Source organism: Acidovorax sp. AC410 (genome assembly GCF_979253235.1).
In genome coordinates this window covers 3,684,220-3,797,611 of the sequence record NZ_CEEDCG010000001.1, presented here as the reverse complement: position 1 = coordinate 3,797,611, position 113,392 = coordinate 3,684,220, and the positions used below count along the sequence as shown (strand labels likewise).

Sequence of the window (113,392 nt, the reverse complement as noted above, 5' to 3'; positions counted from 1 at the left end):
CCGTGGCCACCACGGCACCTGCCGCCACCGTGGCCGACGCCAAGGCCGCCGCCGATGCCGCGGCCAAGGCCTTCCCCGCCTGGTCGGCCCTGGGCCCCAATGCGCGCCGTGCCCTGCTGCTCAAGGCCGCGCATGCGCTCGAAGCCAAGGGCGAGGCATTCGCCGCCGCCATGGCCGCCGAGACCGGCGCCTCGGGCCTGTGGGCCGGCTTCAACGTACACCTGGCTGCGGGCCTGCTGCAGGAGGCCGCGGCCCTGACCACGCAGATCGCGGGCGAGGTGATCCCGTCGGACGTGCCCGGCAGCCTGGCCATGGGCGTGCGGCAGGCCGCAGGCGTGGTGCTGGGCATCGCGCCGTGGAATGCCCCCATCATCCTCGGTGTGCGCGCCATCGCCACACCGCTGGCCTGCGGCAACACCGTAATCCTCAAGGGCTCGGAACTGAGCCCCGCCACGCACGGCCTGATCATCGAAGCGCTGCAAGAGGCCGGCCTGCCCCCGGGCGTGGTGAACTTCGTGACCAATGCGCCGGCCGACGCCGGTGCGGTGGTCGAGGCCATCGTGGCCCACCCGGCCGTGCGCCGCGTGAACTTCACGGGCTCGACCAAGGTCGGGCGCATCGTCGCGCAGACCTGCGCCAAGTACCTCAAGCCCACGGTGCTGGAGCTCGGCGGCAAGGCCCCTCTGGTGGTGCTGGACGACGCGGACGTGGACGCTGCGGTGGACGCCGCCGTGTTCGGCTCTTTCGCCAACTCGGGCCAGATCTGCATGTCCACCGAGCGCATCGTCGTGGACGCCTCCATCGCCAACGACTTCGTGGCCCGCTTCGCGGCGCGCGCGCAGGCCCTGCCGCTGGGCGACCCGCGCAAGGGCCCGGTGGTGCTCGGCTCGGTGGTGGACATGGCCACCGTGCAGCGCTGCAACGCGCTGATCGACGACGCCCTGGCCAAGGGCGCCAAGCTGGTCTGCGGCGGCAAGAGCGAGAACACGCTGATGGCCGCCACCATCATTGACCACGTGACGCCCGAGATGGACATCTACCGCGAGGAGTCCTTCGGCCCGCTCAAGCCCATCGTGCGCGTGAACGGCGTGGAGGAAGCGATTGCCTGCGCCAACGACAACGAGTTCGGCCTGTCCGCCGCCGTCTTCGGCCGCGACATCGCCCGCGCCTGGAACGTGGCTGCGCGCATCGAATCGGGGATCTGCCATGTCAACGGGCCTACGGTGCATGACGAGGGGCAGATGCCGTTTGGCGGGGTGAAGAATTCTGGGTGGGGGCGGTTTGGGGGGATGGCGGGGGTGCGGGAGTTTACGGAGCTGCGCTGGATTACGGTGCAGACTACGGCGCGGCACTATCCGTTCTGAGCCTTCTTTGCATGGTTGCTGCGGTGACTGTGTGGAGGGCGGAGGCCGGGTCTCGGCCCGCTCCCGTGCTGGGGCTCGTTGCCTGTGGTTGCTGCGTGCCTGAGTGAAGGCGGAGGCCGGGGTGTGCGCCCGGCGGCGCAGTGCTTCTGTTAGACCTCATGCCTATGTTGCGGGCGGGAGCCGGGTCTCGGCCCGGCGGCCGAGGTACCTTTCTTTGCGTCGCCAAAGAAACGTACCCCAAAGAAAGGCGACCCCGCTGCCCGTGTCCCCCTCGTACTGCGTACGAGGGGGCAGCCTGCGATGCTCGGTCCTGGGGTGACGCCGAAGAACTCCCTGCGCTGCCTCTGCGAGGCAGCTCCGGTCAGACAGCTTCGGCGAGCCAGATGACGAGGCGCGTGTCCTTCGGCACGCGCTCACCCCAGGCCCTGCGCTTCTCGGCACGGTCAGAAGGGGGTGGGAGCGGGCTCCATACGGGCCATTGCTTCGCTCGGCCCCAACTGCCTCGCTGCGCTTGGCCTGGACAGGGCGGCTGCGCCCGCACCGTCGGCAGCGCACAGCGCGAACCGACCCCAGGCGCAGCTGCGAAGCAGCAGCCGTGTTTGTCCCCGCTCCCCACCCCTGCTGGCTGCGCCGAGAAGCGCAGGGGCTGGGGTGGGCGTGTGTGCCGAAGGACACACACGCTTCGTGGTCTGGCTTGCCGATGCTGTTTGAGCGGAGTTCGAAGAACGCAGCGAGTTCATCGGCACCACCCCAGGCCCGAGCATCGCAGGTTGCCCCCATCGCCCGACAGGGCGATGGGGGTCGCAGACTGGGGGCCGCCTTCTCTTTGGTGACTTTCTCTTGGCGGCCAAGAGAAAGTTACTGCGCCGCCGGGCGCACATCCCGGCCTCCCGCACTCAGCCAAGGCAAGCAGCAACCACAGACAACAAACAGACAACAAACAGACAACAAACCGGCAACAGGCTATCCCCCACCGCCAGCAAGCACCCCTACCAAGCTGACACCCATGAAATCGCTGCTCCCGGCGGGAAAGGCAACCAAGGCATCGGGATTGCTGGAGTAGGCGTATGAATCCGCCAATTCCCTGTTCCACGCCACGGCTGCAGCCTGGAACACAGCCTGATCCCCCGAGCCGTGATACTCCAGCCCCGACAGGATCTGCCCCAGTTGCAGCGCCACCACGCCCACATTGGCCTTGCCCACGAGCACCAGGTAGTCCCGCACGGCCGCCTGCAGACCCGCGTTGGGCAGAACCCCCAGGTTGCCCAGGAGATGGGTGGACAGCTGGTCCTCCGACAGGCCAACGAAGCTGGCACCAAACGCCAGGGCAAATGCACCAGCGCCCATCGACGCGGCCATCGCCACCTGGTTGTTGAAAGTCGTGTACGAAGGCGATTGGTCGTTGAACGCCCGGTTCAGGACCGTGGTGACGACCTGGGGATCATCGAAAAGGGTATGGGTCATGGAAGAGGCTCAGGGCATCACAAGGAAAGATCGCGCAAGACGCAGGGCCAGGCCAGCACGCTCCTCAGGCCACGGCCCACGAAGCATCGTCCAGCGCCACCATACCGCTGAGCTTGATGAGGCTGTCATTGGCGCCCAGGGCGGCGGTGCTGTCGTTCACGAGGATGTAGGTGTCGGCACCGTAGCGGAAGGCGACGGCCTTGTGGGCCCCGGCCGTGGTGGCGGCCAGGGTCGTTGCGTCCAGCAACGAGGACGCTGCCGCGATGCTGGCCAGCTGCGCATCGCCAGGCGCGGCCTTGGCCGTTGAGGCAGCGCCAGTCAGCCGAATCACATCGGTGCCACTCGCAAAGTCCCTCACCTCGATGGCCGACGCGGCCAGCGTGGCCGCAGTGCCGAGGTTGATGTCCCTGGCCCCAGCGCCTGCCAGGCCGGCGATGGTCACCAGGTCGTGCCCGGCACCCAGCGCGATCTTGTGGTGCGCCTGTGCATTGGCGGCAATGGCCACGCCTCCAGTGCCCACGAGCTTCAGGTCCAGTGCCGAGTTGAATGCCGACGCATCGATCATGGACACACGGGCACCGTCCACGGTAGTCGTCAACGCCTGGTCACCCAGGATGACGATTTTTTCCGCATCGGCAGCGCTTATCCTGGCTGCGTTGACCGTGGTAGCGGCTGCGGCGCCGCCTATGCTTCTCACAGTGAGGTGTTCGATATTCGCCAGAATGACTTCGTCATTGCCGGTGGCATCGGCCAGCACGATGGTGGCTGCATCCATGGGGCCGGCGGCGCCGATGAAGTTCAAGGTCAAGGCGTCACCTGCGGTGGAGTTCTGGATCCCGACCAGGGTGGCCAGGCTCAAACCAGAAAACGTGGCGGGGCCATCTGCGGCCTGGGCCCATAGCTCCTGCACTCCGATTGCATGAGCGGCACTGAATGCTGCACCGGCTCCAGCCGTGATGAAGATTTTTTCGATGCTGCGCAGCATTGGTACCACGGTGCTCCCCGTAGCCAGCGTGGCTTTCAAGGTGTCGACACCCCCAGCACCATCGATCTGGTCGGTTGTCGAGAGGACGCCAGCGGTATTTGCCACGATGGTGTCGTTGTTGACCGTGGTCCTGAACCTGCCTTCCGAGCCCGTGGGCGATACCAAATCGTCGCCGGATGTCAGCGAAATGGTAACGCCTGTGACGACAGGCAGGTCAATCCACCCTCCAGGTCCGCTGTTGGCAGGGTTGTTGGAGTAATTGTAGGAATCCACCAGTTCCTTGTTCCAGGCCACAGCGGCGGCCCTGAACGCCGCCTGATCGCCCGTGGCGTGCTCCAGCCCCGAGAGTATCTGGCCCAGTTGCAGGGCCACGATGCCCACGCTGCCCTTGCCCACGGACACCAGATAGTCCCGCAGCGCGCCCTGCAGGCCTGCATTGGGTAGCACGCCAAGGTTGACAAGCAGCTTCGTGGACAACTGGTCCTCCGTCAAAGCACCATAAGAGGCGCCATATGACAAAGCAAAGGCGTTGATGCCTGTCGACGCAACCATTGCGGCCTGGTTGTTGTACACCGCGTAAGTAGGCGGCTGGTCATTGAATACCTGGCTCAGTATGGTCGTGACGACGTGAGGATCATCGAGAAAATTCTGAGCCATCAAAAACTCCTGGGTAGGCAAACATGCGAAAGGGACAAGGCGAAGTCCCGCGGGTCAGATGGAGGCAACCACATGGCGACATGGCAAGGCCATAGTGGCGTTGAAGGTCCGTCAGGCCGAATTCCACGAAGCATCGGCCAGCGCGGTCACACCGCTGAGCTTGATGAGGCTGTCGTTGGGGCCCAGGGCGGCGGCAGCATCGTTGACCAGGATGTAGGTGTCGGCACCGTAGCGGAAGGCGACGGCCTTGTGGGCCCCGGCCGTGGTGGCGGCCAGGGCCGCTGCATCCAGCAAGGATGCCGATGCCGAGATGCTGGCCAGTTGCGCTTCACCGAGGGCCGCCTTGACCGTGGTGCTGGCAGCGGTCAGACGGACCGTGTCGACACCGCTCTCGAAGTCGGTCACCCTGATCGCCGACCAACCCAGCGCCTCGGAGGTGCTGGTGTCCAGATCCCGGGCTGCGGCGCCCGCCAGCCCGCCGATTTGGAGCGTGTCGGCACCGCCGCCCAGGGTGACGATGTGCGCATTGGAGGCCCCGATGGTGACCGTGTCGCCACCATCGCCCGAGGCGATGATCAGCCGCGCGCCAGACGCATCGTTGATGGTCAAGGTGTCGCCGGCCCTGCCACCCATGATCCCCACGGCACCCGTGCCGGTGGTGGCAAAGCCCAGGTTCAGAGCGCCCGAGAGGCCCGATGCGTCGATCGTTCCTATGCGCGCGCCTGTCACCGTGGTGGTCAGGCCCTGTTCGCCGCCGATCACGATCTCCTGTGCGGCATTGGCAGTGATCCTGGCCTGGTTCGTTGTAGTGGATGCCACGGTGCCCGCCTTGCTGATGATGGTCAGGCTCTCGACGGCATTCGCGATGATGGCATCGTCTCCTGTGGCATCGGCCAGCACGATCTTGCCGGAGTCGAAGGCACCGGATGCACCCGCGAAGTCGATGGTCAGTGCGCCGCCGGCAAGGGAGTTCTGGATGCCCACCGTGGTCGCCAGGTGCACGCCGGTGAAGGCCGCAGAGCCTGCAGCAGCCTCTCGCCATAGCTGCTCGATGCCGGTGGAGCGGTCAACGCTGAAGCGGGACCCGTCACCCGCCGTGATGAATACGTGTTCAATGCTCTGCAGCGAGGGGGCAACCGACTCTCCAACCCCCAGCACGGCCTTCAGCGCATCGCCACCAAATCCCTCGCCTGCGCCATTGACCACATCTGACGACCCCAGCATGCCGGGCGTGGGAGCAAGGAATATGTCGTCATAGACGGTCCCTGTCACAGTGTCGTCTCCATTTGTCAGGGACAAGGTGACACCCGTACCTACCGACCATCCCGGTCCTCCCGAAGCGGGGGACTGATTGGCGGGGTTGCTGGAGTAGGCATGCGAAGTGGCCACCTCCAGGTTCCACCTTGCCGCAGCCGCCCCGTAGATGGCCAGGTCGCCCGTTGCGTTCTCCAGCCCCGACAGGATCTGCCCAATTTGCAGCGCAACGATGCCCACATTGGCCTTGCCCACGGAGACCAGGTAATCCTTCACCGCCGTTTGCAGGCCTGCATTGGACAGCAGGCCCAGATTGCCCAGCAGTTTGGTGGACAGTGAGTCTTCAGACAAACCCACATAGCCAGCGCCAAATTGCAGTGAAAAACTGGTGACGCCGGACGAACCGGCAGCGGCAGCCGCCACCATGTTGGTGTAGACATTGTAGGAAGGCGATACGTCATTGAACGCACGGTTCAGCATGATGATATCTGCGGGGACGCCGGAAATATGTGCGGGCATATCGATCTCTTTGGTTCAGACAATGGGTGGGTGGCAGAACGGGGGATGCTTCATGCGCCGATCAGGCCACCGTCCACGACGCATCGCCCAGCGCGGTCACGCCGGCGAGCTTGACCAGGCTGTCGTTGGCACCCAATGCAGCGGTGCTGTCGTTCACGAGGATGTAGGTGTCGGCACCGTAGCGGAAGGCGACGGCCTTGTGGGCCCCGGCTGCGGTGGCGGCCAGGGCCGCTGCATCCAGCAAGGATGCCGATGCCGAGATGCTGGCCAGTTGCGCTTCACCGAGGGCCGCCTTGACCGTGGTGCTGGCAGCGGTCAGACGGACCGTGTCGACACCGTTCTCGAAGTCGGTCACCCAGATGGCCGACCAGCCGAGCGCCTGTGAGGTGCTGGTGTTCAGGTCCCGGGCTGCGGCGCCCGCCAGGCCGCCGATGTGGAGCGTGTCGGCACCGCTGCCCAGGGTGAAAATGTGAGCGTTGTATGCGCCGATGGTGACCGTGTCGGCCCCATCGCCAGCGACGAGGACCAACCTTGCGCCGGAGGCATCGTCGATGCGAATCTGGTCACCCGACCGGCCCCCGAAAAACCCCACAAAGCCGGTGCCGGAGGTGGAGAAGGTCAGCTCCAGTGAGCCCGCGAGCCCGGAAGCGTCGATCGTGGCGATGTGGGTGCCGGTCACGGTGGTCTTCAGCCTCTGACTTCCGGTGATCACGATCTCCTCGGCCGAGTCTGCGGTGATGTTGGCCTGGTTCACGGTGGTGGATGCCACGGTACCTGCCTCGCTCGTGACATAGAGATATTCGACGCCGGTCACGATGACCTCATCGGCCCCGGTGGCATCGGCCAGCAGGATGTTGGCGGAGTCGAACGCGCCACCCACCTCGGCGAAACCCACGCTCAGCGGTCCGCCTGCAAGGGAGTCCTTGATGCCCACCGTCGTCGCGAGGTTCACACCATCGAATGCCAAGGAGCCAGCGGCGGCTTCTCTCCACAGTTGGACAATTCCTGTGGAACGCTCAGCGTTGAAGTAGGCCGCATCGGCAGCCGTGATGAAAACCTTGTCAATGTGCTGCAGCACAGGGGCGATCCTTTCGCCCGCCGCCAGCGTGGCCGTCAACACATCCCCCTGCCTGGGCCCGCCCCCACCAATCACATCGCCAGATCCCAACTGCCCGGGGCGGGCAGCCAGAAAGAGATCGCCACGCCCGGTGCCTGGCAGAACGTCGTCTCCGTCCGTCAATGAGAACGTTTTACCGGCATTCACCGGAATGGAAGGCGCCGGGCCGGATGGGACGGTATTCGATGGGATGCTGGATTTGTCGTGCGACCTGGCCACCTCCCTGTTCCATCGCGCCGCTGCTGCTCCGTAGAGGGCCTGATCGCCCGTGGCGTTTTCCAGGCCCGAGAGGATCTGTCCCAGTTGCAATGCGACGATGCCCACATTGCCCTTGCCTACGGAGACCAGGTAATCCGCCACTGCCGCTTGCAGGCCGGAATTGGGCAGCAGGCCGAGATTTCTCAGGAGCTGGGTGGACAGCTGGGCTTCGGCAAGACCTGTGTAGTTCGCGCCGTACAGCGTCGCGAAATGGAGGATTCCAGACGAGCCGGCAGCCTCGACCATGTTGTAGTAGGCGGCTTGGGAAGGCGATGTGTCATTGAAGGCACGGTTCAGCATGGTCACGCCGGCCTGGACGTCGGTAATTTGTGTTGGCATATCGAACTCGTATTCAGTCAATGAGGGGGGGGCAAGGCTGGGCATGCCTCGGCAGGCCGGCGGCCTGGCCAGAAGGATGAGGCCTCGGGGCACTCCGCAGGGCTGCGCATCAGGCCGCCGCCCACGACGCATCGGCCAGCGCGGTCACGCCAGTCAGCTTCACCAGGCTGTCGTTCTCCCCCAGTGCCGCAGCGCCATCGTTCACCAGGATGTAGGTGTCGGCACCGTAGCGGAAAGCAATCGCCTTGTTGGCGCCGCCCGTAGTGGCCGCCAAGGTCGCGGCGGCCAGCAGCGAGGAGGAGGCCGCGATGCTGGCCAGCTCGCCGCTGCCCGGCGCGGCCTTGGTCGCAGGGTTGGAGCTGGCCAGTTGGAGCATGTCCGTGCCGCTCACGAAGCCGGTCACCTGGATGGCCGACGCGTCCAGCGTGGCCGCGGTGCTTATGTCCATGTTCTTGGCCACCATGCCCGCCAGGCTGGCAATGGACACCGTATCGGCACCAGCCCCCAGGGCGACCTTGTGTGCGGCCTGGGCGTTCAGGGCGATGGAAACACCCTGGGTGCCGGCAAGCGTCAGGTCCAGCGCCGCCATGAACATTGGCGATGCATCGATCACGGACAGCTTGGCCCCCGTCACGGTGGTGGTCAGGGCCTGGCCGCCGAAGATGGTGATCTTTTCCGCCTGATCGGCGGTGATGCGGACCTGGTTGGTGGTGGTCGCTGCCACACTGCCTGGCATGCTCTGCACCTTCAGGGTTTCGACCCCTGCAACGATGATTTCGTCGCCCCCTGTGGCATCCGCGAACACGACATTGGCCGTGTCGGCAGTGCCCGCCGCACCCGCAAACTTCACGGTCAGGGCACCGCCTGCGCCGGAGTTCTGGATGCCGACGGCAGTTGCCAGGTTCACGCTGGAGAACGTGGCGGCGCCTGCGGCGGCGTCAACCCACAGTTCCGCCAGGCCGGTCGCGCCCGCAGCGCTGAATTCGGCCCCGGCGCCCGCGGTGATGATGACCGTTTCAATGTTGGTGAGTGTGGGCGATACCACCGCTGCAGCTGCCAGCGTCGCCTTCAGGGTGTCGACGCCACGGCCGCCATCGACCACGTCGGCGCTGGCCAAGAAGCCCGGCGTGTTGGCCAGGATGGTGTCGTCACGGCTGGTGGTCTGTGAAGAGGAAACGACGTCATCACCAACAGTCAGCGACAAGGTCGTACCGGGCATATCGATGGGACCGACATGCGAGGGGAAGGTGTTGGCAGGGTTGGCCGAGTAGTTGTACGACCCCGTCAATTCGCTGTTCCATGCCGCCGCAGCGGCCTTGTAGATGGCCCAGTCGCCTGTGGCGTATTCCAGGCCCGACAGGATCTGTCCCAGTTGCAGGGCAACGATGCCCACATTGGCCTTGCCCACAGCCACCAGATAGTCTTTCAGGGCGGTCTGCAGGCTGGCATTGGGCAGCGCCCCCATGTTCCCCAGCAGCTTGCTTGCCAAGGCATCTTCGCTCAGGTCCTGGAAACCTGCGCCGTACTGGAATGCAAAAGCCATGTTGCTCTGGGCCGTCGTGCCTGCAGCAGCCACCTGGCTTTTGAATACCGTATTCGATGGGGCCTGGTTGTTGAACGCACGGTTCAACACGACAACGGGGTCGTATACAGGAAAGATGGTGGCAGGCATTGCGAACTCCACTCCAATGCAACAGAGATGCGCGAAGCGTAGGTGCAAGCCAGGCAGGACCGTGTGTCAGTCGTCACAAAAAAACATTTTGCAACCTGTCGCGCAGCCGTGTGCCGGCCTTGGATGGTCCGGCAGCGCTGGCTGCCGGCACGCGCTCAGGCGGCGGCCGCCGTGATCGAATCCAGCGGCCAGCGAGGCTTCACGTCAAACGCGTACTCGGCCGAGGCCTGCTGCTGCCCCGATTCGAGGCGCATCGCGGCGGCCATGGCGATCATGGCGCCGTTGTCGGTGCACAGGTGCAGCTCGGGGTAGTGCACGCGCACCTTGTTTTTGGCGCAGGCTTCGTTGAGCTGCTTGCGCAGGTGGCGATTGGCGCCCACGCCGCCGGCCACCACCACGCGCTTCATGCCGGTCTGCTTCAAGGCGGCGAGCGTCTTCTTCACCAGCACCTCGACGATGGCGGCTTCGGTGCTGGCGGCCAGGTCGGCCTTGCGGGGTTCGAGTTCGTCGCCGAGCTTCTTCGCCTGGGTGAGCACGGCGGTCTTGAGCCCCGCGAACGAGAAATCGAGGTCGCCGCTGTGCAGCAGCGGACGCGGCAGCTTGAAGGCCGTGGCATCGCCCTGCTCCGCCAGCTTCGACAGCGCGGGGCCGCCAGGGTAGCCCAGGCCCATGAGCTTGGCCGACTTGTCGAAGGCCTCGCCAGCTGCGTCGTCGATGGTTTCGCCCAGGATCTCGTAGCGGCCCACGCCGTCCACGCGCATGAGCTGGGTGTGGCCGCCGGACACCAGCAAGGCCACGAAGGGGAACTCGGGTGGGTCGGCGCTCAGGAAGGGCGAGAGCAGATGCCCCTCCAGGTGGTGCACGCCCAGCACCGGCTTGCCCAGTGCTGCGCCCAGGGCACAGGCCACACCTGCGCCCACCAGCAGCGCACCGGCCAGGCCCGGGCCGCGGGTGTAGGCCACCACATCCACATCGGCCAGGCTCTTGCCGGATTCGGCCAGCACCTGGCTGGCCAGGGGCAGCACGCGGCGGATGTGGTCGCGGCTGGCCAGCTCGGGCACCACACCGCCATAGGCCTGGTGCATTTCGATCTGGCTGTGCAGCGCGTGGGAAAGCAATGCGGGTACCTGGCCGTCCACCCGCGTTTCCACCAGGGCCACGCCGGTTTCATCGCAGGAAGATTCAATACCCAGTATCAGCAACGTCATGGCCTCAAGTGTAGAGCGCTCGCACTGGCCGCGAGGCGCCACAATCGGACAACCCCACGCATTGCTGGCATGCCCCGCCTTTTCGCTTCCATGGCCGACGCCCTCCACTTCCATTCGCCCCAGCTGGCCCAGATGCTGCTCCTGGCCCAGCAGGTGCGCGCCTGGGAGCGCGTGGCACCCGCCGAATACCAGGCCCTGCAACAGCGCCAGTTGCACACGCTGATGCGCCACGCCCACCAGCATTCGCCCTTCTGGCGCCAGCGGCTTGAGGCGGCCGGCTGGCCCACCGAGAGGTCACCCGGGGCGGTGCTCGAACGCCTGCCGCTGCTCACCCGCGCGGACCTGCAGACGCACTTTGTCGATGCGCGCGCGCGCTGGCCCGGCCTGGAGGAGGCCGGCATCGCCACGTCCGTCACCTCGGGCTCCACCGGCGAACCCGTGCGCGTGGAAAAGGTCGCGGCAATGTACTCGCCTCTGTATGCCGCCATCTCGTGGATGGAGGCCCAGTGGCACCAGCGGGATGCGGCGCGCAAGATCGCCGTGCTGGGCACCGGCCTCACCGACGGCACGCGCGACAGCTGGGGCGACATGTACGCCGCACTGGGCCTGCGCGGCCCCTGCGTGGTGCGCAACATCACGCAGCACGGCATGGATTCGCACCTGGACTGGCTGCTCGCGCACCGGCCCGACTACCTCAAGTGCAGCCCATTCGCCGCGGCCGAGCTGGCGCGCATGGCGCTGGCACGCGGCGTGCAGTTGCCCATCCGGCAGGTGATCTCGCAGTCCGAGCGGGTCACGCCCGGCCAGCGGGCGCTGTGCCTGCAGGCCTTTGGCGCGAAGATCATCGACCGCTATTCGTGCGAGGAAACCGGCTGGATCGCGCTGCAGTGCCCCGAACACGATCACCTGCACCTGCTGGGCGCCACCACGCTGATGGAGATCGTGGATGGTGAAGGCCGGCCCTGCCCCGTGGGCGTGCCGGGCCGGGTGCTGGTGACCAGCCTGCACAGCTTTGCCATGCCCATCATCCGCTACGAGCTGGGCGATATCGCCGAGTGGGGTGGGCCGTGCAGCTGCGGCATGGCCCTGCCCGTGATCGCACGCATGGGGGGCCGCACGCGGCACCAGGTGCAGACCGGCAAGGGCCCCCTGCCCATGCCCTTTCTGGGCGATGAGCTGGGCAGCATCGAACCCATCCGCGCGTTTCGCATGCGCCAGTACGCCGATGGCACGCTGCAACTGGAGATCGAGGCGCCGCGCGCATTGAGCGCAGACGAACACGCCGCCGTGCGCGCGGTGTTCGCCGCCAATGGCCTGGCCGACCTGCCGCTGCGCGTGGAGCACCTGGCCCGCATCGACTGGCCGACAGGGCGCAAGCGCGAGGAGTTCGAGCGCGTGGACCGCGCCTTCGAACCGAAACCCTAGTCTTACTGCGGCCAGACCTTGCCCTGGTTCACAACGGCGCCGCTGCCAGCTCGGTAGCCAAAGTAGACCTCGGCATTCGCTGCCCGCATCTCCGCTTCGGTGAAGTCCAGCGACGGCTTGAACTGCAGCGTGGCAGCGTTTGTCACCTGGCTCGCGAAGGCAATGCCCTCGGCGTCTGCCGGCACCTGGCTGGTCCAGCTGCCATCACCCTTGCGGAAGAACCACAGATCCGACGCCTGGCCCTGGCCATTGGCCGGAATGCGCGCCGCCACCCAGGCGCTGATCTTCGGGTTGGCAGCCACATCAGCTACTGTCTGCGCCAGGGTGATGCCCAGTTGCAGCGGCTGGCCGGGCGTGGACAGCACCGCAGTGGAAACCGTTGCAGTCGCCACCGTGGCGGCCGCCGCCTGCTGATCGGCGGTGTTGACAGTGCCCACGGCAGGGCCCGGGCCCTCCACCGGGTCGGGGTAGGTCGTGGTGGTCCAGGTGATCGCTGCGTACCCGGCAGCGTACCTGGCCATGTCCACGTCGATCGCGCCCTGCACGTCGTACAGCGGGCTGCCGTTGATCTGGCGGATGTAGAGCCAATTGCCCTGGCTGGTGCTGCCCTTGCTGGCGTCGAGCAGGCCGCCCACGAAGCGCACGGTGCCACCGCCATCGTGCACCACGAGGTGGTCGGCACCGGGCTCGTTGACCAGCCGCGAGAACGTGGTGTCGATGTGCTCGCTGGCCTGGACGTTGGTGTACTCTGCGGCGCCCAGGGCCCCCTCACGGACCGGTGCTGAGCCGTAGCGCAGGGCGAAGGCGGATTCGGTGCGCTGGGGCGCATAGCCCGAGAACATGAACGAACGGGTGCCCGCGGGGATGTAGACCTTGAACTCCTTGTACTGCAGCTGGTAGCCGGTGAACTCGGACAGCGCCAGCGATCCGCCACCCGGGAAGGCACAGCCCCCCGTGGCGTAGCCAATGGCGCAGCCCGTGACGCCTTCAGGCGCGTACTGCTGCTTGAAGCCGATCCTGGTATTGAAGGTGTAGTCGTAGGTGCCGGTGGCAGGGGGCAGCGCGATGCGCAGCGGCGACTGGTGAAGCGAAACGAAATTGGCAGCGTGGGCCAGAGACACCACCGCAGAAAGACACAAGACAACCAGAAACCGCATCGACACCACTCCAGGCAAAACCAAATAGCCAGCAAAAAGCGCCCATCGGGCGCTCACCCATTCAGTTATCAACAATAACTTCAGCCACCAAGACCGCGTAGGACATGCCGCACACGAAGACGCGGCCCTGTCCCGCCATACGGGCGTGGCGAAGCTCAGAGAGGCATGGCGCAGCGAAGTTCCTGTAAAGATTCGTACCGCAGGCAGGGCCCGGCCCGGGCAAGCGGCTCCCCGCTGTGGGTCAGCGCAGCGCCGCGCGCGAGTTCAGCAGTTGCTGCACCATGGCCACCACCGTGGTGGTCTGGGTGTTGTATTGCGATTCGGGGGCAGAGGGTGCCTCATAGGCACTGTCCCAGCCGGTCAGCCCCGTGATCTGCCCCGCCTTGGCGCGCGCATACAGGCCCTTGGGATCGCGCCGGGCGCACTCCTCCACCGGCGTGCTCAGGTGGATCTCGTGGAACTCGCCGGGAGCGAACAGGGCGCGCACCCGCTGCCGGTCGGCCTCGAAGGGGGAGACAAAGGCGCACACCACGGTCATGCCGTTGTGGGCCATCAAACGCGCCACCTCACCGGCGCGCCGGATGTTCTCGGCCCGGTCGGCGGCCGACAGGCCCAGGTCCGAGCACAGGCCCTTGCGCAGCTCATCGCCATCGAGCACGCAGGCCCGGCCACCGGCCTGGTTGAGGGCCTGGGCCAGCGCGGTGGCCAGGGTGGTCTTGCCTGCGGCGGGCAGACCGGTGATCCAGTAGACGAGGGGGTTCAAACAGGGCTCCGGGCTGGATAGGTCGGGAAATGGTCCACCTCCTACTATGCCAGCCACGGCACCGTCCAACACCCAAAAAGAGCTGGTGTCTCCCTGGTCTTCGTTCTTACCAGCGGTCCGAGCGCATGCGCAGCTCCCACCCGCCCCCGCGCAGCTCGTACACGCCCACGGCGCCATAGCGCTGCTCACCCTTGTCGTCCCAGGTCATGGTGCCAATCACCGGCGCATAGCCGTTGATGCTGTGCATGGCCTTGGTGATGTCCTTGGGGTTGGCGGATTTGGCCTTCTGGATCGCGGCCGACAGCACGTAGGTGCTGTCGTAGCTGTAGTGGCCGCCGTAGGCCGGCGGCTTCTTGAACTCGGCCACATACTTTTCGAGGAAGGGCTTGCCGGTGGTGAACTCCTTGGCCTCCAGCACGGGCGAGGTGGCGTAAATGCCTTCCACGATGCCGGCGCCCTTGGCCATGTCGGTGGTCTTGATGGTGTCGCCACCCAAGAGGCGCACCTTGGTGTGGTCAACCTTCTTGAGCGCCTCCAGCAGGGCAATGGCCTGGAAGTCATTGAGGGTGGAGACGATGACCTCGACCTTGGCGGCCTTGAGCTCACCGGCCAGGGCATCGAAGGCGGTGGTCTTGTCGTCGAAGGACTTGCGCACCACGACTTCCTTTTTCTCCGCCTTGAGCTGCTCGGCCGCGCCGTCGGCCAGGCCCTTGCCGTAGGGGGTGCCGTCGTCCAGCGCTGCGTAGCGGCTGGCGCCCAGCTGCGTGGCGGCGAACGAGCCGATGGCGCGCGCCTGCAGCGTGTCGTTGGCCACCATGCGGAAGGTGGTGGGAAAGCCCAGCTGGGTGAACTTGGGGTTGGTGGAGATGGCGATCTGCGGAATGTCCTTGGCCGCGTAGATGGGTGCCGTCTCGATGCTCACGCCCGAATTCAGGTGGCCGATGACCGCTACCACGCCGGCATCCACCAGTTGCTGGGCCACGGTCTTGCCGGTGGCAGCGTCGGCCTTGTCGTCCACGGACACCACCTCCAGTGTCACGCGCTTGCCGTCCACGGTGTAGCCGCCCTTGTTGAGTTCGGCCACGGCCAGGTTCACCCCGTTGAGCAAGTCCTGCCCCAGGGCGGCCAGGGGCCCGCTCAGGGGCTGGGCCACCCCGATCTTGATGGTGTCGGGCACTTTGCCGCAACCCGCCAACAGGGCGGTGGCGGCCACAGCGGTAAAGGCCAGGCTGGCCGAGAATCGGCGCCGGTCGATGGGCAGGTTCATGCAGGAAGCTCCATATCAGTATGTCAATGTGACCGGATGTATATGCGACGCCGCGAAGAGGCGCTATCGGGTATGCCCTCCCAATACACACTCTATTAGCAAGTTTCAGGCCCCCGCCGCCATTGGCCCTTCAAAAGCAGGGTAGACCCCTGTCCGCACCAGCCCGGCGCACCAATTTGTGGCGCAAATCTTGCTATGCTGACGGCATGAATGAGGCCTTGCGCATAGTGGTGGTCGCCCCCGATCTGGCGGTTGCCGACCCCGACGACGAGCACGCCCTGCTGCAGGCAGAGCGCTCGCGGGCGCTGCGCATTGGCCTGCTGGAAAACAACTTCAACCTGGTGGCCACGCTGCCGGCCGACGTGTTCCTGAGCGAGCGCCTGGCGCAATTGCAGCCGGACCTCATCATCGTGGACGCCGAAAGCGAAGCACGCGATGCCCTGGAGCATGTGGTGATGGCCACGCGCAACGAGCGCCGCCCCATCGTCATGTTCACCAACGACGAGGACACCTCGCACGTGAAGGCGGCCGTGGCGGCCGGTGTGTCGGCCTACATCGTGGCGGGCCTGGCGCCCCAGCGCATCCGCCCCATCCTGGACGTGGCGATGGCACGCTTCCAGCACGAGCAGGCGCTGCGCGCCGAGCTGGCCGACGCCAAGACCGAGCTCAAGGACCGCAAGACCATCGACCGCGCCAAGGGCCTGCTGATGGAACGCCAGGGCCTGACCGAGCAGGCCGCCTATGAAAAACTGCGCAAGACGGCCATGGACAAGGGCCTCAAACTGGTCGACGTCGCGCAGCGCATGCTCGACGTGGCCGATCTGCTGGGCTGACAAGGCCCCCGCTGCGCACGCTGCCACTGCAGCAGACGCGTTTCACGCCGGACGCACTGCACCACTCCCACCCCTGCCCTGGCACAGCACGGCCCGCGATGGTGCATCGCACAACACCTGTGCGATCAAAGACGGTGCATGGCTTGCGCGCTTTCATGAAGCAGCCGCCTGACCATCCCATTTTGATTCGATAGTTAGCTATCAAAAACAGAGCATCCTGGCAGATCACAGGGCTGGCACAAGGCTTGCATTACCTGGACAAGACCAACGAAGGTCTTCGATGAGCGGTATCCACCCAATGGCGGGCAGGTACCCCTCGCCACCGGACACAGGCGTCCCACCCGCGCTCGGCGCTGCGTGACTTTCTTTGTGAAGTTGCAGCAGCCCAGGCGCAGGGGGGACGCCTTTTTTGTTTTTCACGCCACCAGGGAAGCACCATGACCGATCTGCTCAAAACCAGTCTCAACCGCCGCACCGTGCTGCAGGCCGCCACCGTGGGCGCCGTGGGTGTGAGCCCGGCCCTGCGCGCACTCGTCCACGCACAGGGCTCCGACGCCCCCGAGAAGAAGGAAGTGAAGATCGGCTTCATCCCGCTGACCGACTGCGCCAGCGTGGTGATGGCCTCGGTGCTGGGCATCGACAAGAAGTACGGCGTGACCATCATCCCCACCAAGGAGGCGAGCTGGGCCGGCGTGCGCGACAAGCTGGTCAACGGCGAGCTCGACTTTGCCCATGTGCTCTACGGCCTGGTGTATGGCGTACACCTGGGCCTGGCCGGCCCCAAGAAGGACATGGCCGTGCTGATGAACCTGAACCAGAACGGCCAGGCCATCACACTGTCCAAGAAGCTGGCCGACAAGGGCGCCGTCAACGGCGCCGGCCTGGCCAAGCTCATGGCCAGCGAAAAGCGCGAGTACACCTTCGCCCAGACCTTCCCCACCGGCACGCACGCCATGTGGCTGTACTACTGGCTCGCCGCGCACGGCATCGACCCGATGAAGGATGCCAAGGTCATCACCGTACCGCCACCGCAGATGGTGGCCAACATGCGCGTGGGCAACATGGACGGTTTCTGCGTGGGCGAGCCCTGGAACCACCGCGCCATCATGGACGGCATCGGCGTGACCGCCACCACCACGCAGGACATCTGGAAGGACCACCCCGAAAAGGTGCTGGGCACGACCTCGGAGTTCGTGCAGAAGTACCCCAACACGGCGCGTGCCGTGACGGCCGCCATCCTGGAAGCCGGCCGCTGGATCGACGAGAGCCTGGGCAACAAGAACAAGATGGCCGAGACCATTGCCGGCAAGGCCTACGTGAACACCGGCGTGGACGCGATCAACCAGCGCATCCTGGGCCGCTACCAGGACGGCATGGGCAAGACCTGGGACGACCCCAACCACATGAAGTTCTACAACGACGGTGCGGTGAACTTCCCCTACCTGTCGGACGGCATGTGGTTCCTCACCCAGCACAAGCGCTGGGGCCTGCTCAAGGACCACCCTGACTACGCCGGCGTGGCCAAGGCCATCAACCGCGTGGACGTCTACAAGCAGGCAGCCGCTGCCTCCAAGACCCCGCTGCCCAAGAGCGACATGCGCACGCACAAGCTCGTGGACGGTGTGGTGTGGGACGGCAAGGACCCCAAGAAATACGCCGACGGTTTCAAGATCAAGGCCTGAGAGGCCATGGGCCCACAGCTCCCCGTTCGCCCCACGTTCCCACCCGCACAGGAGATCACCATGGTCAGTGCCGTTTTCCACTCCCCTCCCGCCGCCCTGCCGGCCGACGCACCGGCAGCGCCCGCCCGGGGCGCTGCCATCCAGGCCGAAGCCCGCAAGGCGCCCCCCGCCAGCGTGCCCACGCCACGCGCCCCGCGCGACTGGGCCGCGCTTTCGCGCAGCTTCTGGATGGCCGTGCTGCCGCCATTGTGCGGCCTGGGCCTGCTCATTGGCCTGTGGGCCGTGGTGTCCACCACCACCGGCGGCAGCATTCCCAGTCCGCTGGCCACCTGGGCGCAGGCGCTGGAGATCTTCAGCAACCCGTTCTACCGCAATGGCCCCAATGACCAGGGCGTGGGCTGGAACGTGCTGATGTCGCTGGAGCGCGTGGCCGTGGGCTTCGGCCTGGCGGCGCTGGTGGGCATTCCCGCGGGCTTCGTGATCGGGCGCTTCAACTTCCTGTCGCGCATGTTCAACCCACTGATCAGCCTGCTGCGCCCGGTGTCGCCACTGGCCTGGCTGCCCATTGGCCTCTTGGTGTTCAAGGGCGCCAACCCGGCTGCGATCTGGACCATCTTCATCTGCTCCATCTGGCCCATGGTCATCAACACCGCGGTGGGCGTGCAGCGCGTGCCGCAGGACTACATGAACGTGGCCCGGGTGCTCAACCTCTCGGAGTGGAAAATTGCCACCAAGATCCTGTTCCCTGCCGTGCTGCCCTACATGCTGACCGGCGTGCGCCTGGCGGTGGGCACGGCCTGGCTGGTGATCGTGGCCGCCGAGATGCTGACCGGCGGCGTGGGCATCGGCTTTTGGGTCTGGGACGAGTGGAACAACCTGAACGTCAAGAACATCATCATCGCGATCTTCGTGATCGGCATCGTGGGGCTGGCGCTGGAGTTCGCGCTCATCAAGCTGGCCACCGCATTCACATTCGAAGAGGTGAAGGCATGAACACCGCAACCGCAGCACACGCATCCCACGCCGCCAAGTTCATCGAGGTGCAAGGGGTCGAGCAGACCTTCAAGACCGCCAAGGGCCTGTTCCCCGCGCTCAAGGACATCAACCTCACCATCGCCAAGGGCGAGTTCGTGGCCCTGATCGGGCACTCGGGCTGCGGCAAGTCCACGCTGCTGAACCTGATCGCCGGCCTGACCACGCCCACGGCTGGCGCCCTGCTGTGCGCCAACAAGGAAATCAAGGGCCCCGGCCCCGAGCGCGCGGTGGTGTTCCAGAACCACTCGCTGCTGCCCTGGCTGACCTGCTTCGACAATGTCTACCTGGCGGTGGAGCGCGTATTCAGCGGCCGCGAAAGCAAGGCCGAACTCAAGGCCCGCACCGATGCAGCGCTGGCCCTGGTGGGCCTGACCCACGCGGGCCAGAAGCGCCCCGGCGAGATCTCGGGCGGCATGAAGCAGCGCGTGGGCATTGCCCGCGCCCTGTCGATGGAGCCCCAGGTGCTGCTGATGGACGAGCCCTTCGGCGCCCTGGATGCCCTGACGCGCGCCAAGCTGCAGGACGAGTTGCTGGAGATCGTGGCGCGCACGCAGAGCACCGTGGTGATGGTCACGCACGACGTGGACGAAGCCGTGCTGCTGTCCGACAAGATCGTGATGATGACCAACGGCCCGGCCGCGACCATCGGCGAGGTGCTGCAGGTCGACCTGGCCCGCCCGCGCAAGCGCGTGGAGCTGGCGGAAGACCCGCAGTACGTCCACTACCGCAAGGCGGTGATCGATTTCCTCTACACGCGCCAGGGGCATGTAGAGAAAGCCGCCTGAGCCTTGCGCGCCACCAGCGCGCGCCACAGCAGACAAGGCGCTGACCGCTACCGGTCGGCGCCTTTTTTACATGCTCAGTGCGCGCCGGAGATGTACTGCTCCAGTTGCTCGATGATGAATTTCTGCTCGGAGATGATGTCCTTGACCAGGTCACCGATGGAAATCATGCCCACGAGCTTGCCGTTGTCCACCACGGGCAGGTGGCGCAGGCGGCCTGTGCTCATCATCTGCATGCACTGTTCGCTGGTCTGGTCGGGCCGCACGAAGCGCACAGCCGAGGTCATCACGTCGCGCGCCAGCGTGGCGGCCGAGGTACGGCCCAGGAGCGCGATCTTTCGCGCATAGTCGCGCTCGGTGAAGATGCCCACGATGGCATCCCCTTCGGTGACCACCAGAGCGCCGATGCCCTTGTCGGCCATGAGCTGCAGGGCGGCGAGCACGGAATCCGTGGGCCTGATGGTGTGCACGGTGGCGTCAGGCTTGGACTGAAGAATCTTGGCTACGACGGTCATGGAAACCTCCCTCTGAGAGACGTGGATACGGGGCACAGGACCATTTCAGCCCATCTGCCTGCCGAGCGCAACCGGTAGCGTCCCATGCTGATGTTTCTGCGCTGTTGCATTGCCCCACGGCCGAAACAAATCGAAAAGAAACGAAACCGCGTCGAGACCCCCGGTACGGGTTAACCCGGCACGATACACCCATGTTCAACGCGCTGGCTCTCTCGGGAACAAGCAAGCTGGACACCGCAGGAACTCTGTGGATTGTTTCTGATACCGGAATAGTTAATTTGCGACTGAGTGGTTTTTCAATGAACACCCCAGGCGTACAGTTCAACCCATCGATGAGCCGAACCCGCAAGGCGACTCACCGAACCCGGTTCAGCAGCTTGTTCGTATCGCAGCCGTTCCGGTTTTTTTGAGACGCTTTTTTCATCCAAAGGACATCACCATGAACACGACCGCACGCTTCCTCTCCATCGCCGCTGTTGCCGCTTTCGCCTCTTTCGGTGCCCAGGCCGACGAAGCCGATGCTTCGCAATTCGCCACCAAGTTTGAAACCAACCGCACCCGCGCCGAAGTGGCCGCTGAAGCCGCCACCGTCGCCCAGACCCGCAGCATCGAGCCTGCTGGTTCGCGTGTCGTGACCTACAAGTCCACCGCCGACCGCGCTGCCGTGCGTGCCCAGGCTGCTGACGCTGTGCGCACCGGCCAGATCTCTTCCGGCGAAATCGGCGCTCTGTAATTCGCATCCAGTTGGCGAATTGCCCCGTATTCCTCAGTACCTCGTCCTCATTTTTTGAATTTCACAGGAGTTTCACCATGAACACCACCGCACGTTTCCTCTCCATCGCCGCCGTTGCTGCTTTCGCTTCCTTCGGTGCCCAGGCTGACGAAGCCGATGCTTCGCAGTTCGCCACGAAGTTCGAGACCAGCCGCACCCGTGTCGAAGTGATGGCCGACGCCGCCACCGTGGCCAAGACCCGCAGCATCGAACCCGCTGGTTCGCGCGTGGTGTCTTACCAATCGACCGCCGACCGCGCTGCCGTGCAAGCCCAGGCTGCCGACGCCGTGCGCACGGGCAAGATCTCGTCGGGCGAACTCGGCTCGATGTAATTTGCCAGGCAACGGGGCTGCCGACCGCACGGCAGTCCCCTGCAAAAAAAGGCCGGAGCCCCGCAAGGGGCCCCGGCCTTTTGCCATGTGGCTGGGATCCGGCTACTTGCGTGCCGCGGCCACCGCCCCCTGCACTTCCTTCCACAGGTCTTCGCCCACATTGGTGGCGATGCTGGCGTTCACGGCACCGAGCTTCTCGCGCATGCGGCTGGCTTCGGCGGACGACAGTTCGTTGACCTGCATGCCCTTGGCCTTGAGGTCGGCCAGCGCCTTGGCAGCCTCGTCGCGCGTGTCCTGGCGCTCGAACTCGCGGCTCTTCTTGGCGGCGTCAAGCAGCACCTTCTGCTCGGCTTTCGACAGACCGTCCCAGTACTTCTTGCTGACCAACACGATCCAGGGGCTGTAGACGTGGTTGGTGACCGTGAGGTACTTCTGCACCTCGTAGAACTTGCTCGACAGGATGGTGTTGTAGGGGTTCTCCTGACCGTCCACCGTGTTGGTCTCCAGGGCCGTGAACAGCTCCGAGAACGGCAGTGGCACGGCATTCGCGCCCAGGGTCTTGAAGCTGTCGAGGAACACGTTGTTCTGCATCACGCGCAGCTTGATGCCGTTCATGTCCTCGAGCTTGGCCACGGGGCGCTTGCTGTTGGTCAGGTTGCGAAAGCCGTTTTCCCAGTACACCAGGCCCACGAGGCCTTTTTCCTGCAGCTTGTCCATGACCTTCTGGCCCACCGGGCCGTCCAGGACCACGTCGGCCTCCTTGGCGTTGTTGAACAGGAAGGGCGTGTCCCAGATCGCCATCTCCTTGGTGATGCCGACCAGCGTGGCGGTGGAGCCGACCATCATCTCCTGCGCGCCGCCGATCAGCGCCTGCTGCATCTGCACGTCCGAGCCCAGCGCGGCGGCACCGATGGCGCGCACCTTCATCTTGCCGCCCGAGGCCTTCTCGACCTCCTGGGCGAACAGCTTGGTGGCGCGGCCCTGGTTGGACACTTCGTTCAGGCCATAGCCGAAACGGATGATGCGCGGCTTGAAGTCCTGGGCAGCGGCCTGGAACGAGGCGGCGACAGCGGCGACCGACAGGGCGGCCAGCAGGGTACGGCGGAAAGTCTTCATGGTTGTCTCCATTGGCAAGGGAAAGAAAGGCACGGAAAAAGAAAGGTGCAACGCCATCACCGCATCCAGAGGACCGGTGCCGTCACGATCTGCGGGAACACCACCAGCAGCGCCAGGATCAGCACGTAGGTGAACAGGAACGGGTTGACGCCCTTGATGACGCTGTGCATCGAGATGCGGCCCACGCCGGCCACGACATTGAGCACGGTGCCCACGGGCGGGGTGATCAGGCCGATCGCGCCGTTGAGCACGAACATCAGGCCGAAGTAGACCGGGTCGATCCCCGCCTTGACGGCGATGGGCAGCATCACGGGCGCGAAGATCAGGATGGTGGGCGTGAGGTCCAGCGCCGTGCCGATGAGCACCAGCACCACCATCATCACCGCCATCAGGATGCGCGGGTTTTCCACCAGCGGGCCGAGCCAGCCTGTGAGCACCGTGGGCAGGTCGGCCAGCGTGATCATGTAGCTGGCCACCTGGGCGCCGGCGCACAGGAACATCACGATGGCGGTGGTCTTGGCGGCGCGCACCAGCACGCCATAGATCTCGGGCACGCGCATCTCGCGGTGCACGAACAGGGCCACGGCCAGCGCATAGAAGGCGGCGACCACGGCGGCCTCGGTGGGCGTGAAGACGCCCGATTTCATGCCGCCAATGATGATCAGCGGCATCAGCAGCGCCCAGAAGGCTTTGGCCGTGGCACGCAGGCGCTCGCGCAGGGGCAGCGGCGCACGGCTCGGCGGCAGGTCGATGCCGCGCAGCACCCAGCGCCACGCGAAGATCAGGCCCACGCCCATCATCAGCCCCGGCACGATGCCCGAGACGAACAGCGCCGAGATCGAGGTGTTGGTCGTCACACCGTAGATCACGAAGGGCATGGACGGCGGGATGATGGGCGCAATGATGCCGCCCGAGGCGATCAGCCCGGCCGAGGTGTTCATCGGGTAGCCCTGCTGGCGCATCATGGGCAGCAAGATGGTGGCCAGCGCCGCCGTGTCGGCCAGGGCCGAACCGCTCATGCTGGCCATGAGCACGGCCGCGCCGATGGCCACGTATCCGAGCCCGCCACGGATATGCCCGACCCAGGCCTGCGCCATGTCGATGATGCGCCGGCTGATGCCGCCGGAGTTCATCAGCTCGCCAGCCAGGATGAAGAAGGGCACGGCCAGCAGCGGAAAGCTGTCGACCCCGGCCACCAGGTTCTGGGCCAGCAGCTGCGTGTCCCAGAAATCGAGCACCCAGGCCATGCCGGCGCCGGTGAGCACCAGGGCCAGGCCCATGTTCATGCCCGTGCCCATGAACACCAGCATGCCCAGCGAGAAAACGAGAAAAGCCTGTGCTTCGGGACCCATGTCCATCACTCCACTTCCGCGCCGTGACCGAGGTCCAGCGGCTTGCGTTGAATCAATTCGATCAGCGCCATCACGCCGATGGCCACCGCGCACAGCAGGGCCGGCAGCGGCAGCAGCGCGGCCGAGTAGCCGAGCACCACCGAATGGCTGCCCGTGCCTACCACCACCTGCTGCCAAGCACCCCAGGCCAGCATGGCGCAGGCGGTTATCACCAAGAGACGGATGAAGGCCGAGAGCAGGCCGAACGCCAGCGGCCGCTTGGCCAGCAGCCCAGCCAGGCTGGTGAAGGCCATGTGCTCACCCGCGGGGTAGGCTGCTGCGGCGCCGATGAACACCATCCACACGAACAGCAGGCGCGACAGCTCCTCGCTGGCGGCGATGCCGCTGCCAAAGCCATAGCGAAGCACCACGTTGATGAAGACGGCCACGGCCATCACGCCCAGGCAGCTGGCCATCAGCACCTGGGCCACTTTCTGGAAGCGGCCGACGGCGACCGGTGCAGGATCGGGAAGGGAGGTGTGGGCACTCATGGGGTGGTTTCCTGGTGGGCGGTAGCAAGCCAGGCGGACACCTGGGCCTGCAGCGTGGCGATGCTTTGCAGGGCATCCAGGCGCAGCACGCCGGGCTCGCCCACGGGCGACTCCAGCGTGGCGAACTGGCTGTCCACCAGCGTGGTGGAGAAGAAGTGGGTGTTCACCCGGGCCGCCACGCGTTCGCCGGCATGGGCCCGGTCGATCTCGAGGAAGGCGAAGCGCACGCCGGGGCAGGCCGCGCGCAGGCGCTCGCGGTAAGCCATCTTGAGGGCCGAGCAGGTGAGCACGGCGCCCGCTGGGTGGTCCTGCAGCAGCTGGCCCAGCGTGGCCAGCCAGCCCTCGCGGTCGGCGTCGGTCAGGGCGATGCCCTGGCGCATCTTCTCGCGGCTGGCGGGACTGTGGTGGTCGTCCCCTTCGATCAGGGGCAGGGCCTGGGCCTGGGCCACGGCGGCGCCCAGGCTGGACTTGCCGCAACCGGCCACGCCCATGACCACGAGGAAAACCGATGACGGCGAACAGTTCATATTGGTAGCGCTATCCAACAAACTTCAAAAAAACATCCCGGCGGGATGAGGGGAAAATTAAGACGCCACAGGAGAAAATGCCACACTACTGCGCATGCTGGCCTTGCCTTGGCATTTGGACAGCGCTATCCTAAATCCATCAGGCCACAACCATTCGAGGGAAAACCCTTGTACAGATCCGAACCCAGGCGCCGTTCCAGCGGCCGCGTCACGCTCAGCCATGTGGCCGAGGCGGCCGGCGTGAGCCCCATCACCGCCTCGCGCGCACTGCGCGGCGAGCGCGGCGTGGCCGACGAACTGGTACAGCGTGTGAAGGCGGCTGCCGCGCAACTGGGCTATGTGCCCGACCCCGCGGCCCGGGCCCTGGCGTCGCAACGCAGCGTGCAGGTGCCGGTGCTGGTGCCCCTGCTCTCCAACGCGCTGTTCGTGGACGTGCTCGATGCCGTACACCGCACCCTGTTCCCGCATGGCTACCAGGCCCTGATCGGCGTGACCCACTACGACCCCGATGAAGAGGAGCAGTTGCTGCGCACCTACCTGGCGCACCGCCCGGCCGGCCTGCTGGTCACGGGCTTTGACCGCACGGAGTCCGCGCGCCAGATGATTGCCGCCAGCGGCGTACCCTGCGTACACCTGATGGAGATGACCACGGCGCCCGGCGTGTACTGCGTGGGCTTTTCGCAGCAGGACGCGGGCCACCGCATCACCGCCCACCTGCTCGAACGCGGCCGCCGGCGCGTGGCCTTCGTCGCCGCGCAGCTCGATCCGCGCACCATGCAGCGCGCCGAAGGCTACCGCCGCTGCCTCAAGGAGGTCGGCCTGCACGACCCGCGCCTGGAACTGCTCAGCGCCCAGCCCTCCTCCATCCGCCTGGGGGCCGAGCTGTTCGAGCAGGTGCTGCGCACCCGGCCCGACGTGGACGCGATCTTCTTTTGCAACGACGACCTGGCCCAGGGCGGCCTGCTGGCCGCGCAGCGCCTGGGTGTGGCCGTCCCTGCGCAGGTGGCGGTGGCGGGTTTCAACGACCTGGCGGGCAGCGACCAGATGCTGCCCACGCTGACCACGGTGCGCACACCACGCTCGTCCATCGGCGAGGCCAGCGCGCGCATGCTGCTGGCGCTGATGCGCGGCGAGGCGCCCGAACACAATTCGGTGAACCTGGGCTTCGAATTGACGGTGCGCGAGAGCACCTGAAGGCCCCAAAGACGGTGAAGATGGACCGCTGCGGCGGTTTTGCAGCCGACACACCTCAAGCCCGACGGCCTCCTGGTCAGAGTTTCTACACCCGAGATGGAGGAGACGACTGCGTCGACAAGCCTGGTGGCATTCAGCGACCCGTGGAAGGCGATGCCGAAGTTTCAGGACCTGCCGAGGCAACGCTGGTGGCAGCCCCCAGCGCTCTGGCGTCGGCCTCCCAGCCGCGCAGTTTGTCGCGAGCATGGCGGCGCTGCTCGGGTGTGGTGCTGTTGTGCAGCTCGGCCAGCCAGGCGCAGTTGTTCTCCACCACCTTGCGCTGATAGGCTGCATAAGCCGGACGCGGCGAGCGCAGCCAACTGCCCATCAAGGCCTTGACCTGCGCCTGGGCGACCGACGCCGCCAAGGCGCGACCGTCGCTGGTGAGCGAACGCAGCGTTTGCAGCGTGTCACGCTGGCGGGCCAGGCGCTCCTGCTGCCACACCTCAGCGTCGTAGGGCGACGCGGCCAGCGCCTTGGACAAGCGCTCTCGTTGCGCATCGTCCAGCCGGCCATAGAGCGTTTCAAGCCGCTCGACGGTACGCTTGTGCCGTTCCTCTCGGCGCTCATCCAGGTCGGGCTGCAGGTAATCGTCGCGGAACTCCTTGTTGCTGCGCTCGTAGCGCTTCTCGATGTGGCGCAGTTGCTGTGGCCTCAGCGACACCACCAGCTCGGTCGCGGGCACCACGGCTTGCGCCAGCGCGGCCTCGGTCCGCAGGAGAAGTTCGGGCTCCCAGCGGCACAGCGCGGCGCCGGTGGTGTTGTCCATCACCTGCGCCTGCATGCGGGCCAACATCCCTGCGTACTCCGGCAGTTGCGTGCTGCGGTGCCAGCGGAACCAGGCGCCGATGGCGTCGCGGGTGCGGGGGCCCTGCTCGTCGTCCAGGTCGGCGTAGTTGTCGATCCACACGGAGGCCCAGTTCGGGGCCTGGTTGTAGGCCAGCCGCACCACGGTGCAGCCGGCGAGAGCGAGTGCCAGCAGGCTGGCGCCGACTATCCGCGCCCCCTTTCGCCACGGCATTGCACAGAACGATTCGCGCATGATTCTCCACATGGTCCTGGTGGCTGCGGGCCAGAAAACCCGCATGGCCTCCGATTCACCGGGCCAGCTGCAACGTGCGTTCGATGCCACCGCCTCGCTGCAGGCAAAAAACACAAAAATACGCTGATGAGCCCGGTGGCTTCAGTTTCTGACCAGGTTGATGCGGGTGAGTTCCGACGGCTTGCAAAGTCGAAGCACGAATCCAGGCCATGGTGCTGCGCCGTCGTTGACATCAATGCAAGTCTCCGATCTTGCAGCTGCCTGAGACAAATCCTTTGCAGACCGACGCTGGGCGCCATCAGCTTCGCCTGCTGCTGGCAGCATTGGCCTACACGCTCATGATCAACATGCGCCGACTGGCCCGGCAGTTTTTCTCGCCGCTTCAAGCCGAGGCGAGCGCCCTTTGCGAAGACGACGATTTCATGGCCTTGCGCAAGGTCACCGCGTCCTGGGCCTGGGCGGGCGCCGATGCGTCGAGGCGGAACACCGCCACCGTCTCGGTGACGGATTGGGCCTGGCCCTGCAGCTCCATGGCCGAGGCCGCGTTCTCCTCCACCAGCGCCGCGTTCTGCTGGGTGATGGTGTCCAGTTGCGCCACCGCAGCGTTGACCTGCGAGATGCCGGTGAGCTGCTCATTGGAAGCGTTGTGGATCTCGCCGATCAGCGTGTGTACCCGGCGCACCAGCTCCAGCGATTCGCCCATGGTCTTTTGCGCCGTGTCGGTCTTGTGGTGGCCCTCTTCCACCTTCGTGGCCGAGTCGTCGATGAGCTGGCGGATCTCCTTGGCGGCCGATAGCGTGCGGTGCGAGAGGCTGCGCACCTCGGACGCCACCACCGCGAAGCCCCGCCCCTGGTCGCCCGCGCGCGCGGCCTCCACGGCGGCATTGAGCGCGAGGATGTTGGTCTGGAAGGCGATGCTGTCGATGAGCTGGGTGATCTCGCCGATGCGACCCGAGGCGGTCTGGATCTGCTTCATGGTCTCGGCCACGCCGTCCACCGCCTGGTTGCTGCGCTCGGCCACCGAGGTCGCCTGCGTGGCCAGCACCGTGGCCTGGCGCGCCGATTCGGCCGTGTGCTTGACGGTGCCGGTGATCTCCTCCATCGACGCCGCCGTCTGCTGCAGGTTGCTGGCCTGGGTCTCGGTGCGCGAGGACAGGTCCTGGTTGCCCTGCGCGATCTCGCGCGTGGACACCTGCATGCGCTCGCTCTCCTGGCGCGCATCGCGCACGATGGACAGCAGGTTCACGTTGAGCTGCGACAGCGCTTTCTGCAGGTTGCCCACCGTGTCGTCGCGCGAAACCTCGATCTTCTGCGTGAGGTCGCCCGCCGCCATGCGGTTGGCCCAGCCCAGCATCTGGAACAGCGGCGCCACCGTGGCACTGTGCAGGTACCAGGCCATGCCGATGGCCAAGGCCAGCACGCCTACCCAGGCCAGGCCCGAGCTGAATGAGAAATCATGCCCGCCCAGATCGGCAGCGCCCCAGGCCGCGAGCACCAGGACCAGCAGGCACATGCACATCTTGCCCAGGGGGCCGAGCTGGAGCCGCGACGCCAGTGCGCCCCAGGCGGTGTTTCTGACCAGGCGGCCGTTGCGCAGCACATGCACCAGGCTGCCGCGTTCCTTTTCGGCGCGCATGGTGGCGTAGAGCTGGTCGGCGGCCTGGATCTGCTCGCGCGTGGCCTCGGTGCGCACCGACATGTAGCCCGTGGGATGGTCGCCCTGCATCAGCGGCGTGACGTTGGCCATCACCCAGTAGAAGCTGCCGTCCTTGCGGCGGTTCTTGACCGCGGCCGACCACGGGTGGCCGTTGCCGATGGTCTCCCACATGTCGCGGAAGGCCTCCTCGGGCATTTCGGGGTGGCGGATCATGTTGTGGGGCTGACCCAGGAGTTCCTCTTTCTCGTAACCGCTGACTTCGATGAACATCGGGTTGCAGTAGAGGATGCGGCCCTTGAGATCGGTCGTGGAGACCAGGGTTTCGCCTTTGGGAAAAACGTACTCTTGGGTACTGACCGGCAGATTCACGCGCATTGGATTTCCTCCAAGGATGGCATCTCGTCCCCGCTGTCTTCGGCCTCCCGACCCTGCAGCGGTAAAACCATCCTAGGAGCAATATTCCCATCGCGCAAACAACATTTGCGCAATGCAGGCTTCCCCAGCATGGGGCAGGCCATGGTGCATGCCGGCGCGCAATGGCCTTCGCTCCGCACCATACCGGGTCATTGGTGCGAAGAAAAATTCAAAATCAATAGCAGCAAACTGTTTGGAAACGGCACTTTGCCAGCAGTTTCTGCAAGCAATGCCGAACGCACCAACATTGGCATACGCCTTGCTTGGATACTGCACGGCCGAAGTTGGCCGTTCGTGTTGCCAGGTGCAAAGGCGCATCCGGCAGGCACAGGACGCAGGCGTCCCCATGGAGAGTTGTTGGCCCATCGGCCGGCGTACTCCGTGCGGACGCCTTTTTGTTTTTCTGTTTTCTTTTCCGTTGCGAGCCACGGCACAGAGCAGCGCTGCAGGCAGGTCCTAACGCCATGCAGGCAGACGCCCTTTCCACGCGAGACATCCATGCTTCAATTTCGGGACTTCCTCAAATCCGGCCATTCCCCCACGCTGTGGTCCGCGTTTCTCTACTTCGCCTTTTCGTGCGCGGTGTGGGTCATCAACGGTGCGATGGCGCCGTTCATTACCGAGAGCCTGAAGCTCACCCCGACGCAGATGGGGATCATGCTGTCCATCCCGATCTTTGCGGGCGCGCTCATGCGCTTTCCCCTGGGCATCCTGGCGCAGTACATCGGACGCAAGAACGCCACGCTGGTGGAGATGGCCGGCATCTTCGTCGCCATGGGCTATGGCTACCTGTTCGTCAACGACTACAACGACCTGCTGGCCATGGGGGTGCTGCTGGGCGTGGCGGGGGCCAGCTTCGGCGTGGCGCTGTCGCTGGGCTCGGGTTCCTTCCCGCCGCGCTACAAGGGCCTGGCCATGGGCATCGTGGGCGCGGGCAACGTGGGCACGGCCGTGTCCGCACTGCTGGCCCCCGTGCTGGCACAGAAGTTCGGCTGGCAGTCGGTCTATGGCTTCGCCGCCGTGGGCGTGGCCCTGCCCGCCATCGTGATGGCCGTCTACGCCAAGGAGCCGCCGGACCGGGCGCCCCACGCGTCCTTTCGCGAGCACATCGCCTGCCTGTTCGAGAAGGACGGCTGGGCCTTCAGCCTGATCTACGCGGTGACCTTCGGCGGCTTCATCGGCCTGATCGCCTTCATGCCCACCTACTTCTACGACCAGTTCGGCGTAAGCAAGGTGCAGGCCGGCCAGTTGACCATGATGGCCGCCTTCCTGGGAGCCGCACTGCGCGTGCTCGGCGGCTGGCTGTCGGACCTGTGGGGCGGGGTGAACACGCTCACGGGCGTGCTGGCCGTCACCACCGTGAGCCTGGTGCTGTGCGGCCTGGCCGAGAACTCCCTGCCCGTGACCATGCTGCTGTTCCTGGTGTGCTTTGCCGCACTCGGCGCGGGCAACGGCGCGCTGTTCCAGCTGGTGCCGCTGCGCTGGCCCCTGTCGACCGCCGTGGCCGGCTCGATGATCGGCGAGATCGGCGCCCTGGGCGGCGGCCTGATCCCCAACGCCATGGGCCTGTCGCGCCAGTACAGCGGCACCTACCTGTGGGGCTTCGTCTCCATCGCCGTGTGCGCCGCCGCCATGCTGGTGCTGCTGCGCGTGATGCAGATCCGCTGGACCCGGACATGGGCGGAGAAAGGGGGGCGTGCGCGCAGCGCATGACCGGCGCAGCCGGTAAGCGCGTCAGCGCTTGCCCTCGCTTTCGCTAAAAGGGTGATCACGCGCGCAAGCTCACCTCGGCAAGAACAGCACCCAGTACACCAGCAGCAGGTTTACCAGCACGCTCACCGCCAGCGCAATCTTCCAGATCGCCGTGGCGTCGCGCTGTATCAGCGGCGCCAGCGGTGCGTGTGCATGCAGGGGCCGCGAGGCGCCGCGCTCCAGCGCCAGCAGCAGTTCCTCAGCGGTCTCGAAGCGCTGGGCACGGTGGCGCGCCACGGCCTTCAAGGCGATCTGGTCCAGCCAGATGGGCACCTCGGGGTTGTGGCGGCTGGGGGCCACGGGGTCGCGGTGGTAGCGCCCGATCTGGTAGGGCACCACCTCGCCATAGGGCAGGCGCCCGTGGCTGAGCAACTGGTACAGCGTTACGCCCAGCGCGAACAGGTCGCTGCCGGCATCGGGCAGTTGCCCGGTTTCGCCATCGGCAGCGCGCTCGTAGCCGGGCCATTGCTCGGGATTCATGTAGCTCGGCGTGCCGGCGTGCAGCAGGCGCGTGGCCTCGGGCTCGCGCCCGCTCAACGCCACCCCGAGGTCGAGCACGCGCAGCACGCCATCGTCCCCCAGGTGCAGGTTGTCGGGCTTGATGTCCCGGTGCACCACGCCCTGGCGGTGCAACAGGCCGAGCACGCGCACGGCCTGGGTGAGCACGCCCACGGTGCGCGCCACGCCAAAGGGCTGGCGCCGGCGCAGTTGCTGGCCCAAGGTTTCGCCCCGGTGCCAGTCATAGAGCAGGTAGAAGAAACTGCTGCTGGCGCCCGATGCAGGGGCAGGCCAGTCGTTCAGGCAGGCCAGATGGGCCGCCGCGCTGCCCGACTGCATGCGCCGCGCCACCCAGGCCTCGTGCGCCAGCGTGGCGCGCTCCTCGCCATCGTGCGCGCGCTGGGGGTTCAGGGTCTTGAGCGCATACAGGCGCTGGGTGGCGGGGTCGCGCACCTGGTAGATGCGGTGGATGCCGCTGTCGGCCACCAGCGCGGTGACCACCAGGCCGTCGACCGCATCGCCCACCTTGAGCAGGGGCAGCACCGGCAGCTCCTGCGCGCGCCGCGATTCATCCTGCAAGGTGGCCTCAAGCACGCCGCGCACCTGCACGGCCATGGCGGTCACATTGTCGCTGCTGCCCCGGCGCAGGGCCGTGCGCACCAGTTCCTCGCACAGTGCCTGCGGCGCCAGGCCCTGGCGCATCAGGCTGCGCAGCTCGCGCTCGGGCAGGCTGCCGTGTACGCCGTCGGACGCCAGCAGAAACAGATCGCCGGTCTGCAACTCGCCCTGGCTGTAATCCACCACCACATGGTCGTCGAGCCCCAGGGCGCGCGTGAGCTGGTGGGCCAGGTCGCGCTGCGCGATCACGTGGTCGGCCGTGAGCTGCTGCAGTCGCCCGTCGCGCAGCAGGTAGGCGCGCGTATCGCCCACGTGCGCCACGGTGAAGGACTGGCCGCGCAGCACAAGGGCCGTGAGCGTGGTCAGCCCCACGGCGGGCTGGCGCCGCCGGTTCATGGCGGCCAGCCAGGCGTTGTGGGCACTGAGGATGCGGTCCAGGGCCACCGTGGTGTCCCAGGTCTCGGGGGTGGCAAAGTAGTCGGACAGCAGCGTGCGCACCGTGGTCTGGGCCGCCTCGCGCCCATTGCCCCCCGCGCTCACGCCATCGGCCAGGGCGGCAATGGCGCCACGGGGCAGGTCGCGCCCGCGGCCCTCGACCAGGGCCGCAAAGTCCTCGTTGCCGTCCTTGCGCCCGGCCTGCGAGACACAGCCGAAATCCAGTTCAAAACTCATGCACCACAGGCAAGCATCTTTCATGCCCAAGCTGGTGCAAAGTGCGCCCGCCAACGCACCCCAGCAAGGCCATGCGCGATTTTCATCCCCATCATGGTGCAATGCAACATGGTGCGCGTGGCGCCACCCTGGGGTTGCGCTCACGGACCACCAGAAAAGACGGGACGCCCCGGATCAGGGCGGCGGGTTGGCACACGCATTGCTTGTTCGAAGGCACGGCCCGCAAGGGCCACGCAGGTCCACGGTGCAATGGCGCACCCGGGCTGGCAAGGACGAAGGCGTCCCCACATGCGGTTTCGAGACATCGAAGCAGCATCGTGCGGGCGCCTTTTTTGTTTTGTGTTTCCGATGGGCGTGGGGGCTGCGATGAAAAAATCCAGGCTGGTGATGGTGGGCAATGGCATGGCCGGTGTGCGCACCCTGGAAGAGCTGCTCAAGATCGCCCCGGACCTCTACGACATCACGGTGTTCGGTGCCGAGCCGCACCCCAACTACAACCGCATCCTGCTGTCGCCCGTGCTCGCGGGCGAGCAAACGATCGACGAAATCATCCTCAACGACTGGTCCTGGTACGAAGAGAACCAGATCACGCTGCACACCGGCTTCACCGTGACCGAGGTGGACCGCGTGCGCCGCGTGGTGCACGCCACCAATGCGGCGGGCGAGGCCATCAGCGCCGAGTACGACCGCCTGATCCTGGCCACCGGTTCCAACCCCTTCATTCTGCCCATCCCGGGCAAGGACCTCCCCGGCGTGCTCGCCTACCGCGACATCGCCGACACCGAGGCCATGATCGCTGCCGCAGCCACCTACCGGCATGCCGTGGTCATCGGCGGCGGCCTGCTGGGGCTGGAGGTGGCCAACGGCCTGGTCAAGCGGGGCATGCAGGTGAGCGTGGTGCACGTGGGCAACACCCTCATGGAGCGCCAGCTCGACGGCGTGGCGGGCGTGATGCTGCAGCAGTCGCTGCAGGAGCGCGGCATGCAGTTTTTGCTCAATGCCCAGACCGCAGAACTGGTGGGCGGCCCCGAGGGCCGCGTGACCGCCGTGAAGTTCAAGGACGGCAGCCAGATACCCGCCGACCTGGTGGTGATGGCCGTGGGCATACGCCCCAACACGGCGCTGGCCGAGAAGATGCGCCTGCATGTGAACCGGGGCATCGTGGTCAGCGACACGCTGCAGACCATCACCGACGCGCGCATCTACGCCGTGGGCGAGTGCGCCGCGCACCGGGGCATCGCCTACGGCCTGGTGGCGCCGCTGTTCGAGCAGGGCAAGGTGCTGGCCAACCACCTGGCGGAGATGGGCATCGACCGCTACCAGGGCTCGCTCACCTCCACCAAGCTCAAGGTGACCGGCATCGACCTGTTCAGCGCCGGCGATTTCCAGGGCGGCGAAGGCACCGAGGAGATCGTCATGAGCGACCCCGTGACCGGCTCGTACAAGAAGCTCGTGATCAAGGACGACAAGCTCGTGGGCGCCTGCCTGTATGGCGACACGGTAGACGGCAGCTGGTACTTCGAGCTGCTGCGCGAAGGCCGCACAGTGGACGAGATCCGCGACCAGCTGATGTTCGGCCCGGCCAGCACGGACTGAGCATCTCCCCTTCACAACGAACAGGCCAACGAAGGTGATTGAACCCATGACCCACTCCACAACCACCATCACAGCACAGCACGCCCTGCAGCGCAGGGCACTCTTGAAGGCAGGAGCTGCCGCAGGCGCCGCCACCATGGCCGGTGCCCTGGGCCTGGCCTTCGCCTCGCGGCCTGCGCATGCCCAGGTCGCCAACCTCAACGACGCCATCAACAAGGCCGGGCGCCAGCGCATGCTGAGCCAGCGCATGGGCAAGGCCTGGCTGGCCCTGGCGCACAAGGTGCAGGAGCCCGCAGCGCGCCAGGTGCTGGAGCAGTCTGTCGCCCTGTTCGAGCGCCAGCTCGCCGAACTCAAGTCCTATGCGCCGAATCCCACCATCCGCGACACCTACGGCAAGCTCGACGCGGCCTGGGTTTCTCACAAGGCCACGCTGCTGACTGGCACGCCCGCACTGGCTGGCGCCACCGCGATGCTGCAGGCCGACGCCAAGGTGCTGGCCCTGGCGCACCAGGGCACGGTGCAGTACGAGTCGGCCTCGGGCAAGCCCGTGGGCCACCTGGTCAACGTGGCCGGCCGCCAGCGCATGCTGAGCCAGCGCATGGCCAAGTTCTACCTGGCTGCGCAGTTGCCGGTGGATGCTGCCGTTGCGGCGGCGGAGATTGCCAAGGCGCGCACCGAGTTCGTCGCGGCGACCGAGGTGCTGCGCAAGGCGCCTGAGGCCAATGATCGCATTCGGCAGGAGCTGCTGCTGGCGGATGGGCAGTGGGTGTTCTTTGATGCGGCCTTGCAGCGGATGCAGGCGGGTGGGGTGGCGGGGAGCACGGCGCGGCAGGTGTCGGAGGTGTTTGTGGCGAGTGAGAATTTGTTGTCGAGCATGGATCGGGTGACGGGGCTTTATGCTGCTTTGGCTGGGTGATATCGTGGTCTGTGGTGGCTCCTCTTTTTGTGTTGAGGGCGAAAGCTGGGATTCGGAGCGCCTGGGCTACTGCATGCCTTTGCAGAGGCCGGGAGCCGGGTCTCGGCCCGGCGGCCGAGGTACTTGTTCTTTGCTTCGCCAAAGAAAAGTACCCAAAAGAAAGGCGACCCCGCTGCCCGTGTCCCCCTCGCCCGGAGGCGAGGGGGCAGCCTGCGATGCTCGGTCCTGGGGTGTGCCGCAGAACTCGCTGCGTTCTTCGAACTCCGCTCAAACAGCTGCGGCAAGCCAGACAACGATGCGCGTGTCCTTCGGCACGCGCTCACCCCAGGCCCTGCGCTTCTCGGCACGGTCAGAAGGGGGTGGGAGCGGGCTCCACTCGGGCCATTGCTTCGCTCGGCCTGGTGGTCCTTCGCTGCGCTCGGCTCGCCAGGGCGACTGCGTCCAGGACGTCGGCAGCGCGCAGCGCGTAACCGACCCCAGGCGCAGCTGCGAAGCAGCAGCCGTCCTTGACCCCGCTCCCCACCCCTGCTGGCTGCGCCGAGAAGCGCAGGGGCTGGGGTGGGTGCGTGTGCCGCAGGACACACGCACTTCGTCCTCTAGCTTGCCGATGCTGTCTGAGCGGAGTTCGAAGAACGCAGCGAGTTCATCGGCACCACCCCAGGACCGAGCATCGCAGGTTGCCCCCGTCGCCCACCGGGCGATGGGGGACGCAGACTGGGGGTCGCCTTTTCTTTGGTGACTTTCTTTTGGCGAAGCAAAAGAAAGTTACTGCGCCGCCGGGCGCACACCCCGGCCCCCGCCCCAACAACAAGCACGCCGCAACCACGACAAGAACATGACAGAAACCAAATCCACCTGCCCCTACTGCGGCGTAGGCTGCGGCGTGATCATCGAATCCCAGGGCACGCAGATCACCGGCGTGCGCGGCGACCCCACCCACCCCGCCAACTTCGGCCGCCTGTGTACCAAGGGCTCGACCCTGCACCTCACGGCCACGAGCCCCGTCACCCTGCAGACCCGCCTGCTCAACCCCCTGCACCGCGCCCAGCGCGGCCAGCAGGCCCTGCCCGTCACCTGGGGTACCGCGCTCGACATGGCGAGCCAGAAATTCGCCGACACCATCGCACAGCATGGCCCCGACGCCGTCGGCTTCTACGTGAGTGGCCAGTTGCTCACCGAGGACTACTACGTCTTCAACAAGCTCGCCAAGGGCCTCATCGGCACCAACAACATCGACACCAACTCGCGCCTGTGCATGAGCAGCGCCGTGGCCGGCTACAAGGCCACGCTGGGGGCGGATGCGCCACCCGCCTGCTACGACGATGTGAAGCATGCGCAGTGCCTGTTCTTCGTGGGCAGCAACGCGGCCTGGGCGCACCCCATCCTGTTTCGGCGCATCGAGGATGCGCGCGCTGCCAACCCGGGCATGAAGGTCATCGTGGCCGATCCGCGCCGCACCGACACGGCGGGCATGGCCGATCTGTTTTTGCCGATCCAGCCGGGCAGCGACGTGATGCTGTTCAACGGCATGCTGCACCTCATGCTGCGCGAGGGCTGGGTGGATGCCGCCTACATCGGCGCGCACACCAGCGGCTTCGAGGCGCTCAAGGCGCTGGTGGCCGATTGCACGCCCGAGCGCGTGGGCGCCGTGTGCGGCATCCCCGAGGCCGACCTGGCCACGGCCGCGCAGTGGTTCGCCACCTCCAGGGCCACGCTCAGCCTGTACTGCCAGGGCCTGAACCAAAGCACCAGCGGCACGGCCAAGAATGCCGCGCTGATCAACCTGCATCTGGCCACGGCGCAGATCGGCAAGCCGGGCGCGGGCCCGTTCTCGCTGACCGGCCAGCCCAATGCGATGGGCGGACGCGAGGTGGGGGGCCTGGCCAACCTGCTGAGCGCGCACCGCGACCTGGCCAATCCCGCGCACCGTGCCGAGGTGGCCGCGCTGTGGGGTGTGGCCGATGTGCCTGCGCGGCCCGGCAAGACGGCGGTGGAGATGTTCCAGGCCGCCGCCGATGGCGAGATCCGCGCACTGTGGATCGCCTGCACCAACCCCGCGCAGAGCATGCCCGACCAGGCCACCGTGCGCCGCGCACTCGAACGTGCCGAGTTCGTGGTGCTGCAGGAGGCCTTTGCCACCACCGCCACCGCGCAGTACGCAGACCTGCTGTTGCCCGCCACCACCTGGGGCGAGAAGACCGGCACCGTGACCAACAGCGAACGCCGCATCTCGCGCGTGCGCACTGCGGTGCCGGCACCCGGCCAGACGCGCCACGACTGGGCCATAGCGGTGCAGTTTGCGCACCAACTGGAGGCGCGGCTGCGCCCCGGCGCACCCAGCCTGTTCCCCTACACCACCAGCGACGCCGATGCCGGTGCCGAGGCCGTGTGGAACGAACACCGCGAAACCACGCGCGGCCGCGACCTGGACATCACCGGCCTCTCCTGGCCCCTGCTCGAAGCGCAAGGCCCGCAGCAGTGGCCGCTGCCCGAGGGTGCTGCCAGCGGCAAGGTGCGCCTGTACGAAGACGGCATTTACCCCACGCCCGATGGCCGTGCGCGCTTTGCGGCCCATGCCTGGCAGCCTGTCGCCGAACCGCGCGAGTCGCGCTACCCCTTCGGCCTGACCACCGGCCGCCTGCGCGACCAGTGGCACGGCATGAGCCGCACGGGTACGCTGGGCCGGCTGTTCGGCCACGTGGCCGAGCCTTCGGTGCAGATGCACCCGGACGACATGGCGCAGCGCAAGCTGCACAGCGGTGACCTGGTACACGTCACCAGCAAGCGCGGCTCCATCGTGGTGCCGGTGCAGGCCGACACCAACGTCGGCCTGTCGCAGGCCTTCATGGCCATGCACTGGGGCAGCGAGTACCTCAGCGGCCAATCGTCCACGGGCGAGCGGCTGTCGGGCGTGAATGCGCTGACCACCTCCGCCTACTGCCCCACCTCCAAGCAGCCCGAACTCAAGCACGCGGCCGTGAAGATCCTCAAGGCCGAGATGCCCTGGACGCTGCTGGCCATGGCCTGGTTGCCGGCCGACAGCGCACTGGCCGCACGCGAGTCGCTGTCGGCCTTGATGGATGCCTTCCCGTTTGCGAGCTGCGTGCCCTTTGGCAACAACACCCCGCTGTCGGAGCCGGGCCGCGAGCGCACCGGCGTGCTGCTGCGCGCCGCCGGGCACGAGGCACCACCGGATGCCGTGATCGAACGCATCGAGGCCCTGCTGGGCCTGGCCACCGCCAACACCCTGCGCTATGCCGACAAAAAGCGCGGCCAGCGCCGCGCCGCGCGCCTGACACGGCGCGACGACGGCAGCACCACGCTCGAAGCCATCGTGCTGGCGGGCGATACCAGCGCCCAGGGCTGGATCAAGACCCTGCTGCAGGAGGAACTGCCTGCGCAGACCTACGGCCGCCTGCTGCTGGTGCCCAGTGCCAAGGCCCCGGTCGCGGTGCAGTCGCGCGGCAAGACCGTCTGCACCTGCTTCAACGTCACCGACGTGGCGATCACCGGCCAGCTGGCGCTGTGCCACGGCACCGACGAGGACCGGCTGGCGCAACTGCAGGGGGTGCTGCGCTGCGGCACCAACTGCGGCTCGTGCCTGCCCGAGCTCAAGCGCATGGTGCGCGCCACCGGGCCTCTGGCCCCCAAGGCGGCCAGCATCGCAATCGCCGCCATATAACCAAAAGTTCGCTGGGTTGCGAGAAAATACCCAGCCCCACTCCAAAGAGCCACCAGCCACCATGGGCATCAGCCAGTACATCAAGGAAATAGGCCGCGGCCCGCGCGGTGCCAAGCCGCTCACGCGCGAGCAGGCCACGGACCTGTTCGGCCAGGTGCTGGACGGCACCGTGACCGACCTGGAGATCGGCGCCTTCTGCCTGGCCATGCGCATCAAGGGCGAAACGGCCGACGAGATGTGCGGCTTCCTGGACGCCACGCACGCCCGCATGGCCCTGCTGCCCGCCAGCGACCGCCCCCTGGTGGTGCTGCCCAGCTACAACGGCGCGCGCAAGCTGCCCGTGCTGACCCCGCTGCTGGCCCTGCTGCTGGCGCGCAAGGGCCAGCCGGTGCTGCTGCACGGCATGCGCACCGAGGCGCGGCGCATCCTCGCCGCCGACGTGCTTGAAGCACTGGGCGTGCCCGCACTCACCGCACCGCGCAAAGTGGCCGATGGCGAAGTGGCGCACATCGCCACCGGCCTGCTGCACCCGGGGCTGGCACGCCTGCTGGCCGTGCGCCAGACCGTCGGGCTGCGCAACGCGGGGCACAGCGCCGTCAAGCTCATGAACCCGTGCGCCGGAGCGGCGGTGGTGGTCACGAGCTACACGCACCCCGAATACTTCGAGATGCTGCAAAACACCTTCAGCGCCATGGGCATGAACGCCCTGCTCTCGCGCGGGCTCGAGGGCGAAGTGGCGGCCGACCCGCGCCGCACACCCCGTTACGACGCCTTCGTCGGCGGGGCGCACCATGTGCTGCAGGAGCAGGAGCCAGGCACCGCGAGCGAGGTGCCCGGCCTGCCGACCGAGATCGACGTGGCCACCACGGCCGACTACACCCGCCGCGTGCTCGCGGGCGAACTGCCGGTGCCGCCCGCCCTGGCACGGCAGGTGGAACATATCTTGCACATCACCGGTCAAACAGCCACCCCCGCAATGCCGGAGACACCGCCATGAACCGCCCCACGAATCCATCCTCGCCCCAGCACGACCGCCCACACCTGGGCACCGGTGGCTCCTGCACGCTGGTGGGCGCAGGCCCCGGCGATCCGGAGCTGCTCACGCTCAAGGCGCTCAAGGCCATCCAGGCGGCCACGGTGCTGCTGGTCGACGACCTGGTCAGCGATGCCATCGTGGCCTATGCCTCGCCCACGACGCGCATCGTGCATGTGGGCAAGCGCGGCGGCTGCAAGAGCACGCCACAGGCCTTCATCGAAAAGCTGATGCTGATGGCCGTGAACGAGGGCGAGACCGTGGTGCGCCTCAAAGGGGGTGACCCCTTCATCTTCGGCCGCGGCGGCGAAGAAGTGGAGCACCTGCGCGCCGCGGGCGTGCCGGTCACGGTGGTCAACGGCATCACTGCCGGCCTGGCGGGCCTGACCTCGCTGGGCGCGCCGCTCACGCACCGCGAGCATGCCCACGGCGTGGTCTTCGTCACCGGCCATGCCAAGCCCGGCGACGCCGGAACCGACTGGCGCCAGCTGGCCGCCACCGCGCGCGACGCCAAGCTGACGCTGGTGATCTACATGGGCGTGAGCGGAGCCGCCACCATCGAGCAGGAACTGCTCACCGGCCTGCCGGCGGCCACGCCCGTGGCCATCATCCAGCATGCCAGCCTGCCGCAGCAGCGCCACGCCGTGACCACGCTGGGCGAGCTGCATGCCACCATTGCCCGCGAGGGACTGGCCAGCCCCTCGGTGATCGTGGTGGGCGACGTGGTGCAGGGCATTGCCGCAGCCGCGCTGCCGCAGTCGCCGGCCCACCAGCGCGCTGCCTGAACCAGTCCCCACCTGCACACCACGGCTGCGCCGGAACGCACCGGCTCCGCAGCCTTGCGCGGGCCCTGCTTGCATGCGCGCGCATGCGGCTCCCAACACGCCCGCGAGCGCACTTCCGCGCACCGTGCGGGCGCAGTGTTCCACGCACCATTGGCCCAGGTATTGCTAGTTGCACTGTGACAAAGCCCGAGGGCTCACTACACAGGATCACACCATGGCAGCCTACCCTCTCTCCACCGTCCGCAGCACGCCATCCACGCCCGCTGCGGCATCGCGCGATGGCGACATGTCCCTGGTCAACATCGCGGCCCGCCAGCGCATGCTGTCGCAGCGCATGGTGCTGCAGACGGTATTGGCCACGCGCGGCAGCGACCTGCATCTGAAGGCGGCACGCAGCTCGCTCGCGCTGTTCAGTGAAAGCCATGCCAGGCTGGTGGACACGCCGCGCCACCTCGACACAGCCATGGGCGAACGCATCCGCATGACCTACCAGGGTCCCGCCGGCGTGGGCCCCACCATCGACGCCTTCATGCAGCAGGTGGAGCGCACGCTGGAGCTGGCCGAGCGGCAAAGCCCGCGCGTGGAAGAAGCCCTGGCGCGCCTGGTGGAGATCACCGACGGCGCGCTGGATGCGCTCAACACCGCCACCACCGCCTTCGACCAGTTGGGCAAGGCCAAGTCCGAGACGCTGATGAAGGAGCTGGCGGGCATCGTGGCCTCGATCCAGACCGTGGCACGCGAGGCCAAGGTGGTGAGCTTCAACGCCCAGGTGATGGCCGCGCGTGCGGGCCAGCATGGCCGCGAATTCGCGGTGGTGGCCAACGTGCTCTCGGGCATCACCAACGAGATTGACGGGCTGTCGCTGCAGGCCGTGTCGCTGGCGGGGCGCAACCGCTGAACGTCGCGGCCGCCAGCTCAGACGTTGGTGAAGCCGCCCGCTGGCGCGGGATGGGGAATCGACCAGCCGAAGTAGACCTCCACCTCCACGATGCGCTCGCCGCGCACGGTGACGACCTCGGTGTTGCGAAAGCGCCCGCCGCCCTGGCGCGTGCCCTCGTAGGTGACGAAGACGACATGGCCCTGCTGGACCAGGTGGATGAACTGGAAGCCGCTGATGCCCTCGCTGTTGGGCCAGCAGCGCGCGAAGTAGGTGGCCCGGTCGATGCGGTTGTCGAGCGGGCTCGAGAAATGGAAATCCTCGTCGATCAGTGCCTCAAGGGCCTCGCGGTCCTTGCGGACATAGGCCTCGTAGCTGGCACGCACCAGGGCGGTGGCATCGTTCATGGCGGGCAGCCCTTCGCAAAGGGCCCAGCCTACGCCCCTTTGCCACCGAGGCTGTTAGCACATGTGTGCGTGCGCCTCAGAGGCTGGGAGTTTTTTGGCCGTGTCCGAATGGCGCGTCAAAACGCCCTGGATCTAGGCGCAACGCGCAGCCATAGCTCGGGCTATGGCGAGCGCTTGCAACGACGATCCGGGGTGTTTTGGCGTGCAAGGAGGGCATGGACGAAGGACTCTCAGCCTCTCAGGCCGCAAGGGGCGCGGGTACCGGGGCTGAGCGGGCCTGCTCGAAGCGCGCCGCCAGTTCCTTGCGCAGGGTCTTGCGCATCACGGCGGCATCCCAGCGGCGGCGCTCTTCGGTGGTGGAGGGCGACAACGCAGGCACCTGCACGGGCTTGCGCGCTTCGTCCACCGCCACCATGGTGAAAAAGCAGCTGTTCACATGCCGCACCACCTGCGAGCGGATGTCCTCGGCCACCACCTTGATGCCGATCTCCATCGACGAGGAGCCGGTGTAGTTGACGCTGGCCAGGAAGGTCACGAGCTCGCCCACGTGGATGGGCTGCAGGAACATCACCTGGTCCACGCTGAGCGTGACCACGTAGCAGGCCGAATAGCGGCTGGCGCAGGAGTAGGCCACCTGGTCGAGCAGCTTCAGGATGGCGCCGCCGTGGACGTTGCCGGAAAAATTGGCCATGTCCGGGGACATGAGCACGGTCATGCTCAGTTGGTGCGAGGGGATGTTCATGGGCCCTGATTTTACGTGCGACGGCGGTTACACAAGGATGCACACGCCCCCGCTACACTGCGCAACACACAAGCCTGGGCAACACCACTCCACGATCCAGGCGCAGAGGGGTAAAGCATGCTGGAAATCGACAAACTCAATGAATTCACCGAAAGCCACGGTGCGCTGCGGCGCGGTCGCGGGCTGGTGTCGGGGGTGATTGCACTCACGCTGGCCATCCTGTGCTTTCTGGGCGTGCTGGCCTTCCACTTCCCCGAGTACCTGACCACGCCCCAGTTGCGCAAGAGCTACGACGTGACGGTGATCCGCTACATCATGCTGGGCGCCATGGCCATCGCGGGCGGCATCTCGCTGGTCAACATCCTGTTCAACCGCTCGCGCTGGCTGGCCACCTTCGCGTTTGCCATCGTGGCGCTGGCCGCCTTTCTGGGCGGCCACAAGGTGGAGGTGGACCCGAACTTCCCCGACAACACGCCCTACATCGGCCTCGATTGGTTCATCCTCGACCTGCTGGGCAGCTCTCTGATCTTCATCTTCATCGAGAAGCTGTTCGCACTGCGCAAGGACCAGCCCATCTTCCGCGAAGAGTGGCAGACCGACTTCCACCACTTCATCGTGAACCACATGGTGGTGGGCTTCGTGCTGCTGGCGACCAACCTCATCGTGCACAAGTTCTTCGGCTGGGCCGCGAGCGACGGCATCCGCGGCTGGGTGCAGGGCCTGAACTTCTGGGTGGCGCTGTTACTCATCGTGCTGGTGGCCGACCTGGTGCAGTACTGGACGCACCGCGCCTACCACGAGGTGCCCGTGCTGTGGCGCCTGCACGCCGTGCACCACAGCGTGAAAAGCATGGACTGGATGGCCGGCTCGCGCCAGCACATCCTGGAGCTGTTGATCACGCGCACGCTGGTGCTGGCGCCGATCTACGTGTTTGGTTTTTCCAAGGAAGTGATCGACGCCTACATCGTCGTCGTGGGCTTCCAGGCGGTGTTCAACCACGCCAACGTGAGCGTGCGCCTGGGGCCGCTGCGCTACGTGCTGGTCACGCCCAACTTCCACCACTGGCACCACAGCCAGGACCAGGAGGCGCTGGACAAGAACTATGCAGCCCATTTCGCCTTCCTCGACTACCTGTTCGGCACGGCCGTGAAGAGCACCAAGCTCTGGCCCGAAAAGTACGGCGTGCTGGGCGACTATGTGCCCAACGGCTTCGTCAAGCAGTTCAAGTTTCCGTTCACCTGGAAGGGCTGAGCCGCCACTCCCAGGGCTGTCCGGGTTGCAAATGAGGCGCAAAAGCAACGCGCCTGGCACGAATGGCGCCCCTCCCAGGCACTCCTATTAAGAATGATTGTTATTTAAAAGTTACAATTGGAGCCATAAACCAGCCACGCCGTGCTCTTCTTGTTGTTGCGCAGCCAGCCAGTTGCCAGATTCAACAACTCGAGGAGTGCTCCATGTCTGTTTCCCGTAGGCAGCCCGTCTGCCGTCTGCACCCGCTGGCGCTGGCCGCCATCGCCACGGTCCTGGCCGGCGCAGCCCAGGCCCAGGACGCCGCTCCCGCGGCCTCCACCGACCTGGTCGTTGCCCCCAAGGCGCTGGACAGCGTCACCGTGTCGGGCTCGCGCGAAAGCGCCTCCACCCGGCTGCAGCTGACCGCGCGCGAAACGCCGCAGTCCACCACCACGGTGACGCGCGAGCAGATCGAGCGCCAGTCGCTGACCAGCATCGACGCGGTGCTGCGCAACGTGAACGGCGTGGCCGTGAGCTTCTACGACACGCAGCGCCCGCTGTACTACGCACGCGGCTTTCAGATCACCGACTTCCAGATCGACGGCCTGCCTTCGTACAGCAGCAGCACCAACCAGGAATACGACACCGCGCTGTACGAGCGCGTGGAAGTCGTGCGCGGCGCCAACGGCATCCTCACCGGCGTGGGCGTGCCCTCGGCCACGATCAACATGATCCGCAAGCGCCCGCAGCGTGATTTCGCGGCCTCGGTGGCGCTCACCGCCGGCTCATGGAACCTGTACCGCGGCGAGCTCGACATCAACGCCCCGCTCAACAAGGATGGCAGCGTGCGCAGCCGCCTGGTGATCGCACCGCAGAAGAAGGACAGCTTCCGCGACCGCTACTCCGAAGACAAGACCGCGATGCTCGCCGCCATCGAGGCCGATATCGGCTCCTCCACCGTGGTCACGCTGGGTTACCAGCGCCAGTCCAACGACCCCAAGGCGCCGATCTGGGGCACCATCCCGCGCTTTGCCATCGACGGCTCGCCCATCGACCTGCCCACGTCCGTGAGCTTCTCGCCGCCCTGGACGCGCTGGGAGCGCACCTCGGGCACGGTGTACGCCACGCTGGAGCACCAGCTCAATGACGACTGGAGCGTGAAGGCCGCCTTGAACCACACCGAAGGCGACACCTTCAGCCTGCGCACCTATGGCTATGGCCGCACGGTCTCGCTGGCTCCGTTCGTGAACCCCTTCACCGGCGCCGGCACCACGCTGTACGCCGCCGTGGGCGGTGGCAGCGAAAAGCAGGACACGGTAGACGCCTACCTGTCGGGCAAGTTCGAGCTCGGCGGCCGCAAGCACGACCTGATGGTGGGCGTGAGCTCCACGCGCATCGCCACGCGCACCGATGGCTACAGCTCGGTGGCCAACTGGAGCTACGTGATCCCCAACATCTACAGCTGGGACGGCAGTGCGCCCGAGCCTGTGGTCTCCAAGACCGGTGCCTGGCGCACGCAGATCACACAGCAGACGGGCCTGTTCGCCTCGGCGCGCTGGCGCCTGACCGACCCGCTGTCGGTGCTGACCGGCCTGCGCCTGACCGACTGGCACCGCCATACCGACACCTACGCCACCACCGGCACCTATGCCGGCAAGAGCCTGGTGCAGGACGAGAACCGCAAGGTCACGCCGTACATCGGCGCGGTGTACGACATCACGCCCACGCTGTCCGCCTATGCCAGCTACACGCGCATCTTCAACCCGCAGAACTACAAGGATCGCAACAACAACCCGCTGTCGCCGGTCATCGGCAGCAACACCGAAGCCGGCCTCAAGGCCGAGCTGCTGGACCGCCGCATCCAGGCGCATTTCGCGGTGTTCCAGACCAAGCAGGACAACTACGGCATGCGCGACGGCGCCATCACCACGCCGCTGCCCGACGGCACGCTGCCCTATGTGGCGGTCAACGGGACCAAGTCCACCGGCTTCGAACTCGAGTTCTCGGGCATGGCCACCAGGCAATGGCGCGTGAGCGCAGGCCTCACGCGCGCCAAGGTCACGCGCGCCGCCACGGACCTGATCTACGCCAACCTGCCCGACTACCTGCTGCAGCTGGGCACGGACTACCAGCTGTCGGGCGCGCTGGCCCCCCTGTCGGTGGGCGGCAACCTGACCTGGCAAAGCGCGGTCGAAGGCTTCAACATCCCGCACCCCACCGGCACGGTGACGGTGAAGCAGTCGCCCACGGCCGTGCTCAACCTGCGTGCCTCCTGGCAGTTCAACCCCAAACTCAGCGCCACCCTGGCCGTCAACAACGTGACGAACAAGAAGTACTGGGCCAACCTGGACTATGGCAACTACAGCGACCCACGCAACGTCAGCCTGACGATGCGCGCTGCATTTTGATTCGGTACATCCCCCTGAGGCGCTGCGCGCCTTCACCCCTTCTCTCGAATGGCTGCGCCATTCGGGAAGGGGGACACCGCCAGCGCGGCGGGGCGGCCCTTGCGCGGCGGTCCTGGCTTTTAGGCAGCGCGCTCTCAACGGGCCGCGGGAAACTGAGCCATACCGCCGCAAGATGCGGCAGTCCAGACCGACTGCGGCATCCCGTTGCTTGATGGCTGCACTGCGATGAACCCACCTTCCGCCCACCCCGCGGGCCGCTGGTATGCCAGCCACCATGCGTGGCTGGTGGGCTGGCTGCAGCGCAAGATGGGGTGCCCGCACGGGGCTGCCGATCTGGCGCAGGACACCTTCGTGCGCGTGCTCACCGCGCGGGATGTCGAGCAGGTGGCCGAACCGCGCGCCTTTCTGACCACGCTGGCCAAGCGGGTGCTGTTCAGCCATTGGCGCCGGCGCGAACTGGAGCAGGCGTATCTGCAGGCACTGGCCGATTCCCCCCAGGCCACGGTGCCATCGCCGCAAGACATGGCGCTGCTGCACGAGGCGCTGCAGGCCATCGACCACCGCCTCAATGGCTTGCCGGCCAAGGTCAGACGGGCCTTCCTGCTGCACCGGCTGGACGGCATGACGCACGTGCAGATTGCGCGCGAGATGGACGTCTCGGTGGCCAGCGTCGAGCGCTACATGAAGCAGGCCTATCTGCACTGCTGCCTGCAGCATGCCGCGGGCACCGACGGTCCATGAGCGCGGGTCAGCCTCCCGTCACACAGGACATCCTGGCTGCCGCCGTGGAGTGGCAGGTGCGCCTGAGCTCCGGCAGCGCGGCGGCGGATGAACACGCGGCCTTTGCGCGCTGGCTGGCTGCCGATGGGCGCCACGAGGCCGCATGGCAGCGCGTGCAGGGCGTGCTCGCAGAGCCCATGCGGCAGATCCACGGCATCGACCAGCGCAACCCGGGCCAGTTGCCGGCGGTCCACCGCAGCCTGGCCTCGCACCAGCGCAGGAGCATTGTGGGGGGCTCGGCCATGCTGCTGCTGGCCAGCGTGGGCGCCGGGTACCTTGCCCACCGCAGCCAGCCGCTCGACGAGCTGCTGGCCGACCTGCATACCGGCACCGCCGAGACACGCCACACCGTGTTGCCCGACGGCACCGGGCTGGACCTGAACGCGCGCAGCGCGGCGGATATCCGCTTTGGCGCGGACCGGCGCCTGGTGCAGCTGCGCGCCGGCGAATTGCTGGTGCAGGTGGCACGCGAACCAGGCGCTGCGGGCCTGCCAGCGCGCCCCTTCGTCGTGCAGACCCGGCACGGCACGGCGCAGGCACTGGGCACCCGCTACCTGGTGCGCCAGGAGATGGAGCGCAGCCTGGTGGTGGTGCTGGAGCACAGCGTGGCCGTGCAGGCCCGCAATGGCGCGCAGCGCGTCCTGCGCGCAGGCCAGGCCGCCTGGATGGATGCCAGCGGCATTGAACCGGCGGACACGAACATGGCGCACCGCGCCGGCTGGACCGACGGCGTACTGGACGTGCGGGACGAACCACTGGGCGATGTGATCGCTGCCTTGCGCCCCTGGCGCAAGGGGCTGGTACGCATCAGCCCGGCAGCGGCCCGGCTGAGGGTCTTTGGCGTCTTCCGCCTGAACGACACCGGACAGGCCTTGCAGGCCCTCGTGGACACCCAGCCCATCACCGTCACCACCTACGGACCGATGCTGGCACTGATCGATCTGCGCTAGCCGCAAAGGCACCAGGCAGAAATATTTTCCGCAGCGTGAGGGGTTTTGCGCGGCCCGTTGGACAGAGGGGGAGAAGCCGCCTTGTTGTTGTTCAACGTTCATCCCGTACAGGAACCCGATTCCATGCCTACCCCTGCCTTTCGCCCCCGCCTGCTCGTGGCGGCCCTGACCGCCGCCCTGGGCAGCGCCAGTCTTGCGCAAACCCTTCCCGCCTCCGGCGACACCCTGGTGGCCCAGGCCGGCGCCGTGCAGAACTGGGACCTGCCCGCTGGCGCGCTGGACGATACCCTGGCCCGCATCGCCCGCCAGGGCGGCAGAATCCTCACCGCCGACCCGGCGCTGCTGCGCGGCAAGACCGCTCCTGCCGTGCGCGGCAGCTTTGCGGTGGAAGAAGCGGCGCAGCGTGCGCTCGCAGGGTCGGGCCTGGCCCTGGTCCGCCTGGGCAGCGACGCCCTGACCGTGCGCCTTGCGCCCCCTGCAGCCCCTGCGGCGGCGCCAGTGGCCGCCACCGGCACGGCGGAGCGCAGCCTGGCGACCGTGACGGTCGAAGGCTCGCGCGACCCGAACCAGCTGTACCAGCCCTTCGCGGGCGGCCAGATCGCCAAGGGCGCGCGCCTGGGGGCCCTGGGCAACACGGCTCTGCTTGACGCGCCCTTCGCCATCAGTGGCTACACCGAGCAGGCCGCGCGCGACGCGCAGGCGCGGCGGCTGATCGACGTGCTGGCCGCGGACCCGGCCGTGCGCACCACCAACTCCGAGAGCAACGCGGTGGACGTGTTCTTCCTGCGCGGCCTGCCCATGCTGAGCCAGGACATCTCGTTCAACGAGACCTTCGCGGTGGTGGACACGCGGCGCATCGCGGTGGAGCAGTTCGAGCGCATCGAAGTGCTCAAGGGCCCGAGCGCGCTGCTCAACGGCATCGGCCCGAACAGCACCACCACGGGCGGCACCATCAACCTCGTGCCCAAGCGCGGCACCGATGTGCCGCTGACCCGGCTGACCCTGTCCGCCTCATCCCACGGCCAGGCCGGCGCACACCTGGACGCCGGGCGCCGCTTTGGCCCCGACAACCAGTGGGGCGTGCGCGTCAACGCCGCCACGCGCGGCGGCGGCTCCACCGGCGTGCCGGATGAAAAGGTGGGCGTCGACCACCTGTCGGCCGCGCTGGATTTCGCGGGCGAGAAGCTGCGCGCCAGCCTGGACGTGGCACAGAACCAGCGCCAGTTCGACGGGTTTCCCCAGTTCCACCGCTTCAACGAAGGCTTTGACCTGCCCGCACCGCCATCGACGGCGCAGGCCATCAGCCAGCCCTGGGACCGCAGCGACACCAGGAGCTCTTCGGTGGTCTCGCGGGTGGAGTACGACATCACGCCCGACTCCACCGTGTTCGGCGTGCTGGGCGGGGTGGACTACGAGGAATCGAACGTCAACGCGGGCAGCACCCGCATCACCACGGCCAACGGCAACTTCACCGCCCAGCCCAGCATCTTCCAGACCAACTCGGCCCTGCGCTCGGGCGAGCTGGGCTGGCGCGTGCGCTTTGCCACCGGCCCGGTCAAGCACCGGGTGGTGGTCGGCTATTCGCGCTTCACGGGGGACGGCTCCAGTCTGAGCCAGACCATGGGCAGCGCGTTCACCAGCAACCTGTACAACCCGGTCTTCATCGCCCAGCCCGCGCTACCCACCGGCGGCCGCCTGGCGCGCTTTCAGGACACCGCCTCCGACAGCCTGGCCGTGGTGGATTCCATGCACCTGCTGGACGAGCGCCTGCACCTGATCGCCGGCGTGCGCTACCAGAAGCTGGACATCGGTGAATTCGCAGGCGGCGTGGAGCAGCGCCGCTACGAGCAGACGGCCACCGCCCCGTCGCTGGCCGCCAGCTACAAGCTGGCGCCGACCTTCTCGGTGTATGCCAACTATGCCGAAGGCCTGTCGCAAGGGCCCGTGGCGGGTGGCAGCACCGCCAATCCGGGCAAGGTGTTCCCTCCGTTCAAGGGCAAGCAGATCGAAGCCGGCGTGAAGTACGACGGCGGCTCCTTCGGTGCCAGCGCGTCCTTGTTCCAGATCCGGCAGCCGGTGTCCTTCGTCAACGGGGCCAACTTCCTCGTGGTCGATGGCGAGCAGCGCAACCGCGGCCTGGAGCTGTCGCTCTACGGCGAAGTGGCCAAGAACCTGCGCCTGAACGCCGGCCTGGCCCTGTCCGACGCCGTGCAGTCGAAAACCCTGAATGGCGCCAACGACGGCAAGAAAGCCATCGGCATCCCCGACCACACGCTGGTGGTGCACGGCGAATGGGACATCGCCGCCCTGCCAGGCCTCACCGCGACCGGTCGCCTCACCAAGGTATCGCGCCAGATCGCCAGCGCCAACAACGCGCAGAGCATCCCCGGCTTTGACAGCTACGACCTGGGCCTGCGCTACAGCACCCGCCTTGCCGGGCGTCCCACGGTGTTCCGCCTGACCGTGGAAAACGTGGCGGACTCTTCCCATTGGCTCGCGGTGCGTACCGGCTTCCTGACGCGCAGCACGCCGAGAACGGCGCTGTTCTCGGTCAGTACCGACTTCTGACGCGGGCGCGCAGGCAGGCAAAGGCGGCACAATCAGCCCCTTTGCCTCTTGCATCCTACCGCCGTGCCGACGATTCCTTTTTTTGACGCCATCATCATCGGCGCCGGCGCAGCCGGCCTGTTCTGTGCGGGCCAGGCCGGCCAACGCGGCCTGTCGGTCCTGCTCATCGACCACGCCGAGAAGGTGGCCGAAAAGATCCGCATCTCGGGCGGCGGGCGCTGCAACTTCACCAACCGCGACCTCGATCCGGCCGCGCCGCACAAGCACTTCGTGGGCCAGAACCCGCAGTTCTGCCGCTCGGCCCTGTCGCGCTACACGCCGCAGGACTTCATTGCGCTGGTGGACAAGCACGGCATCCCCCACCACGAGAAGCACAAGGGCCAGCTGTTTGCCGACCGCTCGGCCGAGGACCTCATCGCCATGCTGCTGGCCGAGTGCGCCAAGGGTGGCGTCACGCACTGGCAGCCTTGCGGCGCAAAGAAGATCGCTTTTGACGCTGGCGGCACCGATGGCCAGGGCAGTTACCTGGTCGAGACCGACCGCGGCCCCGTGCAGGCACGCAGCCTGGTGGTGGCCACCGGCGGCCTGTCGATCCCCAAGATCGGCGCCACCGACTTCGGCTACCGGCTGGCCCGGCAGTTCGACATTCCCCTCATCGAGCAGCGCCCGGGCCTGGTGCCCATGACCTTCGATGGGGCAGCCTGGGCGCCCTATGCGCAGCTCTCGGGCCTGGCGCTGCCGGTGCAGATCAGCACCGGTGCCAAGAAGGCACGCATGGTGTTCGACGAAGACCTGCTGTTCACGCACCGCGGCCTGTCGGGCCCGGCGGTGCTGCAGATATCGAGCTACTGGCAGGAGGGCACGCCCCTGGCCATCAACCTCGCGCCCACGGTGGACCTGCCGGCCGCGCTGGCGCAGGCCAAGCTGCGCTCGCGCAAGCTCATCGCCAACGAGCTGGCCAGCCTGGTGCCGAGCCGCCTGGCCGACGCCTGGGCCCAGCGCGAAACGGACTGGCAGCGCCCCATCGCCGAAGCGTCCGACAAGGCGCTGGCGCGCCTGGCAGAACAACTGGCGCGCTGGGAACTCACCCCCACCGGCACCGAGGGCTACAAGAAGGCCGAAGTGACGCTGGGCGGCGTGGACACGCGCGTGCTCTCGCAGCAGACCATGGAATGCAAGACCCAGCCGGGCCTGTACTTCATCGGCGAGGTGGTCGACGTGACGGGCTGGCTGGGTGGTTACAACTTCCAGTGGGCCTGGGCCAGTGCCCATGCCTGCGCCGGGGCGCTCCCCGCCAGCACAGCTCAGTGATCGGCCACCTGGCCCCAGCGCGCATGCCCTAGCCAGTTGCGCAGCGCCACGGCGCCGCCGGGGGTGATCTCCAGGGCCCGGGTATCGCTGCGACGCAGCAGCCAGCCCTGGTCCAGGCAATGGCTGCAGATCATGGCGCCGAGCTTGCCGGCCACATGCATGCGCCGCTCGCTCCAGTCCAGGCAGGGGCGGCAGTGCGGGCGTTTGCCGCCGCCCGCCGCGCCCTGCCCGGCCTCTTCGCCCAGGCCCAGGCGCTGCAGCACCGGCGCGGCCTGCGCCGTGACGTGGCCGCCCGCATCGCCGTCGAAGGCCATGGCACCCTCGTCCAGCAGGTGCTCGGTGATGGCCACGCCCAGGCGGCCGGCAATGTGGTCGTAGCAGGTGCGCGCCGTGCGCAGGGCCGCATCGCGCGGGCCCACCACGACGCGCCGGGGCGCGGCGGGTGTGGGCTGCTGCACGGCCAGCTGCATCAGGCCTTCGAGCACACGCGCCACGTCGGCCGAGGCCAGGCGGTGGTAGCGGTGGCGGCCCTGGCGCTCCAGGCGCAGCAGGCCGGCCTCGACCAGCAGGGCCAGGTGGCGGCTGGCGGTCTGGGCCGTGATATGGCCGGCATCGGCCAGCTCGCGCGCCGTGAGCGCGCGCCCATCCATCAGCGCCATCAGCATGGCCGTGCGCGCGGGCTCACCGACGAGGCCGGCGATGTGGGCGATCTGGTTGGTGTTCATGCCCCCAGTGTGCACCGCACCGGCGCGCACACACTTCGTGCGCCAGCGAAGTGTGCCACCCAGGTGCCTTCAGGGCACGCTCACCAGTTCTCCGAAGCGCGAATCCCCGAGCACCGGGCGCTGGGCATGCAGCAGCACCCATTCCTGCAGCTGGGCCACGGGCAGCGGCCGGGTGAAGTGAAAGCCCTGCAGCTCCTCGCAGTCGAGCGCATCGAGCACCTGCACGGTGGCCAGGTCCTCCACCCCTTCGGCGACGATCTTCAGGCCCAGCGTGTGCCCGAGCGCGATGATGGCGCGGGTGATGGCCATGTCCGCCGGGTTGGTGAGCATGTCGTGGATGAAGGACTTGTCGACCTTGAGCCGGTCGATGTCGAAGCGCTTGAGGTACGCCAGGCTCGAATAGCCGGTACCGAAATCGTCGATGGACAGCTGCACCCCCAGCGCCTTGAGCGCGGCCAATTGGCGCTCGGCCGAGTTGGCATGGTCCATGAGCTGCGACTCGGTGATCTCCAGCTCCAGCCGGTGGGCCGGCATGCCGCTCTTGGCCAGCAACGCCTCGATGTCAGGCACAAGCTGGGGATCGGCCAGTTGCGCCGCAGAGAGGTTGACCGACACCGAGACCTGCGACAAGGGGTGGGGCACCGGGCCCTGCGGGCCCTCGTACACCAGCGACTGCCAGGCCACCCACTGCGAGCAGGCCTGCTGCAGCACCCAGGCGCCGATGGCGCGGATCATGCCGGTCTCTTCCGCAATCGGGATGAACTCGCTGGGCGGCACCATGCCCAGTACCGGGTTGTTCCAGCGCAGCAGCGCCTCCACGCCCAGCACACGCGAGCCCCTGGCGCTCAGGCGCGGCTGGTAATGCAGGCTCAGTTCCCCACGCCCCAGGGCCCGGCGCAGGTGCTGCTCCATGGACTGGCGGGCCAGCGCGCGCTGGTCGGTCTCGGCCGAGTAGAACAGGGCCATGTCGCGGCCGGTGGTCTTGGCCTCGTACATGGCCGCATCGGCGCGGCGCATGAGCTCGTCGATGTCGGCGCCGTCCTCGGGATAGACCGCGATGCCGACGCTGCAGCTCACGTTGAGCTCATGCCCTTCCACCGGATGGGGCTGGCGGATCAGCGGGATCAAGCGGTTCTCGACCAATTGCTGCACGTCCTCGGGGCCGGCCACGTCACGCATGATGACCACGAATTCGTCGCCCCCCAGGCGGCTCACGGTGTCGCGGCTGCGCACGGCCTGCGTCAGGCGCTGCGCCACCGAGCGCAGCAGGCCATCGCCGATGTGGTGGCCCAGGGTGTCGTTGATGGCCTTGAAGCGGTCCAGGTCGATGAACAGCACCGCCACGCGTTCGCCGAAGGCGTTGGCATGGGCCAGTGCCACCTGCAGGCGCTGCACGCACAGCGAGCGGTTGGGCAGCTCGGTGAGCACGTCGTGGTGCGCCAGGAACTGGATGCGCTCCTCGTTGAGCTTGCGGTCGGTGATGTCGATGGCGATGCCGATGTGGTTGACCACCGCGCCGGCCTTGCCCTCGCGCACGGCCGAGACCATGAGCCAGGCCGGGTAGGTCTCGCCCGAGCGGCGGCGAAAGCGCACCTCGCCCTGCCAGGACTCCTTGTCCTGCATGGCACGCGCGATCTGGGCCGACAGCGGCTCCTGGCCTGCGGTGTCCTCCTGCAGGAACCCCAGGCCCTCGCCGATCACCTCGTAGAAGTCGTAGTGCGTGCTGCGGCAAAAGGCCTTGTTCACGCTGATGATCTGCTGGTCGGCATTCATGATGATGATGCCCTCGGACGAGGCCTCGAACACCTTGGCCCACAGCTCCAGGCGCTGCTCCATGACCTTGAGCACGTTGATCGGCGTGAAGGCCGTGAGCACCGCGTCGCGCCCCTGGAACACCAGGCGCCGCGCCGACAGCACGGCCCACGACGGTTCGGGCCCACCCTTCCAGCGCACCTCGAACTCGTCCACCGAGCCCTGGTCGGCCAGGCGCTGGAAGAAGCGGGCACGCACGCCGGGCTCCAGCCCTGCCACCCAGGGGTCCACAGTGCGGCCGTTGAGCCACTGCCCAGCCGGCGCGTTGGAGTGCAGCACCTCGTGCTCGGGGATCGAGGTCACCATCAGCGGGATGGGAAAGGCCTCCACCAGCTCGCGCTGGGCCTCGGCCGCACGGGCGCTGGCGGCCAGCTCCTGCTGCAGCAGGCGCTCGCGGTCGAGCTGGGCCAGCATGCCATTGAAGGCGGTGACCAGGCGGCCGATCTCGTCGCTGCTGTTCCAGTGGGCGCGCAGCGTGTGGTCGCCGCTCTTTCTCACCTCGTCGGCCACGCGGGCCAGTTGCTGCAGGGGCTTGGCGATCTGGCGCGCCACCAGCGTCACCAGCGAGAGGATGCAGCCCAGCAGCACCAGCGCCGTACCCAGGTGCAGCCACATGCGCGAGTACAGGCTGCCCACGCGCTGGTGCAGCAGGCGGTCCAGGTCGGTGATGCCCGAGCCCCAGGCGGCCTGCAGGGCACCCAGCACCCTGGCTTCCTGCTCGGCCAGTTGCGCCATGGTCAGGCGCGATTCGCCGCTGGCGATGGCCTGCAGGTGCGACTGGAATTCGAGCAGCGTGGCGTTGAGCGCCTCGCGCTCACGCACCAGCGCGGCGCGCAGCTCCGGCGAGCCGGCGATGAAGGCCTGGTTGTAGTCCGACTCGATGCCCAGCGTGACGGCCTCCAGCCGCCCCACCAGCGTGAGCAGCTCGGACGACCATTGCGGCCCGCGCGCGGTGCGCGGGGAGTTCAGGAAGCTCACGGTGTCATGCACGGCCTGCAGCAGCTCCGGAAAGCGCAGCACCGACAGCGACATCTCGTAGTAGCTGTCGAGGTCCGGGTCGAGGATCAGGTTGGACTGGTTGCCCACGGTGGTGAGCAGCTCGCGCCCATCTCGCAGCAACTGGCTGCGCAGGCGCGTCAGGGCCTGCGGGTCGGCCTGGGCTGCGGCATCGGTGCCCAGCCGCTGCAGCGCATCCTTGAAGCGCTGGCCGGCCTCCTGGGTGTGCAGGGCCTCGTCGTGCTCGGCGCGCACCATGTCCAGGCGCGCCAGCGTCTCGGCCACCGACAGGCCGGGCTGGCCGGGCTGCAGGAAGCGGCCCAGCAGGCCGTCGCGCACCACAGTGGCGTAGCTGGTGCCCACGATCTCCTTGCGCGTGAAATCGATGGCCTGGTTCTTTTCATGGATCAGGATGCTGGAGACGTAGATCACCGCCGTGAGGTCCAGCAGATAGATGAGCATGAGCTTGCGGCCCACACTGAGCCGGCCTAGCCAACCTGATACGCGGTGCATGATTGCCATGGGTGCCCAGTTTCCCGTTCCTGCAAGGTGCGCCCGGCGTTGGGCGCCGGGCAGTAAGTCGTGCCCCGATCCGCCCAAACAGGCGGAATGGAAACACTCTGTAAGTACACATGCAATTTCCGCGCCACACGCACCACCTTGGGGCGCACAGAACGCACTTGCACATTTCCCGCATCCGACTGCTATAATGCTCGGCTTCGCTGGCATGCCCCGTCGGCCAATACTAGTTACAGACGGGGACAACCGCCACGCACGGTCTTGAGGCCCGATCTCCCCAAGACCCTCTGCGGGCAAAAAAATTTGGAAACCATTAGCTAATGACTACGATCCGCGTAAAAGAAAACGAACCCTTTGACGTTGCACTGCGCCGCTTCAAGCGCACCATTGAAAAGCTCGGCCTGCTGACCGACCTGCGCGCCCGTGAGTTCTACGAAAAGCCAACGGCCGAGCGCAAGCGCAAGAAGGCTGCCGCCGTGAAGCGCCACTACAAGCGCGTGCGCAGCATGCAGCTGCCCAAGAAGCTGTACTGATCGCTGGCCCTTACAGGCCACATCAACCCGCGCTCGGGACGCCAGGCGCGGGTTTTTTGCTTTTTGCGCTCTCTTTTTTGCAGATCCAACGACAAGACCACCAGGAGAAATGCCATGTCCCTCAAGGACCAGATCACCGAAGACATGAAGACCGCCATGCGCGCCAAGGACAGTGAGCGCCTGGGCACCATCCGCCTGCTGCTGGCGGCCCTCAAGCAAAAGGAAGTCGATGAGCGCATCGAGCTCGACGACGCGGCCGTGGTCGCCATCGTGGACAAGCTAATCAAGCAGCGCAAGGACTCCATCGCCGCCTTCGAGCAGGCCGCGCGCCAGGATCTGGCCGACAAAGAGAAGTCCGAGCTGGTGGTACTGCAGGCCTACCTGCCCGAGCGCATGTCGGCCGAGGAAACCCTGGCCGCCGTCAAGGCCATCGTGGCCGAACTGGGCGCCTCGGGCCCTGGCGACATGGGCAAGGTGATGGGCGCGGTCAAGACGCGCCTGGCCGGCAAGGCCGACATGGGCCAGGTCTCCGCCGCAGTGAAGACCGCGCTCGCAGGCGGCTGAGCCCCTGCGTCCTCAGTCCACCCCGGACCACTCCCTTTTGAAGTGGTCCTGCAGAAACTCCACGCACACGCGCACCTTGGCCGACAGGTGCAGCCGCGTGGGGTAGACGGCCCAGACGTTGGCATCCTGGCGCCACTCGGGCAGCACCTGCACCAGTTGCCCCGCCTGGAGGTGGGGCTGCACGTCCCACAGCGAGCGCAGCGCAATGCCGCGCCCGTCCACGGCCCACTGCACCACCATCTCGCCGTTGTTGGCCGACAGCGGGCCGCGCACCTTGACCATGTCCTCCACAGCGCCGCTGCGCAGGCGCCACACGCCAAAGGGGTGGTCGCGCTCCTTGATCACCAGGCAGTCGTGGCTCGACAACTCGGCCAGTGTGCGCGGGGTGCCGTGGCGTGCCAGGTAGGCCGGGGCAGCGCACAGCACACGGTGGTTGTCGGCCAGGCGCCGCGCGATCAGGTGCGAGGCGATCTCGTCGCCCACGCGCACATCGAGATCGAAGCCTTCGCCCGCCACGTCCACCAGCCGGTCGAACACCTCCAGCCGCACCTGCAGGCCCGGGTGCCGCTCCACCAGGCGCGATAGCGCGGGCGCCACGATGCGCCGGCCAAAGCCGAAGCTGCTGCTCACGCGCAGCAGGCCGCGTGGCTCGCGGCGCGTGACCGCCACCTCCTGGAGCAACTGATCCACATCGTCCAGGATGCGCTGCGCCCAATGGAACACGCGCTCACCCTCCTCCGTGACGGCCACGCGCCGCGTGGTGCGGTGCAGCAGCTTCACGGCCAGATCTTCCTCGAGGAGGCGGATGCGCTTGCTCACATAGGCAGGCGAGGCACCGAGCTCGGTGGCGGCGTCGGCAAAACTCGATTTGCGCACGACCACGGTGAAGACGCGCAGGTCCTCGGTCGACGGGCTTTTATGCACGATGTGTGAAGAATGGATGCACAGGCGGCCGATTGTATTTTGGACCGTGCTGTCCAACAATGCAGGCCACGCACCCTCCACCCTCCAAGGAAGACATCTGATGAGCAGCAACAGCACCCAGTACACCATCGCCGTGATCCCCGGCGACGGCATCGGCAAGGAAGTCATGCCCGAAGGCCTGCGCGCCGTGAAGGCCGCCGCCGAGCGCTTCGGCATCGCCCTCACCTGCCGCACCATCGAATGGGCCAGCTGCGACTACTACGCCGAGCACGGCCAGATGATGCCCGACGACTGGAAGGCGCAGCTCGCGGACGTGGACGCGATCTTCTTCGGCGCCGTGGGCTGGCCCGCCACGGTGCCCGACCATGTCTCGCTGTGGGGTTCGCTGCTCAAGTTCCGCCGCGAGTTCGACCAGTACATCAACCTGCGCCCCGTGCGCCTGTTCGAGGGCGTGCCCTGCCCGCTGGCGGGCAGGAAGCCCGGCGACATCGACTACTTCGTGGTGCGCGAGAACACCGAGGGCGAGTACACGTCGCTCGGCGGCATCATGTACGAGGGCACGGACCGCGAGATCGTCATCCAGGAGTCGGTCTATTCGCGCAAGGGCACCGACCGCCTGCTGCGCTTCGCCTTCGACCTCGCCCAGAGCCGCCCGCGCAAGCACGTGACGCTGGCCACCAAGAGCAACGGCATTGCCATCAGCATGCCCTGGTGGGACAAGCGTGCCGACGAGGTGGCCAAGGACTACCCCGAGATCATGCTGGACAAGCAGCACATCGACATCCTGACCGCGCGCTTCGTGCTGCAGCCCGGCCGCTTTGACGTGGTGGCCGCCACCAACCTGTTCGGCGACATCCTCTCGGACCTGGGCCCCGCCACCACCGGCACCATCGGCCTGGCCCCTTCGGCCAACCTGAACCCCGAGCGCACGTTCCCCTCGCTGTTCGAGCCCGTGCATGGCTCGGCGCCCGACATCTACGGCAAGAACATCGCCAACCCCATCGCCATGATCTGGTCGGGTGCGCTGATGCTGGACTTTTTGACCAACGGCCAGGGCGCCGGCCGTGCCGCGCACGACGCCATCGTGGCGGCCATCGAGGCCGCGTTGAAGGAAGGCCCGCTCACCCCCGACCTGGGCGGCCAGGCCAGCACCACGGAGCTGGGCCAGGCCATCGCCGCGCGCATCGCGGCCGCCTGAAGCCTGTGCGGGGCTTCAGCCCCGCTTCCACGCCAGATGGCCGAACTGGTTGATGAACATGCCCAACAGCACTGCCGCAGTACCCGCCCACTGTGCGGCGGTCGGTTGCTCGCCCAGCACCAGCATGGCGGCCAGCAGGCCCACCACCGGGATCAGCAGCGAGAACGGCGCCACCCGCCCGGCCGGGTGGCGCTGCAGCAGCCGCGTCCACAGGCTGTAGGCCAGCAGGGTGGCCAGCAGCGCCAGGTAGAGCACAGCGAACAGCGCGCGGCCGTTCAGGCCCGCGAGCTGCGCGGCCACCGAGGCCGGGCCGTCGAGCCACAGTGCCAGCGCGAAGAACGGCACGATGGGCACGGTGCTGCTCCAGACGATGAAGGGAAACGGCGCGTAGTCGCCACCCGCGCGCGCCGCAAAGCGCACCACCAGGTTCGAGGTGGCCCACATGAAGGCTGCCCCCAGCGTGAGCACGAAACCCGCCAGGCTCATCTGCAGCGCACCCTCGCCATGGGCGCTGGCGATCACCAGCAGGCCCCCGAACGCCACCGCCAGGCCCAGCCACTGCGCGGGCCGTGCGCGCTCGTGCAGCAGCGTGACCGCGAGGATCAGCGTGAAGAAAGCCTGGGTCTGCATGACCACCGAGGCCATGCCCGCCGTCATGCCCAGGCGCAGGCCCAGGAACAGCAGGCCGAACTGCCCCAGGCCCTGCGCCAGGCCATAGGCCACGACGAAGCGCCAGGGCAGTGCCGGCCGGCGCACGAAGAGCAAAAAGGGCAGCGAGGCCGCGATGAAGCGCAGCGTGCCCAGCAGCATGGGGCTCAGCGTCTGCAGGCCCATCTTCATGACCACGAAGTTCGAGCCCCAGATGACGATGACGGCCAGCGCGCAGGCCAGGTCACCCTGCGACAACGCGCGGGCCGGTACTGCCCCCAATGCTGCGGTGTTCATGCGCGGCTGCCTGCCAGCGCACCAGCCACGGCCACGGGCCGCCCCTGCTGCTGGCGCGCCGCCACGAAGGCATCGAAGGCCTGCGCACTGGTCTTGCGCGGCAGGTAACCCAGTTGCTCCTTGAGCGCGGTGTTGAGCAGCACCGGCCGGTAGCGCAGGAAGTCGAGCTGCTCGGGGCCATAGCGGCTCACGCCCAGGCGCGAGCCCACGAACAGGGCCGATTGCAGCAGCCAGGCCGGCAGGTCGAGCGTGCGCTTGCCCAGGCGCGCCGCGATCTGGTGGATGGTCAGCGCGCCATCGCCCGCCAGGTTGTAGCAGCCCGGAGGCGCACCATCGAGCGCATGCAGCAGCGCGCCGGTCACGTCCTCGTCCCAGATGAAGACGAAGGGGCTGTCGCTGCCGCGGATGGCCAAGAGGCGCGGCTTTTCGAACAGCGCGGTGATCTGGTTGTCCACGCGCTCGCCCAGGATGGTGCCAATGCGCAGCACCGTCTGCGCCAGCCCGGGATGGCTCTGGCGCCACGCGGCCAGCATCTCCTCCACCAGGCGCTTGTGGTGCGCATAGGCAAAGCTTTCGTTGCCGCGCAGCGGGTGCGACTCGGTGAGCCAGGGCGCGTTATCGGCGTGGTAGCCATAGGCCGCGCCGCTGGAGGACACGAGCACATGCCGCACGCCCTGGGCCGCGCAGGCTTCGAGCACGTTGCGTGTGCCGTTCACGTCCACGTCGTATTCGAAGGCCCGGTTCGAGTCGCGGCCCGGCGTGACGATGGAGGCCAGGTGCACCACGGTGTCGATAGCATGGCGCTGCAGCGTGGCGGCCAGGGCCGGGTCGCGCACGTCCTGGGCCTGGTAGGTGACGCCCGGCTGGCGGCGCTCGGGCGGCACCTCGCGCACGTCGAGGGCCACCACGCTGCCGGTGTCCGGCCGCCGGGCCAGCGCCGCCACCACGCTCCGGCCCAGGAAGCCATCGGCCCCTGTGATGAGGATGTTGCGGGCGCGCGGGGCCGGCGCGCTCATGCGCCCTCCCCTTGCAAGGCCGCAGGCGCGCCCACGGGGTCCTTGCGGCCCCACCAACTGGCCAGCGCCAGGCCGGCGATGATGTCCCAGAAGCCCCAGACCCCCGCCACCACGGCCATGCCACCCAGGCCACCGAAAAAGCTGAAGATCACCACCAGGCCCAGGCCCGCATTGCGGATACCGACCTCGATGGCGACGGCGCGCCGGTCATAGTCCTGCAGGCCCGTGAACCGAGCGCACAGGTAGCCGGTGCCGAAGGCCAGCGCATCGTGCAGGACCACGGCCAGCAGCACCATGCCCACGTAATCGAGAAAGAAGCGCCAGTTGCCGGCGATGGCGCCCAGAATGAAGCCGATGAGCGCCAGGAAGCTGGCGATGCGCACGGCCTTCTTCACGCGCTGCGTGAGGCGCGGCAGGTGGTGCGCGCACAGGAGGCCGAGCACGAAGGGCACACCGATGATGGCGACGATGTGGCCGACCATCTCCAGCGGGTCGAGCGCAATGGTCTTCAAGAGCGGCGCGGCCGTGGGGTGCATGCCGCCCCAGAACGCGAAGTTCAGCGGCATGACCACGATGGCGATGGCGTTGGAAATCGCCGTCATGGACACCGACAGCGCCACGTTGCCGCGCGCACGGTGGGTGAGGATATTGGACACGTTGCCCGGCGGGCAGCAGGCCACCAGGATCATGCCCAGCGCGATGCTCGGGCCCACGCCGAGCAGCAGCGTGAGCACATAGGTCACCGCCGGCAGCACGATGAACTGCGCGGCAATGCCCACGGCCATGGCCCAGGGCATCTTGGCCACACGGCGGAAGTCGTCCGCCCGCGTGTCGAGCGCGATGCCGAACATCAAAAAGGCCAGCACGCCGTTGAGCAGCATCAGCGATGCGGGGTTGAAGTTCAGGCGGATTTCGTCGACGGGCAGCATGGTGTTTGTCTCCTCGGTGGGCTCGGTGCCCTTATCTTGTGGTGCGGTCAGCCCAGGGCGGCAGCGGCGTTGCGCACGGCGGCGCGGTAGGTGTCTTTGTGCACGTAGTACGCCATGCGTTCGAGCTGCAGGTACTTGAAGCCGCCCGACAGGTCTGGCGGCGGGCCCTGCACTGCGGCCGTGAAGGCCTTGGCTGCGGGCGTGTCGGCATCGAGCGCCTTGAAGTAGCGCGCCACCAGCTCGGCCTGCTCGTAGCGGCCCTGCCAGCCGATGCCGCTGGCCTCGATCATGCCCAGCACGGCCAGGCGGCGCCGGCCGGGTGCGAAGATGTTCAGGTGCAGGCGCGGCGCCATGCCCTGCCAGTTGAGCAACTCGCGCGCGATGAAGGGGTAGTGCAGCGTGTAGCCGGTGGCGGCGAGCACCATGTCGTAGTCCTGCTGGGTGCCGTCCTTGAAATGCACGGTGGGGCCATCGAAGCGCGCGATGTCGGCCTTGACGTGGATGTCGCCATGGCCCAGGTGGTGCAGGATCAGCGAGTTCACGATGGGATGCGACTCGTACATCTTGTACGTGGGTTTCGGAAAGCCGAAGCGCGTCGGGTCGCCCGTGAACCATTGCAGCACCGTGCTGTCCACCTTCTGCTTGAGCCACGGCGGCAGCGGGCGCTTGCCGCCCAGCGTGTCGGCGGGCTTGCCGAACACGTACTTGGGCACGAAGTAGTAGCCGCGCCGCACCGAGATGTCCACGCTGTGCGCGTAGTGAACGGCGTCCACCGCGATGTCGCAGCCCGAGTTGCCCGCGCCCACGATGAGCACGCGCTTGCCCTTGAACTGCTCGGCATGCTTGTAGGCCGAGGTGTGCAGCAGCTCACCACTGAAATGGCCTTCGAAGCGCGGCATGCTGGGCTCGGCCAGCGTGCCGTTGGCGATCACCACGCCCTTGTACTCCGCCGCTTCGGTGCCCCCGTCCGCCGTGGCGATGGTCACGCGCCACAGCGTGTCCTCGCTGTCGCTGACCGGCTCCACCCGGAGCACGCGCACGCCGAAACGAAAGTGCCGGCGCAGGTCGAAATGGTCGGCAAAGTCGCTGAAATAGCGGCACAGCTCGCGGTGGCTGGGGTAGTCGGCCACGCTGTCGGCCATGGGGAATTCGCTGAACTCGGTGGTGCGCTTGCTCGAGATCAGGTGCGCCGACGCATAGACCGTGGAGCGCGGGTTGGCGATGTTCCACAGCCCGCCCACGTCGGTATACGCCTCGAAACCCTGGAACGGGATGCCGAGCTTTTGCAGATTGCGCGCACCGGCCAGGCCCGAAGGGCCGGCACCGATGAGTGCAATCGAGCCCCGCGTGGCAGGGGTGGTGGTGTCCACACAGGCCTTGAGGCCAGCGGGAGCGTTGCGGAGGTCGTCTTGCATGGGTGCCTGGCGGGAAGGTGAAAGGTCAACGGGTTTCGGCAGGCGTTGTGCCATCGGCAGCGCCCGGCAGTCCCGGGATGGCGGTGGCACCGGCCTCGCCCACGCGCGGCTTGCGCGGCTGGCCGCGCAGCAGGCGGTCGTAGGTGGTGGCGGGCAGGCAGGCCAGCAGGCGCGAGAGCCAGCCGATGTGCCGAGGCAGCACGATGTGCTCGCGCCCGCGCGCCACCCCGGCCAGCAGGGCGCGCGCCGCGGCATCGGGCTCCATCAGGCCGGGCATGGCAAAGCGGTTGCCGGCGGTGAGTGCCGTGCGCAGGTAGCCCGGGCTCACCGTGTGCACGGACAGCCGCGTGCCCCGGCACTCGGCGCGCAGGCTTTCGAGGTAGCGGATCAGCCCGCCCTTGCTGGCGCAGTAGGCGCCATTGCCGGGCATGCCGCGCCAGCCGGCGATGCTGGCCACGCCGACCAGGGCGCAGCGCGGCCCCTGTACGGCATGCGCGCGCAGTGCCTGCACAAAGGGCTGGAAGGTGGTGGCAGGGCCGAGCAGGTTGATTTCCAGCATGCGGCGCATCACGGCCAGGTCACCGGTCTCTGCGGTGTCGAAGCCGCCCGCCACACCCGCGTTGGCGATCACCAGGTCGGGCAGGCCGGCACGCGCCATCCAGTCGGCAGCGACCTGCGCCATGGCGGCGGCATCGGCCACGTCGGGCGTGTACACCGCACAGCGCTCGGGCGCGGTGGCGGCCAGCGCTTCGAGCACCGGGCGCTGCAGGCCCACCAGCGCCACCTGTGTGCCCTGGGCCAGCAGCTCGCGCACCAGGGCCTGGCCCAGGCCGCCACAGGCACCTGTGACGACGGCATTGCGAAAGGGACGGGGGCTTACAGGCATGGGTGGAAGGGGTTGTTTACAGAACGCAGGCGGATGTCTACGATGCGCTCCACTGTAGGCCAAGCCTCACAAATCCCGGAATATTTTCCTATTTCGTCTCGAAATCAGAGATTCATGACAGAAAACACTGCAGCCTCGCCCGGCCTGCGCCTGTTCGACCTGCTCGAACTGCTGGTGCGCGAGGCCCGACCCCTCACGCTGGCCGAGGCCGTTGCCGCCAGCGGCTGGCCCAAGCCCAGCGTGCACCGCCTGCTCATGCAGTTGGAGGCCGGCGGCCTGCTGGCACGCGAGCCCGACGGCAGGCGCTATGCGCCCGCACCGCGCTTGCTGCGCCTGGCCGAGGCCACGCTGGCCGGCAGCACCCAGCAGGGCGTGCGCCACGCCGTGCTGCGCCAGTTGGTGGCCGAAGTGGGCGAGAGCTGCAACTTCACCGCCCTGTCGGGTGTGGAGGTGGTGTACCTGGACCGCATCGAGTCGGCCTTTCCGCTGCAGATGAACCTGCGGCCCGGCACGCGCGTGCCCGTGCATTGCTCGGCCAGTGGCAAGCTGCTGCTCGCACACATGGCCGCGGGCCAGCGCAGCAAGCTGCTCGAAGGCTTGGCGCTCACGCGCCACACCGCCACCACACTGACCACGCGCGCCGCGCTCGATGCGGAATTCAGGCGCATCCGCCAGGACGACTACGCGGTGGATGCCGAGGAGTTCGTCGAAGGCCTGGTGTGCGTGGCCGTGCCGGTGCGCGGAGCGGACGGCAAGAGCATCCGCTGCGCCGTGGCGCTGCAGGCCCCGGTGGCGCGCATGTCGCTGGCGCAGGCGCTGGAGAAGCTGCCGCGGCTGCAGGTGGCGGCTGCAGCGCTGGCGCGCACCTGGAGCTGAAAGCTCAGCGCTTTGCGCGCGGCTTCTTGCGCATGCCGCCAGCCACCTGGCGCAGGCAGTCGATCAACTGCTCGGTGCTGGGCGTGGTTCGCTGGCCGCGCAGGGTGATCAGGCCCACAGGCGGCAGATCGATGGGCACGGCCAAGGGCAGCACCGCCACCTGCCCCTGCGCCGCAAAGTGCTGCGCCACCGAGCGCGCCATGAAGGCCACGGCACCACGCTGGTGGATGAAGCTCAGCTGCGTGAGGAAGGACGCCGACTCCACAATGTCGGCCGGCGGGTGCAGGTCGTGCGCAAAGAACATCTGGTCCAGCTTGACGCGCAGCGAGGCCCAGGGCGGCGGCATCACGCAGGGCAGCGCGGCCAGGTCGGCCCACTGTGGTTTGCGCTTTCGCGCCAGCACATGGCCAGGTTGCACGACCACGGCCATGGGCTCGGCGTACAGGGCCTCGGTCTCCAGGTCGGGTGAGGCGTAGCCGGGCTCCAGGCGGCCCACGAAGAGATCGAGTTCGCCCAGGCGCAGCTTGGGCAGCAGCCGCGTGAGGTCGCCCTCCTCGACCAGCACCGTGGTGTGGATGGAGCGCGCCTTGAGCCGCTGCACGGCCTGTGCCAGCAGCACCGGCGTGGCCACCACCATGGCGCCCACGCTGGTGCGGCCGCTGGCGCCGCTGGCCTCGGCCGCGATCTCGGCGCGCGTGCGGTCGTAGCCGGCCAGCACTGAGCGCGCGAAACGCACCACGCTGGCGCCGGCTGCCGTGGGCTCGGTGCCGCGCGTGGAGCGATCGAACAGCGGCAGGCCGAACATGCGCTCGATCTCGGCCAGCGTCTTGGAGACAGCAGGCTGCGTGACCGACAGGAACTCGGCCGCACGGCCCAGGTGGCGGAACTGGTCCAGCGCCACCAGCATCTGCAGGTGGCGCAGCTTGAGGTTGGAGCGCAGGACGCGGTCGATGCGGGTCATGGGGTTTCTCCTGATTCATGTCTTACAGGCTATGAAGAGAGTCCATAGTTTCATTGGATTGTTATGCATCGCCTGAGAACAATCGCGGCTCCCGATCAAAAAAAAGGAGACAGACATGAACGACACCCCACGCCAGGACCGGCGGCAGCTCATCCTTGGCGCCCTCGGGGCCACTGCGCTCGCAGCCACGCATGGCACGCTGTTCGCGCAGGCCTACCCCGAACGCCCCATCACCTTCATCTGCCCCTGGCCCGCAGGCGGCACGGCCGACCAGTCCATGCGCACCCTGTGTACCGTGGCCGGCCGCATCCTGGGCCAGGCCATCGCGGTGGAGAACCGCGCCGGCGCCTCGGGCATGATCGGCTCCAAGGCCCTGGCCGCGGCCAAGGCCGACGGCTACACCATCGGCCAAATCCCCATCTCGGTCACGCGCTTTGCGCAGTTGGGCACCTTGCAGGCCGACCCGCGCAAGGATTTCACCTACCTGGCACGCACCTCGGGCCAGACCTTCGGCATCGCCGTGCCGGCGGACTCCCGCTTCAAGACCCTGAAGGACTTCGTCGACCATGCCAAGGCCAACCCCGGCAAGGTGACGTATGCCCACGCCGGCGTGGGCGGTGCCACGCACGTGGGCATGGAGGAGTTCGCGGCCGCGGCCGGCATCGCGCTCAACCATGTGCCCTACAAGGGCGGTGCCGAGGCGCTGCAGGGCGTGCTGGGCGGCCATGTGGATGCGCTGGCCGATTCCAGCTCCTGGGCACCGCATGTGGAGGCCGGCAAGCTGCGCCTCTTGGCCACCTGGGGCGAGCAGCGCACTGCGCGCTTCAAGGACACCCCTACCCTGCGCGAATCGGGCTACAACGTGGTGGTGGATGCCCCCAACGGCATCGGCGCGCCCAAGGGCCTGGAGCCGGCCGTGGCCGCCAAGCTGCGCGACGCCTTCCGCCAGGCCGTGGCCAGCCCCGAGTTCAAGGCGGTGGCCGAGAAGCTCGACGCGCCGCTCCTGTACCTGGACGGCCCCGACTACGAGAAGTACGTGAACGCGGTGTACCTGAAAGAGACCGTGCTCATCGACCGGCTCAAGCTGCGCGAGTTGATGCGCAGCTGACCCCCTCGCGCCCCCAGAAGAAAAGATCCCGATGACTACCCCTGCGGCCTCGACCGACCTGTCCAGCCCCTTGCTGCACCTGCATCCCAACGACAACGTGCTGGTGGCCAAGACGGCGCTGGCGCTGGGCCAGTCCATCCCCGAACTGGGTGTGCGCACACGCGCCCAGGTGCCTGCCGGCCACAAGATCGCCGCGCGCCGCATCGCCGAGGGCGAGCAGGTGCGCAAGTACGACACCGTGATCGGCGTGGCCACGCGCGACCTGGAGCCCGGCGACTACGTACACAGCCACAACCTCAGGATCGTGGACTACTACCGCGACCCGGCCTTCGGCGCCGACGTGCGGCCCGTGGACTACCTGCCCGAAGCCGGGCGCGCCACCTTCCAGGGCTTTGTGCGCGCCGACGGCAGCGTGGGCACGCGCAACTTCATCGGCATCCTGTCGTCGGTGAACTGCTCGGCCACCGTCATCAAACGCATTGCCGCGCACTTCACGCCCGAGCGGCTGGCGGCCTTCCCGCATGTCGACGGGGTGGCCGCCTTCGCGCAGACCAGCGGCTGCGGCATGTCCTCGCCGAGCGAGCACTTCGACGTGCTGCGCCGCACCCTGGCCGGCTATGCGCGCCACCCCAACCTGGCGGGCGTGCTCATCGTCGGCCTGGGCTGCGAGCGCAACCAGGTCGATGCGCTGGTGGACTCGCAGGGCCTGAAGGCCGGCCGGCTGATGCGCACCCTGGTGATGCAGGAGGTGGGCGGCACGCGCGCCACCATCGAGGCCGGCATTGCCGCCATCGAGGCCATGCTGCCCGAGGCGAACGCCGCACGGCGCCAGGCGGTGAGCGCCAGCCACCTCAAGATCGGGCTGGAGTGCGGAGGGTCGGACGGTTTCTCGGGCATCACCGCCAACCCTGCCCTGGGTGCGGCCATGGACATCCTGGTGCGCCACGGCGGCACGGCCATCCTGTCGGAGACACCCGAGATCCATGGCGTGGAATTCATGCTCACGCGCCGCGCCGTGAGCCCCGCAGTGGGCCAGAAGCTGCTGGACCGCCTGGCCTGGTGGGAGCGCTATGCCGCCGGCCAGAACGCCCAGTTCAACGGCGTGGTGGGCCACGGCAACCAGGCCGGCGGGCTGGCCAACATCTTCGAGAAATCGCTGGGCTCGGCCATGAAGGGCGGCACCACCCCGCTCCAAGCGGTGTACGAGTACGCAGAGCCCATCACCGAGCACGGCTTCGTCTTCATGGATTCGCCCGGCTACGACCCCGTGGCCTGCACCGGCCAGATCGCCAGCGGCGCGCAGCTGATCTGCTTTACCACCGGGCGCGGTTCCATGTTCGGCAGCAAGCCGGCGCCCACCATCAAGCTAGCGAGCAACACGCCCATGTACACCCGGCTCGAGGAAGACATGGACATCAACTGCGGCGTGGTCATCGACGAGGGTGTGTCCGTGCCCGCGATGGGCCAGCGCATCTTCGAGCAGATCCTGCGCCATGCCAGCGGCGAGGCCACCAAGAGCGAGGCCCTGGGCCTGGGCGACCATGAGTTCGTGCCCTGGCATCTTGGAATAGTCAGTTGAACACCCCCTACCGAACCCCACACTCCCATGCCCCTGACCCTCACCCGCGCTGACCTGCTGCGCAGCGCCAATTTCATCGCCGGCCAGTGGACGCCCGGCCCCGGTGCCCTGCTGGCCGTGACCGACCCGGCCACCGGCGCCACCATCACCGAGGTGCCCGACAGCGGCACCCCCGAAGCACTGGCTGCGCTCGATGCCGCGCACGCTGCCTTCCCCGCGTGGAAGAAGGTGCCGGCCAAGCAGCGCGCCCAAATCATCAAGCGCTGGAACGACCTGGTGCTGGCCCACCAGGACGACCTGGGCAAGCTCATCTCACGCGAGCAGGGCAAGCCCCTGGCCGAAGGCAAGGGCGAGGTGGTCTATGCGGCCAGCTACATCGCCTGGTTTGCCGAAGAGGCCACGCGCATGAACGGTGAGGTGATCCCCGCGCCGGTGCCAGGGCGGCGCATGTTCGCGCTGAAGGAACCCGTGGGCGTGGTGGCCGCCATCACGCCGTGGAACTTTCCGGCCGCGATGATCGCGCGCAAGATCGCCCCGGCCCTGGCCGCCGGCTGCACGGTGGTCTGCAAGCCGGCCGAGGACACACCGCTGACCTCGCTGGCCCTGGTGCTGCTGGCGCATGAAGCAGGCGTGCCGGCCGGCGTGCTGAACATCGTGACGGCCTCGCGCGAGAAGACGCCCGAGGTGGTGGATGTGTGGCTGGATGATGCGCGCGTGCGCAAGATCACCTTCACCGGCTCCACCCCCGTGGGCAAACACCTGGCGCGGCGCAGCGCCGACACGCTCAAGAAGCTGTCGCTGGAGCTGGGCGGCAACGCGCCCTTCATCGTCTTCGAGGACGCCGACGTCGACGCGGCCGTGGACGGCCTCATGTCCGCCAAGTTCCGCAACGGCGGCCAGACCTGCGTGTGCCCCAACCGGGTGTTCGTGCAGGAGCGCATCCACGACGTTTTCGCCAGCAAGCTCGCCGCCCGCGTGGCAGCCCTGAAGGTCGGCCCCGCGAGCAACCCCGCATCGCAGATCGGCCCCATGATCAACGACCGCGCGGTGCAGAAGATCGAGCGCCATGTGCAGGACGCCGTGGCACGCGGCGCTCGCGTGCTCACGGGCGGCGAACGCCTGCCGCAACTGGGCCCCACCTACTACGCGCCCACCGTGCTCGTGGGTGCCGACGCGAGCATGGCCTGCGCCTGCGAGGAGACCTTCGGCCCCGTGGCCCCGCTCACCCGCTTCACCGAGGAAGCCGAGGTGATCGCCGCCGCCAACGACACGCCCTTCGGCCTGGCTGCGTATTTCTACAGCAAGGACGTGCGCCGCATCTGGCGCGTGGCCGACGCGCTGGAGTCCGGCATCGTCGGCATCAACGAAGGCGCGATCGCGGCCGAGGCCGCGCCCTTCGGCGGCGTCAAGGAGTCGGGTTACGGGCGCGAGGGATCGACCCACGGCCTGGACGACTACCTGCACACCAAGTACCTCTGCCAGGGACAACTCGACTGAAAGACCCCATCCATGCCCGCCCACAACCCCTTCAAGACCGCCCTTGCCGAGCGCCGCCCCCAGGTCGGCCTGTGGCTCTCCATGGCCGACCCCTACATCGCCGAAGCGGCCGCCACCTGTGGCTACGACTGGCTGCTGGTCGACGGCGAGCACGCCCCCAACGACGTGCGCAGCACCCTGGCTGCGCTGCAGTCGGTGGCGGCCCACAGCGCCCAGCCCGTGGTGCGCGTGGTCGAGGGCAGCACGGCCCTCATCAAGCAGATGCTGGACATCGGTGCCCGAACCCTGCTTGTGCCCATGGTGGATACGGCCGAGCAGGCGAGCGCCATCGTCTCGGCCACGCGCTACCCGCCCCTGGGAATCCGCGGTGTGGGCAGCGCCGTGGGGCGTGCCTCCGAGTGGAGTGCGCGCAGCGACTACCTGAACGTGGCCGATGACGAGGTCTGCCTGCTGGTGCAGGCCGAGACGGTGGCGGCCCTGAACAACCTCGCGGCCATCTGCGCGGTGGACGGCGTGCATGGCGTGTTCATCGGCCCGGCCGACCTGGCGGCATCCATGGGCCACCGCGGCAACCCTGGCCACCCGGAGGTGCAGGCGGCCATCGAGGGGGCGATGAGGACCATCATCGCCAGTGGCAAGGCGGCGGGGACGCTCACTTCGGACCCGGTGTTGGCGCAGCGCTATCTGGATCTGGGATGCACCTTTGTCGCCGTGGGCGTGGATGTGCTGATGTTTGTGAATGCGGCGCGCAAGTTGCGTGTGCAGTTTGGGGGCAGTAGTGCTGCTGCTGGCGTACCGGCTCAAGCCAGTGCGGCGTATTGATCGCAAGGACGGTAGTTGCTTCTCGCCTTTGCCGTGGGCGGGAGCCGGGGTGTGCGCCCGGCGGCGCACCTACCTTCTTTTGTCTCGCCAAAAGAACGTAGGCCAAGAAAAGGCGACCCCGCTGCCCGTGTCCCCACTCGCCTGGCGGCGAGTGGGGCAGCCTGCGATGCTCGGTCCTGGGGTGCACCGCGGAACTCGCTGCGTTCTCCCTTCGGGCGAACTCCGCTCGGACAACCGCGGTGAGTCAGTTCACGATGCGCGTGTCCTTCGGCACGCGCTCACCCCAGGCCCTGCGCTTCTCAGCACGGTCAGAAGGGGGTGGGAGCGTGCTCCACTCGGGCCATTGCTTCGCTCGGCCTGTGGTCCTTCGCTGCGCTCGGCTCGCCAGAGCGGCTGCGCCGCCCGTCGGCAGCGCGCAGCGCGTAACCGACCCCAGGCGCAGCTGCGAAGCAGCAGCCGTCCCTGACCCCGCTCCCCACCCCTGCTGGCTGCGCCGAGAAGCGCAGGGGCTGGGGTGGGTGCGTGTGCCGAAGGACACACGCACTTCGTGATCTGGCTCGTCGCGGATGTTTGAGCGGAGTTCGAAGAACGCAGCGAGTTCCGCGACGCCACCCCAGGACCGAGCATCGCAGGTTGCCCCCATCGCCCGACAGGGCGATGGGGGACGCAGACTGGGGGCCGCCTTCTCTTTGGTGACTTTCTCTTGGCGGCCAAGAGAAAGTTACTGCGCCGCCGGGCGCACATCCCGGCTCCCGCCCTCAAAAAAAGCACGCCCCCACCACAACACACGATCCGTGAAATCCATCACAAACCCCGCCCCCCCAAAAAGCACCAGCAAGCAAGGCAACAAATGCAACCCAAGCCGTGAACAAATTCACCACCCCGCCACCGCATCACAGCAAGGGGCGATGACTTCCAAGGGACTGCATGGAATGATCACGGCCAGGCTCTCGAAGCCATCCACACCAACCCATCCAGATCCCATGAAACGCATCCTCATCCTCGGCGCCACCGGCTCCCTCGGCCGCCATGTGCTCGAACAGGCCGTCGCCGCCGGCCACCAGGTCTCCGTGCTGGTACGCACCCCCGCCAAGCTGCCCGCTGAAACCCGTTCTTTGGTTACCGTGCACCAGGCCGACCTCGGCCAGATCGCACCGGAGGACCTGGCGAACAACATCCGCAGCCACGACGCGCTCATCAACTGCGCCGGCATGGTCACCGAGGGCCAGGTCTTCGTGGACCTGGTGGCGCGCATCGCGGAAAGCGTGGAATCATTGCCCGCCGTCGAGCGGCCCATCTGCTGGTTCCTGGGGGGCGCTGCGGCGCTGGACATCGGCCAGACCGGCCGCAAGGGCGTTGCCCTGCCCAAGGTGCGCGACACCTACTGGCCGCACGGCAAGAACTACGAACGCATCTGCGCGTCGCCCCTGGACTGGCGCATGCTGTGCCCCGGCCCCATGGTGGAACAGGCGGCGCTCGGCCTGGGCCGGTTGCGGGTGTCCACAGAACGCTTGCCGGTGCGCATTGCGGGCTTTGCCAGCGCGCTGCCGAGCCCGCTGCTCCTGCTGCTGTTCGCCGCCAAGGTGCCCGAGATGATCGTCCCGTATGCAGACGCCGCGGCCCTGATGCTGGCCCACCTGGAGCCCGCCGGCACGATGTCGCGCCACCGCGTGGGGCTGGCACTGCCCGTGGGCATGCGCGGCAGGAAGGGCACCTGGGCAGCGCGGCCCGCTGCAGCCGCTTGAGCGCCCGCCAGCCCAGTTGCCAACATGCCGCGCGATGCGAAACTCGGCGCGCAAACACCCAGTCTGCGCCACGTGCCGAACACTTCGGCATCAAGAGCTTGCTTATTTCGCCATAGCCTATTGCTCTTGGCGAAGGGTCCAGGCCAGGGCCGCGTCCACCCTTGCTAGCGCGAATCCTGCTCCCGGAGTCGCCACGGCTCAAGCATGGCCGTGGACTGCTATTTGCCGACGCGAGCCGACAACACCCTTGTGAGTGCGCCTTGTGCCCGCGCCGCATGCCCAGCATCCACGCGATCCGCCAGCACCTGCACGAGCTGGCGCAGTTGGCCGGGCGTGAGCCCCACGTTCATGCTGAAGCCCATGTGAGCCTGCAGCTGGGCGTCGGCGCCTGGCAGGGCTGACAGCATGCCGACGGTGGCGAGCTCGCGGCTTTGCCAGTCGAGGTTGTCGCGCTCGAAGATTGCGCCGAAGAGATGCGCCTTCAGGTACTGGTCCACGGCAGGCGCGAACTCGTAGACTGCACCCTTAGCAGGACCACCGATCAACCTGGTCTGGTTGGCGGTGCCGGCTGCCAACAGCGCGTCACCCTTGGGAATCGGACGTGCCGGTGCCTTCCCAAGCTCATCCTGCACGCCGCGTTGCTTTCGCGCTTCGACAACCTTGATCAGCTCACTCAAGGCATTTAAGCTGCGCGGAAATCCTGCATAGGCATAGAGCTGGATGAGGACTTCCTTCGCATCGTTCACGGTCAAGCCCGCGTCCAGCCCTTTTTCGAGCGCAGTGCTGAGGCCGGCCATGTCACCGGCACTGCCGAAGGCCGCTATGGGGACGATGGCTTGCTGACGAGCTGAGAGGGTTTGCGACGCAACCACTTGCTGTGGTTCGGGTGCGCCCTGTGCCGCTACAACGGTGATGGCCGGCGCAGCAAGAAAGCCGAGCGCAAGTGCCATGCCGGCCTGCGCCATGCGCTTAGCGTGCCGTGTATTGGTCATGGCTGACTTTCTCCATCCATTCCACATTCTTTCCGTCGAGTGACCCCGACACGGCGAGGTGCGTCATTGCGGTTGTGGGTGCTGCGCCGTGCCAGTGCTTCACGCCGGGCGGGCACCAGACCACATCACCAGCCCGCAGTTCCTGAATGGGTTTGCCCCATTCCTGGGTTCGCCCAACACCCGAGACGACCACCAGACGCTGCCCGGCAGGATGGGTGTGCCACGCAGAGCGGGCACCGGGTTCAAAGGTGACATAGGCCCCGCTCGCGGTGATCTGAGGGTTGGCGGGCCAGAGCTGGTCGACTCGCACGCTGCCCGTGAAGGTCGCGTCAGGGCCGACCACGGCAGGCGTGCTGCCCGCTCTGGTGATCTGCTGCCCGCCAGCGGGCGCCGCGATCGGTTCGGCTGCACCGGCGACACACGCCTGCGTGATCGCGAGAATGCCGACGACTTGCTGAATAAGTGTCTTCATGAAACTCCTTTACTTTCAATAGCTGGAATTTACGGAATATCAATTTGACTGAGAAGACGGCAAAATCAGCATGCACAAGTGCATTTCATTCACGAATGGCCAAAGAAAACCTCAACGACCTGCACGCCTTCGTGGTGGTGGCGCGCGAGCGCAGCTTCACTCGCGCAGCCGGGCAGATGGGCATGTCGCGTTCTGCCTTAAGTCACGCGATGCTGGCGCTCGAAGCGCGTCTGGGCGTGCGCCTGCTCAGTCGCACCACGCGCAGCGTGTCGACCACCGAAGCCGGCGCGCGCCTGCTCGACACGGTAGCGCCGCGCCTGCAGGAGATTGAGGCCGAGCTCAGCCAGCTCAGCGCCATGCGCGACAAGCCCGCCGGCACCGTGCGCATCACCGCGCACGACCACGCCATCAGCACCGTGCTCTGGCCGCGCCTGCTGCCCCTGCTGCGCCAGTACCCCGACATCCGGATCGAGTTCAGCGTGGACTACGCTTTCACCGACATCGCGTCCCAGCGCTTTGATGCCGGCGTGCGCTCGGGCGACCGTGTCGACAAGGACATGGTGGCGGTGCGCATCGCCCCCGACATGCGCATGGCGGTGGCCGCATCGCCTGCCTATCTGGCGGGCAGGCCGATCCCCAAGAAGCCCCAGGATCTGACGGCTCACCAGTGCGTGAACCTGCGCCTGCCGACCCGAGGCAATCTGTATGCGTGGGATTTCCAGAAAGGGAAGAAGGCGCTCAACGTCAAGGTCGAAGGCCAGACGGTCTTCAACAACACCGGCCTGATGCTGCAGGCGGCACGCGACGGCATGGGCTTGGCCTACGTGCCCTTCGATGTCATGCGGCCGCACATCGAAGCGGGTGAGCTGGTCCCGGTGCTTGAAGACTGGTGGCCAAGCTTCCCAGGCTATCACCTCTACTACGCGAACCGGCGCCAGATCGCACCGGCATTGGCACTCGTGATCGAGGCGCTTCGGTACCGCGGCCCCGAGCGGGTTAGGGCTGGCGCGGTGCGCTGAAGCGCAATGACTTGACCACCAGCGAAAACGCGGGTGAGGGCTGGCGCTTGCTGGGGTAGTACAGGTGGTAGCCGGCAAACTTGGGGCACCAGTCCTGCAGCACGCGCACCAGCCGCCCCGAAGCGATGTGCGGCATCAGCTCATCCTCGGGCAGCAGGGAGATGCCCAGCCCGGCCAGTGCCGCGTCGACCTGCGGCGCGGAGGTGTTGAAGATCAGCGGCCCATCGACACGAACGTTCATCTTGCGGCCGCGCTTTTCAAAGTCCCAGACATACAGGCCGCCCGATGTCGGCATGCGCTGGTTGATGCACTGGTGACTGGTGAGGTCCGCAGGCGTCTTGGGAATGGGGTTGGCCGCGAAGTACCCAGGAGAAGCGACCACGGCCATCTGCAGCGGCGGGCCGATGGGCACGGCAATCATGTCGTTGTCGATCGTGTTGCCCATGCGGACGCCGGCATCGAACCGGTCGGCCACGATGTCGCGAAAGCTGTAGTTCACGTCGAACTCCAGCTTGATCTCAGGGTACTCGCGCAGCAGCGGCGCGAGCTTGGGCAGCAGCACCGTGTGCAGCACGTTGTCGCCACAGGTAATGCGCACCGTGCCTGCGGGCTTGTCCCGCAGCTCGGTCAGCGCGTCGAGCTCGGCCTCGATTTCCTCGAAGCGGTGCCCGATGGCCTTCATGAGCCGCTCGCCGGCCGATGTCGGCGCGACGCTGCGGGTGGTGCGCGTCAGCAGCCGGATCTGCAGGCCCTCTTCGAGCCCACGGATGGCTTGGCTGAGGGCGGATTGGGTGACCCCCAGCGTGCCCGCAGCGCGCGTGAAGCTCCCCTCGCGCGCGACCGTCACGAAGGCCAGCAGATCGTTGAAATTGCGTCGTGGCATCGATGGCGCTCCCTTGCAACTTGTTATCTGACTTGTTATCCAGGCTAATAAATGTATTAAGCATTCATTAACTAGTCAATGGATGCCCTGGCCGGCACACTTGCCTGCAAGCCCCAAGGCAACCGCACAGACAGCGCGCTGCGCATCCACAGCACAAGGAAATCCGGCCATGAACCATCAAGCAGACCACACCCATCCATCCACCGTCGAGCCAGTCGGGCCATCGCCCGATCGGCGCGAATTCCTGAGGATCGCTGGCACCAGCGCAGCAGCAGCCGGCATGCTGTCGACGGCGGGCGGCACGGCATTCGCCGCTGCGCCGATGGGCGCAGCGCTGCCGTCGGGCGCCGACAACTTCTACACGAGCAACCAGGTCGTCGTGCAGCAAGTGAGCTTCAAGAACCAATACCGCATGACCGTGACCGGCACCCTGTTCGTGCCCAGCACGCTGGACCGCAAGAAGCGCACCCCGGTCATCGTGGTCGGCCACCCCATGGGTGCGGTGAAGGAGCAAAGCGCCAACCTCTACGCAACGAAGATGGCCGAGCGGGGCTTCGTGGCCCTGTCGGTGGATCTGGCATTCTGGGGCGGCAGCGAGGGCCAGCCGCGCAATGCGGTGTCTCCCGACATGTATGCCGAAACCTTCAGCGCTGCGGTCGACTTTCTGGGCAGCCAGGCGTTCGTGGACCGGCAGCAGATCGGCGCCATCGGCGTGTGCGGCAGCGGCAGCTTCGTCATCAGCGCCGCCAAGATCGACCCGCGCCTGAAGGCCATCGCCACGGTCAGCATGTACGACATGGGGGCGGCCAACCGCAATGCGCTCAACCATTCGCAAACGCTGGGGCAACGCAAGCAGATCATCGCTGCCGCCGCAGCGCATCGCGACGTGGAGTTCAACGGCGGTGCAGTGCAGTACACCGGCGGCACGGTGCTCAGGCTGAAAGCGGACACGCACCCCATCCAGCGTGAATTCTTCGACTTCTACCGTACCCCGCGCGGCGAGTTCACGCCCCTGGGTGCATCGTCGCAGACGACGACCATGCCAACGCTGAGCAGCAACGTGAAGTTCATGAACTTCTACCCGTTCAACGACATCGAGACGATCTCGCCCCGGCCGCTGCTGTTCATCACCGGCGACCAGGCGCACTCCAAGGAGTTCAGCGAAGACGCCTATCAGCGCGCTGCCGAGCCCAAGGAGCTGCATTACGTGCCCGGTGCCGGCCATGTCGACCTGTACGACCGGGTGACCCTGATCCCATGGGACAAGCTGGCATCGTTCTTCGACCGCCACCTCATCAAGGCCCGGGCCTGATGGCGGCCCCAGCCATCACCGCGACTGCCGGCATCCCGGCTGACCAGGAAGGCGCTTCTCGACCTGCGCACTGGGGCGGAGTCTTCGCGATGACGCTGTGCGTCTTTGCGCTGATCGCATCGGAATTCATGCCCGTGAGCCTGTTGACGCCGATGGCATCGGACCTGCAGGTCACCGAGGGCATGGCCGGGCAGGGCATTGCCATCTCCGGCGCGTTTGCGGTGCTCGCCAGCCTGTCGATCCCAGCGGTTGCAGGGCGAATCCATCGCAAGGCGCTGCTGCTCGCACTGACGGCGATGATGTGTGTTTCCGGTGCCATTGTCGGCCTTGCGCCCAACTACCTCACGTACATGGTGGGCCGGGCGCTGATCGGCGTGGTCGTCGGCGGCTTCTGGTCCCTATCGGCTGCCACCGCCATGCAGCTGGTTCCACCGTCCAGGGTGCCCCGCGCGCTGGCCATCTTCAACGGCGGCAACGCACTGGCCACGGTCATCGCCGCGCCGCTGGGCAGCTACCTTGCGTCCATCATGGGCTGGCGCGGGGCCTTCTTGTGCCTGGTGCCCATCGCTGTGGTCGCATTCGCCTGGCAGTGGTTCAGTCTGCCAGCCATGCCGGCCTTGCCGCGCGCAGGGTCCGGCAACGTGCTCCGGCTTTTCAAGTGCCGGCCGGTCGTGCTCGGCATGCTGGCGGTGGGCATCTTCTTCATGGGGCAGTTTGCGCTGTTCACCTACCTGCGGCCGTTCCTCGAGGCGGTGACAGGGGTCGATGTGTCCATGCTGTCCTTCATCCTGCTCGCGCTCGGCGTCGCGGGCTTCATCGGCACCCTGTTCATCGGGCGATTCCTGAAAGCAGGTTTCTATGCCACCCTGGCCATCATCCCGGTGGTGATGGCTGCCATCGCGGTGCTGCTCACTGCCCTGGGCGGTTCCGTGGTCGCCACCACGGTGCTCCTGGCGGTGTGGGGCCTGGTAGCCACTGCGGCCCCGGTCGGCTGGTGGACCTGGATCGCGCAGACCCTCCCGCAGGACGCCGAGGCAGGCGGCGGGCTGATGGTGGCGGTGGTGCAGCTGTCCATTGCACTGGGGTCCACTTTCGGTGGACTGCTGTTCGACGGCAGTGGCTACCGGGCTGCTTTCCTCTTCAGCGCTGCGCTGCTGCTCATTGGCGCATTCCTCGCGATCTTGACGGCGCATGCGAGCCACGCGAAGCCCACATGACGCAAAACCACTCCCTGTGCGCCTCCATGGCCAGAGCTCACCCATCCTGCCAGCTGCGTACCGTGTGTCTGGCCACCGCACTCCTTGTGTTTGGCTTCGGCAACGCTGCTGGACAGGCGCGGCCCAGCGCGCCCTTGGCAAGCCAGAAAGACGCAGCACTGGCATCCGACACCTCAAAGGCAACGCGCATGCAGCTCACCGTTGGAAACCGTCGTTTCACACTCACGGTGGCTGACACCGATGCCGCTCGCGCATTCGTCAGCCAATTGCCGCTGACGCTGGACATGCCGGACCTCAACAGCAATGAGAAGCACGCCAAGCTGCCCAAGGCACTGCCCGCAAATGCAATTCGACCGGGCACGATAAGCAACGGCGACCTCATGCTCTACGGCTCAGACACCCTGGTCCTTTTCTACTTGGGTTTCGAGTCGGCCTATTCATACACGCGCCTTGGCCGTGTCGATGACCCGAGCGGCCTGGCGCAGGCGCTCGGCCAGGGCACCGCTCGCATCGCGTTCTCGCGCTGGTAGCGGTCACTCCATTGCGCGCCCACCTTGCATTGCAGGGGAATTATTAGCCACGGTAATAGCAGCAATAAGCAATCGTTCGGTAGTCAAACACCCGGCTGCTCGACAAACTCGATGTGCGGCAAAGAACGATGAGAACAACACGCCCAGCCACTTCGGCCAGCGCCCCTGCGTGGCCTCCACGAATGCGGTTTTCAAGAAGGACACAGTCCATGCCCCACGAAACACACAACGATCTGCCAACGGAAATCAGTGCCGACGAGGCCGCCCTGGTGCAGGACATGCCTGAGCTCAAGGGCGTTGGCCAGGCGCGGCGCACGTTCATGGTGCAGACCGGTGGCGGCGGCATTGGCCTTTTTGCCGCCAACCTGCTGGCCACGGAGTCCGCGCTGGCGCAGCTGCCGCCGGTGCCGGGTGCGGCGTCTGCGCCCATCGTCGCGCAGAACGTCGTGGGCGTGACGTTCAAGGTCAACGGCACACCGCAGACGCTGCAGCTCGATTCGCGCGTCGTGCTGCTCGATGCGCTTCGCGAGCGGCTTGCGCTCACCGGCTCCAAGAAGGGGTGCGACCAGGGACAGTGCGGCGCCTGCACGGTGCTGGTCGACGGGCAGCGCGTGCTCTCGTGCCTGACCCTGGCCGCCACGCTCGAAGGCCGTGAAGTCACGACCATTGAGGGCTTGGCAAAGGGCGACCAACTGCATCCGCTGCAGGCCGCATTCATCAAGCACGATGGCTTTCAGTGCGGCTACTGCACATCGGGGCAGATCTGCTCAGCCGTCGGCATGTTGAGCGAGGCCCAGCGCGGGCAGGTCAGCCATGTCACCGAGAACGTCGGCAGGACAACGACCCGCCTGACGGACGACGAGATCCGCGAGCGCATGAGCGGCAACATCTGCCGCTGCGGCGCGTATCCAGGCATCGTCGCCGCGATTCAAGAAGTCCATTCGGGCCGGCAGGCAGCCCAGACCTGGGGCTTTGCCACCGAGGCGAAACTTGCGATGGCATCCACCGCTTCAAGCCCTTCGAAGGAGGACGGCCATGAGACCGTTTGAGTATGTTCGCGCCGCAGATTCCGCTGCCGCTACCGCAGCGGTGTCGGCCATGCCCCAAGCCAGGTACCTGGCCGGTGGCAGCAACCTGCTGGACCTGATGAAGGAGGACGTCGAGCGGCCCACGCGGCTGGTGGACATCACGCGGCTGCCGCTGCGCGAGATTCAGCGCACGCGCACCGGGCTGGCCATCGGCGCGCTGGCAACCAACAGCGAGACCGCCAACCATCCGCTGGTCCGCGAGAGCTACCCGTTGCTGACGCAGGCGATCGTGGCAGGTGCCTCCGGGCAGTTGCGCAACATGGCGACCAACGGCGGAAACCTGCTTCAGCGCACGCGCTGCAACTACTTCTACGACACATCGATGCCCTGCAACAAGCGCGAGGCCGGCAGCGGCTGCGGCGCACGGGAGGGCCTGAACAAGATCCACGCGATCCTGGGCTGGAGCGAATCGTGTGTGGCAACCTACCCTGGCGACATGGCAACGGCCTTGTACGCGCTGGATGCCAAGGTGCGTGTGCGCGCACCGGATGGGCGTGAGCGGCTGATCGCCATCACCGACTTCCACCGGCTGCCGGGCGATACGCCGCAGCGCGACAACAACCTTGAGCACGGCGATCTGATCCTGGCCATCGAGCTTCCGGTGCCGTCGGGCGACTTTGCGCGCCACTCGCACTACCTCAAGGTGCGCGACCGCGCCTCGTACGCGTTTGCGATGGTCTCGGTGGCCGCAGCGCTGCAGCTGGACGGCGCCACGATACGGCAGGCGCGCGTGGTGCTGGGAAGCGTCGCCCACAAGCCCTGGCGCAGTACCGAGGCCGAGGCCGTGCTGATCGGCCAGCGCGCCGATGAGGCCACCTTTCAGCGTGCGGCCGAAGCCGCGCTGCGCGATGCGCGGCCACTGGCGCACAACGCCTACAAGGTGGAACTGGGTCGTCGTTCTGTCGTGCGGGCGCTGATGCGCGCGTCGCGACTGGCTTGAGGAGAAGATCGCCATGGCACGCCATCTGGGCAAAGAAACCACCCGCGTCGACGGACTCGCCAAGGTCACAGGCCAGGCGAAGTACACCGCCGAGTTCCAGATCCCGAATGTCACCTACGGCTTCATCGTGCTGAGCACTGTTGCCAAGGGGCGCATCTCGGCCATCGACACACGGCAGGCAGAGCAGGCGGGGGGCGTGATCCGCGTCTTCACGCACCTGAATGCGGGCCGACTGGGGCCGCCACCGGCTGCCGGGGCGGCGCCCGGGTGGGCGTGGCCGCTGCAGTCGGACCGGGTGTTCTTCAACGGCCAGCCGATTGCCCTGGTCGTAGCGGAGACCTACGAACAGGCCCGGCACGCGTCGAGGCTGGTGAAGGTCAGCTACCAGACCGAACCCCACAACACCGACCTCGCCACGGTGCTGGAACGGGCGCAGCCCGACCCGGCCTCGGCCAAGGCCGTGCCCCGCGGCAACCCGGTGGCCGCCATGCAGGCGGCGCCGGTCAAGGTGGCGGCGGAGTACCGCATCCCCATCCACCACCACAACCCGATCGAGCCGCACGCAGCCATTGCCTTCTGGCAGGGCGATCAACTCACCATCTTCGACAAGACCCAGGAGGTCTTTGGCGTACAGAAGCACCTGGCCGCGGGCCTGGGCGTGCCGGCCGAGAACATCCGCGTGGTATCCCCGTTCGTCGGTGGGGCCTTCGGCGCATCGCTCAAGCCCAATTACTACCCCTCCCTGACGGCGATGGCTGCACGCGAGCTCAAGCGCCCGGTGAAGGTGGTCTACACGCGGGCGCAGATGTTCACCGGCCATGGCTATCGGCCCCACACCATCCAGAAGGTGGCGCTGGGGGCAGACCGCGATGGCAAGCTGTCGGCCATCATCCATGAAGCCTTTCACAACACCTCTTCGTTCGAGCCGTTCTCGGACGCCACCACCAGCTTTTTGAAGCAGGTGTATGCATGCCCGAATCTGCATGCGCCGCTGAAGGTGGCCGCCACCGACCTTGCCACGCCCACGTGGATGCGCGCACCGGGCGCCGTGAGCGGCATGTTCGCCCTGGAAAGCGCGATGGACGAGCTGTCGTACGCGCTCAAGATGGACCCGTTGGCGCTGCGCCTGGCCAACTACGCCGAGGTCGACCCCGAAAGCGGCAAGCCTTTCTCGAGCAAGGCGCTGCGCGAGTGCTACCGCCTGGGCGCAGAGAAGTTCGGCTGGGGCAACCGCAAGGCCGAGCCGCGCTCGATGCGCGATGGCCGGCTGCTCGTCGGCTGGGGCATGGCCTCCAGTGTCTGGGGCGCCTTCCAGCAGCCGGCCAGCGCGCGCATTGTGTTTCGCGCCGACGGCACGGCCAGTGTCACCAGCGCAACCAGCGACATCGGGCCAGGCACCTACACCGTCATGACCATGATCGCGGCCGAATTCCTGGGGCTGCGGCTGGACCAGGTGCATTTCGAGCTGGGCGACACGCGCCAGCCCAAGGCACCGGCGCAAGGCGGCTCATGGACCACATCCAGCGTGGGTTCGGCCGTGCGGGGCGCTGCCCTGGCTATCACAGCGAAGCTCCTGGAGCTGGCGAACCGGGATGCAACATCTCCACTGCGGGGGAAGGCCCCTGACGAGGTGGAGATGCTCGACGGGGTTCTGCGCCCCAAGGGCGATGTGTCGCGATCGGTGGCCATTGCCGACGTGATGCGGCGCACCGGTACGCACGAGATCGCCGAGACCCACGACTCCACGCCATCGCCAGAGCGCGCAAAGTACGCATCGCTGGCCCACGGCGCCCAGTTCGTCGAGGTGAAGGTCGACCCCGACCTGGGCACCGTCAAGGTCACCCGCGTCATCGAGGTGACCGCCTGCGGCAAGATTCTCAACCCGCTGGCCTCGCACAGCCAGGAGATCGGCGGCGTGGTGTGGGGCATCGGCATGGCTTTGGAAGAAGCCACCGAGATCGATCACCGCTACGGCCGGATCATGACGGCCAGCCTGCAGCACTACCACGTGCCCGTGAATGCGGACATCCATGCCATCGAGACCATCTTCGTGGAGGAGGAGGACACCATCGTCAACCCGCTGGGGGTGAAGGGAATGGGTGAGCTCGGCATGGTGGGCATTCCCGCTGCCATCGCCAATGCGGTGTTCCACGCCACCGGCAAACGCATCCGCGATCTGCCGATCACGCCAGACAAGCTGCTGTGACCGCCAGGCGCCGTTTTACCAACGCCTCCAGCGTCTGGTCTGCAAGACCTGGCCTCGATGGTTTTTTTTTGTCTTTCTGCGCTCCATCTGTGTGGCGCTGGTCGCCGGGCTGTTCCTGCTGACGACCACCCGCAGCCCGCAGGCTCGTCGATCGACTCGCGCATTCAGTGCAATCGCCGCGTTTGATGGCCGCACTGCTGCGCTGCGGATGAAGTGGACACGCCCATGAAAATAGAGTTCGTCCTGAGCGGTACCGTGGTCGCGGAAGGAAAGCTCGATGACAACGCGACTTCCAAGGATTTCGCGTCTCTGCTTCCTTTGAACCTGACATTCGAGGACTACGAAGCGACTGAAAAGATCGCAGGACTGCCTCGGCCGCTGGCCCTGGAAGGACCGCCAGCGGCCTGCCTGCCAGTCACCGGAGACATCTGCTTTTATGCCCCCTGGGGCAACTTGGCGATCTTCTACAGGGACGGAGAACCCTCTAGCGGACTGGTCCGACTGGGCAGGCTTCAGGCCGAAGGTGAACAGGCGTGGCTCATGAGCAACCCCAGCGTACGGCTGGTTTTCGCCGCGATCTGACCCCCTCGGTCGCGACGATGCCAGCTGATTGGCCGCAAAACCCTTAGCGGTCCTTTGCGGAGGTTCCATTTGAAGAGCAGGTACGGCATCGTTCCAAAAGCCTGTCTACGATCTTTCTGGTCCGAGAAGATCGCAGACAGGTCCTAAAGGGGACGGCTGGGGAGGCATATTCGTACCAACCCGAAAAGAAGCACAAGCGTTCCGAAGTGGCACGCTCATGGGTACAGGGACACCGCGTGTCACTGGAAGCATATCCGTGCCGCTTTAAAACCCATATCCGTGCCGCCGGCCAACGGGGCATCGGGCCTTTTGGGTTCGCGATGAAAGGCGCTGTGGAAAGCCGAACCAATCGCCTCATGCGGTCACGGCTCAAGTTTTGGTGCGCGCGAACAGCTTGCGGACTCGTTTGCCGGGCACCCTGACACTCAATCCCGGGTGAACACGGCGACCAGGTTGTCGCCCCGGTCGATCACCGGCAGGGAAGAATCTGCGCGCATCAGTTGCTCGATGGCCTTCACCGCCGGTATGCACCCCAACCCCCAGCTCTCGATGACCTTGAGCGAAACCAGCCGCAGGCCGCACCCTGCGGCGACATTCTGGAGCTCGACCGGCGTGAATTCCCGCACGTGCTGCGGGTCAGCCAGCAGCACTTCACCATACAGCCACTTGGCCAGCATGTGCCAGGCCGATGCGTTGGGCGTGGTGATCAACAAGGCCCCCGCGGGACGCAGGGTGCGCCGCTGCTCACGCAGCATGTTCTGCACCCCTGAGTAATTGAACGCCTCCAGGTCGGCCAGCGCGCGGCTGTCGACATCCTTGATGTGCTCGATCACCTCGGTGCACAGGATGAGGTCGAACCACCCGTCCGCAAAAGGCAGGGGCCCGCGAAGGTCGACGCTGGAGCCATGCACCTCCCAGCCCTGCAAACCCAGGTAGTACGCCACCGGCCCGACACCACCAGCGTCCAGTACGCGGCCGGCGGGGCACCCAAGCGCCTCGACGGCGTCCCAGGTCTGCAGGAAGCGCTGCCGGTGGTGGACAAAGTATGCTCCACGCGGAATACACTCGCTGTCGTAGTACTGCTCAAATGTCATTGGATCTCCCTGCGCCCATTCATCCTGTGATTCTGTCAGGAGGCAGCGGCACGCGGCTGTGGCCGTTGTCGCGCGCTGAATACCCCAAGCAGTTGCTGGCCCTGGCCGGCAACGAATCGCTGCTGCAGGCCACGGCGCGCCGCGCCGCCGCACTGCCCGGCGCGCAGCCCGCGGTGGTGATCACCGGGGAGGAGCACCGCTTTCTCGTGCGCGACCAGTTGGCGCAGGCCAGGCTGGCGCCGGCCTGCCTGTACCTGGAGCCCGAGGGCCGCAATACCGCACCGGCCATCGCCCTGGCCGCGCTGCACCTGGCGGCCGACGATCCCGGGGCGCTGATGCTGGTGCTGCCGGCGGACCATGTGATCGGCGACCAGCGCGCCTTCGCTGTGGCCGTGGAGACCGCGCTGCACGCGGCGCGCCAGGGCTGGCTGTGCACGTTCGGCATCGTGCCGTCGGCGCCCGAAACTGGATACGGCTACATCCAGGCGGCGGCGGCGCTGGCCGGCGCGCCGCAGGTCTCGCACATCGACCGCTTCGTCGAAAAACCCGACCTGGCCACAGCCACCCGCCTGCTCGAAGAGGGTGCCTACCTCTGGAACAGCGGAATTTTTTTGTTTACCGCGCAGGCCTTTCTGGGCGAGCTGCAAACCCACCGGCCCGACGTGCTGGCCGCGGCCACGGCCGCCTGGCAGGGCCGCCGCGAGGACATGGGCTTTCTGCGCCCGCAGCCCGAGGCCTTTCGCGCCTGCGCCAGCGTTTCCATCGACTACGCCGTCATGCAGCCGACGGCGAAGGGCGCCGTGGTCAAGGCCGGCTTCTCCTGGAGCGACGTCGGCAGCTGGGACGCCCTGTGGCAGGCGTCGCCCAAGGACGCCGACAACAACAGCGTGTCCGGCGACGTGGTGCTGGCGGGCACCCGCAACAGCTATGTGCGCGCCGAGCACCGGCTGGTGTCGGTCGTCGGGCTGGACAATGTGGCCGTGGTCGAAACCGCCGACGCCGTGCTGGTGATGAACAAGGACAGCGCGCAGGATATCCGGGCCGTTGTCGAGCAGTTGCGCGCCGCCGGCAGGGTCGAGCTGGTGCGCCAGCTGCGCGTGCACCGGCCCTGGGGCTGGTACGAGTCGACCGACCGGGGCGAGCGCTTCCAGGTCAAGCGCATCATGGTCAACCCCGGCAAGAAGCTGTCGCTGCAGATGCACCACCACCGCGCCGAGCACTGGGTCGTGGTCAGCGGCACGGCGCTGGTCACCGTCGACGGGGTCAAGCGCCTGCTGACGGAAAACCAGTCCGCCTTCGTGCCGCTGGGCCAGCAGCACCAGTTGGAGAACCCCGGCAGCATCCCGCTGCATCTGATCGAAGTGCAGTCCGGCAGCTACCTGGGCGAAGACGACATCGTCCGATTTGAAGAATAGGTGCCGCCGGGCCATGGATCAGATCCCGCAATACCCTTTCGCCTACGGCGGCACGACCGGGCAGGCGCGCACGGTGCTGGTCTACGGCAACTGCCAGGCGCCTGCAGTGGCGATGGCCCTGGCGGCCCTGGACGACCTGGACGACGACTTCCGCTTCGTGTGCGCACTGAACCACGCGGCCCCCGGCTCCCCAGAAGTCTCAGTGCCCGATGCCTTGCTGCGGAACGTTGCGCTCGTGGTGCAGCAGCACGAAGAGCGCGCCGACTTTCCCGTCCTGGCAGCGCTGCGGGAGCGGCTGCCGGCGAAGGTGCCCGTCGTGACCTTCCCCAGCTTCTTCCTGCCCTGCCTGTGGCCGTTCGAATGCGTGGAGAACCGCGTGCGGCCCGAGGCCGGCCACCCCTGGGGCAGGTACCCACTTGGCGACATGATCGGGCTGGAGTTGGCCCGGTCCGGGATGCAGGGGCCGCTGGCAGTGGCGGCCTACATGGACTTGTCGGCGCGCAAGCTGCCGGACATGCGGGTGCGGTGGCAGCGCGACTTGGCCCGCCTGCGCGGCTACGACGCACGCTGCGACGTCAAGCTTGCCGACTACGTCGAATCCACCTTCCGGCGCGAGCACCTGTTCTGGACCAACGGCCACGTCAGCGGAGCCGGCGTACATGCGCTGGTCAGCCGGATCGCGCAAGCCATCCGGCCTTACCTGGGCGGCACGGCGCAGCGGGCCCAGGCCTGCCTGGCCAGCCTGCACGAGCGCGGCGGCCTGGGCGAGCACCAGTTGCCCATCCATCCCCTGGTGGCCGAAGCGCTGGGGCTGGAGTTCTGGCAGGCCGACATGGCCTATCGCTGGAACACCCAGCGGTGGACCTTTTTCGAATACATCCAGCGCTACATCGAGTACGACACCGACTGGTGAGTTTCAGCCGCCGCGCTGCCAGTACCAGCAGCGCCGGTCCACCTGCACCATCGGCTCGGTGATGCCGCGCTCGGCGCGAAAGCCGTCGACCGCGGCCCGGCAGTCCGTCCAGTCGTCCTCGCCGTAGTCGTCCACGATCAGGTAGCCGCCGGGCGACAGCCGCTCGTACAGGTGCACCAGGCAGTCGCGTGTCGATTCGTAGTAGTCACCGTCCAGCCGCAGCACCGCCAGGCGGTCAATGGGCGCATGCGCCAGCGTGTCCTTGAACCAGCCCGGCAGGAAGCGGACCTGTTCGTCGAGCAGGCCATAGCTGCTGAAATTGGCCTTCACCGCGTCCAGCCCCACGGCCAGGCGCTGGTAGGCATCCCGCATGACGGGCCCGTGGTAGGCCGCGAATTCCTTGGGAAAACGCGCTGCGTCGGGCTCCGGCAGGCCCTCGAAGGAGTCGGCCGCCCAGACGCTGCGATCAGCAACACCATGCACCTTGAGCACGGCGCGCATCAGGATGGCGGCACCGCCGCGCCAGACACCCGCCTCCAGCAGGTCGCCGGGCACACCGCGGCGCAGCACGTCCTCGATGCATGCCTGCAACTGGTCCAGGCGCGCGCGCGGCAGCATGGTGACGGCACGTCCACGGATATAGTGGTTGAGAAAGTCCAAGGCAAAGCGCGCGCTGCCCGCATCCACGTCGGGTTCGGCGGCACTGAGGGTGTCCGTCAGGCTTTTCTTGAGCCAATCGAGGTACAGGCTGGCGGCGTCCAAGCTGAGGTGCTCCCCTGGTTTTCTATTAAACTGGCCTGCAAGCCCCACGGGCACATACCGCTGCACATCTTGCCAGAAATCCCTGCTCACGCCGCCCCGCTGCCGCCTCTGCAAGAGGTGCTCGCCTTCATTGCCTCGGTTCTTCAGGTCGACCCATTGCAGTTGCGCGAAGACGATGGCACCGAGACGGTGCCCGCCTGGGACAGCCTCAAAACGCTGCTGATGGCGAGCATGATCGAGATCAACCATGGCGTCACCCTGGACAACAGTGAAATGGAGCGGCTGACGACCGTGCGGGCCGTGCGTGAAGTGCTGGCCCGCCATGCCGCCCGCTGATTTCACACAGCTGCGCGAGCGGCTGTCTGCCCAGCGCCCCACTCCAGCCGAGCTGGCTGCGTGCGCGGCTTCCCTGGCGCAACTGGCCACGCAGGCGCAAACCGGCCGCACCCCTGTTTGGCGGATTGCCGTCGCCGGAGACTCCAGCGTGCAACTGCTGGCGCAGGCCATTGCCTGCGCCATCGCGCAAGAGGGTGGGCTGGCCCAGGTCCACGCCGTTCCGTACGAAGAGGCGACAGAGCAGTGCCTGGACCCCCACTCCGCATTGCACGCATTCGGCCCCGACACCGTGGTGCTCGTACCGGACTGGCGCCAGGCGGCCCCAGCCTTGCCTGTGGACTCCCGTGAGCACGAAGTCGCAGACGCCGTGCGCACGCAGGTGCTGCGCTACGTTCAGATGTGGGACGCATTGCAGGCGCGCGGCTACCGGATCATCCAGCACCTGCTGGTGCCTGCGCCCCATCAGCCCGGTGGTGTGGCGCAGCGGCGCGATCTTTCTTCGGTGGCCCGCCGCATCGAAGCGATCAACCAGGCCCTGCTGGAGGCTGGCGAGGGCCGCATCACCTGGATCGAGGCCGATCGGCTGGCCGCCCAGGTCGGGCTGGCCGCCTGGTCTTCGGCGCGCTTCTGGCATGCGGGCCGCATCGGCTTCGACCCGCGTTTCCTGCCCGACTACCTGCCATGGTTCCGCGGCGCCTGGCGCGCAGCGACAGGGCGCGCAAAGAAGCTGCTGGTGCTGGACCTGGATGACACGTTGTGGGGCGGCACCATCGGCGACGACGGGCTGGACGGCATCGCTCTGGGCCCCGGCCACGGCGGAAAGGGAGAGGCGTTTGTCGCGTGGCAGCAGCACCTGGCGCAACTCGCGGCCCGCGGCGTGGTGCTGGCGGTGTGCAGCAAGAACGATGCGGTGATCGCAGCATCGGGCCTTGCGCATCCCTGCGCCGTGTTGCGCGCAGGCGACTTCGCGGCCTTCGTCTGCAACTGGGACGACAAGGCCGGCAACCTGCGCCGCATCGCCGCAGACCTGAATCTCGGTCTGGACACCATGGTGTTCGTGGACGACAACCCCGCCGAACGCGCGCTGGTTCTGCAGGCGCTGCCGGAGGTCAGCGTGGTGGACATGGGCACCGACCCCGCGCAGTTCATCGACCGCCTTGAAGCCGGCCACTGGTTCGACCTGCAGGCCACCACCGCCGAGGACATCGGGCGCACCCAGGCCTATGCCGCCCGCAACCAGGCGCGGCAGGCCCAGGACCAGGCCGTAGACATGGACTCGTACCTGGCCGGCCTTCAGATGACCGGGCGCGCCGTGCCGGCGGGGCCTGCCGACCTGCCCCGCCTGGCGCAGATGGAACTCAAGACCAACCAGTTCAACCTCACCGGCCGGCGCTTCAGCCAGCCCCAACTGGCCCAGGCGCTGGACGATCCGCACCGGCTGGTGCTGGCACTGCACCTGGCGGACCGTTTTGCCGACCATGGCCTCGTGTCCTCGCTGGTGGCCGTGCGTGAAGGCAATGCGGTGCGCATCGACAGCTGGCTGCTCAGCTGCCGGGTGTTCGGCCGCACGGCCGAACCGTTCATGCTCGCCGAGCTGGCGCGCATCGCGCGCGCCCTGGGCGCCACCGCCATCGAAGGCGAATACCTCGCCACTGCCCGCAACGGCGTGGTGGCCGATCTCTACCAGCGCCTGGGCTTTAAGCCGGCATCGCCGCACGGGCGCCTGTGGCGCCGAGAGCTCGCACGGCCGCTGGACGACCTGGCCTCTGCCATCCGCCCGCAGCCACAATGACGGCACACGCGGACCCGCACCTCATCGCCAAGCTCGACGCGGCCTGGGGCGACGAGCACGCCTGGACGGCCCATGGGCTGCACTGGCTGCACCTGGACGAGTTGCGCGCGCGCACCAACCACCAGGTGAGTGGCGACACCTCGGTGGATGCGCTGGACTGGCTGCGCCGCCACGCGGCACAGGCGGGCGAGTGGCCCTTCAAACGTGCGCTGGTCCTGGCATGCGGAGACGGCTGGCTGGCGCGCGATGCGCGTGGCCGCGGCCTGGCAGACAGCGTCATCGCCATCGACCTGTCGCCCAAGGTGCTCGACCTCGCGCGCAAGCTATCGGCCGGCGTCGACGGCATTACCTACGTGCAGGCCGACATGAACGACCTGCCCGTGGACCGTGACGAAGCCTTCCTCTCCGGCAGCTTCGACGCCGTGCTGGCGTGGTCGGGCGTACACCACTGCGGCAGACTGGACCGGCTGTACGCAGCAGTCCATGCGCTGCTGCGCCCCGGCGGCTGGTTCTTCGTTGACGAGTACGTGGGCCCGGACCGCTTCCAGTTTTCTGCGGCACATATGCAGCAGGTGCGCGCATTGGCCCACCTGCTGCCCGAACGGCTGTTGACCACCCGCTCGGGCATTGTTCGGCGCGAGTTCCGGGTGCCGACGGTGGAGGAAGTCGTGGCCGTGGACCCGAGCGAGGCAGTGGCCTCGGCAGAGATTCTGCCGCTGCTGGACGCCCACTTTGACGTCATCGCCAGGCGACCCTATGGCGGCAGCCTGCTCCACGTGCTGCTGGCCAACATCGCGCAGAACTTCCAGACCCCGCAAGACGCACGCTGGCTGCGGGCGCTGATCGCAGCCGAAGACGATCTGCACCGGCAAGGCCGACTGGAGCAGCATTTCTGCAGCGTCATCGCACGCCGGCCTCACGCAGCCAGTCCGCGATCCAGTCCCGGCGGTTGACGCCCAGCGGGCCCATCACCACCTGGGGGCGTTCGACCGCCCGCCCCGCATCGACCTGCGCATAGCTGTCCAGGATGTCCTGGCGCCGCGTGCGCAGCGTGTCCGATGCCGGGTCCAGGCCCGCCACCAGCGTCAGGCCCGTGGGCGAAACCGGCAAGGTCACCACGCGCAGCCGCGGGCGCAGGGCCTTCAGGCAGGGCACGAGCTTCCAGCCGTCGCCGGTGTAGAAACTCGTGCTGCGCGAACTGGCGGCGGTGCGCGTGTTCAGCGGCAGGGTGTCGTGCAGCACCACCACCGCGCCGGGCGCCGCCCAGCACTCCAACGCCATGAAATCGTCGAGCACGGCCTCGAAGTGGTGATCACCGTCGACGAAGGCCAGGTCGAACCCATGGTCGTGCAGCGCGCACCCTGCGGGCGGCGCGTCCAGGAACCGGGCGCTGGACAGGGTGTACAGCTGCGCTTGCGTGCGGCAGCCGGCCAGGGGATCGCCGATGGGCTGCGGGTCCACGCCCACCACCCGAGTGGGCGGCCGGGCCAGCGCCAGCGACAGGCCGCCCTCCACGCCGATTTCCAGGTACAGCGCGGGCTCCAGCAGTTCATGCAGCCAACGCAGCACCTGGTGGAAGTCCGGACCGGGCCAGCGCAGCCGAGCCAGCGCCAGGTGTACGTGGCCCAGGTCGGGATCCAGCGCAAGCACCTGCTCCAGGCTATCGCGGGCGCCAGCCGCGTCGCCACGCACCAGGCTGCGCCGCGCCTGCGCCAGCGCGGGCCGCTGCAGCCAGGGCGCCTTCATGATCGCGCCGCCTTTTCCAGCACCCTGCGCAGGGTGGCCGAGAAAACACCCGGGTCGTAACGCAGCGCGCACTGCTGCCATGCAGCGTGCTGTTGCCGCTGCCACGCGGGGTCGTCCAGCAGCAGGCGAACAATGGCCGCGGCGAAGGCGCGGGCATCGCGCGCACCCAGCACGTCCGTGCCCTCGCGCCATTCCAGCTGCCGCACCAGCAGCGCCGACGCGACCACGGGGATACCCGCTGCAGCCGCCTCGATCACCTTGGCAGGCACGCCCCCCGCGAAGCGCACCGGCGCGATGAACACCCGCGCCGCGTCGTAATGCGACTCCAGTTCCGCCTGCGGCCCGAGAATTTGTACCCCATCGCCAGCGAGCGCGGCCACCCGCGCAGACAGGCACACCCCCACCACCGAAAGCACAGGCGCTGCGCCCAGGCGCGAGCGCAGCATCGGCATCACTTCGCGGATGAACCACAGCAGCCCGTCCTCGTTGGGCGTGTCGGGGTGCAGCGCGCCCACGAACAGCAGGCCCTTGCGCTGCTCCAGGCCCGGCGCCTGCCTGCGCAGCGCGATGCCGTGGCTCAGGACATGGGTGCGGTGACCGGCCGCCTCGAAGTGCCGTGCGTCGCGTTGCGACACCACCAGCACGTCGGTGGCACCGTCGGCCAGGGCCATTTCCTGGGCAAGGTGCGCGCGTTGCGCCTGCGCAGACATCGGCTTGCCCTGAACGCCGGCCATCGCGATCTCGCGCAGGGCAAACAGGGCCTCGGCGTCGTACACCAGCCGCATGCCGGCGAACAGCTCGGGCCGCCGTTTGCGCAGCGGCTGCAGGCGCTTGAGGTTGGGCGGGCGGCTGACCAGCAGCACGTCATACAGGCCTTGGCGCTTTTCCAGAAAGGCCTCCAGGCCTTCGAAGTGGTGGCCCAAGGCCACCTCCACACTCGCCGGCAGGGACTCGTACACCGCACGCACGTGGTCGTGCGGCACCCACAGCGGAAACAGCGTCACCGGCCAGCCATCCAGCGCATGCAGCATCCAGCGCGCGCGGGGCTGCCCACCGCCCTTGAAGCCGTAGGGCACCTCGTTGTCGATGACGAGCACGCGCGGCAGCCGCGGCCTGTCCTGCGGCGAACGCCAGCGGTCCCCGTTCAGCGGCAGCGCCCGGGGGCTGGGCCGGTCGTGCAGCAGCCACCCGTGGCGCGCACGGAACAGCAGGCGGTTGCGGTCCATCAGCTCGGTGGCGCTGCTGCCGGTGGCGCTCCCCCATTCCAGATGCTCCAGCAGCACCGAGGGCGCATACACCACCCGCAACCCGGCCTGCCAGACGCGCAGGCAGTAGTCGGTGTCCTCGTAGTACGCGGGGGCGAAGGCCTCGTCGAACCCGTCCAGCATGCGCCACACCGGCGCGGGTGTGACGAGGAAGACACCGGACACATAGTCGGTGTCGCGTGCGGCGAGGGCAGCATGGTGGAAGGCATCCTCTTCGCGGCCGATGCCGCCAGCCGATCCGTCATTGAACAGCAGGTTGCCGGCCTCCTGCAGCCCACCCGCGGTCAGCACCACGCGCCCGCCCAGCACGCCGATACCGGGGTCGGCGCACACCATGCGCAGCGCTTCGCTCAGCGCGCCCTCCTGCAGGAGGGCATCGCTGTTGAGGAAGGCCAGGTAGCGGCCGCTCGCCGCCTGCGCACCCTGCCGGGCCGCGCGCAGGAAGCCCACGTTCTCGGCATTGCGCAGCACGCGCGCACCGCGCAGGCGATCGAGCAACTGCGGCGTGCGGTCGCCCGATGCGTTGTCGACCACGATGGTTTCGAAGCGCACGCCCTGCTGGTCGGCCAGCGCCTGCAGCGTGCGCAGCGAAAGCCCCGCCTGGTTGTAAAGCACGACGATCACCGACAGGTCCGGCGGCCCATCGGGTGCCGGCAGGTCGATGGTGCGGGGCCATTGCAGCCACTGCTCCAGCATGCGGCGAGCGTGCGCCCGCACGCGGCCTTTGGCATCCGTCGCCGCCGTCTCGTCGGCGGCCTCGCGGGTCCAGCGAACGCAGAAATCCTCGATCTGCGCGGCGACGCGGCGCCCGTCCATGAGGGGCGATGCCAGGATGCGCGCGCGCATGCTGGCGCGCAGCTGCGCCAGTCCCTGTGCATCGCCAGCCAGTGCGACGGCCTTGGCAATGAACCCATCCACCGATCCTGCCACCGCTTCCTGCAGGCCCAGCGCATGCAGCAGCGATGCGCCCTGGCGGGCCCCAGCCCAGCCGCCGGCCAAGGTCACCACCGGCACCCCCATCCACAGCGGGTCCAGCAGGCTCAGGCCACCGTTGCCGGGAAAGCTGTCGAGCAGCACATCGATGCGGGCGCACCAGCGCAGGTAGTCGGCATGCGGCACGAAGGGGTCGAACAGCACCCTGTCAGGCGCAACGCCCTCGGCGCGCATGCGGCGCAGCACGTCGCGCCGCAACGGAAAGTCCCCAGCGATCTCGCCGATGAACCGGATGCATGCGCCGGGAACGCCTGCGACAACCCGCGCGAAGGCGTCCAGGCAGGGGGCATCCAGCCGCAGGCTGCGCGAGGTGACGCCGAAGGTGATGCGCCCCCCCGCCAGCATTGGCGGAGGAACCGGATCGGGGGCCCCCGATGGAGGATCCCAGCACCATTGCCCGCCGGCGAGGTGGAGCACCTCTTCCTCGTGGTGAACGGCATGCGCGAGCGGCACGGACACGGCATCGGCCAGCATCGCATCGAACAGGCCTCCCGCCGTGCCCCAGCAACCGAGCCAGCCCACCTGCACTGGAGCGACCCGCTGCGCATAGGCCTTGAGCACTTCGAATTGGCCCTCCACCGGATGCAGCCCGCCAGTGTCGATCAAGACATCGATGCGATTGGCCGCACAGGATGCGGCCAGTGCGTCCGGCTCCAGCGGTTGCAGGTGGACATGGGCCGGCAGCTTGCCGGGCGGATGGTTGGTGTAGACGAAGACCTGGGCACGTTCAGGGTCGTGCGCCGCAAGCACGCGGGCCAGCAGGCCCTGGTGCAGTTGCCCCGCGACGTAAGCGATGCGCGGCCTGCCGTCCGTGCCAGGCCATCGGGGTGCCACCGGCAGGCGCGCCAGCCCGCTGCGCAGCTTGAGGGCGCGATACCAATCGCGCGCCTGCCGCGCAAGTGCGGCCGCGTCGGAACGCATGGAAAGCGATGCCGCGTAGAGCGCAGCGGCCTGCAACCAGGGATCGGGGTCCAGTTCTTCGCTCGCCAACCGCGCAAGCCGGCCCAGGGCATCCTGGCCCTGGGTGTACACGGCGTCCTCCAGGGTCCCCCGCCACTGCTCCCGCAGCACATTGGCCGCAATGAGCGGGAGCAATCGGCGCGCACCTTCTTCACCGAGTGCGACCAGGCGCAGCACGGTGCGCGCCGCTTCGGGGGCGTGCCGGTCGCTGCGCAGCAACTGCTCGCAAGCCGCGAGGGCGCCCGCGTCGCCCGCCTCCACCAGCAGGCGCGCCCGCGCCAGCAGGGCCGGGAACCAGCCAGGGCGCTGCGCCAGCACCGTGTCCACGCTGTGCACCGCGTCGTCCAACTGGCCCGCTGCGCGCTGGGCCTGTGCGAGCTCCAGGCGCAGCGCATGGATGCGCGGCGCGGCCTCCATCGCACGCAGGAAAGCCAGCTGTGCCTGGCCGTTGCGCGCGCAGGCCAACAGCACAGCGCCCAGTTGGCGCAGGCAATCGACATCGTCGGGAGCCAGGCGCAAGCCCTCGTGGATGGCGGCCAGCGCCTCGTCCAGCCGGCGCTGGTGCAAACGCACGTGCGACAGCGCACGCCAGGATTCCGCCAGCGCGGGCGAATGGGCGACGGCGCGCTCCGCCCATTGCTGCGCCTCGCCCACGCGGCTGGCCCGCAGCAGCACGAAGGTGGCCTGCAACTGCGCCCAGACGTCCCCCGGCGCCCGATGCAGCAGCGCCTGGACAGCCGACACCGCTTCTGCCGTGTCACCCCGGTCCAGCGCCATCCAGCCCTGGCTGCGCAGCGCATCCAGGTTGTCCGGTTGCAGGGCCACCAGGCGTTTGAGCAGGCGGGCCGCACGCCAATGCCGTCCGGCGCGCGCATGCGCGATGGCCAGCAGCCGCCACAGGTCGGGTGGGGCATTGCCGGCGCGCAGCCGAGGAACCAGAAGGCGGCGCACCGCGCCGTGGTCGTCCTCGTCCAGCATGACCTGGGCGAGCAGGCCCATGGCGGCGGCATCCCTGGGCGCACGTTCCAGCGCCATGCCCAGCAGCCAGCGTGCGCCCTCGTAGCGCTTCCAGCCGTGCTGGATCTGCGCCCGGCGCACCAGCGCATCCGTGTTATTGAGGTCGCGTTGCTGCACCTCCAGGAAGGCGGCATCCGCACCTTCGAGGTCGCCCATGTCGTGCAGCAGCACGCCCAGCACATGCCAGTCGCCCGCCTGGCCGGGCCGCGACTTCACCAGTTCACGCGCTATCCGCACCGCAGCGGCCATGTCGCCGCGCGAGCGATGGCGCTTCACCTCCTCGGCAGCAAGCTTCGCATCTGCGGGCCAGCGCTGCCGCGCAGAGCGCAGCAAGACGTCCGCCTGGTCGCCGCGACCCGCCAACACCAGGCATTGCACCAGGTGCATGTGCAGCATCGGCTGGTCGTGCGCATCCTGCGGCAGCGCGTCAATGGCTTCCTGCCAAAGGTCCGTGGCGTTCTGCGCTGCGCCTGTGCGCTGCAACAGCCAGGCCATCTGCTGCAGCCGCGCTGGCGTGCGCGCCACGGCCAGGGCCTGGCGGGCCCAGACCAGCGCCGGCCCGTCCCGGCCCAGTTCGTGCAGCACCCACGCCAACGCGAAGGCTGCCTCGTGCAGCTGCGGGTTCAAGGTGCAGGCTTGCTCGAAAGCCTGGGCCGCGGCCTCGCGGTCACCGGCCTGCTCCAGCACATAGCCGCTGTACCAGTGCAGCGGCGCGAAATGCGGGGCACGCGCGCGGGCCGGCAGGAGCACGGCGCGCGCATCCTCGGGCCGCCCGGCTTTGAGCAGAAAGAAGCCCAGCGCCGCGCTGGCACCCCAGTCGCGCGTGTTGGCCGCAACCGCAGCACTGGCGGTGGCAATGGCCTCCTGCAACTCGCCCGCCGTGAAATGCTCCCAGGCCCGGGCAGCGGTCGGGGGCCCGGCGGCCGTGTCCATCAGCGCGCCGCGTGGCCAGCCAGCAGGCCCATCAGTTGCGCAACGATCAGCGGCGCGGCCGCCGCATGGCCCAGGCCCTGGCTGCGCGCCACCGCGCTGAAGTGCCCATGCCCGGCCAGCAGGCTGTGCAGCGCTGCGGCCCACGCATCCACCGGCGCATGCGGCTCCAGCACCAGGCCAGCGCCACCGACGATCTCGGCAAGCGCACCGCGATTGCTGGCCAGCACGGGCATGCCGTTGAGCTGGGCCTCCACGGCCGTGCGGCCGAACGACTCTTCCCACACCGAGGGCATGAGCAGCACCCTGGAGCGGGCATAGACCGGCCGCATGTCATCCACCGGCTCCATCCATTCGATGTTGCCCAGTGCCTGCGCACGCCGGCGGCACCAGTCACGCCAGGCGGGCTCGATCGTCCAGCTCTCCACCACCAGGAAGGGGATATCGGGGCAATGCGCGGCCAGCGCGAACATCAGCTCCACGCCCTTGATCGGTACCGGGTTGACGAACAGCACCTTGTCGCCACTGGCGCCAGCCAGGTAGTTGCCGGCCTGGATCACGGGCGGAATGACTTCGCAGTGCAGGCCGCTGAGCGCCCGCCAGCGCTGCGCGGTGAAATGCGAATTGGCCAGATACAGCAACAGCGGGTCGGCCACCAGCATGCCACCCAGTTGGTGGGCTTCCACGTTGTGCAGGTAGACGGCCGTGGGCCGCCCCGTGTCCAGGCTGGCCAGCACCATGCGGGTCAACGAGTTGCCGCTTTGCACGACGATGGCGTCGGGCTGCCAGGCGGCGGCCACCAGCGGCAGCGCCTGGTGCGGTGCCCCTGCCCGCATGCACAGGTAACCCAAGTCCGTGTCGCTGGCTGGCGGTGCGGCGCCACCGCCCTCCCCGGAAATCCCGCACAGCACTGCCACCTCGCCGCCGGCCATGGCGAGGGCCAGGCACAGGTCATGCGTCGTGGTCTGCAGCCCACCTTTGATCGCGGGCAGGTGCGGATAGTCGGAAACGAAAAGTACACGCATCGCGGCAGTCGGTGCTCGCGGCGCTCAGGACTGGTTCGGGGCGTCGGTACCCAGGATGGTGCGCAACACTTCCGACGGATTGGCGTTCTGGAGCTGGTTCGGATTCTGCCCGCCGGCCAGCCGGTCGTTGGCGAGGCCGCCGATGGGCGGTGAGGGCGAAGGCGATGGTGAAGACGACGAGCCGCCCGATGAAGGTGCTGGCGATGGCGATGGAGATGGCGTGCCCGTGGACTGGGGGCCCTGGGTCGAGGTTCCCAGCCGGTTGAGCACACCCGAGAGCTCGGTGGAGGGCAGGCGTTGCGGCTCGGACAGCTGGTTGCCTTGCGACGTGACCCCGAAGCCCTGGCGTGTCACCGTCTGGGTTTGCGAGCCGTCCGGGTTGGACACGCGCATCTGCTGGCCGAACAGGTAATGGGCGCTGGTGCTGCCGTTCTGGTGCTCCACCGTGGTGATGCCGCCGCGGATGCCGACCTCGGCCGCGCCCGTGCGCACCACGGTTTCGCTCTTCTTGCTGATGAAGCCGCCGACCACGCGCAGCAAACCCCTGGACAGGTCTACCTGCAGCGTGCCGTTCTTGGTCTCCGAATCGTAGCGGTACTCGGTGATGACCACCTCGGAGTTGGGGCCGACGGTGATGGCCGACTGGTCCGAGAAGAGCACATGCACGGTCTGGTTCGGCCCGGTGATCAGGCGCTGGCCACGGGTGTTGTCGATATAGATCGGCGTACTGGCGTCGGTGGTAGGCGCACCCTGCGTCACCGAGGTGACGACGCCCGTCTGTCGGCCTTCTGCGGTCGTTGGCACCTGGCCCATCGCAGCCGGCAGCGCCGCGCCTGTCAGCGCGGCAGCCAGCCACCAGTCTTTTTGAATCGGCGGGGACATCTCGTATTCCTCAGAAGCTGCGCACCACGATGGCGGAAACCGACGTGTTCTTGTAGCGGTAATTGGGCAGGTTGGCCTGGTTGCGGGCGTATTCGGCCGACAGCAGCAGCGACCACAGCGGCACCAGCGGGATCGTCTGGTTCACGCCCATGCGCCATTCCCGGTCCTTGTGCGCGGTGCCGCTACTGACGGCCGGATCGGGCGCATCGTAGGAGCGGTTCAATGCGCCCAGCCAGAAGGCCGTGGTCCAGTGGCTGCCTTTGTAGAACGGGTTGCCGTAGGAGATGGCATAGGTCGCCCGGACCTCATGCGAATCGGCATCGTAAATGTCGCGCTCGGACGTGGCGCGTCGCATGGCGTATTCGCCCACGAACAACTGGCCCGGGGCCAGTTCGCGGCTCACGCGCGCGCGCAGCGAATACAGGTGGCCGTCCTGCAGGTTGGCATTGGCTACGTCGACGCGTTCCGCGAAATCACGGTGTACGCCGTCCAGGGTGAATTCGTACAGGGTGCGCTCGTTGGGGCGCAGGGACAAATCGATGCCCAGCCCCTGGTTGCGCAGGTACTGGTGCCTTTTGGCCACCAGGTTCGACAGGATGGCGTGCGGGCGCAGCGTCAGGCCCGAGACCGTGGCAGGCAGTGGTTTGAACTGCAGCCCGGTGTTCAGGTCCAGCAGCTGCAGGTCGTAGGGCTTGCTCTCACCGGCCACCAGTTGGCTGCCCGAGGCGGAGCGGTAGTTCACGAGGTAGGCACCGAAATTGGTGACGATGGCGGCCGAGTTCTGGCGCTCCAGGTCATACAGGTGGCTGATGCGCAGCCCGGCGCTGACGTCGTTGTCAGCCTCGGGGCGCTGGCTGGGCGCCAGCGGGCCCAGCACGCCGGCGGACAGCACCTGCGAAGCGTCGGTACGGTAGGTAGGGTTGGTCTGGTGGCGCAAGCCCAGTGTCGCCACGCCCTGCAGCTGGCTGCGCTGGGCGCGCCTGCGCGTGTCGTCCAGCAGGGCCTGCGCCAGCGCCCGCTTGTCGCCTTGCAGACGGCCGTCCGCCAGCGCGGTGCCGAGCATGGCTTCGGCCATGGCATAGGAACCCTGGCGGTAGTAGAGCACCGCAATGTCCACCCGCAGGTCGGGGCTGGCGTTGGGTTCCAGCAGCAGGCGTTCGAGGGCGGCGATTCCGCCTTCGTAATTGCCGGCCTGGACCAGCAGTTGCGCATACCGGGACCAGCCCGACAGGTCCTGGGGCTGCTGAAGCACCAGCCTGAAAGCATCGTCGGTCTGGCGCTCCAGCGTGACCGAGCCGCTGCCCTGGGCTGCTGCACCGGCACTGAACAGGAAACCGAGGGCACCCACCACATGGGGCCAAGGCGTCTTGTTTCCGGGCGATTTCGGCATGGTCTGCCCCTGTCTATTTATTGCAATTGTTACGATTGTGGTTATTACTATAAACGGAACAGCCGGCGTTCCCAAGTCAATTGGTACACGGACAGGGCCCTGTTGCAAGCGAGCCATTCCATCCGCCAGGCCAGTTCAAGAGCCCTCGCAGTGCCGGCCGCCTGACCACGGTTCAGGGCTCATGAAACCTTGCTCAGCCAAAGGCTGCCACCGGAATGTTTCAGCATGGTCGGAAATTCGGCCTCGATCCGTGGGCGGAAGTGTTGAAAAAAATAGTCGCTGAAGAACTCGATCCGAAAGGCCTTGTTGTACATGAGAAAGGCGCGCAGCCCGTACAGCTCGTTCCAGGACCGGTTCTCCTGCACGACCCACTTCTCGGGGTATTCGAAGGGCCAGAACACGTCGTGGAAATGGACAAGCACACCCGGCTTCAGGCGTGGCAGGATGTCGAACAACTCGTGGCAGACATCGCTGCCGGTCTTCATCACGTGCGTGGAGTCGATGAACAGGATGTCCCCGGCCTCCAGCGCCTCGAAAATGCGCGGATCCGCCGCCTGCACCCCGTGGGGCACCACGGTGCAGCGCTCGAGGCGCTCCTGCCCGATCAGTTCCTTGAGCAGTTGCGGGTGCGGCTCGATGAACGTGACTTGCACTTCACCGCCCAGGAAACGGTCAATGGTGTCCATCGCGCAGGCGGAGGAATAGCCCGAACCCGCTTCGACCAGCCTTCGCGGCCGAAAGCACCTGAGCATGGCGTGCAGCACGGCACCATCCGCATGGGCAAACGCCGGGTTGTTGAAGAAGTAGCGCCAACCCGGCGTCTTCTCGTCGCCGAAAGGCTGCGACTGCAGGTACGGCAGCAGCCGCTCCCAGGTGGCCAGATGCACGCTGGCGTCGATCTCGACGGCGGCCGGTGCCTTCAGGGGCGCTGCGGCGCCAAACAGGGGCGCCACCACCGCCGTGTCCACGATCGGGCTGTAGAAGTGGCCGGGAGGCACGAAAAACCCGGAGGGGGGCGCATCGCGCAGACGGAACTCCTCGGTCGCCAGGAATGCCCTCACCAGGGCGGCCACGTCCATGCCCGCCTCCAGGTGGCCGACCCATGCCTGCACGGCACCTGGCTCGGGTTCACGGCCCAGAAAGGCTTGGTACAGCTGCTCGACCAGAGCGGCGTAGCTGATGCTCACGGTACCGCCTGAGCCGCCGGGTCGCGGACCACCAGCGCCGCATCGGTGGGGTGGCTGAAAATGCCCGCCAACTGCAGCGCCTGCTGCATCTGCCGGATGCCCTGGTCGAACCCGTAATGGTTGCGCACGAACTGCAGCGCACGGGCGGACATGGCGTTCCACATCGCCTCGTCGCGGTAGATGCGGGCCACCGCGCTGACCCATTCGGCAGGGGTGCCGGCGACAAGGGCGTCTGCGCCGTCGGCCACCGCAATGCCTTCGGCCGCCAGTGGCGACAGCACACTGGGCACGCCATGGGCCAGCGCCCCGATGACCTTGCCCTTGATGCCTGCGCCTGACTGCAGCGGCGCGATGAAGACGCGGCAGCCCTCATAGGCCGTGGCCACCTGCGGCACCCAGCCTTCCAGCACCACCCCTTCGTGCCGCGACACCAGCTCGGCCAGCCTGGGCGGCGCATGGCTGCCGTAGATGTGCAGTTGCACGCCCGGTAGCGCGGCACGCAGCGGCTCCCACACGTTGAGCAGGAACCACCGGACAGCCTCCTCGTTGGGCGGATGGCCAAACCCGCCGAGAAAGGCGATGCCCTTGCGCTTGGCATAAGGCGCCACGGCGCCCACGACCGGGCTCACCCAGGGGCAGCGCCCGACCACGGTGGCGTCCAGGTTGTGAGACTCGATCACGGCCTGCTCCACCGGTGTGTACGCCAGGACCAGGTCCACCTCGGACATGACGGCCAGTTCGTCGCTGCGCGTCTGTTTCGCGGCCTGCAGGGCCTGGGCGTTGCCGGCCGCCATCGCCAGGCGCAGTTCGCGCAGGAAATGCAGGTCGGCATTCATCAGCACCACCTTGGCCTGCGGGGCTGCCTCGCGAATGGCCGGCAGTTGCTGGCGGGCAACATGGTAGCGGGTGATGTAGACCAGGTCGAACTCGCGGCCGCGCTCACGCAGCATCTGCGCGATGGAGGTCACGAAGGGTGCATGCAGGCATTCCACGCCCATGCGCTGCAGCTCTTCGGCGTAGCGGCCCATCCACTGCAGATTCTGCGGAACGAAGGTGCATTTGAAGCCCAGCGCCTGGAGCAGCCGCATCTCCTGCACGGCCGCGTAGCCACCCGCATCCCGGTCGGGCGCGGGCGTGTGCATGTCGATCACCAGCGCCCGCAGCGGCACGTGGCGGTCCTTCACCCAGTCGGCGTCCAAGCCTTCCCGGCCATGGCCGGCGCAGGCGTCCAGCCATCTGCGCCGAAACGTCGGACGATTGGCCTCCTGGTGCTTCTTGACGCCGGATGAGACGTCGGTCCCGTTGCTGCCGCCCTCGAAGTGGATCACGCAGGACAGGGGCGCGTACACCGTTTTGTAGCCCTGCTCGCGGACCCGGAACGCGAGGTCGGTGTCTTCGAAATAGGCCGGTGCGTAGGCCGGATCCAACCCGCCCATCTTCTTCCACAACGCCGCAGGCACCATCAGGCAGGCGCCCGACAGGTAGTCGGCTTGGCGCGCGTAGTTGTACCGGGGTTCATGGGGGTTGCCGCCGCGGCCGTAGTTGGCGGGATTGGCGGAGCTCCAGACGATGCCCCCGGCCTCTTGCAGCCGGCCGTCGGGGTAGAGCAGCTTGGCGCCCGCCAGACCCACGCGCTCGAAATGCTCAAAGGGCCAGAGCAGCTCGTCCAGCCAGTCGGGCGTGACCTCGGTGTCGTTGTTGAGCAGCACCACATAGTCGCCGCGGGCCGCCTGCGCACCGCTGTTGCAGGAATGCACGAAGCCCAGGGGCTCCCCGTTTCGAATGTGGGTGATGCCCGAAACCAGTTGCGCGATGTCCCGCGTGCGGTCTGTGGAGCCATCATCCACCACGATCACCTCGAACGCAGTGGCGTTGGGCGCCAGCAGCAGCGAGGCCAGGCAATGGTAGGTCAGGTGAAACTGGTTGCAGGCAGGAACGACGACCGAGACCTTGGGCCGCGAATGCGAGGGAAAAACCAGGCTGTCGTAGTGCCGCTCTTCGGCGTCGGGGCCCTTGCACAGCCGGGCATGGACGGAACTGAGCTGGGGCAGCATGTCCTGCACGCGCGGCTCCCGGCCCACGAGCGCAAGCCAGCGGGCCAGCGCGTCGTACCGGTAGCCGGCCACGTCGCTCAGGCGTGGAGCCACGCCCTCACGCGCGTGCTTGAGCAGCGCATGCGCGGGCGCGACCACATGCGGCATGATGAGCGAAGCGGACTGGACCAATGCCCCATCGCTTTCCCGGTGGACCGTGAACGCATGCGGCCGGCCATCGAACAGCGGCGCGGGCAGGGCGATGCGAAAGCGCAGCAGTGCGGCGTCGCCGGCATCGGGATGGCCTTGCCCCTGTGCGACGACGGCCGCAGTGGCGACATCCCAGACCTTCAGGCCGCAGCCTTGCTCCAGGGGAGCCGCAAAGCGGGCTGCGCCCACCAAGGCACCTCCCTCCAGCTGCACCGACCCATCAACGCCAACCGGCTCGGCCTGGAAAATCGTGACCGCCCCGGGCAGCAGTATGGAGGAGCCCTGCACGCGCACGGCCACGGAGTGTGGGCGACCATCCAGCAGGCCCAAGGGTACCGGCAGCCGGAACCCGCAGGCGCTTTGCGCCTTGCCCGATTGCACCAGGTCGGGCCGCAAGCCCTCTGCCACCGCCTGGGCGATGGGCATGCCATCGCTCAGCACCTCGACCACCACGCGCTCGGCCGGCGCTCGATCATTGATGGCCCAGCCCGTGATCTCGATGGGCCCGACGGTGTCCAGATAGCCGTCGTACGCCGGCGGCGCCTGGAAGGTGGTGACCGCCCCTGGCAACACCTCGGATGTTCCGCGCACGCGCACAGCCACGGTGTGCGTGCGGCCATCCAGCAGGGCCGATGGCACGGGCAGCCGGAACGCACAGGCGCCGTCGGCCTTGCCCGATTGCGCCAGGTCAGGCCGCAAGCCGTCGGCTGTCGCCTGGGCAATCAGGATGCCCTCGCTCAGCACTTCAACCACCACCCGCTGGCCTGGCTCCCGGGCATCAAAGGCCCAGCCGGTGATCTCGGTCGGCCCGAAGGTGTCGAGATAGCCTTCGTATGCTGCCTGGGCCTTCTCGGGCGGGGGGCGGGAACGGTCGGTTTTTTCATGGTCGGTGCAGATCGGTTTCTGAAGCGGCGGACCCTCAGGCAACGGCGAAGAACATCAGGGCCGAATCACCCAGGTAGCCAAATTCCCGGGAGTGGTAGGCCATGGCATAAGCATCCTGGAAGCCAGCCGCCTTCGCATGGTCCAGCATGTCCCAGCCGAAATGGGTGTAGCACAAGACGCCGTTTCCGCCCAGGGGATCGCCATGGTATTCGGGCTCCAGGTGGTGGGTGATGGCCCCCGCTGCGTCCAGCGTGGCACGCAGCACGCTGGCCTGTGCATGCGGCAGGAAGGGCACCGACCACATCAGCCGGCCGCCAGGCCGCAGGCAGCGGTGGCATTCACGCAGGGCCCGCCGGTAGTCCGGGATGTGCTCCAGCACGTCCAGCGATACGATGGCGTCGAAGCTGGCGTCGGCAAAGCTCAGGGCGCACAGGTCTTCGTTGCGGATGCCGTCGGCGCGCGCCGCGCCGCGCTGCACGCTGTCGCCCAGGTATTCGCTGCCCACGACGCCGCCATGGCGCCGCTGGAAAACCTGGTAAACCGGGGTGACCTGCTCGGTGAGGTAGATGCGGCTGTCGGCGTAGACCTCCATCTCCATGTCGAACAGGTGGATGCAGGCCCGCATGCGGTTGTTCAGCCCCGTCACGGGGCAGACCAGGCGTTCGCGCCAATTGACCTGGCCCGGCACGGCGCTGTAGTTGAAGTCCACCAGGAAGTCCACCACCGTGCCTGCGGAATAGGAATAGCCGGGAACCGTGAACCTGCCCGCTCCGCCAGCCGGCACCAGGCGCGCCAGCTCCTGCGCCGCGCGTGCAGCCTCCTCCTGGGTACGAGCGACATGGGCTGTGTAGTCGGCCAACGACCGCAACCGCCAAACTCTCATGCTTGCTTTCGTCGACCCCATCGCGGCCGCGGGCGTGCCAGGACATCCTGGAGCATTTACGATTCTAGGGTCTGTTGACCGTCTGCCCGGGGCCATCCGAGCGGCCTTGGCGCGGATGGGGCTCGTGCTGGCACGATGGGGCGCCCGGGCCTTCATCCGGGAACAGGTTCGAGCCGCTGGTCCCTGAAGACAAAGGTGGCGTCGCACCGGGACGTCGCCGACACCAGCTCGTAGGTCTTCTGGCCGTTCACGAAGAGCGAGAAGGCCGCGCCGAAACCGACTTGCCACCACTCGGCGGGAATGTCCCAGGCCTGGACCCCCGTTGCATTGACCACCTGCTTTTCGCTGCGAAAGCAGTAGCTCTTCACGGCGGGGTTCTTCGCATCGAACAAGCGCAGCTGCTCGACCTGGTCACGCACCGTCTTGCCGCTGGGGTACTGGCCGTAGTGGCGGATCGGCAGCACCAGCGACTGCACCAGCACCAGGGCCAGGATGGAGACACCCACGTACTGGGCAAGCCCGGGCCATCGCGCACCCAGCGTATCGCAGGCCAGGCACCAGCAGCCCAGCACGAAGAACAGGTGGGTGAGTACCGAATAGCTTCCATACCGCTGGTGTTCCAGGAAGGCGAAGGGGAGCATGAACGCGGCCGACGCCATGAAAAACCAGGCGCACAGGAGCCGGCCCTTGCGCCACGAATATGCGGCGCCGCCCACGACCACGGCGATCCACAGCGACGCGCCCGCGTCGCCCTTGAAGTAGTAGGTGGCGTTCTTCCAGAACGTCCCGATGGAAAACGAGGTCGCGTACGCGCCGGTCTGCTGGTCCGAGAGCCGGACATAGAAGTACAGGAAAAGGGCCATGCCCAGAACGGGAACCAGGTAGTTCCACCGGTTCTTGCGGTAGCCCCTGTCGGCCACGAGCATCCACAAGGGCAGGCTGAGCACCATGCCTACGAAGGCGTTGGAATACAACCCCAGCACCAGGACAAGGAGCAGCACCGCGGCGGCCCGCCCGCTCGTGCGCCCATGGATGCCGGGGTCTCCGGTGGTCAACAGGTACACGAACACCATCACGAACAGATGGCCCAGAAGGTGCTGCGAGTTCGACAGCCAGGCATACGCCTCGATGGTGCCCGGCAGGCAGAAGTAGAGCAGCCCCGCCACCACCCCGGCGAAACGGCCGTAGGTGTTCAGCACCACCCGGTAGACCAGGAAGCTGGTCGCGCAGATGAAGAACAGGTTCAGCACGTAGAACAGCGGCGCGTGCAGTGCGAACAGCTTGATGCCGTAGTGCCAGTAGGCGTTGCGGCTCAGGAAGCGTCCGAAACTGCCGAAGTCCAGGATCTGCTGGGGCTGCAGGGCGTGGGCGTACTGCATGATCAACTGGAAGTCGTCCTGCAGGAACCAGGCGTTCTGCGGGTAGGACAGGTAGAACGCGCCGGCGAACAGCAAGGCCAGGAACAGGCCCAGTTGGACGGGCACGGGCACAGGCACGGGTGTGCCGGGCTTTTCCTGCGGGCTGGGGATGCGGTGAATGTCCATGGGTCAGATTTTCATTCTGTTGAAGACGGCACGCGGCAGGTGCCTGATGACCAGCATGATCCAGCGCCATTTCCCGGGTACATAGGCCACTGCCTTGCCCGCATCGATGGCGGCGACCATCTGCCGGGCCACCTCCTGCACGTCAGCGAGCCGGCCGCCTTGCGCCTTGAGGTGCGCGGTCATGGGCGTGTCGGTGGGGCCGGGTTCCACCAGCACCACCCGGACCCCCGTGCCGGCGAAGCGGTGCTGCAGCCCCTGGGCGTAGCGCGCGACCAGCCCCTTGGCCGCGCCGTAGACATAGTTGGACCGGCGGCCGCGGTCCCCCGCCACCGAGCCGATCAGCGCCAGGACGCCCCGGTTGTGCAAGGCCATGTGCCCGGCAAAGGCTTCGGCGAACAGCACCGGCGAAACCCCATTGATCTCTAGCGCCTCACGGCAGGCGATCAGATCCTCCTGGCACCCGGACTGGTCGGGCAGGCTGCCATGGGCGATCAGCACGGTATCGACCGCCTCCCGCTGCGCGATGCCCTCGACGGTGGCCCGTATCGCCAGCGGGTCGAGAAAGTCGGACTGGAGCACAAGGATGTCGGATTGCGGGCTGCGTACCCGCAGGTCGGCCGCCACACGTTCCACACGGGCGAGATCGCGCCCGACAAGCGTCAGGTGCACGGGCGCGTCTTGCACCCAGAGCCTGGCGCAATGCCCGGCAATGGCCGACGTGGCACCGATGATGACGATTCTTCGTTTTTCGCTCATTTCACCCCCCCATCAAGCGCCGCGAGAGTGCCGAGCTGATGCCAGGATCCCGGAACTTCAGAAACTCCCCCAGCCGGGGATAGCCCGCCTCGAACAGTTCCCTGGGCATGCGCGCGTCCTTGGCTGCGTAGAGCCGGCCGCCGGCCTGCGCCACGATGGCGTCCAGCCGCTCGAACAGCCGCAGGGTGCGCTCCCCCCGGTTGGGGAAGTCGAGCGCCAAGGTCACACCTGGCTGCGCAAAGCTGAGCAAGCCGGGCGGTTGCCGGTCGCCAAAGGTCTTCAGCACGGCCAGCAACGACCCCTCACCCGACCGGGCGACTTCGCCGAGCATGGCCTCGGTCGCCGCCCGGCCGCACCGGCGCGGCACCACGCTCTGGTATTGGAAGAAGCCTCGGGGGCCATACAGGCGGTTCCAGCCGAGCAGCCTGTCCAGCGGGTAGTGAAAGGATTCGTAGTGCGCCACGGTGCGGCCGGCCTTCATCCTGCCCCGGTGGAAGTACGCCGCATTGAACGGGCGCAGCGAGAAACCGTTGACCAGCGAGACCGGCGGCACGAAGGGCATGGACCACTCCCTCGACGGGGGTTCGGGCCGCTCCTGGGGGCCTGCGGGGTTGGCCCGCATGAACAGGCCGCGGCCCTGGGCACCCGAGAGGCAATCGATCCAGGCCACGGTGTGCTCCCAGCCGGCCTCGGCCTCCTCCGCCAGGCGCAGGAATTCATCCAGGCCGGCATAGGGAATGGTCTCGGTGTCCAGCCAGGGGCCGGCCACACGGCACAGCTGGATCTCGGCCTCGGTGATGACACCTGTGAGGCCAAGGCCACCGACCGTGGCGGCCCACCAGTCGGGGCGCAGCCGGGGACCGCATTCCAGGGATTCGCCATCGGTGCGCACCAGCCGGATGCGCTGCACATGGTCGCCGAAGGTGCCGCGCAGGTGGTGGTTCTTGCCATGCACATCGTTGGCGATGGCGCCCCCCACCGTGACCTGCTGCGTACCGGGCGTGACCGGCAGCATCCAGCCGCGCGCAATGGCCAGGCGCTGGATGTCGCGCAGCAGGACACCCGCCTCGCACACCACGCGGCCCGTCGCATCGTCAAAGTCGATAAAGTGGTCCAGGCCCGCGGTGAGCCAGAGCACGCCGCCCGGGTTCAGGCAGGCGTCACCGTAACTTCTCCCCAAGCCGTGGGCCAGACCGGGGAGCCTGGCACCGGCCACCAGCGCGGCGGCTTGCGCCGGATCGTTCAAGCCGATGACGTGGTGCGGGTCGGCGCTCAGCCGCCCCCAGGACGAAACCGGCCTCAAACAACCACCCTGGCCAGCACGAACGCCAGCGCGAGCAGCAGCGCCACGGCCCAGCTCGCACGGTCCTTGAGTGCGAATACGATGGGGTCATCGTGCATACGGCCGCGATGGGCGATCAACCAGGCGCGTGAAACCCAGTACAGCAACAGCGGGCAGGCCAGCCAGATGAAGGTGGGCGTGGCGTACAGGCTGGCCGTCCGGCCATCCTGGATGTAGAGCGCCAGCACCAGGACCGCGATATAGCCTGCACCACCGCCCAGGCTGGAGATGAGTTCCATGTCCTGCGTCTCGTAGCCGCGCCCGCGCAGGCCCACGGCCTGACCGGTCGCCTGGACGGTGCGCAGTTCGCTGTAGCGCTTGAGCAGGGCCAGGCTGAAGAACAGGAACATGGAGAACGCCAGCAACCAGAACGACAGCGGCACGCCGATGGCTGCCGCGCCGGCCACGACGCGCAGGGTGTACAGCCCCGCCAGCGTCACCACGTCGACCACCGGCATCTGCTTGAGCCACAGCGAATAGGCCACCGTGAGCACGAAGTAAGCCGCCAGGGCGGCCATGAAATGCCACGGCAGCGCGATGCCGGCGAGCGCGAAGGCCACGGCCAGGAACGCAGGCCAGGCCAGCCAGCCTTGCACCAGGCCCAGATGCCCCGAGGCGAGCGGGCGAAGGCGCTTGCTGCGGTGCTGGCGGTCGTCGCCCACGTCGGCCAGGTCATTGAGCAGGTAGACGCTGGAGGCCGTGAGGCTGAACGCCACCAGGGCCAGCAGGGCATGCACGACGCTGGCACCGTCGCCGTAGCGGTGCGCGGCCATCAGCGGGACGAGAACCAGCAGGTTCTTGACCCACTGGTGCGGGCGAACGGCCTTGAACAGCGCCACAGCGGTCGAGGGCTTCCCATCGGCGATCTCGCGCCCCAGCCTGCCCTGGCTGCGGACCTCGCCGACCAGGCGCCTGGAGCCGCCCACCACATGGGCCTGGTCCGCCGATTGCCACACCGGGATGTCGGCCCAGTCGTTGCCGACGTAGTCGAAGCCGCGTTCGCCGAAGCGGGCGACCAGCAGGTCCCTCTTGGCTTCGGCCTTGAGGTTGACGGCTGCACTGGTGGCCAGCACCTCGTCGAACAGACCCAGACGCCTGGCCACCTGGTCGGCCAGCAATTGGTGACTGGCGGTCGCGAGCACGATGCGTCGGCCGTTGGCCTTTTCTTCACGCAGCCAGGCCAGGAGTTCTTCGTTGTAGGGCAAGGTGGCAGGATCGATGGGGCCGGCCTGCGCCAGGCGCGCCTTCAAGGTGGTCCTGCCGGCCGACAGCCAGGCCAGCAACCGGACAACGCGAAACGGCTGCGCAATGATGAAGCTGTTCGCGGTCTCGGCCAGAAGGTCGGTCTTGAGCAGGGTGCCGTCGAGGTCGACCACGAGAGGGGTCTGGTGGGCATTCACTGCGCCGCCGGCCGGCCGCGGCAGTTCAGAAGACCTGTACGACTGAGCGCTCATCGTGCACTCGTGTATCCACGGGTCAAACGATACAGCAGCTGTTGCGCAAGGCGTCTGCGCATGCGGGTGAACTGCGAAAGCGCAGGCTGCCTGAACACCCCGACGGTGTCCCCCCATGGGGCACTGTCGGGATTCGGGTGCGGCTCCCAGTCGGTGCTGACTTCCAGAAGCTCCATGCCGGCATACCTGGCCAAGGCCGTATACCCGTCAGGGTAGAAGCGCCAGCAATCTTGCGGAAACCGGTGTTCGAACCCTCTCGATGGAGCCAGAAGGAATACCATGCCAGATGGTTTGAGCACCCGCGCGATTTCAAGCCAGGTCAGCCAGAAGAACTCGATGTGCTCGAACGCCTGCCCGGAAATGACCACGTCCGCACTGCAACTGCGCAAAGGCAGCCGGTAAGGTGATTCGAGCACGATGTCCACATTCGCGCCGGGGGTCAGATCGATGCCGGCATAGTTCCAGCGGGGCTTGTCGAAGAATTGCCTGTAGCTGCCATTGATATCAAGACTGCCCAGGTCAAAAACACTCAACTCATTTTTTTCATCCAGGTACTTGCGCACCAGACGATCGACGTGTTCCAGAGAGCTCGTATGCATTTCACTTGTCTTGACTGTCAACCTGCCACAACGAAGAATGGGGAGTTTCAACCGCTTGTGCCAAAGTATGTCACCAAAGATGGGGCGGCCCACACGATGAGCGTCCTGCAATGGCCCTCCTTCGGTTTGCGCACGCGGAGTGCAAAGCCATGACGAACAGCAGTCCCATGGAGGACCGCCTGGACGCCCCGCTGAGGGAGGTGCTGCCCGTCATGCAGCACAGCATCATGACCGGCACGAGCTACTTCGGCATCCCGACGCTGAAGAGCCCGATCGACGCCTGGATCTACCAGGAGATCCTGTTCGAGACACGGCCTGACGTCATCGTCGAGATCGGGAATTTCCACGGCGGCAGCCTGCTTGCGCTGGCCCACCTGTGCGATGCGATCGGCCACGGGCGGGTGATCGGCGTCGACCTGTCGCACCACCTGGTGCCCCCACTGGTACGCAGCCACGCCAGGATCACCCTGATCGACGGCGACGCGTGCGAGAGTTTCGAGCAGGTCGAACCACTGATCGATGCCGGCGAACGGGTCCTGGTGATCGAGGACAGCGCCCACACCTTCGACAACACGCTGCAGGTGCTCAGGCGCTACGCCCCGCTCGTCAAGCCCGGCGGCTACTTCATCGTGGAGGATGGCATCTGCCACCATGGGCTGGATGTCGGCCCGAACCCTGGCCCCTACGAGGCCATCGACGCCTTCCTGCAGGAAAACGCGGACTTCGAAAGCGACAGGAGCCGCGAGCGCTTCCTGATCACCTGGAACCCCAAGGGCTACCTGAAGCGGCGGGCGCGCTAGCGCGCCTTGCGGTGCGCGACCACGGTATACAAGACATGCGCATACCAGCCCATGTGTCGCTGGATGTGAAAGCTGGTGGCAACCGGCTCGAATCCCAGCACACTGAGCATCTGGCGCACGCATGCAGGCGAAAGGTGCCACCACGTGCCGAAAGCGTCCGAGTCGGGGCCCGTGGGCTGAAAGACCATGGACGCAGGCTCCTGGTCCGCGAGGATGGCTGGCGGGACCTCCGTTTCGTGACCGGTCCAGGTGGAAGGGCGCGCTGCGAATGGCATGAGTTCGGTGACCACCACCGTCTCGCGCGCCAGCGAGCAGACCCCTTGCAGCCCCCGGAACGGATCGCGCAGGTGCAGCAGTACCGCGCCGACGATCGCGATATCGACGGGCGGGACATCGCCCGGCAGTTCGTAAATCGTGCCGTGGTACAGCCGGGCCTTGCTGCCATGCAGCCGGTGGCCCAGCCACCAGCCGCTGTTGAGCTGGGCCAGTTGCTGTTGCTGCGCCTCGATCCGAGGGTCAGTGGCCATTCCGCCATAGGGCACGGCATCCCACGGATCCGAAGGCGAGAGCTCGTAAGCAATGACGTCCGCCCCGGCCGCTTCCAAGGTGTGGGTGAAGAACCCGTTGGCCGGACCCACTTCCAGAACCTGCTTGCCAGCGACGCCCACGCCGCCCAGGTACTGCCACGCCGTTTCGCGAAAATCCCAGTCGCCGCGCTGCACGCCCAGGCCCGGAAGGTCCACCGTCTGGTAGAAGCGACAGGCGCCAGCATCGGTGACAGTCTTGGGCGTT

Annotated in this window: 94 protein-coding genes and 1 pseudogene (2 of these 95 running past the window's edge); 47 read left to right on the top strand and 48 right to left on the bottom strand. The window is 67.3% G+C overall.

The genetic code is table 11. From position 1 onward, the window contains the following. Nucleotides 1-1,364: the 3' portion of an aldehyde dehydrogenase gene (locus tag AC0IZS_RS17585; RefSeq protein ID WP_179684053.1), read on the top strand. The gene continues 88 nt to the left of window position 1, outside the view; 1,364 of the gene's 1,452 nt are visible here — the last part of the coding sequence; its start codon lies off the left edge, out of view; the stop codon is at nucleotides 1,362-1,364. 963 nt (nucleotides 1,365-2,327) lie between these two features. On the opposite strand, the gene AC0IZS_RS17580 is transcribed toward AC0IZS_RS17585, so the two are convergent. From AC0IZS_RS17580 to tsaD, 6 genes are all read right to left on the bottom strand, one after another. Further along, on the bottom strand, nucleotides 2,328-2,828 hold the full coding sequence (locus tag AC0IZS_RS17580; RefSeq protein ID WP_471636786.1) for a hypothetical protein: 501 nt from the start codon (nucleotides 2,826-2,828) through the stop codon (nucleotides 2,328-2,330). A 64-nt stretch (nucleotides 2,829-2,892) separates the two neighbouring features. After that, nucleotides 2,893-4,470: a bluetail domain-containing putative surface protein gene (locus AC0IZS_RS17575; RefSeq protein WP_471636785.1), complete on the bottom strand. Its 1,578-nt coding sequence runs from the start codon at nucleotides 4,468-4,470 to the stop codon at nucleotides 2,893-2,895. A 111-nt stretch (nucleotides 4,471-4,581) separates the two neighbouring features. Beyond that, nucleotides 4,582-6,204: a bluetail domain-containing putative surface protein gene (locus tag AC0IZS_RS17570; protein ID WP_471636784.1), complete on the bottom strand. Its 1,623-nt coding sequence runs from the start codon at nucleotides 6,202-6,204 to the stop codon at nucleotides 4,582-4,584. A gap of 100 nt (nucleotides 6,205-6,304) precedes the next feature. Next, entirely contained in the window at nucleotides 6,305-7,957 is a 1,653-nt protein-coding gene (locus AC0IZS_RS17565; protein ID WP_471636783.1) for a bluetail domain-containing putative surface protein, read from the bottom strand. 109 nt (nucleotides 7,958-8,066) lie between these two features. Further along, complete coding sequence (locus AC0IZS_RS17560) at nucleotides 8,067-9,629, bottom strand: bluetail domain-containing putative surface protein (protein ID WP_471636782.1); 1,563 nt, start codon at nucleotides 9,627-9,629, stop codon at nucleotides 8,067-8,069. Between the two features lie 155 nt (nucleotides 9,630-9,784). Continuing rightward, nucleotides 9,785-10,837 (bottom strand): tRNA (adenosine(37)-N6)-threonylcarbamoyltransferase complex transferase subunit TsaD, encoded by a 1,053-nt coding sequence (tsaD, locus tag AC0IZS_RS17555; RefSeq protein ID WP_471636781.1) that lies wholly within the window; start codon nucleotides 10,835-10,837, stop codon nucleotides 9,785-9,787. A 90-nt stretch (nucleotides 10,838-10,927) separates the two neighbouring features. Here tsaD and AC0IZS_RS17550 point away from each other — a divergent pair, with 90 nt between their 5' ends. Further along, nucleotides 10,928-12,262 carry a phenylacetate--CoA ligase family protein gene (locus AC0IZS_RS17550; RefSeq protein ID WP_471636780.1) on the top strand — a complete coding sequence of 445 codons (1,335 nt, stop codon included), beginning with the start codon at nucleotides 10,928-10,930 and terminating at the stop codon, nucleotides 12,260-12,262. Between the two features lie 2 nt (nucleotides 12,263-12,264). Here AC0IZS_RS17550 and AC0IZS_RS17545 read toward each other — a convergent pair whose 3' ends face one another. From AC0IZS_RS17545 to AC0IZS_RS17535, 3 genes are all read right to left on the bottom strand, one after another. After that, complete coding sequence (locus AC0IZS_RS17545) at nucleotides 12,265-13,383, bottom strand: hypothetical protein (protein ID WP_471636779.1); 1,119 nt, start codon at nucleotides 13,381-13,383, stop codon at nucleotides 12,265-12,267. 277 nt (nucleotides 13,384-13,660) lie between these two features. After that, nucleotides 13,661-14,182 carry an adenylyl-sulfate kinase gene (cysC, locus tag AC0IZS_RS17540; RefSeq protein WP_471636778.1) on the bottom strand — a complete coding sequence of 174 codons (522 nt, stop codon included), beginning with the start codon at nucleotides 14,180-14,182 and terminating at the stop codon, nucleotides 13,661-13,663. Nucleotides 14,183-14,288: 106 nt separating this feature from the next. After that, on the bottom strand, nucleotides 14,289-15,449 hold the full coding sequence (locus tag AC0IZS_RS17535) for a branched-chain amino acid ABC transporter substrate-binding protein (protein ID WP_471636777.1): 1,161 nt from the start codon (nucleotides 15,447-15,449) through the stop codon (nucleotides 14,289-14,291). A 206-nt stretch (nucleotides 15,450-15,655) separates the two neighbouring features. On the opposite strand from AC0IZS_RS17535, the gene AC0IZS_RS17530 reads away from it, so the two are divergent. From AC0IZS_RS17530 to AC0IZS_RS17515, 4 genes are all read left to right on the top strand, one after another. Further along, complete coding sequence (locus AC0IZS_RS17530) at nucleotides 15,656-16,282, top strand: ANTAR domain-containing response regulator (protein WP_471636776.1); 627 nt, start codon at nucleotides 15,656-15,658, stop codon at nucleotides 16,280-16,282. 437 nt (nucleotides 16,283-16,719) lie between these two features. Then, a complete protein-coding gene (locus AC0IZS_RS17525) occupies nucleotides 16,720-17,964 on the top strand; it encodes a CmpA/NrtA family ABC transporter substrate-binding protein (protein WP_471636775.1) in 1,245 nt (414 codons plus the stop codon). Between the two features lie 60 nt (nucleotides 17,965-18,024). Beyond that, entirely contained in the window at nucleotides 18,025-18,957 is a 933-nt protein-coding gene (gene ntrB, locus AC0IZS_RS17520; protein ID WP_471636774.1) for a nitrate ABC transporter permease, read from the top strand. Continuing rightward, complete coding sequence (locus tag AC0IZS_RS17515) at nucleotides 18,954-19,784, top strand: ABC transporter ATP-binding protein (RefSeq protein WP_471636773.1); 831 nt, start codon at nucleotides 18,954-18,956, stop codon at nucleotides 19,782-19,784. The genes ntrB and AC0IZS_RS17515 overlap by 4 nt, the downstream gene beginning before the upstream one ends. Before the next feature lie 74 nt (nucleotides 19,785-19,858). Here the strand turns inward: AC0IZS_RS17515 and AC0IZS_RS17510 are convergent, their stop codons facing one another. After that, nucleotides 19,859-20,296 (bottom strand): CBS domain-containing protein, encoded by a 438-nt coding sequence (locus AC0IZS_RS17510; RefSeq protein ID WP_471636772.1) that lies wholly within the window; start codon nucleotides 20,294-20,296, stop codon nucleotides 19,859-19,861. A 191-nt stretch (nucleotides 20,297-20,487) separates the two neighbouring features. On the opposite strand from AC0IZS_RS17510, the gene AC0IZS_RS17505 reads away from it, so the two are divergent. The 3 genes from AC0IZS_RS17505 (at nucleotide 20,488) to AC0IZS_RS17495 (ending at nucleotide 21,400) form a co-directional block, all read left to right on the top strand. After that, entirely contained in the window at nucleotides 20,488-20,706 is a 219-nt protein-coding gene (locus AC0IZS_RS17505; protein ID WP_471636771.1) for a hypothetical protein, read from the top strand. Between the two features lie 29 nt (nucleotides 20,707-20,735). After that, nucleotides 20,736-21,029 (top strand): DUF4148 domain-containing protein, encoded by a 294-nt coding sequence (locus AC0IZS_RS17500; RefSeq protein ID WP_145699468.1) that lies wholly within the window; start codon nucleotides 20,736-20,738, stop codon nucleotides 21,027-21,029. Nucleotides 21,030-21,106: 77 nt separating this feature from the next. After that, nucleotides 21,107-21,400, top strand: a complete 294-nt coding sequence (locus AC0IZS_RS17495; protein WP_471636770.1) for a DUF4148 domain-containing protein — start codon at nucleotides 21,107-21,109, stop codon at nucleotides 21,398-21,400. 102 nt (nucleotides 21,401-21,502) lie between these two features. On the opposite strand, the gene AC0IZS_RS17490 is transcribed toward AC0IZS_RS17495, so the two are convergent. The 4 genes from AC0IZS_RS17490 to AC0IZS_RS17475 are packed head-to-tail and all read right to left on the bottom strand — an operon-like array spanning nucleotide 21,503 to nucleotide 24,889. Next, a complete protein-coding gene (locus tag AC0IZS_RS17490) occupies nucleotides 21,503-22,516 on the bottom strand; it encodes a TRAP transporter substrate-binding protein (RefSeq protein ID WP_471636769.1) in 1,014 nt (337 codons plus the stop codon). Nucleotides 22,517-22,572: 56 nt separating this feature from the next. Next, a complete protein-coding gene (locus AC0IZS_RS17485; RefSeq protein WP_471636768.1) occupies nucleotides 22,573-23,868 on the bottom strand; it encodes a TRAP transporter large permease in 1,296 nt (431 codons plus the stop codon). 5 nt (nucleotides 23,869-23,873) lie between these two features. After that, a complete protein-coding gene (locus AC0IZS_RS17480; protein ID WP_471636767.1) occupies nucleotides 23,874-24,398 on the bottom strand; it encodes a TRAP transporter small permease in 525 nt (174 codons plus the stop codon). Next, a complete protein-coding gene (locus AC0IZS_RS17475; protein WP_471639544.1) occupies nucleotides 24,395-24,889 on the bottom strand; it encodes a gluconokinase in 495 nt (164 codons plus the stop codon). The genes AC0IZS_RS17480 and AC0IZS_RS17475 overlap by 4 nt, the downstream gene beginning before the upstream one ends. A 204-nt stretch (nucleotides 24,890-25,093) precedes the next feature. Here AC0IZS_RS17475 and gntR point away from each other — a divergent pair, with 204 nt between their 5' ends. Further along, complete coding sequence (gene gntR / locus AC0IZS_RS17470; RefSeq protein WP_471636766.1) at nucleotides 25,094-26,119, top strand: HTH-type transcriptional regulator GntR; 1,026 nt, start codon at nucleotides 25,094-25,096, stop codon at nucleotides 26,117-26,119. Nucleotides 26,120-26,252: 133 nt separating this feature from the next. Here gntR and AC0IZS_RS17465 read toward each other — a convergent pair whose 3' ends face one another. Then, entirely contained in the window at nucleotides 26,253-27,179 is a 927-nt protein-coding gene (locus AC0IZS_RS17465) for a DUF6279 family lipoprotein (RefSeq protein ID WP_471636765.1), read from the bottom strand. A 19-nt stretch (nucleotides 27,180-27,198) separates the two neighbouring features. Here AC0IZS_RS17465 and AC0IZS_RS17460 point away from each other — a divergent pair, with 19 nt between their 5' ends. After that, nucleotides 27,199-27,327, top strand: coding sequence for a hypothetical protein (locus AC0IZS_RS17460; protein ID WP_471636764.1), 129 nt, complete (start codon nucleotides 27,199-27,201; stop codon nucleotides 27,325-27,327). A gap of 255 nt (nucleotides 27,328-27,582) precedes the next feature. Here the strand turns inward: AC0IZS_RS17460 and AC0IZS_RS17455 are convergent, their stop codons facing one another. Continuing rightward, nucleotides 27,583-29,232, bottom strand: a complete 1,650-nt coding sequence (locus tag AC0IZS_RS17455) for a methyl-accepting chemotaxis protein (protein WP_471636763.1) — start codon at nucleotides 29,230-29,232, stop codon at nucleotides 27,583-27,585. A 72-nt stretch (nucleotides 29,233-29,304) separates the two neighbouring features. Then, the gene (locus AC0IZS_RS17450) at nucleotides 29,305-29,637 is read right to left on the bottom strand and encodes a hypothetical protein (RefSeq protein WP_471636762.1); all 333 of its coding nucleotides are present in this window, start codon (nucleotides 29,635-29,637) and stop codon (nucleotides 29,305-29,307) included. Nucleotides 29,638-29,769: 132 nt separating this feature from the next. Here AC0IZS_RS17450 and AC0IZS_RS17445 point away from each other — a divergent pair, with 132 nt between their 5' ends. Further along, the gene (locus AC0IZS_RS17445) at nucleotides 29,770-30,984 is read left to right on the top strand and encodes an MFS transporter (RefSeq protein WP_471636761.1); all 1,215 of its coding nucleotides are present in this window, start codon (nucleotides 29,770-29,772) and stop codon (nucleotides 30,982-30,984) included. Between the two features lie 69 nt (nucleotides 30,985-31,053). Here the strand turns inward: AC0IZS_RS17445 and AC0IZS_RS17440 are convergent, their stop codons facing one another. Continuing rightward, nucleotides 31,054-32,811, bottom strand: coding sequence for a protein kinase domain-containing protein (locus AC0IZS_RS17440; RefSeq protein WP_471636760.1), 1,758 nt, complete (start codon nucleotides 32,809-32,811; stop codon nucleotides 31,054-31,056). Nucleotides 32,812-33,177: 366 nt separating this feature from the next. Between AC0IZS_RS17440 and AC0IZS_RS17435 the strand changes: the two are divergent. The 6 genes and pseudogenes from AC0IZS_RS17435 to AC0IZS_RS17410 all read left to right on the top strand — a co-directional run. Continuing rightward, nucleotides 33,178-34,389: pseudogene (locus tag AC0IZS_RS17435) on the top strand (NAD(P)/FAD-dependent oxidoreductase); the annotation flags it as partial. A gap of 64 nt (nucleotides 34,390-34,453) precedes the next feature. After that, the gene (locus AC0IZS_RS17430; RefSeq protein WP_471636759.1) at nucleotides 34,454-35,323 is read left to right on the top strand and encodes a type IV pili methyl-accepting chemotaxis transducer N-terminal domain-containing protein; all 870 of its coding nucleotides are present in this window, start codon (nucleotides 34,454-34,456) and stop codon (nucleotides 35,321-35,323) included. 835 nt (nucleotides 35,324-36,158) lie between these two features. After that, entirely contained in the window at nucleotides 36,159-39,005 is a 2,847-nt protein-coding gene (locus AC0IZS_RS17425) for a nitrate reductase (RefSeq protein WP_471636758.1), read from the top strand. Nucleotides 39,006-39,066: 61 nt separating this feature from the next. Further along, entirely contained in the window at nucleotides 39,067-40,002 is a 936-nt protein-coding gene (gene ybiB / locus AC0IZS_RS17420; RefSeq protein WP_471636757.1) for a DNA-binding protein YbiB, read from the top strand. Beyond that, nucleotides 39,999-40,823 (top strand): uroporphyrinogen-III C-methyltransferase, encoded by an 825-nt coding sequence (gene cobA / locus AC0IZS_RS17415; RefSeq protein ID WP_471636756.1) that lies wholly within the window; start codon nucleotides 39,999-40,001, stop codon nucleotides 40,821-40,823. The genes ybiB and cobA overlap by 4 nt, the downstream gene beginning before the upstream one ends. Before the next feature lie 214 nt (nucleotides 40,824-41,037). Next, nucleotides 41,038-41,721 carry a type IV pili methyl-accepting chemotaxis transducer N-terminal domain-containing protein gene (locus AC0IZS_RS17410; RefSeq protein ID WP_471636755.1) on the top strand — a complete coding sequence of 228 codons (684 nt, stop codon included), beginning with the start codon at nucleotides 41,038-41,040 and terminating at the stop codon, nucleotides 41,719-41,721. A 17-nt stretch (nucleotides 41,722-41,738) separates the two neighbouring features. Here the strand turns inward: AC0IZS_RS17410 and AC0IZS_RS17405 are convergent, their stop codons facing one another. Continuing rightward, nucleotides 41,739-42,107 (bottom strand): nuclear transport factor 2 family protein, encoded by a 369-nt coding sequence (locus AC0IZS_RS17405; RefSeq protein WP_471636754.1) that lies wholly within the window; start codon nucleotides 42,105-42,107, stop codon nucleotides 41,739-41,741. A gap of 238 nt (nucleotides 42,108-42,345) precedes the next feature. Beyond that, the gene (locus AC0IZS_RS17400) at nucleotides 42,346-42,849 is read right to left on the bottom strand and encodes an acyl-CoA thioesterase (protein WP_471636753.1); all 504 of its coding nucleotides are present in this window, start codon (nucleotides 42,847-42,849) and stop codon (nucleotides 42,346-42,348) included. Between the two features lie 117 nt (nucleotides 42,850-42,966). On the opposite strand from AC0IZS_RS17400, the gene AC0IZS_RS17395 reads away from it, so the two are divergent. The 6 genes from AC0IZS_RS17395 to AC0IZS_RS17370 all read left to right on the top strand — a co-directional run bounded on the left by AC0IZS_RS17395 (nucleotide 42,967) and on the right by AC0IZS_RS17370 (nucleotide 52,096). Continuing rightward, complete coding sequence (locus AC0IZS_RS17395; RefSeq protein WP_471636752.1) at nucleotides 42,967-44,100, top strand: sterol desaturase family protein; 1,134 nt, start codon at nucleotides 42,967-42,969, stop codon at nucleotides 44,098-44,100. 203 nt (nucleotides 44,101-44,303) lie between these two features. After that, nucleotides 44,304-46,487, top strand: a complete 2,184-nt coding sequence (locus AC0IZS_RS17390; protein WP_471636751.1) for a TonB-dependent siderophore receptor — start codon at nucleotides 44,304-44,306, stop codon at nucleotides 46,485-46,487. Between the two features lie 225 nt (nucleotides 46,488-46,712). Next, a complete protein-coding gene (locus AC0IZS_RS17385) occupies nucleotides 46,713-47,228 on the top strand; it encodes a sigma-70 family RNA polymerase sigma factor (protein WP_471636750.1) in 516 nt (171 codons plus the stop codon). Beyond that, nucleotides 47,225-48,217, top strand: coding sequence for a FecR domain-containing protein (locus tag AC0IZS_RS17380; protein ID WP_471636749.1), 993 nt, complete (start codon nucleotides 47,225-47,227; stop codon nucleotides 48,215-48,217). Before AC0IZS_RS17385 ends, AC0IZS_RS17380 begins: the two co-directional genes overlap by 4 nt. Nucleotides 48,218-48,340: 123 nt before the next feature. Then, nucleotides 48,341-50,785: a TonB-dependent siderophore receptor gene (locus AC0IZS_RS17375; RefSeq protein WP_471636748.1), complete on the top strand. Its 2,445-nt coding sequence runs from the start codon at nucleotides 48,341-48,343 to the stop codon at nucleotides 50,783-50,785. Between the two features lie 63 nt (nucleotides 50,786-50,848). Next, a complete protein-coding gene (locus AC0IZS_RS17370; RefSeq protein WP_471636747.1) occupies nucleotides 50,849-52,096 on the top strand; it encodes a BaiN/RdsA family NAD(P)/FAD-dependent oxidoreductase in 1,248 nt (415 codons plus the stop codon). On the opposite strand, the gene AC0IZS_RS17365 is transcribed toward AC0IZS_RS17370, so the two are convergent. Together AC0IZS_RS17365 and AC0IZS_RS17360 are read right to left on the bottom strand one after the other, a co-directional pair. After that, entirely contained in the window at nucleotides 52,090-52,821 is a 732-nt protein-coding gene (locus tag AC0IZS_RS17365; RefSeq protein ID WP_471636746.1) for an ArsR/SmtB family transcription factor, read from the bottom strand. The two genes, AC0IZS_RS17370 and AC0IZS_RS17365, sit on opposite strands and share 7 nt — an antisense overlap. Before the next feature lie 69 nt (nucleotides 52,822-52,890). Continuing rightward, nucleotides 52,891-56,151 carry an EAL domain-containing protein gene (locus AC0IZS_RS17360; RefSeq protein WP_471636745.1) on the bottom strand — a complete coding sequence of 1,087 codons (3,261 nt, stop codon included), beginning with the start codon at nucleotides 56,149-56,151 and terminating at the stop codon, nucleotides 52,891-52,893. Nucleotides 56,152-56,468: 317 nt separating this feature from the next. Between AC0IZS_RS17360 and rpsU the strand changes: the two genes are divergently transcribed. Together rpsU and AC0IZS_RS17350 are read left to right on the top strand one after the other, a co-directional pair. After that, on the top strand, nucleotides 56,469-56,681 hold the full coding sequence (rpsU, locus tag AC0IZS_RS17355; RefSeq protein WP_007833691.1) for a 30S ribosomal protein S21: 213 nt from the start codon (nucleotides 56,469-56,471) through the stop codon (nucleotides 56,679-56,681). A gap of 114 nt (nucleotides 56,682-56,795) precedes the next feature. Beyond that, entirely contained in the window at nucleotides 56,796-57,245 is a 450-nt protein-coding gene (locus tag AC0IZS_RS17350; protein ID WP_471636744.1) for a GatB/YqeY domain-containing protein, read from the top strand. 12 nt (nucleotides 57,246-57,257) lie between these two features. Here AC0IZS_RS17350 and AC0IZS_RS17345 read toward each other — a convergent pair whose 3' ends face one another. Continuing rightward, on the bottom strand, nucleotides 57,258-58,169 hold the full coding sequence (locus AC0IZS_RS17345) for a LysR substrate-binding domain-containing protein (protein ID WP_471636743.1): 912 nt from the start codon (nucleotides 58,167-58,169) through the stop codon (nucleotides 57,258-57,260). Nucleotides 58,170-58,269: 100 nt separating this feature from the next. Here AC0IZS_RS17345 and AC0IZS_RS17340 point away from each other — a divergent pair, with 100 nt between their 5' ends. Beyond that, complete coding sequence (locus AC0IZS_RS17340; protein WP_471636742.1) at nucleotides 58,270-59,367, top strand: tartrate dehydrogenase; 1,098 nt, start codon at nucleotides 58,270-58,272, stop codon at nucleotides 59,365-59,367. A gap of 15 nt (nucleotides 59,368-59,382) precedes the next feature. Here AC0IZS_RS17340 and AC0IZS_RS17335 read toward each other — a convergent pair whose 3' ends face one another. The 5 genes from AC0IZS_RS17335 to AC0IZS_RS17315 are packed head-to-tail and all read right to left on the bottom strand — an operon-like array spanning nucleotide 59,383 to nucleotide 64,558. After that, on the bottom strand, nucleotides 59,383-60,312 hold the full coding sequence (locus AC0IZS_RS17335; protein WP_471636741.1) for an EamA family transporter: 930 nt from the start codon (nucleotides 60,310-60,312) through the stop codon (nucleotides 59,383-59,385). Then, nucleotides 60,309-61,328, bottom strand: a complete 1,020-nt coding sequence (locus tag AC0IZS_RS17330; RefSeq protein WP_471636740.1) for an SDR family oxidoreductase — start codon at nucleotides 61,326-61,328, stop codon at nucleotides 60,309-60,311. The genes AC0IZS_RS17335 and AC0IZS_RS17330 overlap by 4 nt, the downstream gene beginning before the upstream one ends. Beyond that, entirely contained in the window at nucleotides 61,325-62,257 is a 933-nt protein-coding gene (locus AC0IZS_RS17325) for a bile acid:sodium symporter family protein (RefSeq protein WP_471636739.1), read from the bottom strand. The genes AC0IZS_RS17330 and AC0IZS_RS17325 overlap by 4 nt, the downstream gene beginning before the upstream one ends. A 47-nt stretch (nucleotides 62,258-62,304) precedes the next feature. Then, nucleotides 62,305-63,672, bottom strand: coding sequence for a flavin-containing monooxygenase (locus AC0IZS_RS17320; protein ID WP_471636738.1), 1,368 nt, complete (start codon nucleotides 63,670-63,672; stop codon nucleotides 62,305-62,307). A gap of 25 nt (nucleotides 63,673-63,697) precedes the next feature. Beyond that, nucleotides 63,698-64,558, bottom strand: a complete 861-nt coding sequence (locus AC0IZS_RS17315; RefSeq protein WP_471636737.1) for an SDR family oxidoreductase — start codon at nucleotides 64,556-64,558, stop codon at nucleotides 63,698-63,700. A gap of 114 nt (nucleotides 64,559-64,672) precedes the next feature. Between AC0IZS_RS17315 and AC0IZS_RS17310 the strand changes: the two genes are divergently transcribed. Beyond that, on the top strand, nucleotides 64,673-65,434 hold the full coding sequence (locus AC0IZS_RS17310) for an IclR family transcriptional regulator (RefSeq protein ID WP_471636736.1): 762 nt from the start codon (nucleotides 64,673-64,675) through the stop codon (nucleotides 65,432-65,434). A gap of 4 nt (nucleotides 65,435-65,438) precedes the next feature. Here the strand turns inward: AC0IZS_RS17310 and AC0IZS_RS17305 are convergent, their stop codons facing one another. Further along, entirely contained in the window at nucleotides 65,439-66,395 is a 957-nt protein-coding gene (locus AC0IZS_RS17305) for a LysR substrate-binding domain-containing protein (protein ID WP_471636735.1), read from the bottom strand. Nucleotides 66,396-66,510: 115 nt separating this feature from the next. On the opposite strand from AC0IZS_RS17305, the gene AC0IZS_RS17300 reads away from it, so the two are divergent. The 5 genes from AC0IZS_RS17300 (at nucleotide 66,511) to AC0IZS_RS17280 (ending at nucleotide 73,146) form a co-directional block, all read left to right on the top strand. Next, the gene (locus tag AC0IZS_RS17300; protein WP_471636734.1) at nucleotides 66,511-67,503 is read left to right on the top strand and encodes a tripartite tricarboxylate transporter substrate binding protein; all 993 of its coding nucleotides are present in this window, start codon (nucleotides 66,511-66,513) and stop codon (nucleotides 67,501-67,503) included. A gap of 31 nt (nucleotides 67,504-67,534) precedes the next feature. Further along, the gene (locus tag AC0IZS_RS17295) at nucleotides 67,535-69,082 is read left to right on the top strand and encodes a UxaA family hydrolase (protein WP_471636733.1); all 1,548 of its coding nucleotides are present in this window, start codon (nucleotides 67,535-67,537) and stop codon (nucleotides 69,080-69,082) included. A gap of 27 nt (nucleotides 69,083-69,109) precedes the next feature. Then, complete coding sequence (locus AC0IZS_RS17290) at nucleotides 69,110-70,579, top strand: NAD-dependent succinate-semialdehyde dehydrogenase (RefSeq protein ID WP_471636732.1); 1,470 nt, start codon at nucleotides 69,110-69,112, stop codon at nucleotides 70,577-70,579. Nucleotides 70,580-70,591: 12 nt separating this feature from the next. Further along, complete coding sequence (locus tag AC0IZS_RS17285) at nucleotides 70,592-71,401, top strand: aldolase/citrate lyase family protein (RefSeq protein ID WP_471636731.1); 810 nt, start codon at nucleotides 70,592-70,594, stop codon at nucleotides 71,399-71,401. 983 nt (nucleotides 71,402-72,384) lie between these two features. Further along, entirely contained in the window at nucleotides 72,385-73,146 is a 762-nt protein-coding gene (locus AC0IZS_RS17280; RefSeq protein ID WP_471636730.1) for an NAD(P)-dependent oxidoreductase, read from the top strand. A gap of 218 nt (nucleotides 73,147-73,364) precedes the next feature. On the opposite strand, the gene AC0IZS_RS17275 is transcribed toward AC0IZS_RS17280, so the two are convergent. Next, nucleotides 73,365-74,138 carry a carboxymuconolactone decarboxylase family protein gene (locus AC0IZS_RS17275; RefSeq protein ID WP_471636729.1) on the bottom strand — a complete coding sequence of 258 codons (774 nt, stop codon included), beginning with the start codon at nucleotides 74,136-74,138 and terminating at the stop codon, nucleotides 73,365-73,367. Then, nucleotides 74,116-74,610, bottom strand: a complete 495-nt coding sequence (locus AC0IZS_RS17270; RefSeq protein ID WP_471636728.1) for a (R)-mandelonitrile lyase — start codon at nucleotides 74,608-74,610, stop codon at nucleotides 74,116-74,118. The genes AC0IZS_RS17275 and AC0IZS_RS17270 overlap by 23 nt, the downstream gene beginning before the upstream one ends. Nucleotides 74,611-74,705: 95 nt before the next feature. Between AC0IZS_RS17270 and AC0IZS_RS17265 the strand changes: the two genes are divergently transcribed. Beyond that, a complete protein-coding gene (locus tag AC0IZS_RS17265) occupies nucleotides 74,706-75,629 on the top strand; it encodes a LysR family transcriptional regulator (RefSeq protein WP_471636727.1) in 924 nt (307 codons plus the stop codon). On the opposite strand, the gene AC0IZS_RS17260 is transcribed toward AC0IZS_RS17265, so the two are convergent. Continuing rightward, on the bottom strand, nucleotides 75,607-76,512 hold the full coding sequence (locus AC0IZS_RS17260) for a LysR family transcriptional regulator (RefSeq protein ID WP_471636726.1): 906 nt from the start codon (nucleotides 76,510-76,512) through the stop codon (nucleotides 75,607-75,609). The two genes, AC0IZS_RS17265 and AC0IZS_RS17260, sit on opposite strands and share 23 nt — an antisense overlap. A gap of 169 nt (nucleotides 76,513-76,681) precedes the next feature. On the opposite strand from AC0IZS_RS17260, the gene AC0IZS_RS17255 reads away from it, so the two are divergent. The 7 genes from AC0IZS_RS17255 to AC0IZS_RS17225 all read left to right on the top strand — a co-directional run bounded on the left by AC0IZS_RS17255 (nucleotide 76,682) and on the right by AC0IZS_RS17225 (nucleotide 84,387). Beyond that, nucleotides 76,682-77,824, top strand: a complete 1,143-nt coding sequence (locus AC0IZS_RS17255) for an alpha/beta hydrolase (RefSeq protein ID WP_471636725.1) — start codon at nucleotides 76,682-76,684, stop codon at nucleotides 77,822-77,824. Continuing rightward, nucleotides 77,824-79,041, top strand: coding sequence for an MFS transporter (locus tag AC0IZS_RS17250; RefSeq protein WP_471636724.1), 1,218 nt, complete (start codon nucleotides 77,824-77,826; stop codon nucleotides 79,039-79,041). Before AC0IZS_RS17255 ends, AC0IZS_RS17250 begins: the two co-directional genes overlap by 1 nt. Further along, on the top strand, nucleotides 79,038-79,571 hold the full coding sequence (locus AC0IZS_RS17245) for a cyclophilin-like fold protein (protein WP_471636723.1): 534 nt from the start codon (nucleotides 79,038-79,040) through the stop codon (nucleotides 79,569-79,571). The genes AC0IZS_RS17250 and AC0IZS_RS17245 overlap by 4 nt, the downstream gene beginning before the upstream one ends. 209 nt (nucleotides 79,572-79,780) lie before the next feature. Further along, nucleotides 79,781-80,620, top strand: coding sequence for a 2Fe-2S iron-sulfur cluster-binding protein (locus AC0IZS_RS17240; RefSeq protein ID WP_471636722.1), 840 nt, complete (start codon nucleotides 79,781-79,783; stop codon nucleotides 80,618-80,620). Beyond that, complete coding sequence (locus tag AC0IZS_RS17235) at nucleotides 80,607-81,599, top strand: FAD binding domain-containing protein (RefSeq protein ID WP_471636721.1); 993 nt, start codon at nucleotides 80,607-80,609, stop codon at nucleotides 81,597-81,599. The genes AC0IZS_RS17240 and AC0IZS_RS17235 overlap by 14 nt, the downstream gene beginning before the upstream one ends. 13 nt (nucleotides 81,600-81,612) lie before the next feature. After that, entirely contained in the window at nucleotides 81,613-83,805 is a 2,193-nt protein-coding gene (locus AC0IZS_RS17230) for a xanthine dehydrogenase family protein molybdopterin-binding subunit (RefSeq protein ID WP_471636720.1), read from the top strand. A 225-nt stretch (nucleotides 83,806-84,030) separates the two neighbouring features. After that, complete coding sequence (locus AC0IZS_RS17225; RefSeq protein WP_471636719.1) at nucleotides 84,031-84,387, top strand: cyclophilin-like fold protein; 357 nt, start codon at nucleotides 84,031-84,033, stop codon at nucleotides 84,385-84,387. Between the two features lie 425 nt (nucleotides 84,388-84,812). Here the strand turns inward: AC0IZS_RS17225 and AC0IZS_RS17220 are convergent, their stop codons facing one another. Next, on the bottom strand, nucleotides 84,813-85,481 hold the full coding sequence (locus AC0IZS_RS17220) for a class I SAM-dependent methyltransferase (RefSeq protein ID WP_471636718.1): 669 nt from the start codon (nucleotides 85,479-85,481) through the stop codon (nucleotides 84,813-84,815). On the opposite strand from AC0IZS_RS17220, the gene AC0IZS_RS17215 reads away from it, so the two are divergent. Further along, nucleotides 85,475-86,896: a mannose-1-phosphate guanylyltransferase/mannose-6-phosphate isomerase gene (locus AC0IZS_RS17215; RefSeq protein ID WP_471636717.1), complete on the top strand. Its 1,422-nt coding sequence runs from the start codon at nucleotides 85,475-85,477 to the stop codon at nucleotides 86,894-86,896. The genes AC0IZS_RS17220 and AC0IZS_RS17215 overlap by 7 nt on opposite strands. 13 nt (nucleotides 86,897-86,909) lie before the next feature. Further along, nucleotides 86,910-87,809: a WcbI family polysaccharide biosynthesis putative acetyltransferase gene (locus AC0IZS_RS17210; protein ID WP_471636716.1), complete on the top strand. Its 900-nt coding sequence runs from the start codon at nucleotides 86,910-86,912 to the stop codon at nucleotides 87,807-87,809. 3 nt (nucleotides 87,810-87,812) lie between these two features. Here the strand turns inward: AC0IZS_RS17210 and AC0IZS_RS17205 are convergent, their stop codons facing one another. Continuing rightward, nucleotides 87,813-88,571 (bottom strand): TylF/MycF/NovP-related O-methyltransferase, encoded by a 759-nt coding sequence (locus tag AC0IZS_RS17205; protein WP_471636715.1) that lies wholly within the window; start codon nucleotides 88,569-88,571, stop codon nucleotides 87,813-87,815. Between the two features lie 6 nt (nucleotides 88,572-88,577). Between AC0IZS_RS17205 and AC0IZS_RS17200 the strand changes: the two genes are divergently transcribed. Genes AC0IZS_RS17200 through AC0IZS_RS17190 form a run of 3 tightly spaced genes read left to right on the top strand, consistent with a single transcriptional unit; the run spans nucleotide 88,578 to nucleotide 91,652 of the window. After that, complete coding sequence (locus AC0IZS_RS17200) at nucleotides 88,578-88,907, top strand: acyl carrier protein (protein ID WP_471636714.1); 330 nt, start codon at nucleotides 88,578-88,580, stop codon at nucleotides 88,905-88,907. Continuing rightward, nucleotides 88,894-90,699, top strand: coding sequence for an HAD-IIIC family phosphatase (locus AC0IZS_RS17195; RefSeq protein ID WP_471636713.1), 1,806 nt, complete (start codon nucleotides 88,894-88,896; stop codon nucleotides 90,697-90,699). Before AC0IZS_RS17200 ends, AC0IZS_RS17195 begins: the two co-directional genes overlap by 14 nt. Then, nucleotides 90,696-91,652 carry a class I SAM-dependent methyltransferase gene (locus tag AC0IZS_RS17190; RefSeq protein ID WP_471636712.1) on the top strand — a complete coding sequence of 319 codons (957 nt, stop codon included), beginning with the start codon at nucleotides 90,696-90,698 and terminating at the stop codon, nucleotides 91,650-91,652. The genes AC0IZS_RS17195 and AC0IZS_RS17190 overlap by 4 nt, the downstream gene beginning before the upstream one ends. Here the strand turns inward: AC0IZS_RS17190 and AC0IZS_RS17185 are convergent. From AC0IZS_RS17185 to AC0IZS_RS17125, 13 genes are all read right to left on the bottom strand, one after another. Beyond that, a complete protein-coding gene (locus AC0IZS_RS17185) occupies nucleotides 91,600-92,445 on the bottom strand; it encodes a class I SAM-dependent methyltransferase (RefSeq protein WP_471636711.1) in 846 nt (281 codons plus the stop codon). The genes AC0IZS_RS17190 and AC0IZS_RS17185 overlap by 53 nt on opposite strands. Further along, nucleotides 92,442-97,613 carry a glycosyltransferase gene (locus AC0IZS_RS17180; protein ID WP_471636710.1) on the bottom strand — a complete coding sequence of 1,724 codons (5,172 nt, stop codon included), beginning with the start codon at nucleotides 97,611-97,613 and terminating at the stop codon, nucleotides 92,442-92,444. The genes AC0IZS_RS17185 and AC0IZS_RS17180 overlap by 4 nt, the downstream gene beginning before the upstream one ends. Continuing rightward, nucleotides 97,613-98,635: a glycosyltransferase gene (locus AC0IZS_RS17175; RefSeq protein ID WP_471636709.1), complete on the bottom strand. Its 1,023-nt coding sequence runs from the start codon at nucleotides 98,633-98,635 to the stop codon at nucleotides 97,613-97,615. Before AC0IZS_RS17175 ends, AC0IZS_RS17180 begins: the two co-directional genes overlap by 1 nt. Nucleotides 98,636-98,659: 24 nt before the next feature. Next, entirely contained in the window at nucleotides 98,660-99,517 is an 858-nt protein-coding gene (locus AC0IZS_RS17170) for a FecR family protein (RefSeq protein ID WP_471636708.1), read from the bottom strand. A 10-nt stretch (nucleotides 99,518-99,527) separates the two neighbouring features. Further along, a complete protein-coding gene (locus AC0IZS_RS17165; protein WP_471636707.1) occupies nucleotides 99,528-100,907 on the bottom strand; it encodes a tetratricopeptide repeat protein in 1,380 nt (459 codons plus the stop codon). Nucleotides 100,908-101,086: 179 nt separating this feature from the next. Then, complete coding sequence (locus AC0IZS_RS17160) at nucleotides 101,087-102,094, bottom strand: class I SAM-dependent methyltransferase (protein ID WP_471636706.1); 1,008 nt, start codon at nucleotides 102,092-102,094, stop codon at nucleotides 101,087-101,089. Next, entirely contained in the window at nucleotides 102,091-105,264 is a 3,174-nt protein-coding gene (locus tag AC0IZS_RS17155; RefSeq protein ID WP_471636705.1) for a glycosyltransferase, read from the bottom strand. The genes AC0IZS_RS17160 and AC0IZS_RS17155 overlap by 4 nt, the downstream gene beginning before the upstream one ends. Then, the gene (locus tag AC0IZS_RS17150) at nucleotides 105,257-106,105 is read right to left on the bottom strand and encodes a class I SAM-dependent methyltransferase (RefSeq protein WP_471636704.1); all 849 of its coding nucleotides are present in this window, start codon (nucleotides 106,103-106,105) and stop codon (nucleotides 105,257-105,259) included. The genes AC0IZS_RS17155 and AC0IZS_RS17150 overlap by 8 nt, the downstream gene beginning before the upstream one ends. A 152-nt stretch (nucleotides 106,106-106,257) precedes the next feature. Beyond that, nucleotides 106,258-107,649, bottom strand: coding sequence for a hypothetical protein (locus AC0IZS_RS17145; RefSeq protein WP_471636703.1), 1,392 nt, complete (start codon nucleotides 107,647-107,649; stop codon nucleotides 106,258-106,260). A gap of 3 nt (nucleotides 107,650-107,652) precedes the next feature. Beyond that, nucleotides 107,653-108,405 (bottom strand): SDR family NAD(P)-dependent oxidoreductase, encoded by a 753-nt coding sequence (locus AC0IZS_RS17140; protein ID WP_471636702.1) that lies wholly within the window; start codon nucleotides 108,403-108,405, stop codon nucleotides 107,653-107,655. Between the two features lies 1 nt (nucleotide 108,406). Then, complete coding sequence (locus AC0IZS_RS17135) at nucleotides 108,407-109,651, bottom strand: FAD-binding oxidoreductase (protein WP_471636701.1); 1,245 nt, start codon at nucleotides 109,649-109,651, stop codon at nucleotides 108,407-108,409. A 53-nt stretch (nucleotides 109,652-109,704) separates the two neighbouring features. Continuing rightward, on the bottom strand, nucleotides 109,705-111,201 hold the full coding sequence (locus AC0IZS_RS17130; protein ID WP_471636700.1) for a UbiA family prenyltransferase: 1,497 nt from the start codon (nucleotides 111,199-111,201) through the stop codon (nucleotides 109,705-109,707). After that, nucleotides 111,198-111,800: a class I SAM-dependent methyltransferase gene (locus tag AC0IZS_RS17125; RefSeq protein WP_471636699.1), complete on the bottom strand. Its 603-nt coding sequence runs from the start codon at nucleotides 111,798-111,800 to the stop codon at nucleotides 111,198-111,200. Before AC0IZS_RS17125 ends, AC0IZS_RS17130 begins: the two co-directional genes overlap by 4 nt. A gap of 149 nt (nucleotides 111,801-111,949) precedes the next feature. On the opposite strand from AC0IZS_RS17125, the gene AC0IZS_RS17120 reads away from it, so the two are divergent. Continuing rightward, on the top strand, nucleotides 111,950-112,600 hold the full coding sequence (locus AC0IZS_RS17120; protein WP_471636698.1) for a CmcI family methyltransferase: 651 nt from the start codon (nucleotides 111,950-111,952) through the stop codon (nucleotides 112,598-112,600). Here the strand turns inward: AC0IZS_RS17120 and AC0IZS_RS17115 are convergent. Further along, nucleotides 112,597-113,392, bottom strand: the 3' portion of a protein-coding gene (locus AC0IZS_RS17115; protein WP_471636697.1) for a class I SAM-dependent methyltransferase. The gene runs 14 nt beyond the window's last position; only the last 796 of its 810 coding nucleotides appear in the window; its start codon lies beyond the right edge, outside the window; its stop codon occupies nucleotides 112,597-112,599. The genes AC0IZS_RS17120 and AC0IZS_RS17115 overlap by 4 nt on opposite strands.

What these genes read in the sequence shown, in the direction of transcription:
- AC0IZS_RS17425 (WP_471636758.1), top strand. Translation starts at nt 36,159, where the DNA reads ATGACAGAAACCAAATCCACCTGCCCCTACTGCGGCGTAGGCTGCGGC.
- AC0IZS_RS17240 (WP_471636722.1), top strand. Translation starts at nt 79,781, where the DNA reads ATGCCCCACGAAACACACAACGATCTGCCAACGGAAATCAGTGCCGAC.
- AC0IZS_RS17210 (WP_471636716.1), top strand. Translation starts at nt 86,910, where the DNA reads ATGGATCAGATCCCGCAATACCCTTTCGCCTACGGCGGCACGACCGGG.
- AC0IZS_RS17530 (WP_471636776.1), top strand. Translation starts at nt 15,656, where the DNA reads ATGAATGAGGCCTTGCGCATAGTGGTGGTCGCCCCCGATCTGGCGGTT.
- AC0IZS_RS17410 (WP_471636755.1), top strand. Translation starts at nt 41,038, where the DNA reads ATGGCAGCCTACCCTCTCTCCACCGTCCGCAGCACGCCATCCACGCCC.
- AC0IZS_RS17330 (WP_471636740.1), bottom strand. Translation starts at nt 61,328, where the DNA reads ATGAGCGCGCCGGCCCCGCGCGCCCGCAACATCCTCATCACAGGGGCC.
- AC0IZS_RS17500 (WP_145699468.1), top strand. Translation starts at nt 20,736, where the DNA reads ATGAACACGACCGCACGCTTCCTCTCCATCGCCGCTGTTGCCGCTTTC.
- AC0IZS_RS17145 (WP_471636703.1), bottom strand. Translation starts at nt 107,649, where the DNA reads ATGGACATTCACCGCATCCCCAGCCCGCAGGAAAAGCCCGGCACACCC.
- AC0IZS_RS17560 (WP_471636782.1), bottom strand. Translation starts at nt 9,629, where the DNA reads ATGCCTGCCACCATCTTTCCTGTATACGACCCCGTTGTCGTGTTGAAC.
- AC0IZS_RS17360 (WP_471636745.1), bottom strand. Translation starts at nt 56,151, where the DNA reads ATGGCAATCATGCACCGCGTATCAGGTTGGCTAGGCCGGCTCAGTGTG.
- AC0IZS_RS17300 (WP_471636734.1), top strand. Translation starts at nt 66,511, where the DNA reads ATGAACGACACCCCACGCCAGGACCGGCGGCAGCTCATCCTTGGCGCC.
- AC0IZS_RS17385 (WP_471636750.1), top strand. Translation starts at nt 46,713, where the DNA reads ATGAACCCACCTTCCGCCCACCCCGCGGGCCGCTGGTATGCCAGCCAC.
- ntrB (WP_471636774.1), top strand. Translation starts at nt 18,025, where the DNA reads ATGGTCAGTGCCGTTTTCCACTCCCCTCCCGCCGCCCTGCCGGCCGAC.
- AC0IZS_RS17250 (WP_471636724.1), top strand. Translation starts at nt 77,824, where the DNA reads ATGGCGGCCCCAGCCATCACCGCGACTGCCGGCATCCCGGCTGACCAG.
- AC0IZS_RS17365 (WP_471636746.1), bottom strand. Translation starts at nt 52,821, where the DNA reads ATGAACACCAACCAGATCGCCCACATCGCCGGCCTCGTCGGTGAGCCC.
- AC0IZS_RS17335 (WP_471636741.1), bottom strand. Translation starts at nt 60,312, where the DNA reads ATGAACACCGCAGCATTGGGGGCAGTACCGGCCCGCGCGTTGTCGCAG.
- AC0IZS_RS17245 (WP_471636723.1), top strand. Translation starts at nt 79,038, where the DNA reads ATGACGCAAAACCACTCCCTGTGCGCCTCCATGGCCAGAGCTCACCCA.
- AC0IZS_RS17575 (WP_471636785.1), bottom strand. Translation starts at nt 4,470, where the DNA reads ATGGCTCAGAATTTTCTCGATGATCCTCACGTCGTCACGACCATACTG.
- AC0IZS_RS17150 (WP_471636704.1), bottom strand. Translation starts at nt 106,105, where the DNA reads ATGAGAGTTTGGCGGTTGCGGTCGTTGGCCGACTACACAGCCCATGTC.
- AC0IZS_RS17295 (WP_471636733.1), top strand. Translation starts at nt 67,535, where the DNA reads ATGACTACCCCTGCGGCCTCGACCGACCTGTCCAGCCCCTTGCTGCAC.
- AC0IZS_RS17225 (WP_471636719.1), top strand. Translation starts at nt 84,031, where the DNA reads ATGAAAATAGAGTTCGTCCTGAGCGGTACCGTGGTCGCGGAAGGAAAG.
- AC0IZS_RS17570 (WP_471636784.1), bottom strand. Translation starts at nt 6,204, where the DNA reads ATGCTGAACCGTGCGTTCAATGACGTATCGCCTTCCTACAATGTCTAC.
- AC0IZS_RS17140 (WP_471636702.1), bottom strand. Translation starts at nt 108,405, where the DNA reads ATGAGCGAAAAACGAAGAATCGTCATCATCGGTGCCACGTCGGCCATT.
- AC0IZS_RS17375 (WP_471636748.1), top strand. Translation starts at nt 48,341, where the DNA reads ATGCCTACCCCTGCCTTTCGCCCCCGCCTGCTCGTGGCGGCCCTGACC.
- ybiB (WP_471636757.1), top strand. Translation starts at nt 39,067, where the DNA reads ATGGGCATCAGCCAGTACATCAAGGAAATAGGCCGCGGCCCGCGCGGT.
- AC0IZS_RS17465 (WP_471636765.1), bottom strand. Translation starts at nt 27,179, where the DNA reads ATGCCGTGGCGAAAGGGGGCGCGGATAGTCGGCGCCAGCCTGCTGGCA.
- AC0IZS_RS17175 (WP_471636709.1), bottom strand. Translation starts at nt 98,635, where the DNA reads ATGCGTGTACTTTTCGTTTCCGACTATCCGCACCTGCCCGCGATCAAA.
- AC0IZS_RS17495 (WP_471636770.1), top strand. Translation starts at nt 21,107, where the DNA reads ATGAACACCACCGCACGTTTCCTCTCCATCGCCGCCGTTGCTGCTTTC.
- AC0IZS_RS17350 (WP_471636744.1), top strand. Translation starts at nt 56,796, where the DNA reads ATGTCCCTCAAGGACCAGATCACCGAAGACATGAAGACCGCCATGCGC.
- AC0IZS_RS17430 (WP_471636759.1), top strand. Translation starts at nt 34,454, where the DNA reads ATGACCCACTCCACAACCACCATCACAGCACAGCACGCCCTGCAGCGC.
- AC0IZS_RS17120 (WP_471636698.1), top strand. Translation starts at nt 111,950, where the DNA reads ATGACGAACAGCAGTCCCATGGAGGACCGCCTGGACGCCCCGCTGAGG.
- AC0IZS_RS17380 (WP_471636749.1), top strand. Translation starts at nt 47,225, where the DNA reads ATGAGCGCGGGTCAGCCTCCCGTCACACAGGACATCCTGGCTGCCGCC.
- AC0IZS_RS17510 (WP_471636772.1), bottom strand. Translation starts at nt 20,296, where the DNA reads ATGACCGTCGTAGCCAAGATTCTTCAGTCCAAGCCTGACGCCACCGTG.
- AC0IZS_RS17485 (WP_471636768.1), bottom strand. Translation starts at nt 23,868, where the DNA reads ATGGGTCCCGAAGCACAGGCTTTTCTCGTTTTCTCGCTGGGCATGCTG.
- AC0IZS_RS17580 (WP_471636786.1), bottom strand. Translation starts at nt 2,828, where the DNA reads ATGACCCATACCCTTTTCGATGATCCCCAGGTCGTCACCACGGTCCTG.
- AC0IZS_RS17475 (WP_471639544.1), bottom strand. Translation starts at nt 24,889, where the DNA reads ATGGGCGTGGCCGGTTGCGGCAAGTCCAGCCTGGGCGCCGCCGTGGCC.
- AC0IZS_RS17460 (WP_471636764.1), top strand. Translation starts at nt 27,199, where the DNA reads ATGATTCTCCACATGGTCCTGGTGGCTGCGGGCCAGAAAACCCGCATG.
- AC0IZS_RS17195 (WP_471636713.1), top strand. Translation starts at nt 88,894, where the DNA reads ATGCCGCCCGCTGATTTCACACAGCTGCGCGAGCGGCTGTCTGCCCAG.
- AC0IZS_RS17490 (WP_471636769.1), bottom strand. Translation starts at nt 22,516, where the DNA reads ATGAAGACTTTCCGCCGTACCCTGCTGGCCGCCCTGTCGGTCGCCGCT.
- AC0IZS_RS17395 (WP_471636752.1), top strand. Translation starts at nt 42,967, where the DNA reads ATGCTGGAAATCGACAAACTCAATGAATTCACCGAAAGCCACGGTGCG.
- AC0IZS_RS17515 (WP_471636773.1), top strand. Translation starts at nt 18,954, where the DNA reads ATGAACACCGCAACCGCAGCACACGCATCCCACGCCGCCAAGTTCATC.
- AC0IZS_RS17340 (WP_471636742.1), top strand. Translation starts at nt 58,270, where the DNA reads ATGAGCAGCAACAGCACCCAGTACACCATCGCCGTGATCCCCGGCGAC.
- AC0IZS_RS17235 (WP_471636721.1), top strand. Translation starts at nt 80,607, where the DNA reads ATGAGACCGTTTGAGTATGTTCGCGCCGCAGATTCCGCTGCCGCTACC.
- AC0IZS_RS17285 (WP_471636731.1), top strand. Translation starts at nt 70,592, where the DNA reads ATGCCCGCCCACAACCCCTTCAAGACCGCCCTTGCCGAGCGCCGCCCC.
- AC0IZS_RS17445 (WP_471636761.1), top strand. Translation starts at nt 29,770, where the DNA reads ATGCTTCAATTTCGGGACTTCCTCAAATCCGGCCATTCCCCCACGCTG.
- AC0IZS_RS17275 (WP_471636729.1), bottom strand. Translation starts at nt 74,138, where the DNA reads ATGACCAATACACGGCACGCTAAGCGCATGGCGCAGGCCGGCATGGCA.
- rpsU (WP_007833691.1), top strand. Translation starts at nt 56,469, where the DNA reads ATGACTACGATCCGCGTAAAAGAAAACGAACCCTTTGACGTTGCACTG.
- AC0IZS_RS17265 (WP_471636727.1), top strand. Translation starts at nt 74,706, where the DNA reads ATGGCCAAAGAAAACCTCAACGACCTGCACGCCTTCGTGGTGGTGGCG.
- AC0IZS_RS17315 (WP_471636737.1), bottom strand. Translation starts at nt 64,558, where the DNA reads ATGCCTGTAAGCCCCCGTCCCTTTCGCAATGCCGTCGTCACAGGTGCC.
- AC0IZS_RS17525 (WP_471636775.1), top strand. Translation starts at nt 16,720, where the DNA reads ATGACCGATCTGCTCAAAACCAGTCTCAACCGCCGCACCGTGCTGCAG.
- AC0IZS_RS17550 (WP_471636780.1), top strand. Translation starts at nt 10,928, where the DNA reads ATGGCCGACGCCCTCCACTTCCATTCGCCCCAGCTGGCCCAGATGCTG.
- AC0IZS_RS17405 (WP_471636754.1), bottom strand. Translation starts at nt 42,107, where the DNA reads ATGAACGATGCCACCGCCCTGGTGCGTGCCAGCTACGAGGCCTATGTC.
- AC0IZS_RS17505 (WP_471636771.1), top strand. Translation starts at nt 20,488, where the DNA reads ATGTTCAACGCGCTGGCTCTCTCGGGAACAAGCAAGCTGGACACCGCA.
- AC0IZS_RS17480 (WP_471636767.1), bottom strand. Translation starts at nt 24,398, where the DNA reads ATGAGTGCCCACACCTCCCTTCCCGATCCTGCACCGGTCGCCGTCGGC.
- AC0IZS_RS17255 (WP_471636725.1), top strand. Translation starts at nt 76,682, where the DNA reads ATGAACCATCAAGCAGACCACACCCATCCATCCACCGTCGAGCCAGTC.
- AC0IZS_RS17305 (WP_471636735.1), bottom strand. Translation starts at nt 66,395, where the DNA reads ATGACCCGCATCGACCGCGTCCTGCGCTCCAACCTCAAGCTGCGCCAC.
- AC0IZS_RS17165 (WP_471636707.1), bottom strand. Translation starts at nt 100,907, where the DNA reads ATGCCGAAATCGCCCGGAAACAAGACGCCTTGGCCCCATGTGGTGGGT.
- AC0IZS_RS17260 (WP_471636726.1), bottom strand. Translation starts at nt 76,512, where the DNA reads ATGCCACGACGCAATTTCAACGATCTGCTGGCCTTCGTGACGGTCGCG.
- AC0IZS_RS17280 (WP_471636730.1), top strand. Translation starts at nt 72,385, where the DNA reads ATGAAACGCATCCTCATCCTCGGCGCCACCGGCTCCCTCGGCCGCCAT.
- AC0IZS_RS17180 (WP_471636710.1), bottom strand. Translation starts at nt 97,613, where the DNA reads ATGGACACGGCCGCCGGGCCCCCGACCGCTGCCCGGGCCTGGGAGCAT.
- AC0IZS_RS17215 (WP_471636717.1), top strand. Translation starts at nt 85,475, where the DNA reads ATGTCATTGGATCTCCCTGCGCCCATTCATCCTGTGATTCTGTCAGGA.
- AC0IZS_RS17230 (WP_471636720.1), top strand. Translation starts at nt 81,613, where the DNA reads ATGGCACGCCATCTGGGCAAAGAAACCACCCGCGTCGACGGACTCGCC.
- AC0IZS_RS17320 (WP_471636738.1), bottom strand. Translation starts at nt 63,672, where the DNA reads ATGCAAGACGACCTCCGCAACGCTCCCGCTGGCCTCAAGGCCTGTGTG.
- AC0IZS_RS17400 (WP_471636753.1), bottom strand. Translation starts at nt 42,849, where the DNA reads ATGAACATCCCCTCGCACCAACTGAGCATGACCGTGCTCATGTCCCCG.
- AC0IZS_RS17450 (WP_471636762.1), bottom strand. Translation starts at nt 29,637, where the DNA reads ATGGGCCAACAACTCTCCATGGGGACGCCTGCGTCCTGTGCCTGCCGG.
- AC0IZS_RS17170 (WP_471636708.1), bottom strand. Translation starts at nt 99,517, where the DNA reads ATGTCCCCGCCGATTCAAAAAGACTGGTGGCTGGCTGCCGCGCTGACA.
- AC0IZS_RS17130 (WP_471636700.1), bottom strand. Translation starts at nt 111,201, where the DNA reads ATGAGCGCTCAGTCGTACAGGTCTTCTGAACTGCCGCGGCCGGCCGGC.
- AC0IZS_RS17535 (WP_471636777.1), bottom strand. Translation starts at nt 15,449, where the DNA reads ATGAACCTGCCCATCGACCGGCGCCGATTCTCGGCCAGCCTGGCCTTT.
- cobA (WP_471636756.1), top strand. Translation starts at nt 39,999, where the DNA reads ATGAACCGCCCCACGAATCCATCCTCGCCCCAGCACGACCGCCCACAC.
- AC0IZS_RS17565 (WP_471636783.1), bottom strand. Translation starts at nt 7,957, where the DNA reads ATGCCAACACAAATTACCGACGTCCAGGCCGGCGTGACCATGCTGAAC.
- AC0IZS_RS17125 (WP_471636699.1), bottom strand. Translation starts at nt 111,800, where the DNA reads ATGCATACGAGCTCTCTGGAACACGTCGATCGTCTGGTGCGCAAGTAC.
- AC0IZS_RS17290 (WP_471636732.1), top strand. Translation starts at nt 69,110, where the DNA reads ATGCCCCTGACCCTCACCCGCGCTGACCTGCTGCGCAGCGCCAATTTC.
- AC0IZS_RS17270 (WP_471636728.1), bottom strand. Translation starts at nt 74,610, where the DNA reads ATGAAGACACTTATTCAGCAAGTCGTCGGCATTCTCGCGATCACGCAG.
- AC0IZS_RS17220 (WP_471636718.1), bottom strand. Translation starts at nt 85,481, where the DNA reads ATGACATTTGAGCAGTACTACGACAGCGAGTGTATTCCGCGTGGAGCA.
- AC0IZS_RS17190 (WP_471636712.1), top strand. Translation starts at nt 90,696, where the DNA reads ATGACGGCACACGCGGACCCGCACCTCATCGCCAAGCTCGACGCGGCC.
- AC0IZS_RS17325 (WP_471636739.1), bottom strand. Translation starts at nt 62,257, where the DNA reads ATGCTGCCCGTCGACGAAATCCGCCTGAACTTCAACCCCGCATCGCTG.
- tsaD (WP_471636781.1), bottom strand. Translation starts at nt 10,837, where the DNA reads ATGACGTTGCTGATACTGGGTATTGAATCTTCCTGCGATGAAACCGGC.
- AC0IZS_RS17390 (WP_471636751.1), top strand. Translation starts at nt 44,304, where the DNA reads ATGTCTGTTTCCCGTAGGCAGCCCGTCTGCCGTCTGCACCCGCTGGCG.
- AC0IZS_RS17310 (WP_471636736.1), top strand. Translation starts at nt 64,673, where the DNA reads ATGACAGAAAACACTGCAGCCTCGCCCGGCCTGCGCCTGTTCGACCTG.
- AC0IZS_RS17455 (WP_471636763.1), bottom strand. Translation starts at nt 29,232, where the DNA reads ATGCGCGTGAATCTGCCGGTCAGTACCCAAGAGTACGTTTTTCCCAAA.
- AC0IZS_RS17185 (WP_471636711.1), bottom strand. Translation starts at nt 92,445, where the DNA reads ATGAAGGCGCCCTGGCTGCAGCGGCCCGCGCTGGCGCAGGCGCGGCGC.
- AC0IZS_RS17440 (WP_471636760.1), bottom strand. Translation starts at nt 32,811, where the DNA reads ATGAGTTTTGAACTGGATTTCGGCTGTGTCTCGCAGGCCGGGCGCAAG.